Raw genomic sequence first — 104070 nt, 5'->3', positions numbered from 1 at the left:
TCGCACCAGAAAGGTGCTCCTCACACTGCGTACTTCGATCTTCAGCAAATCGAATTATCGCAGTTCAGAGCACCTTTCGCCATTTCTACGCGACGACCAGCTCAACCGCCATGATTGGCCGAGGTTAAGGCCACGCCCAAGTGCCGGTGGCTGCCGCGGCGGCGAAAACGGCATCGGCGGTGGTGATTCGGCCGACCACCCGCCACCCGCCGGATCGGCACCCGCCAGCCAGTCCTGGATTACAGGTAGCCGACCGCCGCCGGCACCGCCTCGTCCGGATGGCGGGCATCGATGGGCGCACCGATGACGGCCATCCGCCACCTACTGCCGTCGCGATACACCTTCGCCACCACCATGCCGGTGTGCCTGCCCGCCGCGCGTAGATTGCCCCGGACGAGTTCGGTATTCGTGCGGCCGTCGACCATGCGCCAGAAGGCCCCAGGCACTCGCTCGAAGGAGATATTCGAGGTCACAACGAACACCACGGCCGAGACGTGCTTCGGCAGACGAGCCAAGTCGACCGAGATCACCTCGTCGTCGCCCTTGCCGCTGCCGGTGCGATTGTCGCCCGAGTGGTGGATCCCCCCGTAGCGGGAGTACAGCTGTTGGTAGTACACGAGATCCACGAGATTCTCGCCTGCGAACACCAGCGCTGACGCGTCCATGTCGATCGGTATACTTTGTAGTCCGCGCGGGCCGTGCATCCGCATCGAAGCCCAGCCCAGCGCCATCATCACCAACGACAGCTCGCCCTTGTTGAAGTCCTGCGGCGACACGTCTCGACCGGTTTGTCGTTCCTCGAGCCCCTGGTACACCCCGTCCTCGGAGCCGCCCAACGGCACTCCGTGCGCGATCACCAACTGCCCGAATCCGGCCGGATCCCCCTGCCCGAGTGTGCGTATCTGCCATATCCCACCGGCCCGGTCCAGATCGAAGGCGACCACCGCCGACTCGCCGTCCAGATCCTCAATCACATACTCGCACAACAGGTTTCCCGCAGTATCCGCGATCCGCACCGTCGGCGGCGGATCGTCGCCGAATCGGGCCTGGGGATCGACCGGCGCCAGGATCACCCGCACGTGCTCGATCTCCCTGGGCAGCCCCCGCACACCGATCGCGAGCGCCAGCGGCACGGGGACCAAGCGCACGCCCGGCCCTGAGGGCTGGTCATAAAAGACCAGATCCTGCAGCCCGCGCACCCTCCCGGCCGCGGTGAGCAGCAGCGCCGACAGGTCGACGGGCTCGCTGTGACGGACCGAGACGACGATGTCGTCCACCATCAGCCGATCGATTTGTCCCTTGGTCAGCTGGACGGCCACCCCTTCTACTCTACGGCCCGTGAGGGCCAGTAACGAGAGAAGTGGCGCTAGCGGCCGCCATGCGAGATTTCGATTCCGAATACGTTGTCCGGCAACATCTCCCCGGATCCTCGCTGATTCGGCAGACCGACAAACCGGCGGTCGAAAGCGAGCACGCTGAATCCGGCCCGATGGAAGCGCTTGGCGAACCTGTCGGTGCCGGGTTCCTTGGTGACCGCGATCGCGCCGGCCATGATCACACAGCCTCCGTTAGTTCCTGGATAGTGCCAGGCCACGCATTCGTCGTCGCCGCTGATGATACGCAGTTTCTGCCGCTCGATGGACATTCGGGCACGGCCTTTCGGTGGATCGGTAACACCCCACAAAGAAGTGAACCATGTGGTTCACATCGTGTCGAAGGTAGGAGACCGGCGCTGTAATACCGTGTGGAACAGGGCTATTCGACAGCCGCCTCTTCCCGATCCAAAGCGCGGACCAGTGCCTCGAGCCCCGCGTCGGCGCCGTCGGCTTCACCGCTGGTCAGCCTGTCGATCAGGAAACCGCGCAGGGCCGCCAGAATCATCGCGGCCACCTCTCGCTTTCGCTGCTCGGGCCAGTGCACGGGGCAGAGCGAAAGCAACAGCGGCAAATATTGTTTGGACGCCTGCCGGCCGAGTTCGGCGTGCCGCTGCGGGTCGTAGATCGCCAACCCGATGGCCTGATCGAGCACTCGCAACCCGGTCTCGGCGTCGACGAGTACCGGCCACAGTGCGCGCACCCGCGCCGACAGTGTCGGCGGCTGTGGGTCGACCGCGGCGAACGCGGCGCTGATCCGCCTGTCCCGCAATCGCACAATCGTCTCAGCGAGCAGATCGTCGGCTCCATCGAAGTAGTAGAGCAGCACCTTGTGCGTGGTGCCGGCCGCCCGCGCAGCCCGTCGAAGCGAAAAGTCCACCAGGCCGTTGGCCGCGACGTCGTCGGTGACACGATCGAGCAGCTCCGCACGCCTGGCCGCACCACGGGCCGAACCTGTCGAACGCCGGTAGCCTGCATGCTCCTGGGAACCGGGCTCAGCGTCTACCTCTGCGGGCTTGGACGGTGTCGTACGGGCCATGCGAACGAACGTACCTCCCGCAGCAGGCGGCGGGTCGCGGCTGATCCGGCACGGGGGGTCGACGCCATGGACCGCAGCCGCGCGGCAGCTCCCCTCATTGCGGTGTGTACTCGATCTCACCGAATGTGTCCGACATCGATTTCGGGGTCCGGCCAATGGCGAGACTGCACTCGTAGAGACCGACGACGGCTATCAATGCGTACGACATACCTGCCGACCCGTACGCGGAATTGGTCGTACATCGATGGGCCGGTGCCACAACGGTTTTCCAGGTCGAATTCTCCAGACCTGGTCGCTGCCGGAAGAACACGATCACGGCAAGTGAGGCGATGCCCAGCAGTGAGATCAAGGCCCACAACGAAAATCCGCCAGCGCGGCATACGCCTTGACCGGGCGCGGCGCAACATCGCTGCTGCCGAACCGCGGCGGGCCGGCAGCACAACTCCTGAATCGCCTGTCGCCCTTGCTGGTTGGACCGATACTTCTGGGATGCCGCGCTTGCCGAGCTGTGTCCTCGACGTGACGGAAGCGATGCGTCATTGCCGATGGACGAGGCACCGACCAGAAGATGGAGCGGATAGCCGGGTCTGGATCACCGCGCTCAGCACAGGACGGAAGTCCTTCTGGGCCAGTGCATTCGGAAGCGAGGGTGGCCGTTGCGGCGGCGGCGATCGGTCGCCACGGTCGCGACAGCTCAGCCGCGATCGGTATCGAACCATGACGCCTCGGCCGCCGGAACGAACCGGTCAGGATTCGACCCTCTTCTGCAAACCGGTCAGCGTGCTGTCCACCAAACCTCTGATGATTCGACCGCGGATGAAGCCGGGTAGCGGCAGGTTGTGATGAATGGTCAGCTGATAGGTGACAGAGGTGGTGTCCGGAGTGATTTCGTCGAGCTGGTAGTTGCCTTCCTGGCCGGTCTGCAACCGCCCCTGCACCATGGACCAACTCATGCCGTCGTCACGGTGCCGGTATCTGAGGGTGTAGCTGTCGGTGCCGACCGGCGCGGATGCCGTGAACCGGGCTGTCGCCGGCAGTCCGGTCCGCTCGTCCGCCTCCAGTACCGCTGCTTCGCGGATCTCGGGAATCCATTCCGCTTGGCTGTTCACATCGCGGATCGTCGCGAGCACGGTCGCCAGCGGGGCGTGAACCCGCACGGTCCGGGTGGCGCTATCGGTCGGCATGGTCGCCGTCCCCGTAGTAGCCGAGGCGAAGCAGGGTGGTGATCTCGCTGATCAGCGGCATCCGCGGATTGGTGCGATTGCTCAGGTCCTGGAATGCGGTCATCGCCAATTCCGGTAGGGCCGCGAGGAATTCGTCCTCGGGAATACCGATCTCCCGGAGTGTGCGCGGCATCTCGACCCGGTCGAGCAGGTCTTGCACACCCTGGAAGAGCCGGCGGCGGCTTTCGCCGGGTTCGTGGCCGCCGAAAACGATCCGCCCGAGTTCGGTGTACTTCTCGGTGGCGATATAGGCCGAGTAGCCGGGGGCGGGCATGAACTTCGTCGGCAGGCCGGCGTTGTAGCGCAGTGTGTGCGGCAGGAAGACGCCGTTCGCCCGGCCGTGGGCGATGCCGAACCGGGCGCCGACAGCGTGGGCGAGAGCATGATTGGTGCCGACGAAGGCATTGGAGAACGCCAGACCGGCCAGCGTGGCGGCATTCGACATATCGGTGCGGGCGGGCAGATCCCCGGGATCGTCGCAGGCTCGGGGAAGCGCATCGAAGATCAGCCGCGCCGCTTGCACGCAGAAGGCATCGGTATAGGGCGAGGCGAAGACCGAGGCGAGGGCCTCGAGGGCGTGCGTGAGCGCATCAATGCCGGTGTCGGCGGTCAGGGTGCGCGGCATCGAGACGGTGAGCAGCGGATCCACGATCGCCATATCGGGCACCAGGGAATAGTCGACCAGTGTTTCCTTACGGTCGTGCAAGGTCAGCACCGCCGCGGGGGAGACCTCCGATCCGGTGCCGGCGGTGGTCGGCACCGCCACCAGCCGGACCGTGTGCGGATCCTGGGGGTAGTCGGCCATGCGCTTGCGCGGATCGAGGAACGGCAAAGTGAGTTCGGCCAGATCCTTCTCAGGGTGCTCGTAGAACAGGCGGATCGCCTTGGCCGCGTCGATCACCGATCCGCCGCCCACGGCGATGAGCACATCGGGCTGGTATGCCTCGAGCAACTCGACGCCGCGCCGGACGGTCGCCTCGCCCGGCTCCGGCTCGACCTCGCTGAAAATCTTGATGTGCCGGGCACGCAGTTTGCCGCGGAATTCGTCCACCACGCCGCGCTGTTCGCTCAGCGCGTCGGTGATGATGACGACGCTGTCGCAGTCGACATCCCGCAGGTTCTCGAGCGCCCCGGCATTGAAGAACGTGTTCGACGGGACCCGGAACCACTGGGGCGGACTGCGCCGATGCGACACCGTCTTGATGTTGAGCAACTGTGTGTAGTTGACGTTCTCGGTGGTGCTCGAACCGCCCCACGTGCCGCAGCCGAGAGAGAAGGTCGGGGTGAGGTTGTTGTAGATCCCGCCGAGGGCTCCTACCGCCGTGGGCGCGTTGACCAGGATCCGCCCGGTGCGCACGGCGAGGCTGTAGGCGTCGACGACAGCCTGGTCGTTGGCGTAGATCGCGGAGGTGTGTCCGAGGCCGCCGTGCTCGGTGACGAGCACCGCGACATCAATGGCGTGCTGGACGTCGCGGGCGCGCACGAGCCCGAGAACCGGCATCAGCTTCTCGCGCACCAGCGGATGTTTGTCGAGTTGGTCGAGCTCGGCCGGTAGCGGTGCGAGGAGAATCTTGACCGACGGGTCCACGTCGAATCCGGCCCGGGCGGCCAGGTCGGGTGCCTGGCGACCGAGAGCCTCGAGGTTGGCCGTGTCGCCGCAGCCGAACGCGAATTTCGCGAGGGCATCGGACTGCTCCTCGGTGAGCAGGTACGCGCCCATCCGCTCGAATTCGGCGACGGTGGCGTCGTAGATCGCGTCGTCGACGATGCAGGTCTGCTCGGCGGGGCAGATCACCGATGCGTCGAAGGTCTTCGAGATCAAGATATCGACGACGGCGGCCTTGATGTCGGCCGTGCGATGCAGGTAGATGGGCGCGTTGCCCGGACCGACACTCAACACGGGCTTTCCGGCCGCGTTGGCGAGGGCGACGATCTTCCGACCGCCGGTCACCCAAATGAAGTCGACCCGCGGATGCTTGAACAGATAGTGGGTCACCTCGTGGGCGGCGTCGGGAATCACCTGCAACGCGCCTGCGGGTAAACCCACCGCATCCCCGGCTCGCCGAAGGATCTCGACGGTGCGTTCGCACGACCGCACGGCGACGGGCGACGGCCGGAACAGGATCGCGTTGCGCGTCTTGGCGGCGACGATCGCCTTGTACAGAACGGTGGACGTCGGATTGGTGACCGGGGTGATGGCCAACACCACTCCGATCGGATCGGCGATGCGAACGATGCTGCGCTCGACGTCCTCCTCGATGATGCCCACGGACTTCTTGTCGCGCAGATAGTCGTAGAGGAATTCGGTGGCGACGTAGTTCTTGACGACCTTGTCCTCGAACACCCCGAAACCGGTCTCCTCGATGGCCACCTGCGCCAGCTCGGCCGCCGCCCTTATCCCGGCGCGGACCATCGCCTCGACGATCGCATCGACCTGTCGCTGATCGAGTTGGCGAAAGGCCTTCGCCGCCGTACTCGCCGTGTCGACCATCGCGTCCACCTCGGCGAATCGGGCGGGGCCGCAAGCGGCCGCGGCGGTGTCGGCGGTGGCTGCGTCAGCGCTGCGATCGACGTCCCGCGCTTCGGTACCGATCCGGATGTCTGTCATGGGATCTCCTCGAATCGGAGATTCGTTGATTCTCGGTTTCCAAGGCACTCATTGGTGACGGTACTCGCGCTTTCCTGCGTTGACTGAGGTCTTTATGCCCCGCCATCGGCCCTGTTCGGCCTTCGATAGGCAGGTACCGGATCTGCCGGAAGCGGCCGACGGGCCGATGGGCTCTGCGGCGGTGCTCGTCCTCGAGAGGAGTCACGAGCGACCCATCCCGCCTGAGCTGGCGTGAGCCGGGTTCGCGGTGGCCGAGCCGGGTGGCTATCCCGGATTGCCGGGGGCAGAGCGTGGTTCGCGGGTGGTTCGGTCCTGGCTTTCGATGGCTATGGGGTCGTCGGGGCCGAAGGCCATGCCGAATTGGGGGCGGCCGTCGCGGGTGAAATTCATGGGTTGGACTCGGATGCTGCGGCCGGGCCAGCCGGTGCCGGGTTCGAGGCGGGCGTGGTAGGTGATCCAGGGGTGGCCGTCGATGGTGAGGAAGCCGTTGTGGCCGGGGGCGATTGCGCCGGGGCAGCCGGGGAGGATGGGGCCGCCGGATTTGGTCCAGGACCTGGGGTCCATGGGGTCGGCGCCGCGGGCCAGTTCGAGGAGGCCGAGGCGGTAGGTGTCGTCGAAACTGGCGTTGGCGGAGAAGGTTACGAAGAGGCGGCCGTCGGGGCCGAGGAGAGGCTCGGGTGCCTCGTTGATCAGTAGGTCCGCGTCGTTGGGGACGGTTTCCCAGGCGGCGGTGGGGGTTGCGATGCTGACCCGGTCACCGATCGGGGTCATGGGGTCCGACATCCGGACTGCGCAAATGTCTTGTACCCGCGTGTCTTCGGGGTCGCGCAGGCAGGACCAGAGGTAGTAGCCGGCGTTCGCGTACTGCAGGTAGACGCCGTCGATGGCCCAGCCGCCGGGCAGGTTCAGCTTCCCGAGGTAGTCATAGGGGCCGGTCGGATCGTCACCGGTTGAGCGCAGGGCGTACATCCGATGGGTCTCGTTGCGGTCGTCCTCCTGCCCGGCGAAGTAGATCCACCAGCGATCGCCGATGTGCTGGAGTTCCGGAGCCCAGATCTTGGTGCAGGCGGGTGCGGGGCAGTCGGGGTGCTCCCACACCACCTTCGGCTCGCTCGTCCCCAGTTCTCCGAGTGTGTCCGAACTGCGGATCACGATGTTGTCGTCGTTGTAGAAATCGCCTTGCACCAGGTGAAATCGGCCCTGGTAGTAGGTCATGCTCGGATCGGCGCCGGCCGCCAGCACCGGATTGGTGAATTCCTCGCTATGCGGCCCGGAGGCAGAGACCTTCGGGACGGCGCCCCCCGCGACCATTGTTCCGATGCCCACCATCACGACGCTGACCAGTCCGAGCGTTCTTCGCCAACCCACCAGCGCCACCTCCAGCGAATGTTGAGAATCCAGTCTCGACGCCGTCGTCGGCGAGTTCAATCACAAACGGAAATCCCCAGCACTCCACAGCGATTCGCCATGGGATCGCGGTCCATCACATCGACGTCGTCGAGTAGGAATTCGGGTCATACAGGTATACCGGCCTCCGAGCAGGTCGATGGCCGCCGGACACTCGTCGAGGGACGGGATTCTGGCCCGCACCCGAGCGGTCCACGACGTGGAACAGCACGCCACCTGCGGCCGCGGCGAAGGCCCTGAGCCGGAAATCGTCGGCCCGCACACCGGGAATAGCGGCCCATGAAATCGGCGGTTTCGAGCGGGGCCCGATCCGACTCGTCACAGATAGCCGCCAACAACGCCGGCGCGGACGGGATCAGCCGTGTCAGCTGCGGTGCGCGGGCCCACGCCTGCTCATCGAACCGGTACAGGTCGTGATGCGCCCGACCGGGTCGAAGCGGTCGAGGCCGGGTCGCATATCTACGCCGGGGCCGGTCAATCGCCGAGATGTGATCTGACGAAAGTCCCCGCCACGAATCAGGGATGTCTCGGAAAATTCCGGATATTACTCGCACGTAGCCTCAACACCGGGTGCATTCTGGACTCAGGCAAGGAGTCTTCTCAGTTCGAGGGAGGTAGGGACATGGTCAGGGTGACAGCGGTCAAACCGAATGGCGAGCACTGGCATCCTCATCCCGGTGACGCCATAGAAGACCCGGGCGAAGGCCCAGCTCTGCTGCTGTGCCTGCTCGGCATCGCAGCCCTCGGTATGACGCTCACGGCCGCCGCGTCCGGTAACCACGGATGGGCGGTTGCGGGTGCGATCGTGACCGCGGTGCTCATAATCTCGGGTCTGCTGATGATTCGCTTCGAATACTTCCGCGAATTCAAGAAGGAGCAGCGCGCCGGTCGGCACGGACACAACCCCTTGGTGGCCGGGGAATGGCGTCCGGGACGGATCAGTTCCTGGCAGGCGCGGCATGGAATTCAGTCGTGACCGGTTGCCCGGCCATGGCCCGGTCATGAAGCGAATTCCGTAGCATCACCGCGCGATTGTCGCGATGTCGATTCGGGCCGCCGCCGTGAGACGGCGGCGGCCCGTCGGCATCACCGGCGTGATCTCGACGTCGTCGAGACACAGCCGCTATACGAGGCGGCCTGCGGGGATGGCTCCGGCGTAGCCGACCCCGAGGATGACAGTGCGGCGCTTCATGGTCTGACTCCTGTCTCGGTGGTGTTCTCAACCTGAACCGAACGGGCCCTCGAAACCTGACAGGAGTCGACGCGGGTCACGGGATTCGGCGCAGCTAGCCGCTGGTGACGGCGAGAAGACCGAACCGGTTGACGGCGGCGTGGTTGTGGCCGTCGGCGCTGGTGATCACGACTTCGGCGGGGTTGGTGAGGGCTATGCAGCAGAAGAGCCCGCCATCCGGCTGGATGCTGAGCGACAGGAAGCGGTGGTGGTTGACGTTCTGCCACTCGTCCAGGGCGGCGTACAGCCCGCGCATGGTGGAGCTTTCGAAGTAGACGACATTGTGTTTGTTGAGTTCGGACATGATCCGATCTTGCCCTGGTCGGGCTCGGCGCGCCGGAGTGATTGCGGCGCTGGGATTGTCGGCCCGCGCGACGGATGGATGCTGCGGCGATGCTCGCGGTCGTCGGGGCCAGGATGACAGTGACAGCGGTACGGGCGACATACGTGTGGGTCGCACCTCAGCTGATGCCCCGGGCGTGTGACTTGACGCGCATATTCATGACCGGTCGCGCACGAAACAAACCTGTCGTTCATCTGAATTATCGAGAAATTACCTATTGGCCAACATTTGCCCGTTTCCTCGCAAAACGGACATGACCTTTCAGGCCGTGTTTCGCGTTCATCCGGATGACGTTGTGGCGCAAGGGATTACGAGGAACCGACCGGATCGGATTTGACAAGCGGAGGGACCGGGCTCACCATTGCCCAGTCAGCACCTCGCTAGGCGAGGCTCCTGTACGAACACAGGCCACTGATCCGACGACGTCGAGAGACGCCCAGGGTTAGGACAGATCACCCCGGATTAAGGGGTGATCCGAAGTGGCTTCCCCGGGCCGCGAGCCCCCGGATACGTCGTGCAGTGCCGAAGCTCTGACGAGAGGGGTGCGGGTCTACGCCGTCGGGCGTGGTCCAGGTTCCCTCTTGCCGTGCGCGATGCGACACCAGAATCAGTGACGTCCGCGTACGTCCCGGCGGCAAGGAGGTGAGGGACGAACAATGAGTTCCGGCGATAGTCCGTATCCGAGTACGGATTTCACAACCCTGACGTCCCCGGCTTGCCGCATTCCAGTCACCGGCTGACCCGTTTCCCGCTCAGGCGTCCCCGGCTTTCCACCGCCGGTCGGTAGCCCGCGCGCGCCTCGGGCCGGTCGACTGATGTCCGAATTCGCTTGGCGGCCGGGCGTATTCCGCACACCCGAAAACCTGATGATCGAAAGCGAGGGACAGGCCATGGCCTTCTTCGCGAACGGCTCCGGCCGCCGCACTTCCACCGTCGCCGCGCCCGCCGGGCCCATGGCCGACACCCAGCCCACCGGCGCTGTCATGGACAGCGCGCACGTCGGCGATATCGTCGGCGCGCTGGGCTCCATCGGACAGCACGACACCCTCGAAGGCCGTTCCCGCCTGCAGCGATTCCGTATGCTGCTCGCCGTCATCGGTCCCGGCCTGATCGTGATGGTCGGCGACAATGACGCCGGCGGGGTGGCGACCTACGCGCAGGCTGGGCAGAACTACGGGATGGCGCTGGTCTGGACGCTGGTCCTGCTGGTCCCGGTGCTCTACGTCAACCAGGAGATGGTGGTCCGGCTCGGAGCGGTCGCAGGAGTCGGCCACGCGCGCTTGATCTTCGACCGCTTCGGCAAGTTCTGGGGCGCGTTCAGCGTGGGCGATCTGTTCCTCGTGAACGCGCTGACCATCGTCACCGAGTTCATTGGTGTCTCCATGGCCCTCAACTACTTCGGGCTGCCCAAGGGCATCGCCGTGCCGCTGGCCGCGGTGCTGTTGTTCGCCATGGTGGCGGGCGGATCGTTCCAGCGCTGGGAGCGGTTCCTGTTCGGGCTGATCGCGCTGAACATCGTGATCTTCCCGCTGGCATTTCTGGTGCATCCCAAGGCATCTCAGATCGCGCACGGATTCCTGCCCTCCTTCCCGGGCGGTCTGAACTCGACGCTGCTGCTGCTCATCGTCGCCATCGTGGGCACCACCGTCGCGCCGTGGCAGCTGTTCTTCCAGCAGTCGAACATCGTCGATAAGCGCATCACCCCGCGCTGGATCCGGTACGAGCGCATCGACCTGTGGGTCGGCATCGTAGTGGTGATGCTGGGTGCCGTCGCCATCATGGCCGCCACCACCTTCGGACTGGCCGGCACCGGCGCGGCCGGCAAGTTCACCGACGCGGGGGCGGTGGCCGAGGCGCTGCACGACCACATGGGGACCACCGTGGGCGCGCTGTTCGCTCTCCTGCTGCTGGACGCCTCGCTGATCGGCGCGAACGCGGTCGGGCTGGCCACCACCTACGCCCTCGGCGACACCCTCGGCAAGCGGCATTCGCTGCACTGGAAGATCACCGAGGCGCCGCTGTTCTATGCGGGTTACGCCGCGCTGCTGGCCGTCGCGGCCGCGGTGTCCTTCAGCCCCGATCATGTGCTGGGCCTGCTGACCCAGGGTGTGCAGGCGCTGGCGGGCGTGTTGCTGCCGTCGGCGACGGTGTTTCTGGTGCTGCTCTGCAATGACAGGGCCGTGCTCGGTCCGTGGGTGAACACGGTCAAGCAGAACATCGCCGCGGGCGTCATCGTCTGGTCGCTGGTGCTGCTGTCGCTGGCACTAACGGCCGCCACTTTCTTCCCCGGCATCACCACCGGCACCCTGGAGCTCGGTTTCGGTGTTGGCGCGCTGATCGGCGTGCTCGGCGGGGCGGGCATGCTCATCGCCTGGCAGCGCAACCGCCGCCAGGCAACCGAGCGCACCGCAAAGGAGTTCGGCAACCTGGACCCGGATCAGGTCGAGGAGCTCGATGCCACTTCCCTCAACCGGGCCGAGCGCAAGGCCATCCTGCAGGCCGACCGCGACACCTGGCGCACTCCGGCCCTGGACACTCTGGAGCGTCCGGTGTTCTCCCCGGCCCGGACCGCGGGCATGCTGGCACTGCGGGGCTACCTGCTGGTGGCGGTGATCCTGGTGGGCGTCAAGGTGGTTCAGGCCATCGGCGGCTAGCGGTCAGCAGGTCGCGGGACACCCGATCGTGCGCGGCGATGGCACGGCAGTCCGCCGCCGCGCTATCGAGGGGTCATGTCACTCAATTCGAGTGGCGGCGCTGCCGATCCGGGCGCCGTCGCCACTGTTGCGCGCCCAGTGCCTGCGCCGCCCCCGAGATCGAGGCGCAGGCCGGCAGCGTCACGACGCCGGTTCGGGGGTTACTCGGAGGCGGGGCATCGAGGTGTTCTCGATCGCTGACCGTGCCGGGCGGAAATGCCGGGCCACCGGCAAAATCCCAGGATTCGGCTATGTCGACTGACAGGGTGCACACGGCTCGACCGACAGAACCCGAAGGGCGATCGCCGGAGGAAAGGAGACGCGGTGGAATGATCCGTCAGAGATCGTCGAGATCGGGAATCGGGGGCAAAGCCGGCTCGGGCCACTCCTCCAGCGTTGCCACCTGCAGGTGGATGAAGGCTGCGATGCGATGCCGGGCCGAGGACGGGAGTCGCTCGATATCGACCGCGCTCAGGACGTGTGCGCCGAAGGAGTGAGGCTGCGGCGCTTCGGGGTCAGGCGATTCTGGAACAACCTCGAGCTTTGGCCGCGAAACAGCGCCCGGAATGACTGGCTCATCCGGGTCTGCAGCAGCGGCGGTGGTTCGCACCATGCCGTGACCATAACCCTTTGATAACGCTCGCGGGAGGCGTTGGCGCACTTGTGTCTTCGGGCTGCGAATTCAGCGAAGCCCTTGCATTGGCGCTAGAAATATGCAGGCAACATTTACCCTTCGGAACTCCGGCAGGCCTGCGCCCGCAGATTATGGTGATGGGCGTCACTCTGTCAACACTTCGGACAACACTCCCTATGAATCAGTCACATCGGGTGCCGCGCAATGGCATACAAATCACGCGCCGGACCGGTCGGCTTCTGTCCGATGAGTTGGCGGACGGCTGACTGATCCCATGCGCCCTGGCCTCGCGCCCCAGACTGCCCAACTCGATCACCGACAACAGCAGATCGAGCGCGGCCAGATCGGGAAGTCGCGGTGACAACCGCATGGAGCGAGTCCATGCAGGCGACGCGGCCGGGTGCGGTGTCCCACCCTCAGCGAGCGCCGGCCACCCGTTCGACCACCGGTCGCCAGGCGCCGAGGGGAGCGACGATGAGTCCGACGACCTTGCCCGCGTCATCGGCGCGACGCAGGGCGATGGCCGCGGCGAAGTCGGGATCGCGCTCGAAGGCGGCGCTTTCCCCGGGGGTCATGGGCCCGCCCTGGGCAACCAGGGTGCGCCGGCTCGACGGCGAAAGCGCCGCGGCGTGCACCGAATCCGTGGCAGCCAGATACCGCTTGGCGACCACGTGCAGTTCGACGAGCCGCGCGACGCGATCACCGAGCAGTCCCCGAACGGCATTGCCGCCGTGCATTCCGTGGCCCGCGCCGTCACCCGGCACCAGCACGTGTCCGATGTCGTGCACCAGCCCGGCGACCTGGAGTTCCTCGTCGGCGGGGAAGTCGCGGCGCAGGAGCTCGGCGCACTGCCGGTCGTGGTCGAGGATGTCGACAGGATCACCGCTGCGATCGGGCATGTCCCACGCGTCCGCGCAGTCGGCCAGCAGGGTCATGAGTTCGTCGACGGAGGAGACGGGCTCGCGATGCACGTCCGCACCCTACGGGAACAGGCGCGCGACCGCCCACGGTGAAATACGTGACGGGTCAATGAGAATCGGAACATAGGGCGCACAATCCTCGCATCGGGCCCCGATCGATCCCGGTCAGGGCGCGCGTGGCCGGAATTCTCTGCGGGTGAGACGATGAGAGACTCAGGCTTCGGCCATGGCAGGCAGGGCTCCCGCGACACTCGAGGAGTTCGAGACCGCGCCCGAGTGGCTGGACCCGGAGCTGGTCGCCCAGGCGCCCACTGCACGCGCGGGTCATCCGGCCGATCCCGGTACCGGATTTCCGTCGGAATCTTGCCCGCCGAGGCCGTGTCCGGGCAGCGTGGTGCCCGGGCTGGCGCTGTGGAGCCTCGGGCATCAGACCACCATCTCGGAAATCGAAGCGACACTGCACTTCTGGCGGCACGTCGGGCATCTGCTGGGTATGCAGCCACAGTGGTATCCGCGCGACTTCCGCGAATCGGTCCAGCTCATGTTCGCAGCCTCCGTCAAGCGCGCGCACACGGCGGGTGCGGACGGCGAGGAACTGGTCGAGTCGTATCTGCCCGCGTTCGAGCCCCGGCCGGATGCGCTGTGGGCCAAGCGATTCGGGACGAGATCAACTATCGCGTGCAGGTCGGGTATACCGGGTTCTGGCGCCGCCCGCTACGTATGCCCGCCACCGCATGCCGCGCCGGTTCCCGTGGGCGCTGCACCCGCCGGTGCGGGCCCCGGTGGTGTTCGGCGCGGAAACCTTGCGCCGGATGGTGCCCGTACTGGACGCGCTCGCCGATCGGGTGCGGCGGTATCGGCGGGAGCAGTGGTACCGCGACGAGGTCGGGGACCGAGACGCCGAGTCCACGCCCGTCGAGGAGTTCCGGCGCTAGTGCTTCTCGATCCGGCCGGCGGGCGGGACGACCGCTCCGTGTGAGCGCAGATACGACTCCAGCGCATCGAGATCGCTGGGGCCGACCAGTGTTTCGCTGCCCTGCTCGAACACGGTGAAGCCGTCGCCCCCGGCGGCCAGGAAGTTATTGGTCGAAACCCGGTAGACGGCCGCGGGATTCAGCGGCTGCCCGGCCACGCGGACACTGTCGTCGATCACCTTGTGCCCCGTGGACGCGGTGTCGGAGTAGGAGTAGGAGATGCCGGCGACCGACAGCACATCGGGTTTGCTCGCATTGTCCCACTGCTGTTCCAACAGATTCAGGATCTGCTGCCCGGTCAGCGCGACGGCCACCACCTGATTGCCGAAGGGTTGCACGGTGTACGCCTGCTCGTAGGTGATGGTCCCGCCGGTCAAGCCGGCGCGTACACCGCCGGGATTCATGAAGGCCGCCACCGCCTGCACATTGGTCATGGCGTCGAGCATGGCGTCTGCGATAACGTCGCCGAGCGGGGAATCCCCGGCCGGGGCCGGCTCGGCGGGCACCGCCGCGGCGGCGCTGCCGATGACTCGCTGGGCAAGCGGCTTGGCTTGCGCGGCAAAGAAATTTACCAGCTGGGCAGTGGTGGTCGTGGGCGTGAGTTCGCGGGTGACGACCCGGTTGACCGCTGCGGCCTCGACCTTGCCGTCGTGGAAGCGCAGCGTCACATCGGTGACGAGACGGCCGAAGGAGGCGGCCTGGGTGACGACCTTGCCCTCCAGGGTGCAGTTGTAGGCCTGGTGACTGTGCGCGGTGAGCAGCACCGAGACTGCGGCATCGGTCTTGTGGGCCAGCGCCTTCACATCGGGCGAGATGTCCGCGCACCCGTTGTAGTCGACCGGGCGGCCGTGGGTCTGCTGGGCGCCGCCGTCGTGTAGCAGCGCCACCACGGTTTCCGCGCCGGCGGCCTTCATCTCGGGCACGTACTTGTCGATGGCGCCGGCCTCGTCGCCGAAGCGGTAGCCGCGAATGCCCTCCGGCATGACGATGTGCTCGGTCTCGGTGGTGACGGTCCCGATGACGCCGATCTTGTGGCCGCCCAGCTCCAGCATGGTCCACGGCGTCAGTCCCGGCGGCAGTCGGCCATTGTCATCGGTGACGTTGGCGGCCAGGTACGGGAACTTCGCGCCGGTGAACGGCTCGCCCGGCGCGCAGCCGTCGGCGGCGCAGCCACCCTGCCGGAGTCGCCGCAATTCGGTGACGCCGTGGTCGAATTCGTGATTGCCGACCGCCGAGGCGGCCACGCCCACCGAGTTGAGGAAGTCGATGGTCGGCTCGTCGTGGAACAGCGAGGAGACGAGCGGGCTGGCCCCGATATTGTCGCCGGCCGACAGGACCGCGCTGTCGGGATAGGCCGCCTTCAGCCGCGCCAGATGTGCGGCCAGGTAGGCCGCTCCCCCGGCGGTGTACATGCCAACCTTGCCGTTGGCTCCCTCCGGCGGCTGGAGATTTCCGTGCAGGTCGTTGATCCCGAACAGGTGTACTTCACCCGGTTGCGGCCTGGGCAGGTCGCCGGTCGACACCAGCGGCACCGCGGTCGAGGTGGCGGGGGCGGTGTTGTCCGCGCCGCCGCAGCCCGCCACCAGACCCAGACTCAGTACCGCCGCGCACAGTCCCAGAACACGCCGACCGTTCATAGATGTCGACTGTGGCAGACCCGGTCGACGGTCGCACGACGGCCGGGTGAATTCCACCGTCACCGTATGTGATTGGTGAATCCGGGCTTGGTGAGAATGTGTTGCACGAGGTAAGGGCGCAGTGCGCTCGGACAGCGCAACGGCGGCGACTCCCTATCGCTCCTACCCGCCGCGGCCGCCTCGATCTCGCGCGGTCCCGCCGCGGCGGCGTCTACATCTCAGACATTGGCACACAACAGGATTCGTGTTGTCGCCAGCCCCGTACGATGTCCCGCGGCGACGGCGGCGAGGGCTCGTCGGCCCAGTGAACCTGCCGCCGAATGACGCACCGTCCGTACTCGGCGGCCGCCGGACCCTCGGGGCGCGGCGGCCGTGCCCGGTTACCTCGGGTCTAGCTGCTGGACGCGCCGGCGAACGGGGTGACGGCCGGCCCGGCTGGGCGGCGGATCGGGTGCCGCCACAGACCCTTTCGCGCCAGGATGGGCAGTACGCCCTCGCCGAACCAATACGCCTCCTCCAGGTGCGGATAGCCGGAGAGCACGAAGTGGGAGATGCCCACCTTCGAGTATTCGATGAGGCGTTCGGCCACCTCCTCATGCGAGCCGACCAGTGCGGTGCCCGCGCCGCCGCGCACCAGGCCCACACCCGCCCACAGATTGGGGGCGATCTCGAGCCGGTCGGTGCTGCCATTGTGCAGCTCCGACATCCGGCGCTGGCCCTCGGATTCGCTGTTGGCCAGGGCGTTCTGGACGCGTTCGATATCGGCCGGATCGATGCCGGCCAACAGCTTGTCGGCCACCGCCCAGGCCTCCTCGGAGGTGTCGCGGGTGATGACGTGGATGCGCAGGCCGTAGTCCAGCTTGCGGCCGTGGTCGACCGCGAGCCCGCGAATCCAGTCCAGCTTGCGGCTCACCGCCAGCACCGGCTCGCCCCAGGTGAGGTAGCCGTCGGCGTAGCGCGCCGCCACCGGTCCGGCCGGGCCCGACGAACCACCGAAGAAGATCGGCGGCACGGGATCGGGCCGATTGCTCAGCAGCGCGTTCTCGACGCGAATGTGCTCGCCGCGGAACGTGACCGGCTCGTGCGAGTTCCACAGCGACCGCACCACGTGCAGGAACTCCCCGGTCCGGGCGTACCGCGCCTCCTTGTCGGCGAAGTCGCCGTAGGCGGCCTGCTCCAGGGGCTCGCCGCCGGTCACCACATTGATGAACAACCGGCCCCGGGAGTGCCGCTGGAAGGTACCCGCCATCTGCGCGGCGAGGGTCGGGCTCATCAGGCCCGGGCGCAGGGCCACCAGGAACTTCAGCGTCTCGGTGGTCTCCACCAGCATCGCGGTGGTCAGCCAGGCGTCCTCGCACCAGGAACCGGTGGGGGTGAGCACGGCCTCGAAGCCGTTGGACTCGGCCGCTGCGGCGATCTGGTTGAGGTAGTGCAGCGAGGCCGGCCGATCACCCGACATGGGGGTGCCGTGCCCGCCGACCACCAGGCCGCGGGAGTCGCCGGAGGTGGGCAGGAACCAATGGAACGACAAGCTCATGCGGGGACTCCTAGGAGGTGAATCGGTCGTTGTAGCGGGTGTCGATGAAGTCGGCGATCCGGACCCTGCCCGGAATCAGCTTGGCGTCGGAGAAGCCGTCCGCCACTTGCTGTTCCGCGGCGATCGTCGCGTCGTCGAGCGGGTGGTCCTGGAAATTGCCGCGGTTCACGGCGAGCAGGGTGACGTCGTAGGGCACCCCGGTGATCGCGGCCGACTGCTTGGCCCACTCCTCGCGATGGTTCGTGATCCACACGTGCGCGCGCTGGATCCGCACCAGCAGGTCGCGGACCGCTGCGGCATTCGCCTTGTTCTGCAACGTCTTCGAGCCCGTGACGTAGAAGCTGTCCGGCTTCACATAGCCGGTGCCGTCCACCAGGACCCGATTGCCGCCCAGCTCGGACTGGGCCACATAGGGGTCCCACACCGTCCAGGCGTCCACCCGGCCGGTGGACAGCGCGGCGAGCGCGTCGGCGGGCTGCAGGTACTGCGGTTCGATATCGGCGAAGGTCAGTCCGGACTTGGTCAGCACCGACAGCAGGTGGTAGTGCGCCGAGCTGCCCTTGGTGACGGCGATCTTCTTGCCGCGCAGGTCCTTCGGATCCTTGATCGACGAGTCCTTGGGCACCACGACGGCATTGCCGGCCGCACCGGAGTCGTAGGACGCCACGATCTTGATTTGCGACTTGGCCGCCGCCGCGAACACCGGCGGGGCGTCGCCGACGCCACCGAAGTCGACGGATCCGGCATTGATCGCCTCGAGCATGGGCGGACCGGCGGTGAAGGTGGACCATTCGACCTTGTAGGGCAGGTTCTTACCCTCGCCCGAGACGTCCAGCAGGGCCTGCAGCGCAAGGCCTTTCTGATCGCCGACGTGCAGGGTCACCTGCGACAGGTCCACCGAGCCATCCGCGTTCACCCCGTGTGTGTCGTCACCACCGGAGGAGCACGCCGCGCTGATGAGGGTCGCGGCGATCGCCAGGGCGGCGAACAGGCGTCTGGATTTCATTCGGTGGTTCCTTCCGGGGTGACGCCCAGCTCGGCCAGCAGTGCCGTTCGCAGGGCCAGGAATTCGGGATGCTCGCGCCGGCGTGGCCGCGGCAGGTCGATGGGGAGCTCGCGGGCGATGCGGCCGCCGTCGAGCACGAGGGCGCGGTCGGCCAGCAGCAGCGCCTCGTCCACGTCGTGGGTGACCAGCAGCACGCCGGGCCGGTGCCGGGCCCACAGGTCCAGCACCAGGCCGTGAATCGTGATGCGTGTCAGGGCGTCCAGGGCGCTGAAGGGTTCGTCGAGCAGCAGCAGATCGGGCTCGCGGACCAGGGCGCGCGCCAGCGAGGCCCGCTGCGCCTCACCACCGGAAAGCGTGAGCGGCCAGGCTCCGCCGCGCTCGGCCAGCCCCACCTCGGCCAGCGCGGCTTCGGCCGCGGCCCTGGAGTTTTCGTGGCGCAGGCCCAGGGTGACGTTGTCGCGCACGCGTTTCCACGGCACCAGCCGCGGTTCCTGGAAGGCGACCGCGACCTCGCCGGACACGGTGAGCTCGCCGCCGGTCTGGTCGTCCAGCCCCGCCAGCGCCCGCAACAGGGTGGATTTGCCGGAGCCGCTGCGTCCGAGCAGGGCCACGAACTCGCCGGGGCGGATGTCGAGATCCAGTCCGCGCAGGATGCGGCGTTCCCCGAAGTCCTTGACCAGATTACGAATTCGCACGACCGGGGGCGCCGCCGTCTCCTCCAGCTCGGCCAGCGTCGCCGCGATCACCGAATCGGTCAGTGTGCCAGGAAGCCGCGTCGCCATGACAGCGCTCTCCTCTCGATCGAACGGACCAGCGCGTCGGTGAGCAGCCCGAGCACGCTGTAGACGAGCAGGCCGACCACGATCACGTCGGTGCGTAGGAACTCGCGGGCGTCGTTGATCATGAAGCCCAGGCCCGCGTCGGCATTGACCTGTTCGGCCACGATGAGCGCCAGCCAGGCCACGCCCAGCGACTGGCGCAGGCCGACCAGCGTCTGCGGCAGCGCACCCGGCAGCACGATGTGTAGGATCAGGCCCCCGCGGCTCAGCCGCTGCACCCGCGCGAGCTCGGCCAGTTTGCCGTCCACGCTGCGGATACCCGCGAAGGTATTCAGGTACAGCGGAATCGCCACACCGAAGGCGACCAGCACGATCTTGGGCAACTCCCCGATCCCGAACCACAGAATGAACAGCGGGATCAGGCCGTAGAACGGCAGCGTCCGCAGCATCTGCATCAGCGGATCGACCAGGTACTCCCCCATGCGACTCAGCCCGGCCACCAGTGCCAGCCCGATCCCGGTCGCCGCGCCGATGACGAAGCCCAGCGCGGCGCGCCGCAGCGACACCGACACCGCCTTGGTCAGCGTCCCGTCCTCGACCAGGTCGACCGCCGTCCGCACGACGGTCACCGGGGCGGCGAGCAGCCGTTCCGGCAGCAAACCGGTCGAACTGGCGATCTGCCAGATCACGATCAGCAGAACCGGCGCGACGAACCGCGCCAGCACGGATACGCTCGGCAGGCGCGGGCGGCCGGTAATGGGCCTGGCCTGCAGGGCAATTGAGGACACGACAGCACCTCGGGCGAATGGGGACGGGGACCGTGGCGGTCGAGGGCCTTCGTCCGCCATGCCTCGACCCTGCCGTTCCGGCGGCCCCCGGTCATCGGTTGGAATCCGCGTGATTCTGGCTCGCCCGAACCCTCGACTGCCACAGTGGATCCGCGACGAGGAGCCGAGGACGATCAAGAGCAGTCATCCGCTCGTCCTCGATCTTGATACGGGCCGTATCGGCTCGAGCGGCTGATCGGGCGCGCGGGGCATGGGACAGGTGGATCAGGCAACGACATGGTCGAGGACCGCACCGTGTCATCGAGGCGCCGCCCGAACGCCTGGCCAAGGACACCGTGTAGCGGCGGCATTTCCAGCCTGAATCGCACGCGGCGGGCCCGGCCGCAGAAGGCGCGCGTCGCCCCACGACTACGGCGATATCGAGGGCCGGCTGTACATCGACATGCGGCCGGTGGACGGCGACAGCCTGCGCTAGCTGCTGCACCGCTGTGGGCCGGCACCCTCTTCGTCTCGTCGTCGTTTTCCGGGTCGACGCGCGACTATCCCGGCAACTCGCTCAAAGACGATGCGGGCCTGCGGAACTGGTTCGAGAAGTGCTTCACGAAAAGGTAGTGCCGGGTTCCCTCCGCAGCTGGGAACCCGGCACGGGTCGGCACCGGTGTGGGCGGTGGCCGACGTCTAGTGGCCGTCGCGGACGATCTCCACGGCGCGGGTGAGAATGCCCAGGCCGTGGGTGATCTCGTCATCGCTGACGGTCAGGGGTGGGAGCAGCTTCACGACTTCGTCGCTGGAGCCGGAGGTTTCGACCAGTAGGCCGTGCTCGAAGGCGACCTGGCAGACCTTCTCGGCCTGCGAGGCGTCCTCGAAGACCAGGCCGTGCACCAGGCCGCGCCCGCGGGTCGAGATGCCGGTGAAGGACTCGGTCAGCGCGACCAGGTGGTCATGCACGCGCGCGCCCTTGGCCAGCGTGGCGAGCTGCAGGCGGTCGTCGGACCAGTAATGGCGTAAGGCCACCTCGGCCGTGACGAAGGCGGCGTTGTTGCCGCGGAAGGTGCCGTTGTGCTCGCCGGGCGCCCACTGGTCGAGGTCCCGGCGCATGAGCACCAGCGCCATGGGCAGGCCGTAGCCGCCGATGGATTTGGAGAGCGTGACGATGTCGGGGGTGATGCCCGCGACCTCGAAGGAGAAGAACGGTCCGGTGCGTCCGCAGCCCATCTGCACGTCGTCGACGATGAGCAGAATGCCGCGGGCCGAGCACAATTCGGCGAGGTGGCGCAGCCATTCGGCGCGGGCCACATTGACCCCGCCCTCGCCCTGCACGGTCTCGACGATGACGGCGGCCGGCTTGTCCAGCCCCGACGAACTGTCGTCGAGCGCGCGGCGCATCCACGAAAGGTCCTCGGGCTCATCCAGATAGCCGTCGTAGGGCATCGGGGTGGCGTGCACCAGCGGGACGCCCGCGCCGGCGCGTTTGGCGGCATTGCCGGTGACCGACAGAGCGCCCAGCGTCATGCCGTGGAAGGCGTTGGTGAAGTTCAGGATCGTGGTGCGACCGGTCACCTTGCGCGCCAGCTTGAGTGCGGCCTCGACGGCATTGGCTCCGGTCGGGCCGGGGAACTGCACCTTGTAGTCCAGGCCGCGCGGGATGAACACCAGATCGCGCATGGCCTCGAGCAGGCGGCGCTTGGCGACGGTGGACATGTCGAGGGCGTGGGTGATGCCGTCGCCGAGCAGGTAGTCGATCAGGGCCTGCTTGAACAGCGGGTTGTTGTGGCCGTAGTTGAGCGCGCCGGCGCCGGCGAAGAAGTCGAGGTACTCCTTGCCGTTCTCGTCGGTGAGCCAGGCGCCGCTGGCGGTGTCGAACACCGTGGGCCAGGAACGGCAGTAGCCACGCACATTGGATTCGAGCGCCTCGAAAACGGTCGTCTCGGCAATGGTCATCGGCAGGTCCTAGCGTCGCAAATAAGTGAAACGTTGACGTTTCTATCACAGGAACCGAGCCGTGCACCTGTTTTCCGGCGAATCGGACGGACATGCCCCCGCTCACGCCACCTCGTGACGCACACCGCAACAGACCGGCATCGAGCATAACTCGGCCCCTTGAACCCGGTCCACGCAACTCGATTGCGGGATAACGACGGCACCCGTAACGTGAAACTCTTGTGCGCAGCGACGTGGGGGTGTACTGGCAGCTGATCAAGGCAGGATTTCGCAGGCAATCGCACTACCGCCTCGCCATGCTGGCGGGTTTGTTCACCAATGTCGTATTCGGCTTCGTGCGGGCGGCCGTGCTCATGACGGCGGTCCGGGTGAACGGCGGGTTCGGCGGCTACGACCGCGGGACCATCGGGGCCTACATCTGGTTGTCGCAGGGGCTGCTGGGGGCCATCGCCTTCTGGATGCTGCCCGACATCGTGGAGCGCATCCGCACCGGCGATGTGGCCATCGACTTCCTGCGGCCCATCGACATCCAATTCGCCCATCTGGCCGAATATCTGGGGCGGGCGGCGTTCTCACTGCTGCCACGCGGCGTGCCCAGCATTCTGGTCGGCGTGCTCACCTTCGGGCTCGCCTTCCCGAACACGCCGGAACCGTATGCGCTGGGCGCGATCAGCCTGCTGCTGGCCATGACGCTGTCGTTCCTGTCCATGTTCGCGGTCAGCCTGGCCGGATTCTGGCTCATCGAGACGCGCGGGCTGCGGGCGCTGCACATGATCCTCGGGACCTTCCTGGCCGGACTGTTCGCGCCGGTGCACCTGTTCCCACAGTGGTTGCGCGCCATTGCCTACGCCACCCCGTTCCCCTCCATGCTGCAGTGTCCCATCGATGTGCTGTCCGGTCGCACCACCGGGATGGCTGCGCTGGAACTCGTTGTCGTGCAATGCTTCTGGTTGGTCGTCCTGGTGGGTGGCGGGCAGTTGCTGTTGCGCGCCGGGCGCCGCAAACTGGAGGTGCAGGGTGGATGAAGCACGTCCCTCGCGGTTGCGGCCCTATCGCGCCGTGCTGGGCTCGCGACTGCGCGCGCAACGCGCCTATCCGCTGTCCTTCGCCGCGGATGTGCTGAGCGCCTTCCTGATCGGGCTGGTGGAATTCGCCGAAATGTGGGTGATCTTCCACAATGTGCCGCGCCTGGGCGGGCTCGACCTCGAGGCCATGCTGCTGCTGTTCGGCATGAGCAATACCTGTTTCGCCATCGCCGACATGGCTGTCGGACATGCCGACACGCTGCCCACGTATATCCGGATGGGCAAACTGGACGCCTTCTACCTGCGGCCGCAACCATTGCTGTTGCAGCTCATGACGAGCGACATCCAACTGCGGCGGGTGGCGCGCATCGCGGTGGCCGTCACCGTGCTCTGCTTCGGCGTGGCGCGCAACGATATCCAGTGGACCCCGGTGCATCTCATATTGTTCACCGTTACCATGCTCTCCGGAATCGCCATCTTCGCCGGGCTTTTCATCTGCGCGGCCGGAGCGCAGTTCTTCCTCATCGACGGCGCGGAGCTGACCAATTCCTTCACCTACGGCGGCTCCTACGCGTCCATGCAACCGACCTCGGTGTTTCCCACACCGATGAAACTCGTTTTCGGATTTCTCGTTCCGGTCGCCTTCACCTCGTATCTGCCCGCCATCGCGCTGCTCGGGCTGCCGGGTCCCGCCCTGCTGCCGAACTGGCTGGCCTGGGCGGCGCCGGTGGCGGCGGCGTGGGTGTGGGCGGCCGCGTTGTTCCTGTGGCGACTCGGGACCAGGCACTATCAAGGAGGCGGCGGGTGAGCGGTGCCATCATCGATATCGAGGACCTGACAAGGACTTTCGTGCTGAGCAAGAAGGAGGGCCGCTGGCGGCGCAGGCGGGAAACGCTCACCGCGGTCGACGGGATGAGCTTCCGTATCGAGCCCGGCGCGGCCGTCGGCTACATCGGCGCGAACGGGGCGGGCAAGTCCACCACCATCAAGATGGTCACCGGCATCCTGGTGCCGTCCGCCGGACAGTTGCTCACCTGCGGGCTGGACCCGGTGCGGCAGCGCCGCGAACTGGCCGGCCGGATTGGGGTGGTGTTCGGGCAGCGCTCGCAGCTGTGGTGGGATCTGCCACTGCGCGAATCGTTCTCGATCCTGGCCGCCATCCACCGGCTCGCCCCGGCCGCCGCGCGCATTCGCACCACCGAGCTCATCGACCAGCTGGAGATGGGCGGCACCCTCGACACCCCGGTGCGGCAGCTTTCGCTGGGCCAGCGCATGCGCGCGGAAGTCGCGGCGGCGCTGCTGCATTCACCGGAGCTGATCATTCTCGACGAACCGACCATCGGCCTGGATGTGTTGTCCAAACAGCGATTACGCGAGTTCCTGCGCTATGAGCGCACCCAGCGCGGCACCACCCTGCTGCTCACCACCCATGACATGGGCGATATCGAGCGGCTGTGCGAGCGGGTGCTGGTGGTGGACCACGGACGGCTGGTCTACGACGGCTCGCTGACCGGACTCGGCGCGACCGTCGGCGCGCAGCGGGTGCTGACCGTGGACCTCGCCGAACCCACCGCCGATCTAGCGGATCTGCCCGGCGCCAAGCTACTCGACAGTCAGGGCGCGGGCATGCGGCAGCGGCTGGCCTTCGATACCGAGATCACCACTGCCGCACAGTTGCTCACGGCCGTATCGGCGCGCGCGGAGGTCCGCGACCTTTCCATCGAGGAACCCGATATCGAGGACGTGGTGCGGCGCCTCTACGAGGCCGCGGCGTCGGGCTCCCTCGCGCCCTGATCGAGCCGGAACGGCGGGTAGTCATCGGTCATCAGGGAGGCGTAGGCGCGCACCCGCAGCGTCCAGCGATTGACGCCCATGGCGAAGTCGTACAGCCCCCGCGGATACGCGCCGGTGAAGAGCAGGCCGATGGCGGCGATGATCATCAGGATCGGCAGCAGCGACACCTGGTTGCGGCCGCCGCCCATGAACGCGACGACGATCAGATACTGCGGAATCGCGAGCAGCCACCATTTGATCAGGACCATCCAGCGATTCAGTTGTTCGGGATAGTCGACTTCCAGATCCGCGGGGTAGTTCGGATCGGATTGCAGGCTGAACGGCGGGTAGCGATCGGTGCCCAGTGGCGAGAGCGCGTAGAAACGGACCCGCCAGCTCCAACGCAGCACTCCGACATTGAAATCGAAGAGCGCTCGTGGATACGAGCCGGTGATGAGGATGGCGAAGAAGGCGATGACGCTGACCACGAGATACGCGATGCTCAGGAAGATCAGCACAACATAGTGTGGAATGGCAAGTATCCACTTGACGATCCACATCCAGCGTGACAACCCCGGGTCGAGGTCTCCCCGCACGCGCACCGGATAAACAGGACTGGGCATGGCCCTCACTCCTCTCGAACACCGGCGGTGATCTTGCGGCCGCCGGACGAACAGCGGTGAGCCGTTGTTCACCCCATTGTTTCCCCCGCGACGCGAAGATCACATCTGCTTCTCACACATTGTGACCAGATTTGTAATGCTGTGCGCAAAAAGCTGATTACGGGAGACTGAGTGAAGGTGCGTCCGGCGATACTGTTGCCCTCGAGCAACGTAAAGTTCGCGCCGCCAACGGATTTGATACGACCTCGCACCATCCGGGCGCGCCTGCGCCGCATTCTCATCGTGTCCGTGACCCTGGTGCTGGCCCTGCTGACGGTGATCGTCGCCCGCGAGGTGAACGACTACCGGGACACCGGGGACACCGATCGGGCGGTTCATCTCGCGTTGGCGGTCCAGGACCTGGTCCATGAGGTGCAGCGCGAGCGCGGCCTCACCAACGGCCTGCTCGGCGGCGACACCGCCTCGCGGCCCGCGCTCGGAAATCAGCGGCTGGCCACCGACAGCGCGTTGCAGGAACTGAATTCGACGCTGGGCCAGCAGCCTCCGGGAGCGGATCTGGTGCGCACCGCGCTCAACCAGTTCTCCGGGGTGACCGCCAACCGCGCCGACGTGGACAGCGGGCGTGCCGACCGATCCGCCTCGTTCACCTTCTACACCACCGCGATCGCCGCGCTGAACCAGGCGCGGCCCGCCCTCGACCACGCGCAGGACCCGCAACTGTGGCGGGGGCTGCAAACCCTCTACGCGCTCGGCGACGTCAAGGAGTTCACCGGCCAGGAACGCGGCTTCCTCAACGGTGTCTTCGCCGCGGGCGACTTCGCGCCCGGCGAGTACGTGAAGTTCCTCGACATCCGCGCCGCCAAGCAGGCTTCGATCACCGCCTTCGAACGCGACGCCACGCCCGCCCAGCGCGCCAAGCTCTCCACCGCCACGCACACCGACGAGTCGGTGCGCGTCGGTGACGCGGAGGCCGTGGCCATCGCCTCGATGCGCGGGCCGCTCACCGAAGCGGTGAACCCGGCCGACTGGTGGCGTGAGATGAGCTCCGTCGTCGACGGCGAGCGCTCGGTGCAGCGTAGCGTGGGCAGCGAGATCACCGCGCGGGCAAGCGAACTGCGCCGCGACGCCGCGCTGCGGCTGTCGCTGTACGTGCTCGCCGCCCTGCTCGCCATCGCCGCCGAGGCCGCCCTGATGGTGGCCAGCGCACGGGCCATCGTGCGACCGCTGGCGGCGCTGGCGCGGGAGGCCGACCACGTCGCGGGCGAGCGGCTGCCGCAGCTCATCGCGGCCTGGCAGAACTCCGAGAGCGCGGACCCGGATCCGCCGGAACCGGTGCGGGCCGACGAGGCCGCCGGCGCGGAGATCGTCTCCGTGGCCGCCGCGCTGGACCGGGTGCAGACCACCGCCTACGAACTTGCCTCCGCGCAGGCGCGATTGCGTCGCAACACCACCGAATCGATGGCCAACCTCGCCCGGCGCAATCAGAACCTGGTGCGCCGCCAGCTCGGTCTGATCAGCGACTTCGAGCGCGAGGAACTCGATCCCAGCGCGCTGTCCAATCTCTTCGAGCTCGACCATCTGGCCACCCGCATGCGGCGCAATGCCGAGAGCCTGCTGGTGCTGGTCGGCGAGTCGAGCCCGCGGCGCTGGTCCAAACCCATTCCGCTGACCGATGTCATCCGGGCCGGGCTGTCCGAGGTCGACGACTACCGGCGGGTGGTGCTGCGCCGGGTCGACGACATCGCCGTCGCGGGCGCGCACGTCAGCGAGGTCGCGCACATGCTGGCCGAACTCATCGAGAACGGGCTCTCCTTCTCCCCGCCCGATCTGGAGGTCGAGATCTACGGGCGGCGGTTCGGCTCGCGGTACATGGTCGCGGTCGTCGACCACGGCGTCGGCATGCCGCCCGATCAGCTCGCCACCGCCAATGCCCGGCTGCGCGGGGAGGCCGACTTCCTGGTGGCGCCCACCCGCTTCCTCGGCCATTACGTCGTCGGCCGGCTGGCCCGGCGGCTCGGCATCGAGGTCGAGCTGACTGTCTCGCCCACCAGCGGTGTGGTGGCGCGACTCGTGCTGCCCAGCGAACTGCTGGGCGATCCCGAGACCGATCTGCCCGCGCCGCCCGAAGATTCGAAACACGCTGCGGGAGCTCAGCTTCCCACGGTCGTGGACACCATGCCGGACCCGAAGCCGGGCCGCCACAGCTCCAAGAACCCGGCCGTGTCCAACGGCACGGAACGCCCGCGCAGGGCTGCCCCTGCCACCGCGACCGAGTCCGCCACCGTGCCCGAGCCGGCATCCACCACCGTGGTCGAATCCGATGCCGAGTCCGAACGCGGCATCGAGCCCGGGTTCGGCGCCAAGCAACAATCCGACGCCGAGCAACGGACCGACGCCGATCCCGAATCCGATTCCGTCCCCGAATCCAGCAACGGCGCAAAGGATTCCGCAGTATCGAAGACGATCGAGCTGGTCCCGCCGCACGCGCTGAGCGAGGCGCCGCACGCCACCGCGGCCGAGCGCCTCTTCGGCGGACCCGCCACCGGTTCGTTCGCCATCCGGCCGACCTCGGCGCGCCCGGCGGCCGCCGAGCCGGAGGGGTCGGCGACGGGTGCGGCGAAGGCGACCTCGCCGGCCGCGGCGACCGAGGTTTCGGCAGCCGACCCGGGGGTGCAACGTACGCGAAACGGTCTCGTCAAGCGCAACAGGAAGACTCGCGAGAACTCGGGCGCCGCGCCGGGTGGCGACCGACCGGCCAGCGCACCGCCGGCGGCGCCGGTCGCCGAACGCTCACCCGAGGCGGTGCGCAGCATGCTCGCCGGATTCCGGTCCGGACACCAGCGCGGGCAGGGCGGCGAACCGCCGCAGCCCGGATCGACAGCATAGGAGGACACCGGGTGACCACCCACTACACCGATACCGATCCGCACACCTTCAACTGGCTGCTGGCCGACTTCGTGCGCACCACCGACGGGGTGCGCGACGCGGTGGCGGTGTCCTCCGACGGACTGCTCATGGCCATGTCCCAGGGTCTGGACCGGACCGCGGCCGACCGGCTCGCCGCCATCGTGTCCGGACTGACCAGCCTGGGCCGGAGCGCTTCGCGCAGTTACGATTTCGACGGCCTACGGCTTATCATGATCGAGATGGGCCGCGGGTTCCTGTTGGTCTCGGCCATGAGCAATGGCAGCTGCATCGGCGTGATCGCCGACCACGAGGCCGATGTGAGCCTGGTCGGCTATCAGATGGCGGTGCTGGCCGACCGCGCCGGCGCGCTGCTCACCCCGGCGCTCATCACCGAACTGCGAGAGTCGTTGAGCCGATGAGTGATTCACATCAGCTACCGGAAGCGCGCATGATCGCGCTGCGCCGCCCGGGCGAACGATTCAGCGCCATGTCCGAAAACTCATCGCAGTCAACGGGATCCGCTGACAACGAGGAACAGGTGGTGCGGCCGTTCATGGTGACGTCCGGGCGCACCACGCCCGTAGTCGACGGCCTGCGCATCGAAGCCCTGGTGCGCGCGACGCCCGCGGCCATGTCCGCACCACTGCGGTTCGAACTCGAACGGGTGGTGCGGCTGTGCCAGCGTCCGCAATCCATCGCCGAAATCGGTGCGGCCCTAAGGGTTCCGATCGGCGTGGCGCGGGTGCTCGTCAGCGATCTGGTGTCCGCCGGACACGTCTCGGTCGGCCGGACCGAGGAACTCTCCACCACCGCTCTGGAAAGGATCCGGGACCTTGTTCGGAACCTCTGACCCTGTTGTACCGCTGGCTTCCTCGGTGAAGATCGTGATCAGTGGCGGATTCGGCGTCGGCAAGACCACCTTCATCGGCGCGATCTCGGAGATCGAGCCGCTCGCCACCGAGGCCGCCATGACCGAAGTGTCGGTGGGACTGGATGATCCGGGTCTGGCCACCGGAAAGACCACCACCACGGTCGCACTCGACTTCGGCCGCATCACCCTGGATCCCAGCCTGGTGCTCTACCTGTTCGGCACCCCCGGCCAGGAGCGTTTCGAATTCCTCTGGGAAGACCTGCTCGACGGCGCGCTCGGCGGCGTCATCCTGGTCGACACCGGCCGGGTCGAGGACTGCTACCCGGTGCTGGACTTCTTCGAGCGGCACGGCACCCCGTTCGTGGTGGCGGTCAATCGTTTCGAGGCCGGGCCTCGGTTCGAACTGGATGAGGTCCGCGAGGCCCTCGATCTCTCTCCCGCCATTCACCTCATGGATTGCGATGCCCGCGACCGCGAGTCGGTGAAAACCGTCCTCGTGGCCCTGCTGGAACAAATCCTGCAGGCCCGCCGCGCTCCGGCCCTGGCGGTCTGATCGAAGGTCGCCGGCACTGGGATGAGGCGCGCACTGCCGCTCCTGCGGTCGTTGCCTCATCCCTCAGGCGATACCTCCCATAGCTGAGAAGTAGCTGTGACGGGATCAGCGACCCGCCACGGGAGAGAGGACCAGCCAGTTTCTACTGCGGCGGCGCCGCACCCGCCGAGTACAGACTCACCTCCCCATCCTCCCCAAGGAACGCGTTGACCAGCAACGTTCCACTGGAACGCAATTCATCCGGGTCCGGCGCGGCGGTCGTGATGGAGATCTGCGGCAGCGCGCCCCAGTTAACGACAAATCGATCGGGCGGTCCATCGTCGTGGGACAGATGCGCGAGACGAAAAACCGACACCGTTCGGCGAACAATCAGATTGCGGACGACTTCGGCAATTCGCTCGGGGTCTTCCAGCGCGAACATGAAACCGAAACGCAACTCCGGCGAAGACGCATAGGCGGGCACGAATATCGAGGCTAACCGACCACGGCGCGTCACGCTTTCGGCGCGCCGCACAGATAGCCATTCATAAGCCTCGGCAACCGAACCCGCCCACCGGAAACCTCGCCCCGGTCGAGCCCAGCCCTCGAACCCGTCTCACACCGCTCGCAGAGGTGTCGATCAGCCTTCAACCGCAGCGGCCATGTGACCCTCTTGTAATGCTGTATAACGATTTTCAGGCAGCTTCGCCGATCACGCGCCGGATGGTTGCGCCCCTCCGACTATCGCGCTTTCCTGAATATGTCCCGCATTATCGGACAGTCTTCTCATCGCATCGTCGCGGATTTCCCGGTTACTTCACCGTGTCGCTGGTGGTGGGCTGTGGCGTTCCGGGTGCGGGGCTGCGCCGGAGCCGAGGGGAGCCCCTCCCCGAAACCCCCTCGGCCCTGGCGTATCCACGCATGCGACGGCCGAGGGTGGCAATCATGGCAATCGACTACACCGGAGCGGGTTTCGGGGCCGAGCTCCCCTCGCCGACAACGCTGCTGCGCGCCTTCCGGGAACCGGTCGCCTCCGATCGTCACGATCGCGACATCCTCGAATCAGCCCACGAATTGGTGCGATGCCATGAGCGCCGGCAGCGCGCCCTGGAGATGGCCCACGCCGCTGACGCCACTCCCGACGATGTCGCCGACAGCACCCACCGCATCGATCGGATCGACGAGCGCCGGGCCGAGCTGGTGGCCTGCATCGACGGCTGGGTGGGCGTGAACATTCCGCACCGCGCCGGGGCCTCGCTGCACACCGAGACCCTCGGCGCGGTCATCGACCGTATGGCTGCGAAATGGGTTGTCGCACAACGGGCTCTGGGCAACACCGATCCGGAGCCGGTGCGGGTTTCGAAAACATCCGACGGTCGAGCACGGCGACGCGCGGTAGCACACCGCGTCAGCGAGGAACGGCCCCGCCGCGGAGTGGATACCGAGGCCCGCCTGCAGTGGTACCGGCTCGCCGAGCTCGCCGACGGCTATCGGGATCTGATCACGGAAGTCGCACAGCATCGCCGGCGACTCCCGAGCTGGTAAGCCCGGCTCTCGGGCTCTTCGGGGCCTCGGCCCCGAAACTCCTCGAGATCACGGGGGGCTACCAACCGAACCCCTAAAGCTGACGCGGGTCGATGACCTCGGCGTCGATGACGTCCTCGCCCGCGGCCCGCTCGCCGCGGACCGGCTTCGTTGCCGAATTATCCTGGGCGGGTGAGGGTTCCGGGGAATCGTCGATGTCATCGTCGAGATCGTCGGTCAGATCCGCCGCACGCTGGGCGTCGGCGTCCTTCTGGGCAGCGGCGGCGGCTTCGCGCATCTCGATCGCATCGGTGATCCAATCACCGATTTCGCGGGTCACCTCGGCGACAGTGCCGGTGATGATCGATGCGATATTGCCGACGTGCCGCGCTCCGGACGACGTCAGTTCCTGGATCAGATCCTTGTTGCTCTCGAATTTGGAGATCATCTACACGCCCACTTCGCTCGCCTGCCCCCGGCGCATCACGATAACACCGGCCGGTGCCGAATTCTTGACGAGGAAGGGCGGCAGCGCCAGCTTGAACAGCTTCGCCCACACCGAACCGATCTGCCGGGCGAAGCGGCCGGTGTTGTAGGGCAGGCCGTGCTTTTCGCACAACGCCTTCACCTCCGGCGCGATCTCCGGGTACCGGTTGGCCGGCAGATCCGGGAACAGATGGTGCTCGATCTGATGCGACAGGTTGCCGGACATGATGTGGAAGAGTTTGCTGCCCGTGATGTTGGCCGAGCCCAGCATCTGGCGCACATACCACTGACCCTGAGTCTCCTCGGCGCACTCCTCCTGGGTGAACGTCTGTACGCCAATCGGAAAGTGACCACAGAAGATGATCGAGAATGTCCACAGGTTGCGCACGATATTGGCGGTGAAGTTGGCCGCCAGCGTGGACACGAACAGCGGTCCGGTCAGCGCCGGGAACACCACGTAGTCCTTGAGCACCTGCCGGCCGGCCTTGCGCCACTGACCCTCGAGCAGGGTCTTGACCTGCCTCCAGGACTTCTTGCCCCGGATGATGTTCTCGACCTCGAGGTCGTGACCCATCACGCCCCACTCGAAGGCGACCATGAGGAGGAAGGCGTAGAACGGGTTGCCCAGCCGCAGCACGTTCCAGCTCTGCGCCTCGTCCACGCGCAGGATGCCGTAACCGATGTCGCGATCCATGCCGAGGATGTTGGTGTAGGTGTGGTGCATGTAGTTGTGCGAGTGCCGCCACTGGTCGCTCGGGCAGACCGTATCCCATTCGAAGACACGGGAATTCAGGGTCGGCTCACGCATCCAGTCCCACTGGCCGTGCATGACGTTGTGGCCGATCTCCATATTGTCGAGAATCTTCGACACGCTCAGCGCGGCCACGCCGGCCAGCCAGAACGGCGGCAGGAAGCCCAGGTAGAGCAGGCCGCGGCCGGCGATCTCGAAGCCGCGCTGGGCCTTGATGACCTGATAGATGTACTCGCGGTCCCGGTCGCCCAGGTCCGCGGTGATGCGGGCGCGCAGCGCGTCGAGCTCGCGGCCGATCTCCTCGACCTGGTCGACGCTGAGAACCAGTGGGCCCTCGGTGGTTTCGGTGAGAATCGCCATGATCCCTCCTGTTCAGATGGCGATGTCAACGTCCCCGACAGGGGCGTTGATGCAGATCTGGATGGACTGGTCCGGGTCACTGTCGAGCTCCCCGGTGCGCAGGTTGCGGGTGCAGCCGCTGCGCTTGACGGCCGTGCAGGTGAAGCAGATACCCATGCGGCAGCCGTACTCCGGGCTCAGGCCCGCGGATTCGGCCTGCTCGAGCAGACTGACGCCGGTGTTCTCGGTGACCACGCCGCTGCCGGAAAAGGTCACCTCGCCTTCGGCGTCGGCCGGGTCCACGGCCGCGGCGGTGAGGGTGAACTCCTCGCTGTGCAGCCGATCACCGAGCTGTTCGGCCTCGTAGACGGTGCGCACCGCGGCCATCAGCCCGGGCGGGCCGCACAGGTAGGTCTGCGCGGACGGGAACCAGGGCGCAAGGGCTTCCAGCTCGTCATAGCCGAAGCGGGCATCGCGCTCTGCCTGATTTGCCCTACGCTTCGCTCCGGGCGGGTTCGCAGCCCCGAGGTCTCGAACGGTCTCCGGGTAACGGAATTCGATGCGGACATTGCCGTGCTGCATGGCGATCGCCTCGAGTTCCTGACGGTGCGGAACCCATTCCGGCGAACGGTTGTAGTGCAGAAACAGAATGCGGCCGCGGTAGCCCTCGTTCACGAGGGTGCGCAGCATGGACAGCACCGGGGTGATGCCGCTGCCGCCGCTGATCAGCACGATCCGCTCGGGCCGCGGATCGGGCAGGTGGAACACGCCCGCCGCCGGCTCGAGGTCCACGACCATGCCGGGAATCGCGTTCTCGTGCAGGTAGTTCGAGACCAGGCCGTGCGGGTGGGCCTTGACGGTGAGTTCGATGTGGCGATCCCGCCGCCCGGCGGCATTGACCGGGGAGTAGCAGCGGGTATGGCGGACGCCGTCGATCACGACGCCGATCTGCACATATTGCCCCGCCACGTGCCCGGACCACTGCCGGGCGGGTTCGAGGGTGAGGGTGACCGAGCCGACCGCGCTGCGCCGCACGTGGGTGATCTGCGCGCGCATGGAGCGCCGGGTCAGGGTCGGGCGCACCAGCTCGAGGTAGCGGTCCAGCGGGTGCGGGGTGGTCATTGTCTTCTGCACCAGGTCGAGTAATCCGACCATGTGAGCCTCCTGTCGCGCCGCCGGGCTGAGCGACGCCTCTTCGCGGTCGATGCACCTCCGGCGTGACGTCGATGTCACGCCGGACCCCGATATCTTTTCGGTGCACATCTGTACACTGAATTAGTGTGCCGGGTGAGGCCACTCCAGTTCAACCGGCAGTTCGTGTGACCCACACGACATCTTGCGAATGGAACGAATGTGAACGCATGTATGGTGATCGAGATGAGCGAGCAGGCAGCCACCCGAGTCGAGCGCAAGGAGCGCACCCGCGCGGCACTGCTCGACGGCACCCTCGCCCTGGCCGCGGACCGCGGCTTCGCCGCCCTGTCCCTGCGTGAGATCGCACGGTCGGCCGGCATCGTGCCCACCGCCTTCTACCGGCACTTCACCTCCCTCGACGAACTCGGCACCACACTGGTCGAGGAGGGCGTGCGTCAATTGCGCTTGGCGCTGCGGGAGATGCGCCGCACCCCGAACGCCACCCTGGCGCAGACCGTGCGCTTCGTGTTCGACCAGGTCGACGGCAGGCGTGACCTGTGGGGCTTCCTGATTCGCGAACGTTACGGCGGCTCCGCCGCGCTGCGGGGGGCCATCTCGGTCGAAATGCAGCTCATCGAACGTGAATTGGTGGTCGACCTATCGCGGGTGCGGGCGCTGGACGCCTGGTCGACGGACGATCTGGAGTTGGCCGCGGACCTCATCGTGTCCACGGTGGCCGACCGGATCGCCGACTACCTGATGGCCGAACCCCGCGATAGCGCGCGGACCGTGGAGCGCGCCGTCCTTCAGGTGAGACTCATCGCGCTGGGAATGGGTGCCTGGCAATCCCATTGACCGCGGGAAGTCCGGGCGTAGTCCAATGGGATGACGCGCCGGCATGATCGGCGGCCGCGTAGATCGGCCCAGGATTCGCGTCGGCCGGCACCACGATGCGTGGTCCGCCCGCCACACCTCCCGCACGCACCCGGTATGGCGGAGCGTCAGGCGAGGACTCGCCCGTGGACTCGCTCGACGTGGTCGGCCCACGGACGGCGGCGTTCGTCCACGGTCATGGACAGCAGGGCGTGCAGCTTGTCCCAGCCCGCCGGATCGGACGGAGTCCAGACCTGCATCCACGCGCCCGCGATGGACGGCAGGGACATACTGGTCATGTACATCTCGAGTTCGCCGATGGCGAGGTTGCGGATGATCCGGGTGCGGCCCAACGGGAGGGCGACGTCATTGCGGGCCCACAGTTCCGCGAAATGCGGGCTCGCCGAAACCATCTCGTCGATGAACGCCACCCATTCCGGGTCGCCGAGATTGCGTGCGTAGGCGCCGCGCAGGTAGCCGACCATGCGGGCCAGGTGATCGGGTTCGGAGTGCGGCGGGTAGGGCGTGCAGCATTCGGCCGCGAGGAAGGCCTTGCGCAGCACATTGCGCGGACCGCTCATGAACATCGGATACATCGCGGCATAGGCGACATTGTGTGCGAGCACATCGTATTTGGCGCTGAGCAGTGCGGCCGGCAGCGGGTGCATGTGGTCGAGGATGATCTGGACCTCCTCGGGCACCAACTCCTCGACGATCGGCGTCGGCGCCGTCGGCACATCGGCCAGCCGGTACAGGTGCGAGTGCTCGGCGCCGTCCAGGCACAGCGCCCGGGCGATCGCATCCAGCACCTGGACACTGCAATTGATGTCACGGCCCTGCTCGAGCCAGGTGTACCAGGTGATTCCGACCCCGGCCAGCTGCGCCACCTCCTCGCGCCGTAGTCCGGGCGTGCGCCGGCGCGCGCCCACGGGCAGGCCCACATCCGCCGGGCGGATGCGCGCCCGCCGCGACTTCAGGAAGGCGGACAGCTCCTCCCGGCGCGCCTTGCGCACCGACCGCGAATTGTGGTTGCGCACAGCCGCGTCGCTGACCGTATCGATGAGAACGCCGCATCCGGCTCCTGACACCATGACTCCATGGTGACGGTTGCCGCTAGTGGTATCCAGGTGGTGCCAGTACCCGTATAAGCAGACTCCTGTCAGCCGAACCGGCCGACGCGCACGCTGATTCCCATGACACAGAGCCTGACCCAGTCTCCACCCGCGGCGGCTCCCGCCCCGGTGACCATTCGACGGCCGCTCGCGGTGCTGGCCGTCATCCTGCTCGGCCAGTTCATGGCCGTGCTGGACGCCTCCATCGTGAACGTCGCCATCCCCAATATCCGAACCTCCTTGCACGCCACGGGCTCCGGGCTGCAGCTGATCGTCTCCGGATACGTCATCGCGTATGCGGTACTGCTGGTCACCGGTGCGCGGCTGGGCGACCGATTCGGGCAGCGCACCCTGTTCGTGGCCGGTCTGACGGTGTTCACCGTCGCCTCGCTGGCCTGCGGCCTGGCCACGAACGCGAGCTCGCTCATCGTCTTCCGATTCCTCCAGGGCGTCGGCTCGGCGGCCATGGTTCCGCAGGTCATGACTCTGATTCAGCGGACCTTCACGGGAACCACACGCGCGCGGGCACTGTCGGCCTACGCGGCCGTCATCTCCGGCGGCATGGTGGTCGGCCAGATCGCGGGCGGCATCATCGTGAGCAGCGATATCGCCGGAACCGGCTGGCGCGGCGTATTTCTGGTGAACGTTCCGATCGGCCTGGCGCTGCTGGCCGTCGCGCCCCGCATCCTGCCCGGTGTTACCACCCGAGTGAACCGCGGGCTGGACCTGCCCGGCCTGGCCGTCCTCACCGCCTCGGTGCTGGCACTGGTGGTGCCGTTGGTGCTGGGCCACGAACAGGATTGGCCGCTGTGGACCCGAATCGCCCTGGGCGCGTCCGCTTTCGGCTTCGCGGGCTTCGCCTTGGTGGAGCGCTGGGTGCACCGCCGCGGCGGCGAGCCCCTCTTCGCCGACCGCGTCCTGCGCGCCCCGGGCCTGATCCTCACCGCCGCCTCGCTTTTCCTGGTCATGTGCACGTTCGGCGGGTGGGTCTTCGTCCTCACCATCCACTTGCAGAGCACGCTCGGCTACAGCGCCCTGCACGCCGGATTGCTGTTCCTGCCCAACGGCGTGACTTTCGGCCTGGTGAGCCTCAATTGGACGCGTATCCCGGCGCGCTTCCACCGGGCGATGGTTCCGCTGGGCCTGCTCCTCGCCGCCGCGACCACCATCGTCATGGGCCTGCAGATGCGCGGCGGCCACGACATCGGACCGCTCGAACTGACCGTCTTCGGCCTGATGGGCATAGGCTACGGCCTTGCCTTCAGTCCACTGATGGCCCGCGCCACCGGCAAGATCCCCCTCGCGCTCGCGGCCGACGCCAGCGGCATCCTCGTCACCTGCGTCCAACTCGGCGTGGTGATCGGCGTGTCCACCTTCGGCACGGTCTTCCTTACCCTCGCCGGCACGACCGCCCTGTCCGCCGCCCACGCCGTGGCCACCACCGCCATTGCCGAGGGCATCACCGTCCTGGTCGCCGGAGCCCTCGCGGCCAAGGCTGCCCGCTGAGTCACCCGGCCACGCAGGCAGTGCGAATCTGCGGCGGTCGCGGGCCTGCGACCGCCGCCGACGCCGATCTGGCGAAGCCGGTGCGTTGATCGAGAGGTTGTGAACAGCAGAGCATTCCCGGCGGGAAGGCTACTCACCGAACCGAGCGGCAGGGGCGGGAGCTCACCGCGCAGTCCTTCGCGATGCTGGAGATCCCTTGTCAGTTGGGGATTTCTTCGACCAGGAGGTTGTGGTCGATCATCCATTGAACACTCGCATGTGCGCCGTCCTCTCCTTCTGGGAACGGCTGAAAACTTGTATCCAAGACGTATTGCAAGCCAAGTCCGGGTTGTTCGAACCATGGCTGAGCAGGACCGGCCTCGACCCTGAATGGCGCGAGCACACAATAGACGTGATAGTTGGCCTGCGTGGTCATCTCGCCCGACTGGGTGCCCGTAATGAGGTTCGACGGCGGTATCGCTCGCGCGCTGAACGGCGTGCCCACCGGTGACAGGAACTTCCCGTTCGTACTACCGAATCGATCGACCCGCATGCCAGGCAGCAGTACGTCCGGGTGTGCCGCCGTGCGGTTCTCGACGATCACGAAACCATCATCCAGTGGATAGTTCCAGCTACCGTCCGCCTTGACATATTTCGCCACGAACTGGTCTTCGCTCAGGTTTCCGAGCCGTTGATATCCCGCCAGCAACGGACTGACCGGCGGTGTCTGCGGCAACGGCTGAGGCCCCAGGTAGTGACGATTCGGGTCGAACCAAGTATCCGTTGACGGCGCCCACGGCGGGGTACCTGGATGACACGGCGACCCTGGGACGGATCCGGATCCGGAACCGGAACCGGAGTCCGGCAGCGCCTGCGCCGTGATCGGGGACCCGACCAAAAGGAGCAGCGAGGCGAAGAAAGTCGTCAGCAGAGATCGGTACCGCACAGCACCTCCGTAGTAGAAAGTCGATGTGGCGCGATGAGCATACGGAGCCGCTGCGGAGTCCATCTCCATCCAGCAATGCGTGTCGCCGAGTTCCGCCACGGTGCTCCATGGAGCCTTTACGAGTAGCGGCTGTCGCGCCGATCGAACAGTGCGGTCGTATTTGTCGCCAATGTTCGAAAAGCAGCATTACCGGCGGTGATTCGCCCGATTCGTCACGGGCGCAAGGTAACTCGTTGAGATCTTTGACGATGGTCTTCAGTAGGGGGACGATCGTGAACCGAATGCCGTAGGAACGCCGATTGAACTGGAATGGGAACCCGCGCCACTTTCAGACAAGTGGAACGTCAGTGGCCGTGAGTGGCGCGAGACCACGACGGGACCGGATCGCAGCAATGACGCGTCCGACTGCGGATTTCGAAATCCACGTATGCACAGTCGGTTTCAGTCTCCACCCAGACATCGAGCTGTTCGACGACTCGCTGTGGCGCCATCAGGTCCGGTTTTCGACCCACTCACCGGATATGGACACATGCGATCGCATCAACGGAATCCGCTTCGTACAACACGCAAACGAACGAGTGGCATGGAATCAGAATGCGCTGTCGATGCCCGAGACCGGGAAGCCGACCGTCGGAATCGGGATGGTCATCCAGCCGGGCAACTACGACCAACTGACCGAAATGGCGAAGTTCGCGGAATCGGTAAGGCCGACTCGACGCGCTATGGGTTCCAACCTTGCGGAAGGGGGCCGAACACGCACCCTGCCTTCCCGGTGACGGATGTCAACACTCAGATCGAGGACAACCCGCCAACCGATGCGGCCGGGGGACTGACCGATCATCGAGATATCGAAGTTTGAACATGCGCTAGGGCGTATACCCACCGAGGGTACGCAGTGCCCCAGTGCGTCAACGGTTTTGAAATGCGCGAAACCCGCGCCGTCGGCGCGGGTTTCGTGTGTCGACTATCAGATGGCGCGGACGTTCTGCGCCTGCGGGCCCTTCTGGCCTTCGCCGATCTCGAACTCCACTCGCTGTCCCTCATCGAGGGACTTGAAACCGGAGCCGGAAATCGCGGAGTAATGAACGAAGACGTCGGGACCGCCACCGTCTTGCGCGATGAACCCGAAGCCCTTTTCGCCGTTAAACCACTTCACGCTGCCTTGCGCCATAACTATGTTGTTTCTTCCTGTTGTGAGCCGAGCGATCACATCAACAACCCGTGCTCGTTGCCTCCTAGCATGTCACACTCCCGGGCGTCCGCCGGAGACGGCCCAAGCAGCGCCGCCGCGGTGAGGTCAGGTCGACTTCGCCGACCTCTTCGATTCGGACAGATCCAGGCCGAACACGGCGGCAGTTCGCCGCGCTCGGCGGCGAATTCTCTTCCGGCGGGTCACGGGGCGGGGCCGGTCCGCTCCAGTTTCGAACGATTCGGAAGCGCGGAGTGGCCCAGGCGGCTTCGGGATGTGACTGCCGACACATGAGAGGGCGTCACAGTTGAACGCTGGGGGCGCCTCCGGAAGTGTCCGAGTCGCCAGGGGAAGCGAAGGGCATCGCGGTTTCGGCGGAGGTCGTGGGTGAGGCCCCGAAGGCGCGGGTGATGGAGCCCGGGAAGGTGACCGTGCTCGGTGCTGCGCATCGACGCAATTATGCACTGAATTGCATAGTACGTCTCGTAGCAATTACCCTGGCGGCATGGCCCTCGAACACGCGCTCCTGGTATCGCTGACCGAACGCGCCAGCTCGGGGTATGACCTGGCGCGACGCTTCGACAAGTCCATCGGATTCTTCTGGAACGCCACCCACCAGCAGATCTACCGCGTGCTCAAGCGCATGGACGAACAGGGCTGGGTGAACGCCGAGACCGTGCCCCAGGAGGGACGGCCCGACAAGAAGGTCTACACCGTCTCCGATGCCGGCCGGGCCGAACTGGTTCGCTGGATCGCCGAACCCGCCGACCTGGAACCCATGCGCAACGAACTCGGCGTGAAGCTGCGGGCCGCCGCGCTCGGCGATGTCCCCGCGCTCATCGCCGAGGTGAAGCGCCACCGCGACCAGCACGCACACCGACTCGACCTGTACCGCGCCTTCGAGAAGAAGGACTACCCCGCGCCGGATCGACTCACCGGCCCCAAGCTGCACCAGTACCTCGTCCTGCGCGGCGGCATCCGCGTCGAGGAGGGGTTCGTCGACTGGTGCGACGAAGTACTCGACGCCCTGAAACGCGACACAGCCCGGTCGCAGGCGTCCGAACCGAAAGGCTCTCGGCAATGAGCGCGTACCCGCATCTGTTCGAACCCCTGGACCTGGGATTCACCACGCTGCGCAATCGCGTGGTCATGGGTTCCATGCACACCGGCCTCGAGGATCGGGCCTGGCACACCAACCGACTGGCCGCCTACTTCGCCGAACGGGCCAAAGGCGGTGTGGGACTGATCATCACGGGCGGCTACGCGCCCAACCGCACCGGCTGGCTGCTGCCATTCGGCGCCAAGCTGACCACTAAGACCGAGGCGTACCGGCACCGCGCCGTCACCAAGGCGGTGCACGCCGAGGGCGGCAAGATCGCACTGCAGATCCTGCATGCGGGCCGCTACTCCTACATGCCGACCAGCGTGTCGGCGTCGGCCATCAAGGCCCCGATCAACCCGTTCAAACCGCGCGCCCTCTCCGCCAAGGGCGTCGAGGAGACCATCGACGATTACGCGCGCTGCGCCGCCCTGGCCAAGTTCGCCGGGTACGACGGCGTCGAAATCATGGGTGGTGAAGGGTATTTCATCAACCAGTTCCTGGCCGAGCGCACCAACAAGCGCAAGGACAAGTGGGGCGGGTCGCCGGAGAACCGCCGCCGCATCGCCGGTGAAATCGTGCGCCGGGTGCGCGAGGCGGTCGGGCCGGACTTCATCATCGTGTTCCGACTGTCCATGGCGGACTTCGTGGAGAAGGGCCAGACCTGGGACGAAATCGCGGCCGTCGCACAGGATGTCGAGGCCGCCGGGGCCACCATCATCAATACCGATATCGGCTGGCACGAGGCCCGGGTGCCCACCATCGTCACCTCGGTGCCACGCGCGGCGTTCGTGGAGTGGACCGCGAAGGTCAAGGACATCGTGGACATCCCGGTATGCGCCTCCAACCGCATCAATATGCCCGAGACCGCCGAGGAGATCCTCACCCGCGGCGACTCCGACCTGGTGTCGCTGGCGCGGCCGCTGCTCGCCGACCCGGACTGGGTGCGCAAGGCGCAGGACGCGCGGACCGACGAGATCAATACCTGCATCGCCTGCAACCAGGCCTGCCTGGACCACGCCTTCCAGGCCAAAACCGTGTCCTGCCTGTTGAATCCGCGCGCCGGGCACGAGACCGAGCTGAAACTGCTGCCGACGCGGCGCACCCGCAGGTTCGCCGTCGTGGGCGCGGGCCCGGCCGGGCTGTCCGCCGCGGTCAGCCTGGCCCAGCGCGGGCATCATGTGGACCTTTTCGAGGCCGATGACAAGATCGGCGGTCAGTTCGACATCGCGCGGCGCATCCCGGGCAAGGAAGAGTTCAGCGAGACCATCCGCTACTACACCCGGCAGATCGAAATCACCGGCGTGCGTTTGCATCTGCGGACCAAGGCCACCGCGGAGCAGCTCATCGCGGGCGGCTACGACGAGATCGTCCTGGCCACCGGCGTGAAGCCGCGCATCCCCAACATCCCGGGCATCGACCACCCGAAGGTCCTCACCTACGCCGAGCTGGTGCGTGACGGCAAGCCGGTAGGCAAGAAGGTAGCGGTCATCGGCGCGGGCGGCATCGGCTTCGACGTGAGCGAATTCCTCACGGTCGAAGGACACCCCAGCCTCAAGCTCGACGAGTGGAAGGAAGAGTGGGGTATCTCCGACGACCCGACCGTCCCCGGCTTCGTCACCACCCCCAAGCCCTCCCCCGCCGCCCGCGAAGTCGTTCTCCTGCAGCGCAAGTCGTCCGCCTTCGGCAAGGACCTGGGCAAGACCACCGGCTGGGTGCACCGGGCCGCGGTCAAGGCCAAGGGCGTCGAGCAGATCGGCGGCGTCAATTACGAGCGCATCGACGACCGTGGCCTGCACATCAGCTTCGGCGAGAAGCGCCACCGTCCGCGGATCATCGAGTGCGACAACGTGATCCTGTGCGCCGGCCAGGAATCCGTGCGCGACCTGCAGGAGCCGCTGCGGAACGCGGGCATGAAGGTGCACCTCATCGGCGGCGCCGACTTGGCCGCCGAACTCGACGCCAAGCGCGCCATCAACCAGGGCACCCGCCTGGCGGCGGCGCTGTAATGCCGAACCTCACCCGCCTGGGACTGCCCGGAGACGAGAGCTCCTGGGCGGCCCTGGGTTTCACCGTCACCGACGGCCGCTTCCCCATCGGCGGCGTCGCCTGCACCCTGGGCGAGCCCGCCTGGGGATTCGACGAAACCCATGCCGCCCCGGCTACTCTCGGTGTCCCCTACCTGGAATCGTCCGCACCCGAACTCGATTCCACGGTTGCCCACCCGAACGGCGTGACCGCCATCGACCACGTCGTGTACTGGGCGCCCGATCTGGACGACGCCGTCACCGATCTGACCGCCGTCCTGGGCATTCCGCCACGCCGCCGCTTCTTCCCGCGCGGCCCGCAGGGTCCGGAGATGGCGTTCTATCGCGTCGGCGAGCCCTTCATCGAGGCGGTGTCCTCCGGCAAGGCGCCCGCCCTGGTCGGCGTCGCCTTCCTCGCCCCCGACCTGGACGCCACCGTGGCCGCCGTCCGCGCCGCGGGCGGCCCCATCGGCGACCCCAAACCCGCCGTCCAGGGCGGTCGCATCGCCGGCGTCTGGCATGGCCATCTGGATTGGGGCATCGCGTTCATGGAGCCGAAACCCAGGAATTGAGCCACGGCGGCGGGAAGTTACCGTCCAGAATCGAAATGACCTATACGCCAACCGATTCAGATGGTCGGAGTTGTCGTACCGCCCTGCCATGATCGCGAAGCACCTGCTTCAACGATCCTGGGGGAGAAATTCTCTATGCATCTGTCTCGTAAGACCGCCACCGGCGTGGTGGCCTCCGCCGCTTTCGCTCTGATCTCGGGCGGCATGGGTACGGCCAATGCCGCCGAGGACCTCTACGGGGCCATGGCGGTCTCCGATCAAGGCGACCATTGGGCGGGTTCCACCGCGTGGAACGCCCACGACCAGGGCACCGCGGACGCCGAAGCGCTGCGCCGGTGCGGGCACGCCAACTGCACGGTGGCACTGCGCTGGTCGAATGGGTGCGCCGCCCTCGTCGACCGGGACGGCACCTTGTACACGGGCCTCGGCTACACCCTGGCCGACGCCGAGCACAATGCCTTCGCGGCCGCCGGTCCCGACCCGAACCCGCTGATGGTGAGCCTGGGCAGCGCCGACCCGAGCACTGCCCAGCTCCTCGACTCCCAGTGCACACGCAACGCGGGCTGACCGATACCGCCGACGCGGGCTGATCGGCTCGGTGGCGGCGGGCCGATATTCCCGGGCGGGGTGGGCGCTGCTCGCGCGCACCCCGCCTGTCGGTCCCGCCCACCGAGATCACTCATGCATGAGTAGGCTCGGGACCCGTGAGCCTGCCTGTACCCACCGCCGACAATCGTGCCGTCGTCACCGGAGCGTCCTCCGGGATCGGCACCGCCCTCGCCGAAGAGCTTGCCTCGCGGGGCTACTCGCTGATCCTCGTCGCCCGGCGCGGCGATCTGCTGGCCGAGCTGGCGCAGCGGCTGACCGAGCGGTACGGCATCACGGCCGAGGTGCGCGCGGTGGATCTGTCCGACCGCGATCAGCGCGCGCCGCTGGCCAAGGAGCTGGCCGCGCGGGATATCGCGATCCTGTGCAACAACGCCGGTGTCTCCACCTTCGGCCCGCTGGCCAAGCTGGACCTGGACTACGAGCGCGACATCATGGAATTGAATGCCGTCGCCGTGCACGACCTCACGCTGGCCGTGCTGCCGGGCATGCTGGAGCGCCGCGCCGGCGGCATCCTGATCACCGGGTCCGCGGCCGGCAATATGCCGATTCCGAACAACACCACCTACTCCGCGAGCAAGGCATTCGTGAACACCTTCTCCGAGTCGTTGCGCGGTGAGCTCAAGGGCACCGGCATCAATGTCACACTGCTGGCCCCCGGCCCGGTGCGCACCGACAATCCGGACCAGGAGGAGATGGGCAACAAGATCCCGGAGTTCATCTGGGTCACCGCAGCCCACACCGCCAAGATCACCATCGACGCGCTCGCCCGCAACAAGATGCGCGTGGTCCCGGGCCTGATCAGCAAGGGCATGAGCCTGGCCGGGCAGTTCGGCCCGCGCTCGATCACCTCGGTGGTGGCCGGCGCCGCCTACAAGAAGCTGGGCAGCTGATCAGCGACGCCGCTCTACCGCTTCCGGGTGCCGAAGATGCTGCGGCTGATCTCGCGCCCGGCGACGGTGGCCGCCGACCGCAGGAAATTCTTGAACGCAGGGTTGTTGACGATCTTCTCGGCCATCGATTCCTCCTGCGGCACGGGCTTGGCCGACCGCGAGCCCTTGACCGCGGTCTCCTCGGCCTGCTGTTGCGCGGCCGCCTGAATCTTCGCGGTCAGGATCTCGGAAGCCGATTCCGCGTCGATGGTCCGGCCGTACTTGCCGTACAGCGTGGACTGCTGTGCGCGGGAACGGATTCCGTCCTCGCCGATGGTGTCCATGAGCGAGCGCGGCGGCTGCATGCGCGCCCATGCGACCGGGGTGGGCGCGCCCTGCTCCGACAGGACCGTCACCACGGCCTCACCGATACCCAGTGAGGTGAGCGCCTTCTCGAGGTCGTAGGTGGCGGTCTTGGGGTAGGTGCGCACCGTCTTGGACAGGGCCGCCTGATCTTCCGGAGTGAACGCGCGCAGGGCGTGCTGGATGCGCGCACCCAGCTGGGAGAGCACGGGATTCGGGATGTCGGTGGGCAGCTGGGTGCAGAAGAAGACGCCGACGCCCTTGGAGCGGATCAGCTTCACGGTCTGCTCCACCTGGTTCAGGAACGCCTTCGATGCGCCGTTGAACAGCAGATGCGCCTCGTCGAAGATGAAGACCAGCTTGGGTTTGTCCACGTCGCCGACCTCGGGCAGGGTCTGGAACAGATCGGCCAGCACCCACATCAGGAAGGTCGAGAACATCTGCGGCCGCGCGGCCTGCGCGCCCAGCTCGAACAGGGTGATGACGCCCTGCCCGCCCGCGGTGCGCATGAGGTCGGCGGGCTCGAGCTCCGGCTCGCCGAAGAAAGTGTCGCCGCCGTCGGCCTCCAGATTCACCAGCGCGCGCAGGATCACACCCGCGGTCTGCGCGGAGACACCGCCGATGCCTTTGAGATCCTGCTTACCCTCCGGGCTGATGAGATACCCGATGACCGAGCGCAGGTCCTTCAGGTCCAGCAGCGCCAAGCCGCTCCGATCCGCCCAATGGAAGATCAGGCCCAGCGTGGATTCCTGGGTTTCGTTGAGGCCCAAGGCCTTACTGAGCAGGATCGGACCGAAGGAGGTGATGGTGGCGCGGATCGGGACGCCGATGCCGCCGGTGCCGAGGGAGACGAACTCGCACGGAAAGCCCTGCGGTGTCCAGGCCGGGTCGCCGGTCTCGCGGGCGCGGGCCAGCAGCTTGTCACTGGACTGTCCCCGCTGGGCCAGGCCCGACAGGTCGCCCTTGATATCGGCCAGCACCACCGGCACGCCCGCCGTAGAGAGCTGCTCGGCGATGCTCTGCACGGTCTTGGTCTTACCGGTACCGGTGGCGCCCGCGACCAGGCCGTGACGGTTCATGGTCCTCATCGGGATCCGTACGCGCGCATCGGGATGAACGGCGCCGCCGACGATGACGGTGCCCAGCTCCAGCGCCAGGCCCTCGATGGCGTAGCCGGCCGCGATCTCCTGGGCGGCGGCCTCATCCCGATCGGCCGAATCAGTAACCGCCGCAGCGGCTTTCGTTTTGCCCGTGGCCTTCGCTCCCGAATCCGCTTCGGCAGCAGCGTCCTCGTCGGCGGCGGCCGCCTTGTCAGCCGCCTCCTGGTCGGCGGCTTCCTTCTCGGCCGCCTCGGCGGCGGCGGCCGCTTCCGCCGCGATCCGCGCCGCCTCCTCCGCCGCCTTCCGTGCCGCCGCTGCCTTCTCCTGCGGGGTGGTCACTCGCGCTTCCTCCGTCCGCTCTGCCAACTGCGACTGCCCTGCGAACCGATGTCCTCGGAACTGTCCAACCAACATGCCGACCGCTCGTTATGCGCCCGATCTATAGAGAACGATACTGCCCGGTCGGGCGGCGGGAGCGGCCTCGACGCGGCGGGCAGCCGGGTCGAGGAACACCGAAGGATTAGTGTTTGGCGGGTGACCGACAAGTACATGGTGTGGATGGACTGCGAGATGACCGGCCTCCGACTCGACAGCGACAAGCTGATCGAGGTGGCCGCGCTCGTGACCGACAGTGACCTCAATATCCTCGGCGAAGGCGTGGATATCGTCATCCACGCCGACGACGCAGCCCTGGCCGCCATGCCGCCGGTGGTGACCGAGATGCACGCCCGCTCCGGGCTCACCGACGAGGTCCGCCGCTCCACCGTCTCCGTCGCCGAGGCCGAGCAACAGATCCTCGACTACATCAAGCAGTACGTCCCCACCCCGCGCACGGTCCCGTTGGCCGGCAACTCGATCGCCACCGACCGCGGCTTCATCGCCCGCGACATGCCGACCCTCGACGCGCACCTGCACTACCGCATGATCGACGTCAGCTCCATCAAGGAATTGGCCCGCCGCTGGTACCCCCGCATCTACTTCGGCCAGCCGGAGAAGGGCCTCACCCATCGCGCCCTCACCGACATCAAGGAATCCATCCGCGAGCTGGAGTACTACCGACGCACCGCCTTCGTCGCCGCCCCCGGGCCGTCGACGACCGAGATCGCCGCGGTCGCCGCCGAATTGTCCGCCCCCGCCGAACCCCCCGTAAACCCCTCCTGAACAGCCGATTAGGTACTCGCGGCGCGGACACGTTACGATCTACCGCGCCGGAAGTTACCGGTAATGGTGGCTGTAGTTCAGCTGGTAGAGCACCAGGTTGTGATCCTGGGTGTCGCGGGTTCGAGTCCCGTCAGCCACCCTCATCGGCCCAGGCGAGAGACGATTCTCTCGCCTGGGCCGAACTGCGTATTCGAGCAGTCGAGCTCCGTGAGATTCGAAACGTCACCTGATTGCGAAGAACCCAGCGCCGGCCAGGTCATCTCCAACATCGGCGCATTCGGTGAGGCGTAGCGGTCGAACCTCCTGTTACGTCCGCACCGCCCGGTTGCTTCCGCGAATCGGCGCTGCCATGCCACGAGCGAGGGTCGGAGACCCACCGAATGAGAATCAGGTGATTCATATAGAATCGCCCGGTGTCGATTCGTGGGCGTCGGTCGGGTGCGAGGATGGAGCGGTGAGCGCTCCCAAACTCTGGCGCGGTCAGACGCTTCAGGATCGATCCGGCGAGCGACGCGATCAGCTTCTCGACCGCGCGTTCGACTTGCTCGGCGCGGGAGGTGCCGGCGCTGTCACCATGCGAGCGGTCACGCGGGAGGCCAACCTGAGCCCCCGGTACTTCTATGAAAGCTTCGACAGCCGCGAGACGCTGCTCGCCGCAGTCTACGATCGCACCGAAGGCGCTCTGCGCGAACGGCTTTCGGCCATCGCGCCAGGAGCCGATCCGCACGCGGCCATCAGGACCGGACTGGAGACGTGCGCCGACTTCTTCGAGGAGGATCCCCGACGGGCGCGGGTGCTGTTACGCGAACCACTGGCCGACGACAGCCTGCGACGGCATATCACCGAGCGCACCCCGGCTGCCGTCCGCGCACTGGCGCCCATGTTGGGCAGCAGTGCCGATGACCTGTTCGCCAGCAGTGACGACACACTCGCCACCTTGGGTACGGCTCTGGCCGGCGCGCTGACCGCGGTCTATCTGGAGTGGGTCGACGGTCATCTCGCGATCGGCAGGGATCAGCTTGTCGACAACGCGGTCGCGATAGTCGTTTCGCTGCTGAGCCCCGCCCTCGGGCAATGATCGCCTCTCGCGTGAGGCAGCGAACCACAGCCCGTAGCGCCGGCCACGAGTAGGCGTAATCGTCCAGCGAGAAGGTCCGGCTCGACCACCTGTCCACCAGTAGGGACCGGACAGGGTGAACACGTTCGGCAGTTTCGGCAAGCTCACGCCTTCGTAGGACCGCAGGGGCTGCGTTGCGCAGAAGTCACGCGATCGAAGCCGTCGGCGATCCCCTCGCGGCGCAGGCTGACCACCATACCGACTCCGGACAGACCAGCGCCGACGATGACGATCCGCCGATCGGATGCGGGCACGCCGGCGGTCATCTGCGGCTACTTCGGTAGCGGGACAGCGCATCCCGAATCGAGCGATTCAACATGGATCGCGGTTCGACTCCGCCCCCACAATGCCGAACACCAATTGACATCACTTGATTCAAGATGAATCATACGATTCACGATGGTGATCGCGGTGATCGCGTGACCCCCACCGAGCCGGCCTCGCCGAAGGCGTTCTCGGCCGCACCCGCTCATGAGAAAGGGAAAGCAATGTTCACCGAGGAAAAGTTCCAGCAGGCTTTGCGTACGCCGCGGCTCGCCCGCCCGGTACCGGAGTTTCTGAATGCCAACCGCGGAGCCCCCGTCCGCGCGATCCCCGAACATGAACTGCAGGCCACAACCCGCGCCTGGTTCGACAACTTCGAACGCAAACTCGAGTTCTACCGCAAACTCGGTGTGGACCTGTCCTGGCTGATGGATTGGGCGAAGAAGTACTGGTGGAGCTGGATCGACCGCGACATGAGCTACAACCACGAACTGTATGCCGCCGACATGCGCTACACCGATGTCACCACGTTCGGGCGCACCATCGTCGGCATCGACGATTTCGTCACCTACAACATGGCCTTCTTCGACGCCATACCCGACTGGCGCTACGATCCGCTGCCCGACCAGATCTACATCGATGTGACCCCGGATCATAAGGTGCGCACGGTAATTCGCTACATCGGCAGCGGCCACTGGAGCGGACCGCTGCGTCTGTACCCCTACGACGGCAGCGGCCCCGTCATCTACGGCACCGGGCGCTTCCTGCAATGCCCCGCCGTCGACCGCTACCACTTCAACGAACAGGGGCTGCTCGAAGAAGGCGAAACCCTCTACGACGCGATCGACGCGACCCAACGCGCGGGAGTCCTGCCCCGCGACGACAGCTGGCAATTCAAAGCACTCTTCGCAGCCTCTCGTGTGCCCGCCATAGCCGCCAAGATTCGCGCAGGGGTCCACTGACAGCACCCCTCGATCGAGGGGGCACAACACCCGCATCGAGGCCGGGACCAGTGCTGTCCCGGCCTCGCCGAGCCGAGCTCATCGGTTCTCATGGAGCCGAGGCAAGAACCTCGACCGCCAGATGCGCGCCGTGCAAGCTCCGTATGCCAGTTCTCTGGTCGAGCTCGATCCAGACCCCGCGTCCTCCCGCCATCGGCATCCTCGACGCCGGCCTCACCCGGCCATCGCGGGTTGTGGGGAGCCGCTGCGGCCGAACTTCAGCGCCGGATCGTCGATCGGGCCCTTGCGCAGCCGTTCGACATCGGAAGCGTAGGTCACCGTCTACGGGCCGGAGGTGCCCTGCTTGGGCAACGCGTTCGCCACTCGCTGGACGTAGCCGGCGTGGAAGTCCAGCAGCGGGCGCCGCTGCACAGCCTGGTCGGCGACCGGCTCCATGGTGTCGTAGCCGCGATCGTCCATCATGGCCAGCATTCGGCACAGGTGCTCGCACGCCAGGTCCAGCTTCGAAGTGGCTGGTGTTCCCCCGAATCACCTGCACCACAATCACAATCGCCTCGATACCCAGCGGGCAGCGGATGCGGATGACCGGGCAGACCCGGACGCGCGGGTTCAGGCGTGGGGCGGGAACTGACCGACGGCCGTGACCTTGGTGCCGTCGAGGGTGAACGTGACCACGCTGGGCCCGCCCTGCGGGCAGCACATCGGGTCATTGCCGTTGAGCCAGTGATAGGTGAGAGACAGCGAGGTGCGGGTCTTGCCGGTGACCATCGTGTACATGTACGGGTCGGGCGTGGCGGTCCCCAGATACGTCCCGCTGGTGAAGAAGAGTACGTGGGTATAGGGGTGATTGGTGTCGGAGTTCACCATCATCCAGGACAGCACGCCGTCGCAGCCCGAGGCGATCTGATCATCGCTGGCCTGTCCCGCTTGCCAACCGCCGACCGGGGGCGGGGAAAGCCGGGCGATGGCCGAGCGGGCGAGGTCGGAGTTCGGGTCGAAGCAGAGCCCGCGACCGCTTCCGGCGGGAGCGGCCGAGTGCTGGGCGGCAGCGGTGACGGTGGTCGTCGCCGGGCCCGTGGCGGTGGTGCCACCACAGGCGGCGGTGACCGCCGCGAGGGCCGCAGCCATCGCGAGCAGTGCCGCTGACCTGGTTTTCATGCTTCCTCGCCGCTCACGTTTCACGCCTGGATCATCGGGGCCGTCCGAAGTCGCGTTATCGAGAGGATATCGCCGCAAGAGGCGGCGCCGCAGCGCCGATGGATACGTCCTTGCGCCTCAGCAGGATTGCGGCCCGCCAAGGCCCGGGCCGCCGCTACTTCGCGTAATCCGCCACGTTCCGGCCCGCCGTCCGGGCCCGGCCGCTGTGCGACAATGCGGCATGAGCATCAAGATCGACGGCCTCGATTCCGCGCTGCTCGCGGAGTTGGCGGCCGATCCGCGGGTGCCGATTCTGGAGTTGGCGCAGCGGCTGGGGATCGCGCGCAACACCGTGCAGGCGCGAATGAAGCGGCTCGAGGCATCCGGGGTGGTGCGGGGATATCCACCGGACGTCGATCTGCAGGCCATCGGGTTCGCGGTGCACGCATTCCTGGGTATCGAGTTGGACCAGAACAAGATGAACGACATCGTCGAGGCCCTGCGGGACTTCCCGAATGTGCTCGAGGTGCACGCGACGACAGGACGCGGGGATCTGCTGGTGCGGATCGCGGCGCGGTCCCAGCCGGATCTGCTTTCCATCATCCAGCGCGTGCACTCGATTCCCGGCGTGAAGCACACAGAAACCATGCTGGCCCTGGCGACTCCGGTCGAGTACCGATCGCTGCCGCTCGTCGAGCATCTGACGAGCCGGACCGCCGCCGAATGACGAACCGGTCCCGGCGCATCAGGAGATGAGCCGGGGCCGCGGACGCTCGAGCACATTGCTGCGCGCGCCACAGTGTTCCAGATCACTTTTGAGCAGTCTGATCAACTTTTCGCGCGACTGTTGACACAGATCACACATCACGGCAGATTTCGCTGCACCGATCGCTTTGTTCCCTTCGTTTGCAGCTCACGATCTGGGCTGTGGAGAGTGGTGGTGACTGTTCATGACCGACGTTGCCTGCGCGCCTGTCCGACAGGCCGAACCGGCTGCGCCCTACGACCTCGCCGACCGCTACCGGTCCGGCGCGGGTCCGGTCCTCCTCACCGGAGTGCAGGCCATCGCCCGCCTGCTGGTGGAACAGCACGTTCGCGATATTCGCGCCGGTCACCGGGTCGCGACGTTCGTGTCCGGGTATCAGGGCAGCCCGCTGGGCGGGGTCGACAAGATGCTGCTGGGCATGCCGAATGTGCTGGCCGAACACGACATCACCTTCGTGCCAGGCTTGAACGAGGAGCTCGCGGCCACCTCGGTGTGGGGCAGCCAGGCGGATCTGCCGACCGGGACGCCGACCCACGACGGCGTGGTGGGCGTCTGGTACGGAAAGGGACCCGGCGTGGACCGCGCCACCGATGCCATTCGGCACGCGAACATGTACGGAGTGAATCCGCGCGGCGGCGTGCTGCTGCTGGTGGGCGACGACCCGGCCTCGAAGTCCTCGACCGTGCCCGCGGTGAGCGAGCGGTCGCTGGCGGCCATGGGAGTGCCGGTGCTGTTCCCGCGCAATGCCCGCGAGATCATCACCATGGGCATGCAGGGTGTGGCGCTGTCGCGGGCCTCGGGCTGCGTCGTGGCCATGAAGATCGTGGCCGATGTCGCCGACGGCGCGTGGACAGTGGATTCGTCGGTCGCCGAGCTTCCCATCGCGGTGCCCGAGGTTCGTTGGGAGGGAAAGGCTTTCGCCTACCGGCAGCGGCCGATGGCGGCGCCCGCGGACAGCGTGCTGGCCGAGGCCGACCTGTACGGGCCGCGCTGGGCCACCGTGCGCGCTTTCGGAGAAGCCAATGCTCTCGATGTCATCGAGGTGGCTCCGGCGCATGCGCGGATCGGCATCGCGGCCACCGGCACCACCTTCGACGCGGTGCGCCAGGCGCTGCTCGACCTCGGCGTCGACGAGGCGGCCATGCACCGCGCGGGCATTCGCCTGCTCCGCATCGGCATGCCGTATCCCGTTGGGGCACAGCGGGTCACCGAGTTCGCGCGGGGTCTGGAACAGGTGATCGTGGTCGAGGACAAGACCGCGTTCATCGAGACCCAGATTCGCGAAATCCTGTACGGCACCGCCGATGCCCCGCGCATCCTCGGCAAGCTGGACGGAAACGGCCTGCCCCTCATGCCGTTCGACGGCGAGCTCACCGCGGGCCGGCTGCTGGCCCCGCTGCGGCGGGTGCTGCGCGATCGCATCGAGCTGAAGAAGGCTCCCCCGCCGCAGCTTTCGCTGGAGGTGCTGTCGGCCAAGCGCACCCCGTACTTCTGCAGCGGCTGCCCGCACAACCGCTCCACCGCCCTGCCCGAGGGCTCGATCGGCGGTGGCGGCATCGGCTGCCACACCCTGGTCACCCTGTCCGGGCGCAGCGACAGCGCGGTCACCGGCCTGACCCAGATGGGCGGCGAGGGCAGCCAATGGATCGGGCAGGCGCCGTTCACCGACGTGCCGCACCTGTTCCAGAACATCGGCGATGGCACCTTCTTCCACTCCGGCCAGCTGGCCATGCAGGCGTGCGTGGCGGCGGGGGTGAACATCACCTACAAGCTGCTCTACAACGAGGTGGTCGCCATGACCGGCGCGCAAAACGTGGAGGGCGGGCTGACGGTCGCGAAGCTGACCCACAAGCTGACCGTCGAGGGCGTGAAGCAGATCATCATCTGCGCCGACGATCCGAAGCGACACAATAAGAAAGCGCTGGCCAAGGGCACGTTGCTATGGCATCGCGACCGGCTGGACGAGGCGCAGAAGATGCTGCGCGAGATCAAGGGCGTCACCGTCCTGATCTACGATCAGCACTGTGCGGCCGACGCCCGCCGCCAGCGCAAGCGCGGCACGCTGCCGGTGCGCAATACCCGCGTGGTGATCAACGAGGCGGTGTGCGAGGGCTGCGGTGACTGCGGCACCAAGTCCAACTGCCTGTCGGTGCAGCCGGTGGAGACCGAGTTCGGGCGCAAGACACGCATCGACCAGACTTCCTGCAATACCGACTACAGCTGCCTGGACGGAGACTGCCCGTCCTTCGTGACGGTGGAGCTGAACCCGAATGCGAAGGGACGCAAGGGTTCCAAGCACGCGGTGGCGAAGCGTCGGAAGGCGGCCGAGCCTCCGACGGCGGCCGAGCCGGGATTCGGCCCTCCCCTGGGTACGCAGAACGTGCTCATCGCCGGCATCGGCGGCACCGGCATCGTCACGGTCAACCAGGTGCTGGCCACCGCCGCACTGCGGGCCGGGTACGCGGTCGAGAGCCTGGACCAGATCGGGCTGAGCCAGAAGGCCGGCCCGGTGGTGTCTCATCTACGTTTCTCCACAACGGAATTGGAGCCGTCGAATCGGCTCACCCCGGGCAGCGCGGACTGCATCATGGCCATCGATCTGCTGACCGCGGCCGACCCCAAGAACCTGCAGTACGGTAACCCGGGCGGGACGGTGGTGGTCGCCTCGACCAGCAAGACCCCGACGGGTGACATGGTCTACGACAAGTCGGTCGCCTACCCGGAGACCCGGCCACTGCTGGATCGACTTGCGGCGGTGTCGGATTCGCAGTTCGACTTCGATGCCCTGGCGGCCGCTCAGCAGCTGTTCGGCAATACCGCCGCCGCCAACTTCCTGATGGTCGGCGCGGCCTTCCAGACCGGCGGTCTGCGGCTGCCCGCCGCGGCGATCGAAGAGGCGATCCGCATCAACGGGGTCGCGGTGTCGGCCAATATCGCGGCGTTCCGCTGGGGGCGCGTGGCCATCGCGGATCCGGCCGCCTTCGCGGCGGCCACCGATTCCGCTGCGGCGCAGCCCACTCCGCATATCGCCACCGACGAGCTGCTGGCGGGAACCAGCTTCGAGGGTGAGGTCCGTCGACTGGTCGAGTTGCGGGCCGCCGAACTGGTCGGCTACCAGAACGCCAAGGTCGCGCGCTGCTACGTCGACACCGTCCAGATCGCCTGGAACGCCGAGCGCGCGGTCACCGAGCGCACCGGGTTCAGCGAGGCCGTGGCGCGCGGACTGTACAAGTTCACCGCCTACAAGGACGAGTACGAGGTCGCCCGCCTGCTGGTCGACCCGGCTTTCCTGGACGAGGTGAAGGCCCAGGTCCCCGGCGGCGAGAACCTCACCTACAAGCTGCATCCCCCGATGCTGCGTGCCCTCGGCCGCAAGAAGAAGATCGGCCTCACCCCGAGATCCCATGCGGCTCTGAGGCTGCTCGCCAAGGGCAAGGTTCTGCGCGGCACCAAGCTCGACCCCTTCGGCTACGCCCACGTCCGAAAGCTGGAGCGGGAGTTGCTGTCCCACTACACCGCGATGATCCACCGCCTCGCCGCCGACCTGACGGCCGACAGCTACGCCACCGCCATGGCGGCGGCCGGACTGCCCGACCTGGTCCGCGGCTATGAGGACGTCAAGCTCGGCAATATCGAGCTCTACCGTGCTCGCCTGCGCGAGCTCGGCCTCGACAGCTGATACGCCCGACCGTGCCCGGGCCCGGCGCCCAGCTGGGCCGCCTTCGGAACACGGACCCGGTAACGCGGTCCGCAACACGCGAATTACACACCAGCCCATCATAATTCGGCGACATCCTGTGCCTGCCGCCGGACCAGGGTGACCTCATGCCGCCGAATCGGCGTGAGATCACCGGACCCACACCCCTGATGCGCCGTCGGATCATCCGGCTCGCGTCCCTCGGGGCCTGGCCCACGGGCTGAGGTCGCCGCGGCCATCGCGCCGGCCGCACCCGTCCCACCGCCGCGCCAGGCGGCAATCGATCGACCGCCGCGCCAGGCGGCAATCGATCGACTGCCGCGCCATGCGGCAGCCACCGGCCGCCCACCACGCGGCCACCGACCCGCCGCCACAAGCGGCGTCCACGAAAGGAATCGATTGTGACCGCAATGCACACCGACGCAGGGGTTTTCGGCCGCTCGCACGAGTTGAGCGCTCGACGCCACGAGCAGGTGGTGTTCTGCGAGGACGACAAGAGCGGGCTCAGGGCGATCATCGCGATTCATTCGACAACGCTGGGTCCGGCGCTCGGCGGCACCCGGATGTACCCGTACGCCTCCGAGGCGGCGGCGCTCGACGATGTGCTGCGGCTGTCGTGGGGCATGACCTACAAGGCCGCGGCCGCCGGTCTGAATCTGGGCGGCGGCAAGGCCGTCATCATCGGCGATCCGGCCTCGGACAAGAGCGAAGAACTCTTCGCGGCCTACGCGCGGTTCATCGAATCCCTCGGCGGGCGGTACATCACCGCGGGTGATGTGGGCACCGATACCGACGACCTGGACGCCATCGGCCGGTACACCGGTCATGTCACCGGCCGTAGCACCGCGGCGGGCGGTTCCGGCGACAGCGCCCGGCTCACCGCACTGGGCGTTTTCAACGCGATGCGTGCGGGCGTCGAATCCGTGTGGGGCGCACCCACACTGGCCGACCGCACGGTCGGCGTCGAGGGCGTCGGCAAGGTCGGCCGCGAACTGATCCAGCTGCTGCTGGCCGACGGCGCGGAGGTCTGCGCGAGCGACGTGAACGATGCTGCGCTGGAACGTCTTTCGAAGCACAACCCATCGGTTCGACTGTTGAGCAACGTATCCACCGCTCCGGTCGACGTCTACGCCCCCTGCGCCCTCGGCGGCACGCTCACCGTGTCCAGCGCCGAGGCCATCGAGGCGAAACTCGTCTGCGGCGCCGCCAACAACCAGTTGGCCACGCCCGCAGTGGAATACGCCTTGAATGAGCGCGGCATCACCTGGGTCCCGGATTTCGTGGCCAATGGCGGTGGGCTCGTTCAGGTGGCCGGAGAGCTGCGTCAGGCGGCGCCGGCCGAGGTCGAAGACGCAGTGAGGGGCATCTTCGACCGCTGCCGCGACATCATCGCGGAATCCAAGGCCGAGGGAATCGGCACCGGAGCGGCGGCCAACAGGTTCGCGGAACGGCGTCTGGACGCCATCCCGCGGGCCCTCTGATCGCCGCACCGTAGTTTCAGAGAGGAGACGACAAGTGGCGTTCGCGAGCGGAGTATTCCGCACCAAATCGGTCGAGCAGTCGATCCGGGATACCGATGAACCGGATTCCAAGCTGCGCAAGGATCTGACGGCGAGGGATCTGACCATCTTCGGTGTGGCGGTGGTCATCGGGGCGGGCATCTTCACGCTCACCGCCCGGACCGCGGGCACGGTAGCGGGACCCTCGGTCTCACTGGCCTTCGTGTTCGCGGCCATCGCGTGCGGGCTGACGGCGTTGTGCTACGCCGAATTCGCCTCGACCGTGCCGGTGGCGGGCAGTGCGTACACGTTCGCGTACGCCACTTTCGGCGAGATCATCGCCTGGATCATCGGATGGGATCTCATTCTCGAGTTCGCCCTTGCCGTTTCGGTGGTCGCCAAGGGGTGGTCGCAGTATCTCGGCGAGGTGCTCGGCGGCCTGGTGAATCCGGTCGCGCACGTCGGATCCGTCTCGTTCGACTGGGGCGCGGTGGTGATCATCGCTGTGGTCGGCGTCCTGCTGGCCACCGGCACCAAGCTGTCCTCGCGGGTCTCGGCCGTGGCCGTCGCCATCAAGCTGGCCGTGATCGCGCTCGTGCTGGTGGTCGGCGCGACCTACTTCAAGGCGTCCAACCTCAGTCCCTACATCCCGCCGTCGCAGCCCTCCGAGCAGGCCGGTGGCGTGCACCAGTCGCTGTTCTCCTTCCTGACCGGTTCCGGCGGAACCAGTTTCGGCTGGTACGGCCTGCTGGCCGCGGCCTCGCTGGTGTTCTTCGCCTTCGTCGGCTTCGACGTGGTCGCCACTACCGCGGAGGAGACCCGCAACCCGCAGCGTGACGTCCCGCGCGGCATCTTCGGCTCGCTGGCCATCGTGACCGTGCTCTACGTCGCGGTCTCCCTGATCCTCACCGGCATGGTGCCCTATACCGAGCTCGCGAGCGGAAACGCCACCCTGGCAACCGCTTTCGCCCTGCACGGCGCGACCTGGGTGAAGAACATCATCTCCATCGGCGCGCTCGCGGGCCTGTCCACGGTCGTCATGGTCATGTTTTTGGGCCAGACCCGCGTGCTGTTCGCCATGGCCCGCGACGGCTTGCTCCCCCGCAGCCTCGCCCATACCGGCAAGCACGGCACCCCCGTCCGCCTGACCGTCATCGTCGGCGTCGTCTGCGCCCTGCTGGCCGGTTTCGTGGACTTCGGCACCCTCGAGGAAATGGTCAACATCGGCACCCTCGTAGCCTTCGTCCTGGTCTCCCTCGGCGTCCCCATCCTCCGCCGCATCCGCCCCGACCTGAAGCGCGGCTTCCGGGTCCCCTTGGTCCCCGTCATCCCCATCCTCGCCGCCCTGGCCTGCCTCTGGCTGATGCTCAACCTCTCCATCGAGACCTGGCTCCGCTTCGTGATCTGGATGGCCCTCGGCATCGTCATCTACTTCACCTACAGCCGCCGGAACTCCATTCTCGGCAAACCCAAGACACCCGCCGCGGAGTCCATCCCGATTCCCGAGCCCGACCCCGTCCCCTGACCCGCCCACCGATCTCAGGGAGCTGTCATACCGAGGAGTCCCACCGGTTCCCCACCGTGACAGCTCCCTGATCCTGTCCTCGGCTCGGACCTCCCGCGGACGCGTAACCTGCAGCGACATGAGCGTATTGGTCGTGATTCGCGGCAACTCGGCCTCGGGGAAGTCGACTGCCGCCCGCACGGTGCAGCAGCGGTTCGCGCACGGCGCATGCCTCGTCGTACCGCAGGATGTGGTGCGGCGGCAGATGCTTCGGAAACCGGATGCGGCCGGGGCGGCCAATGTCGAACTGCTGGAACACATTGCGAGGTTCGGTCTGACTCGGAGCCTGGTGGTGATCGTGGAGGGGATCCTGCACGCCGGGCGGTACGGCTCGATGCTCGAGCGCCTCACCGCCGCGGCGGACCACGCGCTGCACTATTGCTTCGACCTCACCTTCGAGGAGACGGTCACCCGGCACATCGCGAGCTCCCGGGCGGCGGATTTCACGCCGGAGCAGATGGCGCGGTGGTATCACGGCCGGCAGCCGCTGTCCTTCGCCGATGAAACCCGCATCGACGCGAGCTGGGGTCCGGACATGATCGTCGACCGGATCCATCGCGATATCCTGGCCGTCCGCTGAGGGTCTCGAAGCGGCCGCATCGGCCGTTTGTCGTACACCGTCTAGTGGGTTGGACGTGGGCTGATACGTTGGCTGGGTGACCCGGATGCATGACGTGACAGCGGTGGAGCAGGCGGCCTCGGGAGATGAGGCCGGGATCAAGGCGTATTACGTCGCGCAGGGGGTGGGGGCGGATGGGTATGAGCGATATTCGGCCACCGGTGCGACCGTGAGCGTGTGGGCGGCGTCCATGCAGCACGGGGCGCCGCCGTCGGCGTTGCTGGCCCGCGCGGTGGAGCGGTGCGCGGCTCGGGAGGGCGCACGAGTTGCCAGGTTGACGATGGATATCTTGGGGCCGGTACCGGTTGGGGAGGTCGAGGTGCGGGCCTGGGTGGAGCGGCCGGGGAAGCGGGTCGAGCTGGTCGTGGCGGAGTTGGTTGCGGCGCAGGCGGATGGGACCAAGCGGGCGGTGGCGAAGGCTTCGGCTTGGCGGATCGCCACGTCGGACAGTTCGTCGGTGGTGCATACGGTTGACGCTCCACTGCCGACGGTGCCGGAGGCGTCCGAGATCGGGTGGGGTGTGCCGGACGGGTGGGATGTCGGGTATGTGAAGTCGGTGGACATCCGGCCGGTGGAGAATGACGGCGACACTCGGCGGGTGTGGGTGAAGCCTCGGGTCGAGGTGGTCGAGGGCGAGGAGATCTCGCCGCTGGTGCGGGTGTTCTCGGTGGCGGATGTGGCGAATGGGATTGGGGCGCAGCTGGATCCGTATCAGTGGACCTTCCTCAACACCGACCTGACGATCGATCTGTTCCGGCTGCCGGAGGGTGAGTGGATCGGGCTGGCGGTGCAGACGTCGATCGGGCCGGACGGGATCGGGATGTGCTCGACCGTGCTGCACGACGAGCAGGGGCCGATCGGGCACTGCTTGCAGATCCTCGAGGTGCGGGCGCGGGGCTGAGCGGCGCACCCGGCGATAAGGAAAACGATATCGTCGGTCGGATGGATCCGCTGCGTCAATTGCGCTACTTCATCGCCGTGGCCGAGGAACTGCACTTCGGCCGGGCGGCCGAGCGGCTGCGGATCGCGCAGCCCGCGCTGAGCCAGCGGATTCGAAAACTGGAGAGCGATATCGGGGCTCGGCTGCTGGAACGCGACAGCCGACGAGTGGAACTCACCGAGGCGGGCCAGATCCTGCTGGTGGAGGCGCGGGATCTGATCGCGCGCTGGGAGCGGGCGAAATCGCTGGTGGGCAAGGCCCATCGGGGCGAGATCGACGCCCTACGGGTGGGTGTGCCGCCGGAACTGGCGGGCCGGGTGCTGGCGGCCATTCTCACCGCGTTCGAGAGCCGGCAGGTACGGGTGGATCTCCAAGAACTGACCACCGCCGAACAGGTTCGGCTGCTGGCGGATCGCCAACTGGACGCGGGGCTGCTGCAATACCCGGTGGATGTGGTCGGCCTGGAATCGGGTCCGGCGGTGGAGACTCCGCTCGGCGTGGTGCTGCCCCGCGATTCCCCGCTGGCCGCGCGCGCCTCGCTCACCCTGGCCGACCTCGCCGGGCACGGTCTGGTGATCTTCCCGCGCGCCGCCGCCCCCGGCCTGTACGACGCCACCCTGCGCACTTGCTGGGAGCACGGCTTCCGCCCCGCCTCCGTGCAGCACGCCCGCAATCCCGAATTCGTGCTCGGCATGGTGCTTTCCGGCCGCGGGGTCGCCTTCGACCAGGGCCTGGTGGCGCAGAAGGAACCGCGCGTGGTGTGGCGGCCGCTGCCCGAAGGCACCCTGAGCTGGCGGCTCGCCCTGACCTGGCCCGCCGCCGCCCCGCATCCGCTGGTCCGGGAACTCGCCGACCTCATCGTGACGGTGGTGCAGGGCGATGGCGCGTCCCGCCCGGCCCCGATTCAGGACGCGCCGCAGCGGCGGCCATGGGACGTGGTGGCGGGCAGGCAGTGATCGATGCGCTCGATGGCGGCCCGCGCGGCCGCACCGATGGCTCGATCCACCGCTGGCTGCCGGCCCGCCAGGCTGTGTGACACGGTGAAAACCGCGACGGCGTAGCGGCTTCCATCCGGATAGCCGACCACCCCGATCTCATTGCGGATGCCGGGCAGCGTCCCGGTCTTGGACCAGATGTCGGTGCCCGCCGGGAATGCCGAGGGCAGCCGGTGTCCGTACACCTGCTGGCGCATGAGATCCCGTACGAACCGGCACGCTTCGGGCGAACCCGCGCGGTCCTCGCCGATGAGCCACAGCATGCGGGTCATATCGCGCGCGGTCCCGGCGGTGGTGCGCAGCGGATCCACCGCCCGCGAACCGAACACCTCCGCCGCGCTGGATTCCGGATAGCGCCGGGCGAATTCGACCAGGTCACGCGCTCCGATGTCCTCGGCCATGCTGTAGAGGATGTCGCGCAGCGAGCCCATGATCCGGGTCGCGCCGAGCCCGAGTTCCCGGGCCAGGGAACGCACATTGTCCACTCCGACCCGGTCGAAGAGCAGGTCGGCGGCGGTATTGTCGCTCACGGTGAGCGCGAAGTAGGCCGCATCGCGCAGGCTGAATTCGACATCGTCGTGGCAGCCCGCGGTGCCCACCCCACCCAGCCGGTTCGCGGCCGTGGCGCGCACCCGGTCGGTGGGATCGAGCTGGCCCGCCGCTACCTGCCGCGCGAACTCCAGCACCAGCGGCACCTTCACCACCGAGGACAGCACCACCGGTTCGTCGGCGGCCCAGCCGAATTCGCCGGCACAGTCGAAACAGCGGGCATGCACCCGGCCCTCGACACCGGCCGTCCGGAAGATCTCGTCCACTCCCCCAGCATTCCCGGTGCCCGAATCCGCCCGTCAACCGCCCGCGATACGGCCGTGCGATACCTCGTGCGCTGCGACGATATCGATTCCCATATCGGTTCGTACCCGTGTCGGTCTTGGACAGCCGCCGGTGATCCGTGTTGGGGTGGCTGTCATGGCAGAGTTCAGCAGGAGGGCCCTCACCGGTGTGTGCGCCGCGGCCATGCTGGTGACGGCGACGGCATGCTCCGGATCTGATTCCACATCCGGACTGTCCAAGACGGTCGAGGGTTTCGCGGATGCCCTCAGCCGCGACGACGTGCAGGCCGCCGCCACCGCGACCAGCGACCCGGCCAAGGCCTCCGCCGCGCTGGGCCCGCTGTACGACAACCTCGGCAAACAGGTGCGTTTCCAGGCGAGCAAAATCGAGAAGACCGACGACGGCGGGACATTCACGCTGGCCGCCGCCTGGAAGCTGGGCAAGGACGGCAAGAACGAGTGGACGTACACGACCTCGGGCCGCGCCAGTCGCTCCGGCGGGGATTGGAAGATCCGGTGGGACCCCGCCACCGTCGCACCGGGGCTGGATGTCGGGCCGCTGTCCTACAGCCTCGTGTACCCCGATCCCGCCAAGATTCTCGACAGCTCCGGCGGTGACCTGCTGACCCAGCAGGTGGTCACGCTGGTCACCGTGGCCCCCGGCGCCGACCCCGCGGCCGTCGCCGCGGCCCTGCGACCGGTCGCACCCGATGTCACCGCCGCGAGCCTGCAATCGGACCTGGCCGCCTCCCAGGGCACACCGATCACGGCCGTCACCCTGCGCGATTCCGATTACGTCACCGTCCAGCCGGCCCTCGCCAACCTGGCGAATGTGACCACGTCCCAGCAGACCCGCCTGCTGACCGTCGACAAGTCACTATCCTCCCCGACCTTCTCCGGCCTCTCCGACCTGTGGCAACAACAGGCCGACGCCGCCGCGGGCTGGGCGGTACGCGCCCAGGGCAGCGATGGCACGCAGCGGGTCGGCGGCCCGGAACCCAAGCAGGTCACCGATATTCACACCACGCTCGATATCGGATTACAGCGGGCGGCCGAGGCCGCGCTGACCCCGATCACCACGCCCGCGGCCATCGTCGCCCTCCAGCCTTCGACCGGAAACGTGCTGGCCATGGCCCAGAGCGCGCCCGCCGACGCGCAGGGCCCGATCGGTCTGACCGGCCTGTACCCGCCGGGCTCGACCTTCAAGACCGTCACCGTCTCCGCCGCCCTCCAGGAGGGTCGGATCACTCCCGATTCGATGGTCGCCTGCCCCGGACAGGAGAACATCGAGGGCCGAGAGATCCCCAATGACAACAACTTCGACCTCGGGCAGGTGCCGCTGCACACCGCCTTCGCCAAGTCCTGCAACACCACCATGGGCAGGCTGGCCGTGCAGCTCGCGCCGGACGGGCTGACCACTGCCGCCGCGCAGCTCGGGCTCGGCATCGACTACGTGACGCCCGGCCTCACCACCGTGACCGGCAAGGTGCCCACCGCCGACACGCCCGCACTGCGCGTGGAAGAGGGCATCGGGCAGGGCAAGGTGACCGCCTCGCCGTTCGGCATGGCGCTGGTGGCCGCCGCGCTCGCCCAGGGCACGGTCAAGCCGCCGACCGTGGTCCAGGGGCAGCCCGGCAAGCCCGACAAGCAGCCGCCCACGCTCCCACCCGGCATTGCCGACCAGGTGAAATCCATGATGCGCGAGACGATTACCGGCGGCACCGCCACCGCGCTCCGTGATATTCCCGGGCTGTTGGGCAAGACCGGCACCGCGGAATACCTCGACGACAAGCACGCCCACGGCTGGTTCGTCGGCATCGACGGCGACCTGGCCTTCGCCGTCTTCGTCAGCGACGCGGGCAGTTCCGATCCGGCCGTGCAGGCCGCGGGCCGCATGCTGCCCGCTCCGCACTGACTTCCACCCAATTCCACACGGCGCGAGCCGAATACCCCTTCAGCACTCGAAATGGATTGAGAGGCTTGTTTTGTCGACCCTGAAATACGGCGCCATGCTGTCGCTGGTGCTGCTCGCCCCGCTGGTCGGCGGTTGCGGCGGCGACTCGAAAAGCGAAGCGACCCGCAGCGGACCCACCACCGCCGTGAGCGCGGTGACCGGCGACGCCGCGCTGCGCGCCCTCGAACAGCAGCACGGGGCGCGGGTGGGCGTGGTCGCCATCGATACCGGCACCGGCAAGACCCTCGGCTACCGGCAGGACGAACGCTTCGCCTTCGACTCCACTTTCAAACCCCTGGCCTGCGGCGCACTCTTGCACGCGCATCCGCTCAACAGCGGATTCTTCGACCAGGTCATCCATTTCGGCGCCGACAAACTGGTGCCGAACTCGCCGATCACCAGCACCCGCCTGGACACCGGCATGAGTGTGGCCGAACTCTGCGAGGCGGCCATCACCCGCAGCGACAACACCGCGGGCAATCAGATTCTCGAACTGCTCGGCGGCCCGCAGGCCGTGACCGCCTTCCTGCGTTCGATCGGCGACCGGACCACCCGCATGGATCGCTGGGAAACCGAGCTCAACACCAATATTCCGGGCGACGAGCGCGATACCAGCACACCGGCCGTCCTGGCCGACGACTACCGCAAACTGGTGCTCGGCGACACCCTGCCCGAACCCGAACGCACGCAACTGACCACGTGGCTGCTGGCCAACACCACCGGCGACGCCCGCATCCGCGCCGGACTCCCGGCGGATTGGAAGACCGCCGACAAGACCGGCAGTGGCGACTACGGGACCGCCAATGACATCGCGGTCACCTGGCCCGCGAGCGGCGCCGCGCCACTGGTGATCGTGGTGCTGACCACGAAGCCGGATCAGGCTGCCCCAGCGGACAATCCGCTGGTCGCCGCCCTCGCGAAGGAGGCCGTCGGCGCGGTCCGCTGACATCGCCGAGTGGCGGTGGCCCTCGGGCCACCGCCACTCGACCCGCGCGGTTCAGTTGGTAATGCGCCCGCCCGCCACATCGATGGTGATTCCGCTCAGGTACGAGGACGCGTCCGAGGCCAAAAACAGCGCGGCCTCCGCCACATCGGCGGGCACGCCCATGCGCTGCAGCGGATGCGACGCCGCCACCCGCTGCCGCACCGGCTCGGGCATGTGGGCGGCGACCTTCTCGGTCAGAATCGAGGACGGCGCAAGGGCATTCACGCGAATTCCGCGCGGGCCGAGTTCGGTGGCGAGGTGCCGGGTCAGCATGACGATTCCGGCATTGGCCACCCCGTACGCGAGATTGGCCTGGCTGGGCTGGCGGCCCGCCGAGGAGGCCATGGTGATGATGCTGCCCGAACCCTGGGCCAGCAGGATGGGCAGGAACGTCCGCACGGTGAGGAATGCGGAGGTCAGATCCGAATCCAGCACTCGTCGCCACAGGTCCAGCGAGAGTTCGGAAGTCGGTGTGGGGTAGCCCATTCCACCGGCGAAGACGCCCAGGATATCGACCCGGCCGAACTCGCTGTCGACCTGGGCCCGGACATCGACCAGTGCGGCAGCCGAGGTGACGTCCGCCACCGCGCCGATGGCCGCACCGCCCGCAACGGTGATGTCGGCGACGACCGCATCCAGGGCCTGCTTGTCGCGACCGACCACGCACACTCGGACGCCCTGGGCAGCGAGCATGCGGGCGGTCTGCGCCCCGATTCCGCGTGAGCCTCCGGTGAGAACCGCGGTCTTGCCGGGGAGGTCGGTGTAGGTGCTGAGCACGAGATGAACCTTTCAGGCGAATACTGCTGCGACGGTCGAGGATTCAGCGACGGGACAGGACGACGGCGACCGCGATCAGCCAGAGCGACCCGGCGAAGCGGACCACCGGCAGCAGGAAGCCGAACCCGGAGATGACCAGCGCCAGCGTGGACAGCGCGGCCACGGCGGCAATACCGAAGCCGCACCAGATCAGCCAGGCCGGTAGCTTCCGATCCAGCATGGCCGGAATCGCGATGCCGAGGGCCAGCAATCCGAATCCGGCCGCGTACGCCGGACCGCCGGACAGGTAGCCGAGATCGGCGAGGGCGCGGGCCAGAGCCGGTGCGGCGGAATCGGTCAGTCGCCCGCCGGTCCAGGCGAACAGGGCGCTGAAGGTGAGCCCGCCCGCGGCCAGCGCCGCGCCGATGGTGGTGAGCGACGGGCCGCGCAGCACTCGCTGGATGAGTCCGGCGGCAATGGCCAGCGGGGCGGCGGACAGCAGCAATAACAGCGCGCCGGCATTGATGAGCCCGGCGTGCGCGGTGGTGTAGGCGAGGACGTCCTGTCCGCTCGCGTCCGGGTGCGGGGTGCGGGCATTGGCGGCGACGTAGGCGATGGTGAGCGCTGCGAACGCGGTGACGGGGGCGAGGACGGCGGGTTTGGTGCGAGCGATGGTGGTGCTCATCAGGGGTGACCCTCAATCTCGGGAACGAATCATGCTGCGCAAATAATGATTACAAACTGTAACGATTGTCAAGAGTCTATTATTCTTGCGCTGCTACTATTGCCGCATGGATGCGAAAGACGAGGTCGCGCCGCACCGCGCCCTGACGGCCGTCGGATTCCTGTTGGCCCAGGTCGGGGCCTTTGCCGCCAATCGATTCGCGGAGCGCACAGCGACCTTGGATCTGACCCCCGCGCAGGCCGGACTGCTGCGGCTGCTCATCGCGCAGCCCGGTCGCAGCCAGCGTGAGCTCGCCGACGAACTTGGGATGCCCCCCAGTCGGTTCGTTCAGTTCGCGGACAAGCTCGAGGAGCGCGGGCTCATCGAGCGCAAACGCAATCCCGACGATCGACGCCAGCATGCGCTGCACCTGACCCCGAAGGGGCGGGCCACACTCGGCGAACTGGCCGCGGTCGCCCGCGAAGCCGAGGAAACCCTGTGCCGGTCACTGACATCGGAGGAGCACCAGCAGCTCTCCGAGCTGCTGGTCCGCATCGCGGCCGACCAGGGTCTGACCCCGGGCGTACATCCGGGCTACAAGATGGTGTGACGTCGGGCCACGGGTCCGCTCGCTCGGATGCCTTGCCGCGCAGCGGTCATCACGGAGTCAGCCCCGGATAGCGGCGATGCGGCCGCCATGACCTCAAAGGCGCCGGAAGGTGAGAGGCGGATGTCAGCGCGGTTCGCTGAGCAGCCACTGGTCGCGCGGCGTGCGGCGGCGCTCGCGACGGCTGCCGACCCGGGCGCGGGCGGCGTAGCGGGCCGTCATGGTCTCGGCGGTCAGCTGATGCCAGCCGCTGCCGCTGCTCAGGTCGAAAACACCGATGTACCCGCCAGGAAGCAGCTGGAACGGGGCGGTGATGTGGTTGCCGTAGTCGAACTGGGTGCTGCCCGCTTTGCGGAAGTTCTCGAACCAGGAGGGAAACACGAAGTCCGACACCAGGACTCCGTCGATCTGGTACGCGTACTGATCCGCCTCGCAGGGGTCGGCGACCTCGTAGGCGTAGATGCGGCCGGCGGACGCGCTGGTGAACACGTAGGCGGCCAGGTTGATATCCGGATCGCCGAGCATCTCCAGCAGTTCGTGGCTGACCGTGACCGACCACTGCAATCCGGCGTTGATGTCGCTGCGCGCGAACACCTTTCCCATCGGCAGCCCCTCATCGGTGAGGTCGTGGTAGCCGAGCGCGCCGGCCTGGTCGGAGTCGTCGGACACCACCAGCCACCACGCGCCCGCCGGCGGCTGCCGGCCGCTCGCCACGAAGCTCAGATCGGCGTCACTCCCCCACACCGGGGCCCAATCGCGGTGCACCTGGGTTTGCAGCGCCGGGACCACGGCGGAAACCTGGGCGTCGGTGAGTGCGGTGCTGCGGTTCAACACGGCAATATGTATGGCAGACATAGCGATTCTCGAATTCCTCATCGGCGGCTGTATTCGATCTTGCCGACGGCCATCATCGCGCGAAATCCATAGGGAGGCGGGCGGAAAATGCGCATCATCGATCTCTCGGTGCCGATCCGGTCCGGTATGCCGGTGTATCCCGGCGATCCGGAGGTCGCCATCCGGCCAGCGCTGACGGTGGCCGCCGACGGCGTCAACGTGCTGCACCTCGACATGGGGTCACAGACCGGCACACATGTGGACGCGCCCCGACACATCGACGACTCGCTGCCCGCGCTGGACGAACTGCCGCTGGATCGGTTCACCGGACCGGGCGTGGTCATCGACGCGCGCGGCGCCGGGGCGGGCGGGGCGATCGGGCGCGAACTCTTCGAGGGCCGGGTAGCGGCCGGGCAGGTGGTGCTCATCGCGACCGGATGGTCGGAGCACTGGGGCACCCGCGCGTACCTCAACCATCCGCATCTGACGACGGACGCGGCCGAATATCTGGTCGCGACCGGAGTGCGCACAGTCGGCATCGACGCGCTCAGCGTCGACCCGACCCCCGCCGAGGAGATTCCGGTGCATCGGATCCTGTGCGCGGCGCACGCCGTCATCGCCGAGAACCTGACCCGGCTGGCGGAGGTGCTCGCGGCTCAGACGGCCGGTCAGCGCATCGAGGTGTCGCTGTTCCCGCTCAACCTGCCCGGGGCCGACGGCGCTCCCGTGCGGGCCATCGCGCGCACGGGAGTGTGAGAGAAACATCAGTGTGTCGCATTTTGCGGCACAGGTCACGCGATCTTCGTAGACTGCTCTGGACATTGGGGGAGTCGGGGCCCCCGACCCACGCTCGATACGAAGGAACTCCGCACGTGAATCGTTGTGCCGTAACCACTTTGCTAGCCGTTGCGGCTATTCTGCCCGCCGCGCCCGCCGCGTACGCGGAGATCGTCCTCACCGACGCCAGCCAGACGCAGACCACGACGTCGACCACAACCACCACCCCGACCCCGACCACCACCCCGACCACGAGCGATCCGGCTCCCAGCAGCCCGATAGAGGCGCTGGTCACCGGGTCCTCCGGCTTCAAACTCGGCGGCGCGGCCGGTTCGGCGACCACGGGCTCGTCGGGGAACAGCGGCCCCTGCACCGTTCTCGGCACGGCCTCCGCGCTGTCGGGGCTCGCGGCGCTGGGATGCGGCAGCCTCAACGGCGGCACCGGGATCGGACCCGGCACCATCGGCTGACCCCGAGACCACATCGAGCATGACCCGTGGGGTCATCAGTGTTCACGCTGATGACCCCACGGGCATGTCCGCGATCAGCCGCGGTCGGCGTTGCCCGCCTTCCACTGTTCCCAGGGAATGTTCCAGTCACCCAGCCCGTCCACGCCGGACAGTGTGCCGCCGACGGTGTTCTTGACGATGGTGATGTCGCCGCGCTTGACGTTGTCGTACACCCACTTGGCATCGGCCGGGCTCAGATTGAGGCAGCCGTGGCTGGTGTTGACCGACCCCTGCGCGCCCACCGACCACGGGGCCGAGTGGAAGAAGATGCCGGAGTACGAGATTCGCGTCGCCCAGTCGATGGGGGTCTTGTAGCCGTTGGGCGAGTTCACCGGGACGCCGTAGGTGGAGGAGTCCATGATGATGCGGTCGAACTTGTCGCCCACGATGTAGACGCCGTTGTCGGTGGGCGTGGAGTCCTTGCCCATCGAGGTCGGCATGGTCTTGATCACCTGGCCATTGCGTTCGACCGTCACGATCTTGGTGTTGTCGTCGGCGGTGAAGACGGTGGCGTCGCCGATGGTGAAGCTGGAGTGGATGTCGCTGTCACCCACCAGGCCGCTGCCGAGGTCCCGGCCGTAGGTGTTGACCGCGATGTCGACCCTGGTGCCCGGGGCCCAGAAGTTCTGCGGCCGCCAGCGCACCTCCCGATTGTTGACCCAATAGAAGGCGCCCTCGACCGCGGGCGTGGTAGTGATCTTGATCGCATCCTGGGCGGCCTGGCGGTCCGGAATGTTCTCGTCGAACTGCACCGCCACCGGCTGGCCGATACCGACCACTTCGTTCTCCGCTGGGAGCAGGTAAGGGTGGGTCCGGTTATTGGGCGAGATAGTGGTGAAACTCATAGTCGAGTTGGTCGCGCCGCCCAGGCCGACGGCATCGACGCTCAGTTTGTAGGTGCGGCCGAATCCCAACTGCTCGGACAACGTCCACGAGCGGCCGTCCTTCGCCAGCTCCCCCGGCACCGGCGTGCCATTCGGGCTGGTGAGAGCCACATTGGTGAGCGTGCCGTCCTCCACCTTCAGGGTCAGCTCGCCGGGCGCGACACCCTTGTCGCCATCCTTCACCGGGGAGATCAGCTTCGGCTTCATGAGCTCGCCGATGGGGTTGGAATCGATTGCCACCGTCGACGATTGGCGCTCACCGCCCGACGAGCATCCGACCAGCGCCAACGCCAGCACGGACACCACCGCGCCGACGCCGAGTAGCTTCCCGGATCGTCGCCGGCCTTGACCTTCGCTCATCGCAACCCCGCTTCATGTCCCGGTGCGCAGCCAACCACCGAGCACCTCCCGGCCCCAACCACGCCTGTCCGACCACCACGCCCCGCCCACAGGGCCTCCCCCACAACATCCGTGATCATCCCCGTCGCGTTAACAACCCTCAACGATCCGAAAAACCCACAGCTCAGAGGGGCGATTTCACTTTCTGCCACCAACCCTGTTAATGTTCTTTCCGCACCGCAGAGCGGCCAAAGCGAAAGCCCAAAGCCCCCCGCGGGGTAACACGCGCCATTAGCTCAATTGGCAGAGCAGCTGACTCTTAATCAGCGGGTTCGGGGTTCGAGTCCCTGATGGCGCACCAAAACACCTGTTCAGGAAGGGTGTTGCATCTCGCGAATTCCCAGTTCCGGGCCAAATCCCAAAAATATCCCAAGAATTCGCGGCAGCACCTGTCGGATCACTCGGTCACGCCCAGGCCCTTCTCCAGCGCCGCCGACGAGTCCGGGGCCCGCTCCGCCGACGCGATGTAATGCCGTTCGGTAACCCCCTCCTGTGAGTGACCCAGTTGCTTGGCCGCGGTCTTCGCATCCGATGCCTCGGCGATCAGCGTCGCGACCGTCTTGCGGAACGTGTACTGCGTCACATCCTTATAGACGGTGCCGCGCGCGTCCCGCCAGGTGCGGTTGAAATTGTGCGGATCACGAAGTACCCCACCTCGGCCGGGAAACACCAAGGGGGCCTTCTCGTCTACTTCCACCACAGCGCCACCCACCTCGCGCAGCGCCTTCACCTCACACATACGCCCGTGCATCGGATCGGCGCGCAACCGCTTCAGCATGTCGACCGCGAACCCGGGTAGGGCGACGATCCTGTGCCCCGCATCGGTTTTCGTCCACTCCTGCCGGAACAGCCCCTTGCCCTTCAGCCGGACGACCGTAGCCGAGATGGTGAACGTCGCCGGTTCCGACTGCAGATCGAACTGATCCCAGGATGCCGCCAGGGCCTCCCCCGGGCGCACACCCGAGCCGAGGATCAAGTCAGCGACATCCACGACGACCCGATCTCTCGGTGGCCCATGAGTGTAGGCGGGCGTTCCCGGAATCTGGTTGCCTGCCAACCACTCCCGGAGCTGCGCGCGTAGGCCGTCCAGGCGCTCCCGGTCGATGATCTGGGGCTTAATCTTTCGCCGGCGCAGGCGGGAGGTGTCACGGACAGGGTTCTCGGTGAGCGCCCCGTATCTGACCGCCACACCCATGACGCCGGTCAGGATCACTTTGTGCAGGCGAGCTTTCGACTTCAGCCCTGCGGATGCGACAGCCTGGATGTGTTCATCGAGTCGGCCCGTATCCGCCTCCCACACACGAAGACTTCCCAAGGCGGGTCGCAACTTCACGACGTCCTTCTTCGCCCGTTTGTCGGTGCTGGCATCGATCTCGCCCTCGTACCGGTCGTACGATTGCCGGTCCACCCCTTCGTCCAGATCTACCTCGGCAAGCCACATGTCCATCAGGACCGACAGCCGAGTATCGCGGGTGACTTTGCTGCGCGACCGGCCCATGTACTGCTTCTGGCACGTAGCCAGTTTTTTCCGCAGTGCGGACTTGGCTTTGCTCTCCGTCGGCCCGGTCGCGTCCACAAGCTTCCCCTTGCCGTCGTAACCACGGAATGTGGCCCAGGCCCTCCAGGTACCGTCGGACAGCTTCTTGGTGCCGATGTCGCCGTAGCTGCCAATTTCAGTGGCAGGTCGTGGCATTGGCGTTCTCCATTCTTTCCAGTTGGCTGCTCAGGCCGCTTCGGGCTGCTCGTCGGTGTGCACCATGTGGGCATCGAGGTAGGCGTCCAGGTCTTCGACTCGGTACATGCACGAACTGCCAGACGGCTTCGAGTAGCGGGGACCACGCCCGACGGCAGCCCAGTTCGCCAAGGTGCGTGGATGAATGCCCATATATTCGGCAGCCTCTCTACGAGGAAGCCACGATTTCCGCGTGGTGGGCGACCTTCGAGGATTCGAGGGGACGGCCGTCGCACCGTCGGCAACTCCGATTAGGTCCTTCTGCTTACTCATTGCAGATTCCCGCGCGTCAATCGTCTCCGGCTCGTCCCGGTCGGATACCGAATCGGGCATCAGCCGGTCGTCCCGGCGGCGGGGAACGCGCTGTCGGTATAACGGGGTGACCATCGATCTGGTGGCGGGTTTCTCGTCCATCATTGAATCCCTTCTCACGCACCGACTTCCGCGACCTAGCTGGGACGGCGGCGGTCGGTGAGATTTGTCTTTCGTGCGTGTCGATGACCGGATGTCCGGGCACCGGCGTCCATCAACGCTCTGTATCGGCCGAGGGGTCAAATACCTTCTCGTGCAGCGCGTTTACGCACTGCCGCACCGCAATCACGCCCCCCGACGGCAGGGCCGCTGAACACACGCCTACGGGCCGATCCGGGGACCGGAACACGCCACCCACCGGTCCCCGGCCAGGCGCCCGGTCCGCGGGATGCCGGACGAAGACGAACACAGGGCACGCCGGTCGGCCCGGGTCGACAACGACTCCGGCGATGCCCGGTGTTGTGCGCTGGAAGGTCGCTGGGCCCTAGGAAAATGGGTGGCGGCGGGAGGGTGGGTCCGGCGTAGGTTGTGCGGATGCACAGTGCGTGGGCGAAGTGGAGCGCGGCAAGAGCCATGCGGATGATCTCTATGCGCAGGTCGGAAAGTACCGGGAGCTCGACCCGGTCGCCTTCACGACCACGACCAACGCCGAGGACAACCAATCCCCGACCCTGGAGATCAAGTGGGTTGCCACGGTGGCCCACGAGGTGCCAGCCGAGTTCTCGCTCATCCTGGGTGACGTGTTCACCAATCTGCGCGGATCGCTGGATCACGCCGTGTACTCCCATGCCGAGAAATTCGTGCAGGCCACGACCGGCAGCCCCTTGGACCCCAAGGTCGGCAAGAAGATCGCCCACAAGTTCAGCGCGACCAGCGGCGACTGGACGAAGGGCATGAAGAACACCCGGCCGGTCGTCGACCCCGCGTTCTACACCGTCATGGAATCTCAGCAGCAGTTTTCGGCGCAGCCCGACAAGCGGTTGACGATCCTGGACGCCCTGGCGAACGCGGACAAGCACCGCATGCTCTCGATCGTGCAGTACGCCGCGCCGACGTTCGAGATGGATCTCGCCTCGCTGCCCGGCGCGCGACTCGATCACGACCCGAAGCAGCCGATCGCCGACGGCGTGACCGTCGCGACGCTCACCGTGCCGCGCCCACCCGGCACCTCGGCTCAGTGGGTGAAGTGGAATGGCCACATCGGCTACGAGGAGATGATCAAGGATCCCGATGCCCCGCAGTCGGCTTCGCTGCAGGGTGTGGTCCGAGCGCTGGTGGAAGCCACGAAGATCGCGCTGACCGACCTGCAGGCAGCAGCCGGGGCCAACTGGTAGCTCCTGCCGCGAAAGGATCACCGCACTCACCATGGGGACCCGGTCCGACCGGTTTCGGCGGACGGGTCGGTGTCGACGACCGGCCGCCGCGTGTCGTCGGGCTCGGCTCGACGTCATGCGGCGGTCCCTTCCTCGGACAGGCCGGAATGCAGGTGGGTGAGATCGGCGAGCAGCAGGGCGATCGCGTGTGCGGCCTGCTGCGGGACGACCCCGTTACCGAGAGCGCGCAGTTGAGCGACGCGGGACAGGTCGAGGTCGGTCACCCAGCCGATCTCCAGTCCTTGCAGCCATTCGACGAACACCGGTGCCAGCACCGGGCGGCCGTGGCTGCCCGGCTGGGTCGGGTACGGGACCGCCCGTCCCATCACGGTTTCCCAGCGGTGGATCGCGGGAGCGTAGTCACCCCAGTCGATCCCGGTGATCGCCCGATCGGAGCGTGCGGGGTGGAGCCGGCTGATCGCTGAAGGCAGCATCAAGTCTCCGCTCGATCCACGTTGCGCCGGTGAGCCTTTGGTGCCATCGCTGGCGCGCGGTGTCGGCAACAGCCCCGTGACCAGAGGCAACACCTGCTGCGACAAGGGCGGCCGGAACCCGGCTCCGGCGCGGCGGCCGGCGGTACCGGTGTCGGAGCCGCGAGGTGTCGGCAGGAGCCGGAGCTCGCCATCGGTGTTCAGGCGGCTCGGGACTGCGGGGGCTGCTGATCGATGTCGGGTGAGGAGGTCAGCAGTTCGTGGACGGCGTCGTGGAGGCTGACTTGATGACCGAGTTCGCGGCGCCGGGCCGGGTTCGCGGGTCCTCGGTTGTCGCCGTCGCGAGCTTGCGGGGTCGGAAACAGCACCGGCTCCGAGGATTTCGCCGGCGGGCCATCCGAGCAGGAAGACTCTTTCGCGACGGTGGGCTGCTCCGATGTCGCTGGCGCGCAGGCTTGTCCAGAGCGCGTCATACCCCGCTTCGGCCAGGTCACCGAGTACTCGATGCAATCCTCCTCCGCGCCATCGAAGTGCCGCCACGTTCTCCACGACGAGGAGAGCCGGTCGTAGAACGCGAAGACCCGCCACGATGTCGGTCCATAAGCCACTGCGTGTTCCTCTCTCGATCCCGACGCGCCGTCCGGCGGCCGAAATGTCTTGGCACGGAAAACCGGCGGTCAGGATGTCCACCGGTTCGATTGCGGTCCAGTCGATCTCACGGAGGTCACCCAGGTTCACCACGCCGGGCATGCGCGCGCCGAGCAGGATCCGGATGTGGGGGTCGGGGTCGGCGCACCAGGCGATCCGGCCGCCGCCGAACGCGGCCAGCACACCGAGGTCCAGGCCGCCGTACCCGGTGCACAGGGATCCGAGCACAGGACCGTCAGCCGGTCGCGGGCCCGGACTCTCGGTGGTGGCGGTGGTGTCCGGGGCGGGGTCGTTGTCGGTGACCAGGTGCAGGCGGCGGTGCGTGGTGCCGCTGGCGGATGCCCGCGTCCTGGGACGCGGCGGATCGGTTGTCATGGAGTACCTTTCGGGTCGAGGACCAGCTCGGGTCCTACGTCGAGGTCGTCGCCGGCGATGGATGCCGGGTCGACGATCGGGTCGTGGTTCGTGGCGCTGCGGTGTAGCGGTGGCAGCGCGCTGAGATCGATGTCGGAATCGCCGTCGTAGCCGGTGGCGGCCAGTTCCCCTGGGTCGCTGGTGATCACGGTGTCTTCCGCACGAGAGGCCAAGGATCCGAAGACGGCCCTGTCGGTGCCGCTGGCTGCGATCAGCCCGCTTCCCCGTGCGGCGGAGAGCAGGAAATGTTGTTCACCCTCTGACAGGTGGAAGGCCGCGGAGACGTCGTCGATCGCTTGGGGTGCTTGGCGGAGCAGGATCTGGATGGCGGCGTTCGACACGATCGCTCGCCCGAGTTCGGTGGACAGCACGTCGGCGCTGTCCTGGGTCGCGACGGTCAAACCGGCCCAGTGCTTGCGGAAACTCTTCGCCGCCCGGAACAGGAACTCCGCACCTGCGGGCTGGCGCATGAGCAGCCAGGCTTCGTCGACGGTGACGAGCCTGGGCCGGCGAGTGGCAGGGTTGGACACCTTGCGCCAGGTGGCATCCAGGACGAGCAGGGTGCCGATCTTTTTCAGTTCCTCGGGCAGGTCGCGCAGGGAGAACACGACCAGCCCGCCGTCGGGATCGGTGGTAGTCGGCCCGTCCAGCAGCCCGGCATACGCACCGCCGGACAGGAACGGGTACATCCCGGCGGCAACGTCCTCGGCGACGGGTGTCCGCAGCCGGGCCAACTGCGCGTGCAATCCACTCAGGGTCGGTGCGGTCCGGGTCCACGTCGCCGGGTCGTCGGTGACCCCGGCGGCGGCATAGGTGGCCGTCAGGGCGGTATCCAGAGCCGCCCGCTGCGCGGGAGTCTGCTCGCCGAGCAGTACCCGCATGAGCGTGTGCAGGAACAGTTTCCGCCTCGTGAGTGCGTCGGGTGGGGCGGTGCGGCGGCCGTCGCGGCGGGTGTGGATCTCCAGGTCGAAGGGGTTGATCCGCACCCCGGGTGCGCCGAGGCGAATATGCGTGCCACTGACCGCTTCTGCGAGGCGCCGGTATTCGTCTTCGGGGTCGATGATGATCTGTTCGATCCCGCGATACAGCGACCGCAGGATCTCGGTTTTCACCAGATACGACTTCCCGGAACCACTTCGGCCCAGGACCACCAGGTTGTGGTTGTGAGCTTCGGGCGCGAACCGGTCCACGAACACCAGCCCTGAGGCCGCGTCCCGGCCGTAGAGCACGCCCTCGGGGCGGGAGGCTCCGACCGGGTCGGTGGCCGGGAGTTGCGGGGAGTCGAACGGAAACGCCGCCGCCAAGGCGGGGGTGTCGAAGGTGCGGGTCACCCGGATCAGGTCCAGCCCCAGCGGCAGCGTGGTCGTCCAGGCTTGGGCCGCACGGAAACTCAAGGTGCAGGTGTCCACCAGCAAGCTCGCCGCCAGAGCGCGGACGGCGGCGATCTCGTCGTCCAGCTCGCCTTCGCTACCGGCGTGCACGGTGAGGTACACCCCCACCCGGTAGAGCCGTGCCTCGGCGCGGGCGATGCGCGCGGAGAGGTCGGCGGCGTCCTCGGCGGCGACGTCGACCGCGGGGTCGGGGGGCCGGCCCCGGCTCGCGTCGTGCAGGCGGGAGGATTCGAGGCGGCCGAGCTGGCGGCGCAGCCGGGTGGCGGCGGTGACCGGGTCGATCGGGTCGATATGGACCGCGACGTCGAGACGGCCGGGGTGGGTCAGCAGGGGCGCGAGCCAGCCTGCGGTGACTTCGCGGGGGTAGCCGGTAACCGCGAGGGTCGCGACCCACTCCGGGCCGATCTCCAGGTGTCTGGCGCGGATCGTCACCGACTCCGGCCCGAACCCTGCCACGGCCTCGGGCGCGAACGGATCGATGCCCGTGAGCCCGCCTGTGGTGATGATCTCGTCGCGGGCGGCGAGGTCGGCCGACGCCGGCACCAGCCTGGCCGGGTCGCAGCACTCGGCGACCACTGCAGCGGCCTGCATGTCCGCAGCGCGGTCACCGTGATCCCGAGTGGTGCAAGCATTTCGGCGGCCTCGCTGAGACGGCGAACGAGGCGGGACTCGGCGGCCCGGCGCGCGGCAGCCGATATGCCGCGTGCCGCGCGGGCGCGTCCGCCGAGCAGCGCCCGCACGGCGGTGCCGGTCGAGGAGCCGGCCGTGGGGTCGGCGACGGGTTCTCGCCAGACGAGCAGCACCCGGCGGTGCAGCAGGGTCTCCTCGGTGGCGAGCTCGGCTAGGTGGTCGGCGTGATCTGTTGCGGCGGCGGCCAATTCCGGTGACATGTCGCCGATCGCGTCGTGCAGGCCCTGCAGGTGCGCGGTGAGGTCCAGGCGGGTGGAACGGAGCAGGATCTGGACCGGCTGGCGCAGGGTGTGCAGCCAGCCCGCGAGCTGCCCGACGAGACTGTCCTGCTCGACTGGCGTGCGCAGGGCGAGATTCAGGGTGCCGGCGACCGCGACCACCGCCAGGCCGTCGGCACCGAGGTCGACGATCCCGACACCGCCGCTGCTCGCAGCCACCGACTCCGGCAACGTCACCACCGCGTCCGGCGGCGCGGACGGGACCGGTTGGCGCGGGCCCGATGTGGCGCGGTCGGTGACCCAGCGCGGGGCCGCCGCGATGGGTTCGGGTGTGTCGATCAGGTGCCGGGGGCGGAGCCGGTGGGCGATCGCGGCGCGCAGCAGCTGGTCGGCGGGCAGCCCGTCGCGGGTGGTGAGGATCGTGACGGTGACGACCACCCCGATCGGAGTGGCGGCGGCCAGGAACACCACCGGTGACACCAGCGCCCGAGTGGCGATCCAGCCGCCGTAGAGCACGACGGCGGTGATCGCGAGCAGGACGAGGTGGCGGGCGTTGAACAGCCCGATCAAGCGGTCGGACTTGTCGACATCGGCGGGAATCCGCACGGGAGTCGTCACTTCTTCCCCTTCCCGGTGTTGGTGCGTCCGTGGAATGCGCGGCGGCGCACGGGCAGATCCGGCAGCGGCAGATGCAACTGCCGACCGGCAGCCTTCGACGGAGTGGCGGGCGGCTGCAGTGGAGGCGGCGGTGGCGGGGCGGGTTTGACCCGGGTCACCGGGATCGGCAGCGGGTACTGCCCGCCCCGGTTGGGCCGCACACCCCGATAGGGATCGGGCTCGCCCGGCGGGTCGAAGTCGAAGGCGAGTTGTTGGGGGCGTCGGGTTCTCGGTGTCGGCGCGGGCGCCGGAGGTGGCGTGGGAGGCGCCTTCGTGGCCGGGACTCGGGTGACCGCAAGCGGGAGCCGGTACTGGCCGTCGCGCCCGGCTCGGGTGCCCCGGTACGGATCCGGCGGATCGAAGTCGAACGCCAGCTGGCGTCCACGCGCGGCACGCCTCGCAGCGGGCTTCGGACCGGGTGCCGTACCCGGTTGCTGACCGGTCGCTGTCCGGCGCTTGCGTGGGACTCGGTGCACGCCTTCCAGCGGAAGCATCAACTGTCCGTCGCGGGTCGCGCGGACCTTCGCGTAGGGATCCGGAGGCCCGGACGGCGCTACCTTCTTGGTACGCGCGGTCGGTCGGCGACGGCCGCTGCTACCACCGCCGCGGATGAGGCCGAAGGTCTTGTAGGTCAAGTAGCTTCGGGCCATCGAGCCGATCATGCTGCGGCCCTGCCCGATCCGCATCGCGCTCATCAGCCAGAACGGTGTCTTGACCAGGATCGCCATCAAAGCGAGTCCGACGATCGCGTTGACGGTGCCGGTGTCGGTCCAGGTCCCGTACGTCGTCCACCCGCCCGGGGTCAGGAACACCCGCAAGGTAGTGATCAGCACCAACGACTGCACGACCTGGATGGCCAGGCAGGCGCCCAGGGATCGCCACCACCAGCGGGCGATCGAGTCGGTGCCGGGTAAGGCGTGGAACATGAGCACGATCGGTCCGCTGGCGATCAGCATGATGGTGACCGCGACCCGCACGAAGTAGGTGACCAGCAGCACGACGAGCATGACCACCATCGCCAGCGCCATCAGCAGCCCGAAGATGTCGCCCTCCATGCTGGGGGTCTTCGCGAGTTCGGTGAGCGCTTGTGCGGCCGAGTTCGGGTCGACGCCGTCTCCGGACAGCGCGACCGCGAGAGCGTTGGAGATGCCGATCGCGGTGCTCGCGACGATCATGCTCATCGCGCCGGCGATGAACCCGGCCACGATCCGCGGGGCGAGCTCGGCGAACGACCATCGGGTCTGCAGGGTTTCGCGGACCATGAGCAGGATCCCGGACGCGATGACCAGCAGCCCGTAGAAGGCGAGCATCAGCTGCCACGACTGCTGCCACAACACCCCCACCTGGGGCAGCTGGGACGGGTCGGGGGTGGTGAGCAGGCTGCTCGACAGCATGCCCAGCAGCGGGTCGAACGCGGAATCCACGACGCGGCGGAAGAATCCGTCGATCGCGTTGGCGACGCACGCGCTGATCGAGTCGATCCCGCAGGAAGGCTGACCGCCCGAACCCGACGGTGAACCGCCGGGGGTGCCGGGGCCGAAGTCGCCGGGTCCCGGTGCCGGGGATGTCGTTGTGGCCGTGGGGCTGCCGATGGTCGGTGCCGGGATCGCCGGTGCCGGCGGTGTGGTGGAGATGGGGGTGGGCGGCAGCCAGTGCGACGGCGGTGTGACCGGGACCGTCACGATCGGCGGCACTGTGGGCGGAGTGGTCGGTGGTTGAGCGGCAGCGCCGCCGGTGACGAGGTGGAGCAGCACGACGATCAGGCCAGCGACTACGGCGGCGCGGGCCGCGCGTGTACTTCGTTGCGAGGGCGGAACTGTGACGAGGGGGCCGGTCATGGTCAGGCTCCCACGATCGACTTGAGCACGGCCACGATCACCGGGGCCAGCATCGCCAGCGCGTACCCCGAGCAGGCGGCGCGCAGCGCGCTCTTGGCCTTCTCGATCTCGGCCGGGTCACCCGAGGCGATCACGTACCGGACACCGGCGACGGTCAAGCACACCGTCGCCACCCCGGCCAGGATCCCTATCAGCCAGTTGCGCAGGTTGTCCAGGACTTGATCGAGGCTGTCGGCAAGTGCCAGGACTTGAACTTGCGGCGCCGCGTCGGCCGGCCCGACGCAGAAGACGAGCACCGCGATCGCGGCCACCGGCAATGCCCACCCACGCCACCGGAGGCGCGAGTATCGATGACGGATGGTCGAGGCGATGAGGAGTCTGTTCACGCGCATATCCGCTCCTGTCCGGATGGTGCGGAGTCCGCGGAACACGGGTTCGGATCGTGCTCGCTGCCAACCGTTTCGGGTCCGGCCGCCGCGGTCCGCGAGCCCCGGGTGGGCTCGGCCGCGACGGATTCGCCAGCGGCGGGTAGCGCGTGGAAGGCGAGGACTTCGGTGCTGCTGAACGTGCTCTCGTCGCGGGCGCGCTCGGCGAGCCAGGCGGCGAGGGCGAGTTCGGATCGTCGCCGGAGTTTGCGGAGTTGCCACGGCAGCTGGGTGTAGGCGGGGTCGGCAGCCAGACGGGTCACGGTGCGGCGTTCCCATCGGGTCGCCGCGATCAGCTCGGCTCCTTCCACGGTGATCACCCCGGCGGCGACGGCCTCGGCCAGCACCAGTTCCGGGTGCCCGGGCGGGATCACCATCGGGCCGCTGCTGCCGGGCTGGGCGGGGTCGGCGACCGGGACGAGTGCTGCGTTGCGCTGGCTCCACTGCCATCCCGCGTGCAGGGCCGTCCATGCCAGCCGGCCCCACAGCTTCGGGCGGTCGAGGTCGATATCGCGCAGCGCGGTCAAGAACGCCAGCAGGATTTCGGCCTCGACGTCCTCGCGGTCGGCGCTGCCGTAACGCGCGTAGGTGTTGGCGGCGGCGGCGAGCATCGGGGCGGCCAGGCTCGCGCACATCACCGTCGCGTCGGGCCGCCGGGCCCGGGCACGGCCGATCAGCCATTCCCAGATCGGGTCCGCTGCCGTGCCGGGCAGTGCGGGATCGAGCATCACCTCCCGCAGCTGCCCCCAGGTGCGGGCGCGCCAGCCCGCCGGCAGCGGCACCGGTCTCGGGTCGGCCGGTAGCACGGTGTCGGTGAGGCGCTGGAATACCGTCCATGCGACTCCGATCGGAGAGCGGTCACCGAATCCTTTCCGCGCTTTCCTCTGCGGAGAATCTTCGAATTCGATTTCAGTCACTGCGGACTCCCTGGTTTATGGAAGAGGTCGCGATCTGCGACATGATCAAGGACAGCAGCCGACCGTCTCCGTACCATCTCCACAACCACTCCGCCGCGTCTCCGCACCGTCTCCGAAACGTCTCCGTTTCATCTCCGCCGCCATCCGGCTACAGCACCGCACCACTGTCAACCGAAGCGGTCGTCGCAACCAATATCGCCCCTACCTGGCGAGGAGATGGTACGGAGACGATACGGAGACGGCGCGGAGACGATCTCCGCAGAAGTCAGCTATGGCCGGGAAATTCTTTCGGAATTCGCTGGAACGGACATGGGATCGCCATCGGTGCGGGCCGAAAATTTCTTCGAAAAAGTTTGCCTGCCCCCGGTTCAAAACGGCTTTTTTTTCGACATTGATAGGTATAGAGACAACCTCTCTCCCACCTGTCAGGAGCGTTTCAGAATGACCCCGAATTCTTCCCGCGCCACCACTTCGTCTTCCGTCTCCGGCGTGGCGGTTCCGTCGACACTCTGGGCCACCGGACCCGCCCCCTTCGGTCCCGCCGACCGGTGGCCGGACCCGGTCGTGACCCGCGTCGTACGGGAGTTCTCCGCACCGGGCGACCGGGTGCTGCTACTCGATCCGGCCCCCTCGACCGGACGGGGCGGACTGCGGGCCGTACCCGCCGACACCGGTGCGGCACTGGCGATCACCGAAGCGGCGGGCCGCGACGCCCGCCTGGGCCCCGGCCCCGACAACGAGCACGCCGCCCTTGTCCTGGCCAGCCTCCTCGGAGAGGGCCTGGGCCCCGACCCCGACCACGTCACGGCGCTCGCCGCCCGCCGGGTCGCCGCCGGCGGGCTGCTGGTGGTGCTCTCGCGCTGCCGCCACGGCGTCCACGGTGTCCTGCTCGACCCCGCCGCCACCGTGGTGGCCGACGCGCAAGCCGCCGACCTGCTCTACCTGCAGCACATCATCGCCGCCCCGGTCACCGGCACCGACATCGCCTCCACCGCTGCACCTTCGAGCACGCAGCGCCCCGAACACGGTCACCGACACGAGATTTCGCATCTCGACCTGTTCGTGTTCCTCAACCCGCGCGCGGCCTGACCCGCACAGACCGCCCTACCACAGCCGCCAGCCCCACCCTCGATCCGCGAAGGACTCTCGATGCCCCACAACACCCACCGCACCAACGACATCGACACCACCACCCCCGCCGAGGACAGCGCCGACACTGGCCGTGCCGCGCGGCGGACGCCGTCGGTGTGGGCGACCGCGCAAACCGCGCCCGCCGCCCAGCGGCGCGGCCGGTACCACCCCGACAGCGTCGCGCACCCCGCCAAGATGCTCCCCGGCATCGTCCGCCACGCCGTCGAGACCTACACCCGCCCCGGTGATCTCGTCCTGGACCCGATGTGCGGGATCGGCACCACCCTCGTCGAATCCCTCTATGCCCGACGACGCGCTGTCGGTGTCGAGTACGAGACCCGGTGGGCGGATCTGGCGACCGCGAACATCGGCCTGGCCCGCGACGCCGGAATCGACCTGGACGCGGCCGTCTACAACGGGGACGCCCGCAAACTCCCCGACCTGCTCCCCGACGGGTTGCGGGGCCGGGTGAACCTGGTGATCACCTCCCCGCCCTACGGCCCCTCCACCCACGGTCACGTCACCGTGAAACCCGGTGAGGGCGTGCAGAAGATCAACCACCGGTACGGGTCGGTGCTCGATCGCGGCAACCTCGCCAACGTCGGCCTGGGACGGCTGCTGTCCGGGTTCACCCGCATCCTGTCCGGCGCGGCCGAATACCTCGCTCCCGGCGGGTATGTGGTGATCACCGCCCGCCCGTGGCGCGAGCACGCCGAACTGGTGAACCTGCCCGGGCATCTGATCACCTGCGGCACCCTCGCAGGGCTCGTCCCGGTCGAACGCTGCGTCGCGCTCCTGGGCCGCCTGGCCTACGGGGACATCGTGGCGCGCAGCAGCTTCTTCCAGCGCGACTTCATCGTCAAGAACCGCGCCGCCGGGCTGCCGATGCACCTGATCGCCCACGAAGACGTCATCATCCTGCGCAAACCGCTTGCGGGTACTTCGGTTTCACAAGAACTGAAGGAGTCTCGGCCGGGACCGCAGTTCGGTGCGGCCCCGTTCTGGGGCAGCAACGGCATCGGCGAGACCGGGGCCGCAGCGTGAACAGCGACCCTGTCGGGCACGGCTGGCTGGCGCGGTTCCTGGTCCATCCCGGCGCGGGGCTACACGATCTCGCGGCCACGGTCGAGCATTTCCTGGTGTCCCCCAGCGCGATTCCCGTCGCGCTGGGGGTGGCCGGCCTGCTGGCCATCGCGCGGGTACTGCTGCGAGCCCGGCGAGCGCGGTTGGGTGCCGGCGCCCGTCACGTCACGATCCTCACCCCGCCCGAGGTCGATTCCAAAGGCGCGCTGGCGTTCTGGGCGCACCTCATCGGGCAGCTGCGCCCGCCATGGCGGCGGGTGCTGTTCGGGCAGCCGCATCTGGGATTTGAGTACACGATCACTCCGCAGGACGGGGCCGCGATCCGGTTGTGGGTCCCCGGCTCGATTCCGCCCGGCCTGATCGAGCGAGCGGTGGCTTCGGCGTGGCCGGGCGCGCACACCCACACCGAAGACGCCGGACCGCCACTGCCCTCCCCAGACGACAGCGAGGGCGAGGGCGAGGGCGCTCGCCGGTTGCTGGCGGGTGGTGAGTTGCGATTGGGCAGTCCGGAGCGCTACCCGTTGCGGACCGAGTATCACGGGGATCTGGTGCGCGATCTGATCACCGCCGCCGACGACCTGGCGGCCGGGCAGGCGGCGTGCGTGCAGATCCTGGCCCGCCCGGTCACCGGCCGCCGCGTCGCCCGCGCCACCGGAGACACGAAACCCGGCCTGCTGACCGGGCTGGCGCGGGAGGTACTCAACATGCTCACCCCTGGCCCGGCAACGGGCCGGGGTCCGCGCCCCGGTGGTTCCGGTGGTGGCCGAGACATCGACCGGCAGACTGCGCTGCAGGTGTCGGCCGCCGACCGAGCGGCGGCGGCCAAGGCGAAGGGACCGCACTGGGAAACCGTTGTCCGGTACGCGGTCTCGGTTCCCGCCGAGCCCGGACGCCAGGCGCGGGCGGTCGCCCGCGGGCGAGCCGACGCGCTCGCGACGGTGTTCGGGGCGAGTACCGACCACAACTACTACCGGCGACGCCGCCAGTTCCGTCTCGCGCAGGTGTTGTCGCGGCGGCAGTTCGGGCGCGGGGACCTGCTGTCGGTGCCCGAGCTGGCCGGGATCGCACACCTGCCCGCCGCCGACGGGCTTCCCGGCCTGCAACGCGCCGGTGCCCGCGCCCTGCCGCCGGCACCCGACATCCCCGTCGGGGGCGAGCACACCAAGCCGCTCGGCGTCGCCGACAGTGCCAGCCGCCGACCGGTCGCGGTCCGGGTCGCCGATGCCCGCCACCACATGCACGTCCTGGGCCCGACCGGTGTGGGTAAGTCGACGTTGCTGGCACAGATGATCCTCGCCGACGCTGATGCCGGCAGAGGTCAGATCGTGGTCGATCCCAAGGGTGATCTCGTCACCGATGTCTTGTCACGGCTCCCCGCGCGGCTGGCTGACAAGGTCGTGCTGTTCGACGCCGATTCGAAAAGCCCGCCGCCGTGCGTGAATCCCTTGGATTTGGGGCGGATCGGGGTGGCGGGGCTGGATCTGGCGGTCGACAACCTGGTCGCGATCTTCCACCGGATTTTCGCTCAATGGTGGGGACCGCGCACCGACGACGTCATGCGCGCCAGCCTGCTCACCCTGTGCGCGCAACCGGGCACCGCGACCCTGGCCGACCTGCCCCGCCTGCTCACCGAACCAGCTTTCCGCGCCAGAGTCACCCGCACCACCACCGATCCGGTGCTGCGCGGGTTCTGGGAAGGCTACGAAGCACTCTCCGAAGCCGGTCGCGCCCAAGTCATCGGCCTGCTGATGAACAAACTCCGGGCGCTGTTGTTGCGGCCGTTCGTGCGGGCCGCTGTCGCCGCCGGACCCGCGACCCTGGAATTCGCCGACATCCTCGATAACGGCGGGATCTGCCTGGCCCGGCTGCCGAAAGGATCGCTCGGTGAGGAGACCAGCCGCCTGGTCGGGTCGCTGTTGGTCGCCCGCACCTGGCAAGCCGCCACTGCCCGCGCCCGCCAACCCTCCGACGACCGCGCCGACGCGTCTCTCGTCCTGGACGAGGCCCAGAATTTCCTCAATTTGTCCACACCTGTGGAAGACATGCTCGCCGAAGCCCGTGGCCTGCGGTTATCGCTGGTCCTCGCGCATCAGAACCTCGCTCAGCTCACCCGTGAACTGCGCGACGGGATCTCCGCCAATGCCCGCAACAAGGTCATCTTCGCCGTCTCCCCGGACGACGCCCGCGACTTGGCCCGTCACACCAGCCCGTGGCTGACCGAGCACGACCTCACTCACCTCGACGCCTGGCACGCCGCCGCCCGGCTGCTCGTCGCCGGTAAACACGCCCGCCCCTTCACCCTCACCACCCGCCCGCTCGGCCCACCCGTGCCCGGACGCGCCCGCGAGATCGCCGCCGCCGCACGCACCCGCCTCAACAAGACCCCGCCGACTCCACCGACTCCGGCCCAGGACCCCACCTCTACCGCCCCGGCCGCCCCCGCGAGCACAGATCTCCGCCTGTCCTAGCCATCCTGCCCGCCACGGCCTCACCTGCCCGTGGCCGGGCACCGGGCCGACCGACGCCGGCACCCCCGCGAACTTTCCCGGAAAGGCCCTCCCACGCATGATCGTTCATCCCGACCGCCACCACGACACCCGCGCTCCACGCTCGATCTCACGCACCGCCACGGCCGCGCTGGTGGGGCGGCTGACCGGCCGCGACCACTGGATCCTGCGGATGCTGCACGAACACCGCGTCCTGACCACCAACCAGCTCGCCGCCTTGGCCTTCCCCACGGCGAAGGTCGCCCGCCGGCGCATGGCCCTGCTGCACCGCTACCAGGTCGTCGACCGCTTCCGGCCCCTGCAAGCCCGGGGCAGCGCGCCCTCGCACTGGGTCCTGGCCCCCGCCGGCGCCGCGATCCTGGCCGCCGAAGCCGCCGCCGACGTCCGCGCACTCGGCTACCGTTCCGAACACATTCTCACCATCGCCCACAGCCTGCACCTGACCCACACCCTCGGGGTCAACGAATGGTTCACCACCCTCACCACCGCCCACCACACACCTGGCGGCTCCGGCGACGCCCCGGGGGTGCTCGTGGCGTGGTGGTCACAGACTCGCGCGGCCCGATTGTGGGGAGACCTGGCCCGTCCCGACGGGTACGGTCGCTACACCCACACCACCGACACCGGCTCGCCACCACGGGTACTGGACTTCTTCCTCGAATACGACCTGGGCACAACCAGCCTGCGCCGCGTCGCCGCCAAGCTCCTGGGCTACGCCGAGCTGGCCCGCTCCACCGGCATCGTCACCCCGGTCCTGGTGTGGGTGCCCACCCGCGCCCGCGAAACCCACGCCCGCCACGCCCTGCACGACACCTGGCGCCACCTGCCCGACCCGGACACGGTGCCGGTCGCGACCGCCGCTGCCGGGCTCCTCGACCCCACCGCCGCCCGCCCCAGCCCTGCCGACCGCGTCTGGCTTCCCCTCGACCGCAACGTCTCCGAGCGCCTGCACCTACACGAACTGACCGAGGTCTGGCCCGCGCGCACGCTGCCGCCACCAGCCAGCGACGACGAACCGACCCTGCCCGCCACCGGCGGCATCGTGCTCCTGCCCGCACCACCACCGCGATGCCCGGACATGTAAGGCAGGGCGACGATGCTGTTCCGGATCCTCGGCGCGGGCTCGGCGACCGTCGTGTTCCTCTGCGTAGTCATCGCCGCAGTCGTCACCACCGTGATCGTGGCCGAGCAGCCTGCATTGGTCCCCGGCCCCACGGCAGGGACCGGGGCGGGCAGCACACCGAGTCCGCAAGCCCGTGAAGACATTCCGGCGGCCATGCTCGTGCTCTACCAGCAAGCCGCCGCGGACTGCCCCGGCCTGGACTGGTCGGTGCTGGCCGGTATCGGGAAGGTCGAGTCCGACCACGACCGCTCCACCCTGCCCGGCGTACACAACGGCGAAAACTCCGCCGGCGCAGCGGGACCCATGCAATTCCTGGCACCCACCTTCGACGCCGTCGCCACCCGCCACCAGCTACCCGGAGCGAGCCCACCCTCGCGCTACGACCCGGTCGACGCCGTCCACGCCGCCGCCTACAACCTGTGCGACTCCGGCGCCCCCGCAGACCTGCGCACCGCGCTCTTCGCCTACAACCACTCCGACACCTACGTCGACCAGGTCCTCGACCAAGCCGCCGCCTACCGGGCACCCGCCCCACCCGCCGGCACCGGCGACTGCCGCCCCGCCGGGCCCGCGAGCCCGGCTGCGGTGCAGGCGATCTCGTTCGCTTGCGCACAACTCGGGGTGCCGTATGTGTGGGGCGGCAACGGGCCGGAGGTGAACGGTGGCTGGGACTGCTCGGGCCTGGTCCTGGCCGCGTACGCCACGGCGGGAATCACCCTGCCGCGGACCAGCGAGACGCAGGTCCTCGTCGGACCACGCATTCCCGAGAACCAGATGCAGCCCGGGGATCTGGTGTTCTACCGCAGCGGCGGCGACGTGCATCACGTCGGCCTGTACCTCGGCGGCGGACTCATGGTCCACGCGCCGGACTTCGGCCAGGTCGTCCAGGTGAGCGGCTACCGCTGGACCGGAGACGACTTCTACACCGCGACACGGCCTTCCGCGATCACACCGACCGCACCCGCGGATCCTCACGCGTAGTGACGTTCCTCCGCCTAAACCTCGGCCAGCCGGGTCCATGCCCACCGTAACACCACGACCTCTGACACCCACGACAACCAGCGAAGGAGTACCTCGATGCCCTCTCCTCATGTCACCTATCCGCGCCGTGCCCGCACGGTGACGGCACTCATCGCCGCCGTCAGTGTCGCCGCGCTCACCACTACTGGTGTCGCTGCCGCCGACCCCGCACCCGCAAGGCCCGGGTGCCCGGCCGTGACCGCGATCCTTGTCCCGGGCACCTGGGAGACCAGCCCGGCCGCCGACCCCGGCCAGCCGGTCGGGATGCTCGCCGGGATCGGCACCGCCCTGCAACAGCGCTACAGCACCGGCATCGACGTACGCACCCTCGCCTACACCGCCGACGCGACTCCATACCCGGCCTCGGAAACCGATGGCGTCCAACAGCTCTCGACCACTCTCACCAGCCTGTGCGCCTCCACCAGAGTGGTGCTGGCCGGGTACTCGCAAGGCGCCGATGTCGCCGGAGACGTCGCCACCGCCATCGGCAACAACCAAGGACCGCTCCCCGCAGCCCGGGTGATCGCCGTCGGGCTGCTCTCGGATCCGCGCCGCGACCCGAACACCCCGCAACTCGGGACGAGCACGCCCGGCGAGGGCATCGCGGGGCCCCGCCCGCAGAGCTTCGGTGCCCTGGCCGACCGGGTCGCCACGATCTGCGCGCAAGGCGACTTGTACTGCGCGACGACCCCGCAGGCGTCCCCGGCTCTGGCCGCGATCGGGCGTGCCTTCACCGGCAACCTGACCCCCGCCGCCACCACCGACCCGAGTACGACCAACGTGCCCCAAACTCCCACTCCGACAGCAACTCCCAGCGCCGTCGCAAATCCGTCAGTGGCCGTGCCGAACCCGCTGGGAGCGTTGAATCCCTCGGAGGTGGTGGCTCAGGTGGTGGGTGTGCTGTCCGGGCTCGCCGGTTTCCTCGCCGACCTGCCGGCCATCGGCGGCGACCTCGCACAGCTGCCCGGGCTCGTCGTCGCCGGCGACATCCCCGGAATGCACCGAGTCGCAGGCGATCTCAACAACCAGTTCGCGCCACTGGTGCGGGCCGCCGCCGGGATCGACCTGCACCTGGTCGCTCGCGCCTTGACTCTCGCCGCGCCCATGGATCCCTCGGGCTGGGTCGCGGTGGCTGCGCAGATCGTCGATCTCCTCGGCAATCTCGACATCGCCCGCCTCGCCACCGATATCGGGCAAGCCCAGGACATCGCCTGGACCGCGATTGAGAAACTCGCGGCCGGAGACCCGATCGGCGCGCTCGCGACCGTGCCGGGCGAAGTTCCCGTCGTCGCCGACCTGCTCGCCGTGGCCGCACAGGCGATCACCGGCACCCCCGGGACCACGCTGACCGGGCTGGCCACCGCCTATACCACCACCAGCCCGGCCACCGGCACCGCCCTGGCGGATCTGGCCCGACAGGGCAGCGACGCGGCCCAGTTCGCGGCCAGCGGTGTCCATTCCGACGGCTACAGCGCCGCCACCGGACAGCTGCTCATGTGGATCGAACACGCCATCGACACCGCACACTGACGGTGATGTCCGACTCCGAGCAGCGCAAATCACCGCTGGCGGCAGCTCGACCACGGTGACGATCATCGCGGTGTTGCGGGCCGAGAGAAGGGACTTCCCGAGCACCCGAGGCGCCGCGCACAGGCCCTACGAGGTGTTGCTGCGGCGCCGAAACCAGGTTCCACGGCGCTGCAACCCCTTCGGTGCGCCGGGTGTCGCTTTCACGGCGGAACAGTCGTCCCCGGATGAATTCCCTTCACCGAGCACCGCTTCGCGGATCGCTGGCCAGTCGGATTCCTTCCACCACCTGAACAGGTCGACGGTGCCGACGACCTTCACGGGGAGCGCTTTCACGAACTCCGGGCGGCTGTAGACCTGGGGATCACGCTTCTCAGGCGCGGTCTTCCTCTGATGGTTGACGATCAGCGTCCCACCGCTGACCGGCTTGTCGGGGTACTCCGCACGCCAGGTGTCGAGGTGCTTGCGTAGATCTCCGACCAGCGCTTCCTTGGCGCGACCGCCCTCCGATTTGACCTCCACGAGACGGGCCGGCCCATCGGCGCTGGCCAACAGATCCGCCGACCACGTGCCCTTTTCGCTGGTATCCAAATCGATGGTCGAGATTCCCGCATCGGAAAGCGCCTGGTCGACAGCGCGCACAAGCTCACCACCCGAGCCATACAGCAAACCATCCCTGACCACCTCGGCCGCGCGCCGCGCATCCTCCAATTCAGCTTCGAGACGTGCCCGTTCCTCGAGGTGCCGGATTTCCATGGCCGCGAGGGCATCGCCGGCCCGCTGTTCCCTCTGTGTCTGCCACGCAGGATCGACGAAGCCCGCGGTCCGGAAACGCCGCGGAGCATCGGGGATGTAGTACGGGATGGCCTGCTGCACAAGCCAATCGATCACCGACGACCAAACGATGGCGTCGGGCACGATATACCAGCGCTGGTTCTGCTGCTCGGGCACCCACGCCGCGACCACGGGCTTGCCGAGCGAGTCGACCAAAATCGGCTCCAGCTCACCGGGCAGCGGAGACATCTTCTGCACTCCATGCCTCCCCGGCGATTCCAGGGCTGTATCAACCAGCGAGAGTGTCCACCACTGCGCGGCGGCCGGGCGATTGAGCAACCGCTTCCCGAGGTCCTGTTCGGCAGCACTGAGACCAGCGGCCAGCTGCGGGCGCGCGCCCGCAGGAAGCCTCCTTGCCTCGATCGATCCCTGAAATCCCGGCAGGAACAGGGAATCATCCTCCGCTGCGGCTACCGACCCGTCAGGGGTGTCGATGCTGGCTCGGCCGAGCATCTTGACGACCAACGCCATCTCATCGCGCGCCTTCGCCCCCTCGAGGAGCCGGGTCAATTCTTTACTCCAGCGGACGGTGAGACGCCCCGGCTCCAGCGCCGCGACGCACTCGACGGTCTCCGACTCCAGCCACCGAGGCTCCACCCCGAGCCCCTGCCAATCAACAGCAGCGTCGGCCAGCGGGGTTCTTCGCGTCTCCGGCGCAGTCGCGGACGTCCACAAGTTCCATGCCTCACCGTCCTCGGGCGCAGAAGACGGGGCGGGGAGTCCGATATACACAGGGATGGGAATCGGGCCGGTCACTTCAGCATCCTACGACCGGGCTCGGCGTCCCTGCTTTCCGTTTTCGCTCGCACCCGCCGAGCCACGAAGCTGGAGGAGTCCGCGAGCATACGTTTCGTTTCCGATCTCATCAGTGGCAGAAGCCACCGGAAGTCGGCGCGTGGGCACGAGAATTCAAGAGGTCCGTGCCCGTGCCGGGGTGCCGGCACCGAAATGGACTCATCTCTGTGCGACTCCGTACTGCCCGGCGGGACCGGGACCTATTCCTTGGAGGACGTCCACATGAGAGAGGCAAAGTTCACCCGGGACCAGCCGATCATGTCGTTCACTGGCATAGGACAGATGAAGAGTTCCACCACTTCGTACAGTCCGGAAACGGAGTGGCCCGGCGGCTTCGACCCGGGATCCAGCAATCCGCTCCCACCGCTGACAGCGGACTCGCTGAAGGACGCCGGGTACCGCCCAGTGACTGCTGACCAGGATCGCTGATCGAAGGCCGACCCGCCTCGCTCGACACTGCTACATCAGGTCCGCGTTGCGCAGTGCGAGTTCGTCCGCGTACGCGCGCGCCACCTCGAAGTCGACGCCGTGGAACAGCTCCGTCTCGGCGGACCGCCCGTTGCTTTTGTCTCGCCCGACGCCGCGCACGAACGGGTTCATCTCCCGCCGATCCGAGACCGACCGGACGAAGCGCCGGAGGGAATGCTCGATCGCGGTCAGATCAGCCCCAGACTCGTTGCCGGGCAGGTGATCTCGGACGATGCACGAGCACCACGTGTCGGTGATCGACCATCCGTACTGGCGGGAGTAGTAGCGGCGATGAGAGCCGAGGCGGGACTGCCAGTCACAGGTCTTGCCGACCTTGATCCATCCCGAATCGAATCCCACGACGTAGAGGTGCCCGTAGTCGGGGTCCGGTGGATACACGTAGTCGTACGGGCCGCGATCCTCGTCGGCCACGAAGCTCCAGGCGAAGTCGGTGAAATCCATGTCTCCATGACAGCACGGGCCAGCGGGTCGCGCAGCCGACCCGGCGGTACACGGTAGGGGGTGCCCGAACCGTTCGGCGCACGGTCGCTGGTCCGTCGATTTCGCTGCGGCCCAACGCCTTCCATGCATCCGTGGTCGGTCTCACACCACGCGGGAGCCGACCACTCGCGCCCCCGCTGGCACGCTGGATTGCATGACCGATACCGAAAAGCCTTGCCCCTCATGGTGCGTCGACCATGTCGCTCCCGATCCGGGTGACCCCGAGAGCCGGGCACGCCACTTCGGCGCCCCGACCCGGTTCGCGATGTTCGGCTACCGCGGCCTCGACGAACACGGCCAGCCCCGCCAGCAAGTCGAGTTACGCCCGCGGGCCGAAGACTTCCCAAGGCCGCGACATCACCATCGAGATCGACTTCGACGCCGGCGACACCGGATCCGAGCCCGTGTCGATCCGGCCCCGCGAGGCCGTCCGCCTGGCCGGCGACCTCCTCGCCGACGCCGCACGAGCCCTGGCCGCCCAGGACGCCGACCCAGCCCAGGTCGCCGCCGTCCTCGCCCTGGCCGACCAGGTCCACGCCCACGCCTCACACCCCGAACTCTCACCGATCACCCGGTAACCACCGCGGCGCGAACCCCGGCCGGACCAGCCCGGCTCGGCCGGGACCCGCACAACCCCTCACCGGAGCCGCCGACCAGCACGTTGGCCGCTCACCCGGAACGGGGCGGCACCCGAAGTGTGTGACACGCACGACTTCTGCGGTAGTAGTGGGAACATGACCGACACAGTCGACCGAGGGCCCGCCAGCGTTCTCCGCCCGGCACGATGCAATCACCTGCGCGCCGATGAACGCGGCTACCCGATCATCGCGACGATCGGCCAGCAGCCCCCACCGGACTTCGGCGCCATCTCCGAGAACCGGAAGCTCGCCCTGGCGACCTTCGATCTCTGTGCTATCTGCGCACAGCCCTTCCACGACGAGTTGCGCTGGCAGGTGATGTTCGAGGAGACCGACGAGGACATCGAAACCTCCGAAGCTCCCGTGCACGAGATATGCGGACTGTATGCGGCACAGATCTGCCCGTACGTCTCTTCGCCGTACGCCCGGATGAGCCGAGGCGAAGGGCGTAAGGGCGAGCGGCGACCCGAGCTCGTCGTACTGAGCGGGTACCAAAGAACCATGGCCGTCTGCGGTAAAGCATCCGGCGTCCAGCCCGATTCAGTACTGCATTTTGCGATGGGCGGCTATGTCCGCAGCCACGTCCTGCGTAGCCGCGAGGATGCCGCAGCATCGTATGCCGCAGCCCTGGCCACGGACGTCGCGATCGAGCTCGATCCAGCCGAACAGCGGCTCGTCGATCTCCTGTGCAACCTGACCGAACTCGAGGGCGAAGACTCCGGTTCCGTGATGGCCGGCGCGGCCTGGCATGTAGGGGCGGGATTCTGCACCGGCGTCACCCAGGTCCAAGGTATGGACCGCTTCAACCAGCACCCGTTCACGACCATCTCTGTCCACGCACTGCAAGACCGGAACGTTCGCCGACTCGCAGACGACTCCGGCGACATCTACACGCGTGCCGCTATGCAATGGCTCCGCACCCGCAAGCGCCTGCCGTCCACGCTCGCGGAGTGGAGACGTGACGGCCGCCGTCGGTTCGGCCACATCCTGAAGTCTTCTGCCGGTCAAGACAACTCGGCAGAACGACGAAAGGCCCAGCGGAAAAAGCAATCGGCCGCAAGGCGCAAGAACCGGCATTGATCAGTCGGCGCGTGTCCGCTGGCGCAGGCAAGCAGGCTCGTCCTGAGGTGGGTACGCCGCAACACAGCCGCTCGTCATGCCGAGGCGGTCGATGTGCCAGAGGGCCGCGCCGTCGGGGCAATCAATCACCAGATCCCACAGCGCGACCGGGTGCCGCCATCACGCCCGCAAGCTGCGCGGTTCAACCGCCCTGGTGGGGTAGTGTGCATGTCGGCCGCTCGAGTGTGAAAAGACAAGGCTGTGCCTGTACGGAGCGGTACCGCCAGGAAGGCCAACTGGGCATGAGAACCGAGCACCGCTTCGCGGGGCCCGGGCCGCGCACGGCGGTTCGCTGTGCCGGAGTAGCACCAACAACCCATCAGCGAGGGCGTGCCGTGCCACGGCACCGCCCCGGTTCGTTGCGCGCCCTCATGCCCAGGAACGGAGACAACCCATGTCGAAGAACGGCCCCATGGACCACGAAGCAGCCGACCGCATCGCCGCCGCAGCCGAGCGCGACCCCGAATCCGACACCGCGCAATCGGGATTCGATGACCGCGCCGCCGCCGCAGCCGACCGCAACGACGACGAGGACGACTGGGACGACGACTAACCGAGGGTGTCCGCGCCGTCTCGCTGCCCGCCGACCGGTGCATGGTCGTGGTGGGTCCGGGACGAAGCGGGGACGCTGAACGCGCCGGATCCCCGGGGACATCGTTTCCCCGGGGATCCGGCGCGACCTGCTCGTGCTAGGCGAGGGCGAATTTCTTCGGCTTGGGGCATGTTTGGCGCGCCACGCCCGTCTCTGTCAGTTTGACCAGGGCGTTGTAGACCGCGCCGCTCGAACGGCCGCCCAGCTCCTTGCCGATTTGGTGCGGGGTGTACTCCTCGTTCGGGTGGTCGCGCAGCCAGTCCTCCACCTGTCCCCGCAGCGCGCCGCCCACCAGCTTCAGCAGCGGCACCGCTTCGGCCGCAGGCACTTCCGCGTCGGCGGGCGAGGAGTCCGAGGCCGGATCGGCGGCCTCGTCGCCCGCAGGCGGGCACAGAGCCAGATGCGGGCGGTCAGCCTCGCCCTGCCCGTCCGCAAGGGCAGGCGCTGGCTCGCCGTCGTCGGCGGCGGACGTATCGGGGATGTCGGAGGTTTCCGGATCCGGGTCGGGCTCGCTTCCCGCGTCGGGGGCGGAGTCCTCTCCGGCGGGTTCGGCAGCGAGGGTGGTGGTTTCGCTGTCGATGGGCGGCTCGGTGGTCTCGGCCTGTGCCGCTGCCGCTGTCTCGTCGGGCTCGCTGGGCGCGGGTTCGGCTGCGCCACCCTCCGATTCGGTGAGCATTTCGGAATCGGCGGGCGGGGTGGCGTCGGTAGGCGGTTCGGTGGCCTCGGGCTCCACCGCTACCTGGACCGGTGTCTCGTCGGGCCCGTCGATTGCGGGTTCGGTTGCGCCACTGTCTGGTTCGGCGAGCGATCCGGAGTCGTCGAGCGGCGTAGTGTCGGCAGGCGGTTCGGTGTCGGCGGGCGGTTCGATCGGCGTCGCGTCCGTGGGCGGCGTGGTGTCGCTGTCGGCCGGGGCGGTGGCGGTCCACCGGGCAGCCGCACGGGGCGCGTCCGGGTCACGGTCGCGGCGGGCGGCACCCTCCTGTACCCACACCGTCAGCATCTTCTGCGTGGTCGATTTCGCCATCCCCGCCACATCCGCCAGTTCGGCGGCAGTGGAACCGGGATGGGCCACCAGCACCGCCCACAACGCCTCCTGCGCGTCGGTCCGCCGCGACGGGGCCGGGGCACCCACGCCCGGTTCGGCGGCCACAGCGGCGGGTTCGGGGGCCGCAGCGGCGGGTTCAGCGACGACGAGCGGGGCGATGGTGGCGCGGTTCTTCGATTTACGTTGGGACATGACAGTTCTCCTGCGAATTCGGGTGTGATGAATAGTGCGGTCATGTCCCGGCCGGGACGGAAACCCCACCGCCCCAGGACATTTCCCGGACGGTGGCGCGGTTCCCATCACTATGGACGCTCGATACCCGCCGCAATGTCAAGCGGTGCGTGAAAAAAGAAATCCTGTAGTCGAATTCTTCTCGCATATCCCGGAATTCGAACGCGCCGAGATGAATTCAAGTCCCTCGGCCGCGCCGCTACATCGGAAGGGCTCGGGCCGCACGAAAGGCGGGGCTCTCCGCGGGCGGCCCCGCCGGCGGCGTACCTCCGGGTGAGGCTGCGGCTCACCCGGGCCCACTGCCGGCTGGACCACCGACCTGGACCCGCAGTACATCGACGCGGAGTTCGCCCGCATCGTCGAGACCGAGCAACCGAATCGAGCGGGCATGGCTGGTCTTCTGCCGCGCACTCCGCCGGTCCCGCGGGCCGAACTTGGGCGTCGCCGAGCGAGGCGGCGTGGCCGGCATGCACTCGGCCTGCCCACTGCTCGACTGCCGCCCTATGGTTTGCTCACTGAATGGGCTCTGGGACAACAGTTTCCTATTCGACGGTGCAGCGAGGGCTTCGGTGCGCGCGGGTCGCGATCGTGTTCGACGGCGGACCGCACTGGTCGTACTGGGCACGACGGGCCCTGCATCTGGCGAGCCAGACGTGGGGCGGGACCGGATTCGTCCTTGTGCCCCACCAGCAGGGGCGCGTTGCACCCGCGCTGCTGCGCGCCGTCCGAGCCTACGATCCGGACTACGTCGTCACTTACCGGTCGGAGCTGGTGGACTTCGAATACTTCTCACCGGGCGCGTTGAAGCTGTTGGCCGAGGACGGGTCGGCGCTGACCGGGGTCGCTCGCTGGAACGCGCTGGCCGGGAGCCATATCGACATGGCGCCCACCGAAATCGATGAGATGGCCAGGGATCAGGTCGCAGCGGTGTGCTCTACATACAAGCTGGCCACTGCGGAGGTGTCTTCCGAGGACGTCCAGCAGTACGGCCACCGGGCTGAGGACTTCCCCGCGACCGTTCGCATGCCGGGCTTGGCTGTTGACAATTGCGTACAAGCTCCGCCGAGTTGGGGTGGCCTGCTGGGGGTCGCTGTCGCGTCCCACGCAGGCAGCCTCGACGCGCCGAATCCGGCGGCAGGGGAACCCGAGCTCGATGACGGCAACCTCGCCCAGCTGACCCGCTGGTTGATGGGCACCGGTTCGCTGCCACCCGAATCCCTGGCCAGGCGCCCGCTTGACGGCGCCGGCTTCTCCGACCTCGGCCGCGCGTGGGACTACACCACGACTGGTCTGACTGGAGTTGTCCGAATGCGCGACTCCTCCGAGTCGGCCCTGGTGGTCGTCGGTGACACGGCCGAGGACTTCGCGTTGGCACGCCTGTGGCAGCGGACGTACATGAACGGCATCTGGTTGCCGAGCGCACTCGGCACCGACCGAGACGACCTTCCCCGCGCGGTGCTGACCGGCCTGGACAAGATCTTCAGCAAGGCCCGTTCCGGCCGCGGCACGGTCACTGTCACCTCCACGTCATTGCCGCCCGAGAAGCTGTCCGAGGTGCTGGCACGTTTCCGGGTCGAGCTCAGCAAGCACTGGGGCGCAGGTGTTGACGAGATCGGAGAGGCGGTCACAGCTCAGGAGCTGGTCTGGCCTCGTCACAACACCATGCACCTCGCAATCGGCGAGCAATTCGACGACCCGATCAGCGTCCCGACGGAAGTCGACGGCTCCGGGACCACGACTATGCTCACGCCCTTGCCGCCGCCGGCGCTGGAGAATCGCGTGCTCGCACAACATCCCGAGCTGACCTGGCACGTCGACATCGCGTGGCCGGATGGCCGATCGGTACTCGGCGGTGGGCTGACCGGCCACGAGTTGCTCACGCCGACGGGCGGGCTTCCGGTCACGCTGGCCCGCAGCAGCCGATACGGAACCTCGTACCCCTCAAAGCGATACGACTTCGTTCCCGGGGGAATCCCGGCGGTCAACAGGCTTCCGCGGCCGAAGCTGCGCGATCTCAGTCTCGCCGACTGGGTGGACGCGAAGCTGGCGCAGCACGACCTCACCAGCCGGCTGAGTTCGGCCGGGCACAAGGCTGCCCAGCTGGAGCGCATGTACGGAGACCGGCAGTCGGTCATCGATCTGTTCAGCGGCCCGCTGTTGCCAGCGCTGCGCACTATGGACGCCAAAGGTGAGCGCTCGGACGACTGCTACCCGAAGCAGGAAGGAGTGCAGATCAGAGCCCACTATGGCGTCCTCAACTTCTCCGGGTTCACCACACAGGCCCCGCAGACCAGCAAAGAACAGATTCGGCAAGATCTGGACAAGGCACTGCGGGCGGGAGTAATTCGTCGCGGGCTCGTACTCCAGTGCGTTGTCTGTACCGAGATCCAGTTCCAGCCGATCGACCGGATCGGACAGCGGTGGACATGCGAACGGTGCGACGCGGGCAACGACCTCGATCAACCGGCCTGGAAGAAGCCGCTGCAGGAGCCGGGCTGGTACTACGACCTGCACCCCGTCGGACGGCAACTGCTCGACCAGAACGGTGAGGTTCCCCTCGCCCTCGCCTCCTATCTCGCCCGCACCGGAGGCGGGGGGTCGACCTACCAGGACCTCGCCGAGATCGAGTTGGTACGCGGCAGAACAGCGCAAGTGGAGCTGGATCTGTTCGCCTACTGCGACGGTGTCCGGATCGTCGGTGAAGCCAAGAGCGCCAACCATCTGAGCGGGAACACAGGAGGAGAACGCGCCAAGGAGATCCACAAGAAGTGCCGGGCCGCAGTGTGGCTCGACGCCGACGAACTCGTCTTCGCGACGTCGGAGGCCGAATGGAAGCCCGGTGCCGAGGCCGGCATCCGTGACGCGGTTGCCGCGTTCGAGTGGCCGCCGATCGGGCCGCCGGTGATCCGCATGGTGGCGGGGCTGGACTTCGCGGGCACGGTCACATCGAAAGTTGTTCTCTTGCAGTAGATTCGCGATTCATGCCGAACCTCGATCTGGGCGATTGAGCTACAGGCCAGGGCAAGCCACCCGGCCACAGCGGCGCGTTGCGGCAGGGCAGAGATCAGTTCGCTGCCTGGTACGCCTTGAGGACATCAGCGTGGATCCGGCCCCGGCTCGATACCTCGTAGCCGTTCGCGTTGGCCCACACCCTAATTGCCGCGTTGTCCGGCCGGGCGGCGGCAGGCACCTGAGTGCGTTCGGTGCGTGCTGTGCGGCCGACCTTGCGTGCGTGGACGGTCCACTGCTCCAGTGCTCCACGCAGTGCGCCGGCGTTCACCGTCGACAGGTCGATCTCAAACTGAGTTCCGTCGAGGCCGAAGCGGACTGTCTCCTGCGCCGGCGAGGTCTTGTCGAAATCGTCGACCAGCTGGATCGTCACCTTACGTGCCATGGAAGCCCCCTCTTGAATGCCGGAATCACACAACAGCCCGAAATGCTAGTGCGCCCAACGACATACGAGCGAGTCGCCACGCCACACACGCTGCGACCTCGTGACGAATCACACCCTGTCTCGGGCTTCGAGATCTACCGCGGGTCGTGTGGCAGCAGGACGCTGTCGAGCTTGCGGATGAACCTCGCGAGGTGCGGGTCGGTGGCCGGCAGTCCGTACGGGTCGAGATCCCACCACCGGCCACCGTCGAATTCTTGCTCGTCCAAAGGGTATTCGAGGTCGCGGTCACCGCGAACCACGAACCACAGGGAAATATCCACATGACCTGCGGTCCGGCCGACCGTCGCGGTCCGGGTGAGGAACAAAGGCCGTTCACCGACCACATCGAAGGCGGGTTGCAGGCCGAGTTCTTCCGCGGCTTCGCGGCGGGCGGCGTCGAGGGGATGCTCGGCCGGTTCGACGTGGCCGCCCATGGGCAAGTGCAGGCCAGCGTTGCGGTGCGCGCCGAGGTAGAGCCCGCGCTGCGCCGGGTCGACGAGCACGACGTAGGCGACGAGGTGGGGTGACGGTGTGGCGGGTCGGGCGCGGCGGAAGATGTCGTCGGTCGAGGCGAGCCAGTCCAAAGTCGTTGCGATATGCGACCGTTCGACATCATCGAAGGGCGACAGGTTCGCGACGAGGTCCGAGACCACAGCGGTGGCGGGCTGCATGGCGACCGACGCTACGCCCCCGGTCCGACAAGCCCGCCGCACGGCCGCCGACCGGACAGCCCGGACCTCGACGGGGGTGGTCAGGCGCGGTCGGGGAGATCAGCGCGGTGAGACAGACGCGCGGAGAAGGTCTCGGTCCACGCGTCGGACTCCGATCCGTCGAGTGTTCCCGGCCTGATCCGGGGCGCCTTCGGCTTCGCGACGGTGTGGTCCTGTTTGATGCCGCCGGGCCGGGCCTGGATCGCCAGGATCCGCACACCCCACGACACGTACTCCTGCACGGTCATACCTGCGCTCTCGGCGGCCTCACTGAGGGCAAACCAGTCGTTGTCCCCCACGGCCACCACGATGTCCCTGCTCGGCATCAATCGACGCTAGTCGCGATCGAGACTCTCCGCAGCCTGACGCGTCTGGAAGACCGCACGAGCCTCGGGCTGTCGAAGCCGCCCGTTACCTTCTTCGTAGCCCTGAACCAGGGCTACGGTCGCCAGTCCCGGTATGACTTCTTGCCCCTGTCTCTCGCATGATCCGGGGGGTGGTGTCGCCGGGCACTGGTGGCGTCGATGTACCGCTGATAGGGACAGGGCCGAACACAGGTCTCTTCGTAACGTGGGTGCGTGGCCTCGACGCCGGATCGGCGGCCGTCGGGTCATAGGCACGAGGAAATGCGAAGTGACACAGCCATATGCCGTGTTCTGCGGCATCGACGTCGGCAAGGGCGAACACCACGCGGTCGGCCTGACCGCCACCGGGAAACGCCTGCACGACAAGGCCCTGCCCAACGACGAATCGAAGCTACGGGCCGTGTTCGACCGGCTCGCCGCCCATGGGCCGCTGTTGATCGTGGTCGACCAGCCCAACACGATCGGCGCTCTGCCGGTCGCGGTGGCCCGCGCCTGCGGCCACGATGTCGCCTACCTGCCCGGACTGGCGATGCGCCGCATCGCCGACCTCTACCCCGGACAAGCCAAAACCGATGCCCGCGACGCGTTCATCATCGCCGACGCCGCACGCACCATGCCGCACGCACTGCGCCGCGTGGACACCGGTGACGACACCCTCACCGAACTCGGGGTCCTCGTCGGCTACGACGACGACCTCGCCGGCGAAGCCACCCGCACCCTCAACCGCATCCGCGGCCTGCTGACCAGCATCCACCCCGCCCTCGAACGCGTCCTCGGGCCTCGCGTCGCCCACCCGGCGGTCCTCGAGATCCTGTCGCACTGCGGCGGCCCCGACGGCATCCGAGCTACCGGAGACACCGCAAACTCACTGCTCTCGCGGTCAAACACGCGCCCCGCATGGGCGCCCGCCTGGCCGACGAGATCATCGCCGCGCTGCCCGCGCAGACGGTCACAGTCCCGGGCGCGAAGGCCGCCGAGGTCGTGCTCCCGAAACTCGCCGACTCACTGAAATCGATACTGCTGCAACGGCAGTCGGTCGCGACCGACATCGAGAGGATGCTCGATGATCACCCTCTTTCCTCGGTCCTGACCTCGATGCCCGGCGTCGGAGTCAGGACCGGAGCCCGCATCCTGCTCGAAGTCGGCGACGCCTCCGGCTTCGCCTCCGCCGGCCATCTGGCTGCCTACGCCGGCATCGCCCCGGTCACCCACCGCTCCGGCAGCTCGATCCGCGGTGAACACCCTGCCCGCTCCGGCAACCACAAGCTGAAACGGGCCCTGTTCCTCTCGTCTTTCGCCGCGCTACACGACCCGGCCAGCCGCGCCTACTACGACCGCAAACGCGCTGAGGGCAAGAAACACAACGCCGCTCTCATCTGCCTGGCCCGACGCCGCTGCGACGTCATCTACGCGATGCTCAAAACCGGACAGCCCTACCGAGCTCCGGCACCGATTCCGGCTTGACCGCCGAGCACAGAGAACCCGATTCGTCCATGCTGGTAGGCATGGCAAACCGATGGGTCGGGATCACGATCGACTGCGCGAACCCCACGCGACTGGCATCGTTTTGGAGCGCGATCCTGAGTATCCCCGCCACCGCCGAACATGGCGATGAGCCGGGATGGGCAACCGTCGGCTCGCGGTTTGACGACAGGCCGCGCCTAACCTTTCAACGAGTAGCCGAGCCCAAGATCGGAAAGGTCCGCATCCACCTCGACATCGAGGTTGACGACATCGAAGCCGGTCGCCGTCAGGTAGAGACCTTGGGCGGCCGCTGGTCCGGCGAGCGGCACGACTACGACGAAGGGGTTGTCATGGTCATGCACGATCCCGAGGATCACGAGTTCTGCCTGGTCCAATACTTCCGTTGAGACACCTACTGGTCACTGCACGGTTTGACGAAACCCATAGGGACACCCCCCCGGAGCTGGTTGACGAGTCGGCACCGTTCCACGACTGGCTGATCCAGCAAGCCGGCCGCAACGACGTCGTGGGTGACCTCGCGGGCGACTACTCGGCTAGCGTCCGCGACAGTTACCATCGCGTCGCACGCACCGCCAGCGACCTCCTGGCAATCTTCCACGAGATCCCGCGCGCGCCCGAGTCGGCTCACGTGCGGCCGCCGGCCGCGTCGACGCGCTAACGCCAGGCGGCCATCGGCCGACACCAGAGTATGGCTGTATCTTCCCGTCGTGGCGTGAAGAATCACATGGCGTACGAACGCGGTGAACTGCTGAGCAGGCGCGTAACGCCTCGAAACGTGGAGGCTCGGCTGGCCGGCCGCTACGACGGCCCGATCGGCGAACTCAACCGATGGGTGGACGAGGTGCGCGCCACAACCGGAGAGAGCATCCCCTACTTCGATCCCTGTGCGGCATCCCGGGAGGCGAAAGTACTGATGCTGCTGCAGGATCCTTCGAGTGCGGCCGATGGCGAGTCAGGCTTCATCAGCCTGCACAACAACGACCAGACCGCCCACAACATATACAAGCTGTGCGAAGAAACATCACTCAGCTACGCCGAGTACGTTCCTTGGAACGTTGTCCCGTGGTGGGTCGCGAATCCCGCCAAAGGACGGCGCAACTTCAAGACAGAAGCCTCGCGCGCCAGGCCCTATCTCGAAGCGGTGGTCGACCTGCTGCCCGGCGACCTCGCTGCGGTCATCGTGATGGGCAAGTCACAGACCTGGCCAGCGTGGCACGCCGCGGTCGGCGGAAGCCATCGCCGCTTTCGCGGTGCCGAGGTACTGTTCACCGCCCACCCCGGTCCGCTGTCGATCAATCAGACAGATAAGGACACCGGCCACCGTAACCGCGAGACCATCGCTGAAGCCTTCACGCATGCTGCGAGCCTGATCCGATGAAACAACGACTGCCGCATCGGAAGGCGTCCTAGCGCTCCACACGGCGAGCAGTGGAAGCCGGGCGGCGGTAGTGGTTCGATCTGACGAGCCGCTGTTCTCGTTGCTGCACAATACGATCCGTGACATCAGTACGCGCCGGCGACGACCGACAGTCGGAACGGCTCACTGGGCGGTCCGGTCGACGACGGCCGTTCGAAACGCACAGGTCGCCGCATCCCCGGCGCTAATGTGTTGCTATGGCTCAGGGTTCAGTGCGGGATCGAGTGCCGCTCGCGCAGGAGAAGGTGGTAATCGCTCGTAGCGGCAACAAGTGCGCCTACCCCAGTTGCGGTCTCGATCTGACGATCGATCCTCAACACAGCGGGGACCAGCCGAAGGCGACCGGCAAAGTAGCACACATCGCTGCTGCCAGCCCGGGAGGACCGCGCTACAACGCGTCAATGACGAAGGACCAGCGTGGCTCTGCGGAAAACCTCATCTACCTGTGCGGACCACACCACGACGCGATCGACTCCCAGCTCCACCATCACACCACTGCGTTCCTGCTGGACGCCAAGCAATCACACGAACAGGCTGTGGAACGAGCTGTGCGCAGCGCTCTCGGTGATGTCACCTACGAAGAACTAGAGGTGGTCTGCACTGTCATCGCTAACCTCGGCCAATCATGGCGGTTGAGCTGGTCGTCGCGTAGAAATGGCGAAAGGTGCTCTGAACTGCGATAATTCGATTTGCTGAAGATCGAAGTACGCAGTGTGAGGAGCACCTTTCTGGTGC

General features: G+C 67.6%; 95 protein-coding genes, 2 tRNA genes, 2 pseudogenes and 1 riboswitch. Of the genes and pseudogenes, 51 read left to right on the top strand and 48 right to left on the bottom strand.

All coding sequences use genetic code 11. The features are described 5' to 3' along the window. Positions 1–239 precede the first annotated feature (239 nt). The 6 genes from GLP40_RS30825 to GLP40_RS30800 form a co-directional block, all read right to left on the bottom strand. Positions 240–1319 carry a TerD family protein gene (locus tag GLP40_RS30825; protein ID WP_154791523.1) on the bottom strand — a complete coding sequence of 360 codons (1080 nt, stop codon included), beginning with the start codon at positions 1317–1319 and terminating at the stop codon, positions 240–242. 47 nt (positions 1320–1366) lie between these two features. Then, entirely contained in the window at positions 1367–1645 is a 279-nt protein-coding gene (locus tag GLP40_RS30820) for an alpha/beta hydrolase family protein (protein WP_230330098.1), read from the bottom strand. Between the two features lie 110 nt (positions 1646–1755). Beyond that, positions 1756–2412 carry a TetR/AcrR family transcriptional regulator gene (locus GLP40_RS30815; protein WP_154791522.1) on the bottom strand — a complete coding sequence of 219 codons (657 nt, stop codon included), beginning with the start codon at positions 2410–2412 and terminating at the stop codon, positions 1756–1758. 746 nt (positions 2413–3158) lie between these two features. Further along, positions 3159–3596: an SRPBCC family protein gene (locus tag GLP40_RS30810; protein WP_154791521.1), complete on the bottom strand. Its 438-nt coding sequence runs from the start codon at positions 3594–3596 to the stop codon at positions 3159–3161. Further along, positions 3583–6243, bottom strand: a complete 2661-nt coding sequence (adhE, locus tag GLP40_RS30805; protein WP_154791520.1) for a bifunctional acetaldehyde-CoA/alcohol dehydrogenase — start codon at positions 6241–6243, stop codon at positions 3583–3585. Before adhE ends, GLP40_RS30810 begins: the two co-directional genes overlap by 14 nt. A 264-nt stretch (positions 6244–6507) precedes the next feature. Beyond that, positions 6508–7611 (bottom strand): glycoside hydrolase family 43 protein, encoded by a 1104-nt coding sequence (locus tag GLP40_RS30800; RefSeq protein ID WP_154791519.1) that lies wholly within the window; start codon positions 7609–7611, stop codon positions 6508–6510. Positions 7612–8272: 661 nt separating this feature from the next. On the opposite strand from GLP40_RS30800, the gene GLP40_RS30795 reads away from it, so the two are divergent. Beyond that, positions 8273–8626, top strand: coding sequence for a hypothetical protein (locus tag GLP40_RS30795; RefSeq protein WP_154791518.1), 354 nt, complete (start codon positions 8273–8275; stop codon positions 8624–8626). Between the two features lie 310 nt (positions 8627–8936). Here the strand turns inward: GLP40_RS30795 and GLP40_RS30790 are convergent, their stop codons facing one another. Continuing rightward, positions 8937–9185: a hypothetical protein gene (locus tag GLP40_RS30790; RefSeq protein ID WP_154791517.1), complete on the bottom strand. Its 249-nt coding sequence runs from the start codon at positions 9183–9185 to the stop codon at positions 8937–8939. 408 nt (positions 9186–9593) lie between these two features. Beyond that, positions 9594–9773: riboswitch (M-box (ykoK) riboswitch) on the top strand. A 341-nt stretch (positions 9774–10114) separates the two neighbouring features. Here GLP40_RS30790 and GLP40_RS30785 point away from each other — a divergent pair. Next, positions 10115–11878, top strand: coding sequence for an NRAMP family divalent metal transporter (locus GLP40_RS30785; protein ID WP_196054857.1), 1764 nt, complete (start codon positions 10115–10117; stop codon positions 11876–11878). Positions 11879–12254: 376 nt separating this feature from the next. Here GLP40_RS30785 and GLP40_RS30780 read toward each other — a convergent pair whose 3' ends face one another. Next, positions 12255–12530 (bottom strand): hypothetical protein, encoded by a 276-nt coding sequence (locus tag GLP40_RS30780; RefSeq protein ID WP_154791516.1) that lies wholly within the window; start codon positions 12528–12530, stop codon positions 12255–12257. A 437-nt stretch (positions 12531–12967) separates the two neighbouring features. After that, complete coding sequence (locus GLP40_RS30775) at positions 12968–13522, bottom strand: HD domain-containing protein (protein WP_328290846.1); 555 nt, start codon at positions 13520–13522, stop codon at positions 12968–12970. Between the two features lie 683 nt (positions 13523–14205). On the opposite strand from GLP40_RS30775, the gene GLP40_RS34225 reads away from it, so the two are divergent. Next, positions 14206–14406 (top strand): hypothetical protein, encoded by a 201-nt coding sequence (locus GLP40_RS34225; RefSeq protein WP_230330097.1) that lies wholly within the window; start codon positions 14206–14208, stop codon positions 14404–14406. Here GLP40_RS34225 and GLP40_RS30765 read toward each other — a convergent pair. The 6 genes from GLP40_RS30765 to ectB all read right to left on the bottom strand — a co-directional run bounded on the left by GLP40_RS30765 (position 14403) and on the right by ectB (position 22133). Next, entirely contained in the window at positions 14403–16082 is a 1680-nt protein-coding gene (locus GLP40_RS30765) for a bifunctional metallophosphatase/5'-nucleotidase (RefSeq protein ID WP_154791515.1), read from the bottom strand. The genes GLP40_RS34225 and GLP40_RS30765 overlap by 4 nt on opposite strands. A gap of 391 nt (positions 16083–16473) precedes the next feature. Beyond that, positions 16474–17619 carry an LLM class flavin-dependent oxidoreductase gene (locus GLP40_RS30760; RefSeq protein WP_154791514.1) on the bottom strand — a complete coding sequence of 382 codons (1146 nt, stop codon included), beginning with the start codon at positions 17617–17619 and terminating at the stop codon, positions 16474–16476. 10 nt (positions 17620–17629) lie between these two features. Further along, on the bottom strand, positions 17630–18625 hold the full coding sequence (locus GLP40_RS30755; RefSeq protein ID WP_154791513.1) for an ABC transporter substrate-binding protein: 996 nt from the start codon (positions 18623–18625) through the stop codon (positions 17630–17632). After that, the gene (locus tag GLP40_RS30750; protein WP_154791512.1) at positions 18622–19407 is read right to left on the bottom strand and encodes an ABC transporter ATP-binding protein; all 786 of its coding nucleotides are present in this window, start codon (positions 19405–19407) and stop codon (positions 18622–18624) included. Before GLP40_RS30750 ends, GLP40_RS30755 begins: the two co-directional genes overlap by 4 nt. Continuing rightward, complete coding sequence (locus GLP40_RS30745) at positions 19380–20192, bottom strand: ABC transporter permease (RefSeq protein WP_328290845.1); 813 nt, start codon at positions 20190–20192, stop codon at positions 19380–19382. The genes GLP40_RS30750 and GLP40_RS30745 overlap by 28 nt, the downstream gene beginning before the upstream one ends. A 678-nt stretch (positions 20193–20870) precedes the next feature. Continuing rightward, complete coding sequence (gene ectB / locus GLP40_RS30740) at positions 20871–22133, bottom strand: diaminobutyrate--2-oxoglutarate transaminase (RefSeq protein ID WP_154791510.1); 1263 nt, start codon at positions 22131–22133, stop codon at positions 20871–20873. Positions 22134–22354: 221 nt separating this feature from the next. On the opposite strand from ectB, the gene GLP40_RS30735 reads away from it, so the two are divergent. The 3 genes from GLP40_RS30735 (at position 22355) to GLP40_RS30725 (ending at position 24952) form a co-directional block, all read left to right on the top strand. Further along, positions 22355–23158, top strand: a complete 804-nt coding sequence (locus GLP40_RS30735; protein WP_328290844.1) for an ABC transporter permease — start codon at positions 22355–22357, stop codon at positions 23156–23158. Next, positions 23151–23966 carry an ABC transporter permease gene (locus GLP40_RS30730; protein WP_328290843.1) on the top strand — a complete coding sequence of 272 codons (816 nt, stop codon included), beginning with the start codon at positions 23151–23153 and terminating at the stop codon, positions 23964–23966. Before GLP40_RS30735 ends, GLP40_RS30730 begins: the two co-directional genes overlap by 8 nt. Positions 23967–24070: 104 nt before the next feature. After that, complete coding sequence (locus GLP40_RS30725) at positions 24071–24952, top strand: ABC transporter ATP-binding protein (protein WP_230330103.1); 882 nt, start codon at positions 24071–24073, stop codon at positions 24950–24952. On the opposite strand, the gene GLP40_RS30720 is transcribed toward GLP40_RS30725, so the two are convergent. Then, positions 24916–25554: a DUF4389 domain-containing protein gene (locus GLP40_RS30720; protein WP_154791509.1), complete on the bottom strand. Its 639-nt coding sequence runs from the start codon at positions 25552–25554 to the stop codon at positions 24916–24918. The genes GLP40_RS30725 and GLP40_RS30720 overlap by 37 nt on opposite strands. Before the next feature lie 282 nt (positions 25555–25836). On the opposite strand from GLP40_RS30720, the gene GLP40_RS30715 reads away from it, so the two are divergent. From GLP40_RS30715 to GLP40_RS30700, 4 genes are read left to right on the top strand one after another with little or no spacing between them, the layout of a single operon-like run. Then, entirely contained in the window at positions 25837–28440 is a 2604-nt protein-coding gene (locus GLP40_RS30715; RefSeq protein ID WP_328290841.1) for a sensor histidine kinase, read from the top strand. Between the two features lie 11 nt (positions 28441–28451). Next, positions 28452–28880 carry a roadblock/LC7 domain-containing protein gene (locus GLP40_RS30710; protein ID WP_040860275.1) on the top strand — a complete coding sequence of 143 codons (429 nt, stop codon included), beginning with the start codon at positions 28452–28454 and terminating at the stop codon, positions 28878–28880. Continuing rightward, entirely contained in the window at positions 28877–29311 is a 435-nt protein-coding gene (locus GLP40_RS30705) for a DUF742 domain-containing protein (protein WP_154791507.1), read from the top strand. Before GLP40_RS30710 ends, GLP40_RS30705 begins: the two co-directional genes overlap by 4 nt. A 13-nt stretch (positions 29312–29324) precedes the next feature. Further along, a complete protein-coding gene (locus GLP40_RS30700; RefSeq protein WP_196054855.1) occupies positions 29325–29885 on the top strand; it encodes a GTP-binding protein in 561 nt (186 codons plus the stop codon). Positions 29886–30027: 142 nt separating this feature from the next. Here GLP40_RS30700 and GLP40_RS30695 read toward each other — a convergent pair whose 3' ends face one another. Beyond that, positions 30028–30348 carry a hypothetical protein gene (locus GLP40_RS30695; RefSeq protein WP_328290840.1) on the bottom strand — a complete coding sequence of 107 codons (321 nt, stop codon included), beginning with the start codon at positions 30346–30348 and terminating at the stop codon, positions 30028–30030. Positions 30349–30809: 461 nt separating this feature from the next. Between GLP40_RS30695 and GLP40_RS30690 the strand changes: the two genes are divergently transcribed. After that, entirely contained in the window at positions 30810–31409 is a 600-nt protein-coding gene (locus GLP40_RS30690) for a DUF4254 domain-containing protein (protein ID WP_154791505.1), read from the top strand. A 73-nt stretch (positions 31410–31482) separates the two neighbouring features. On the opposite strand, the gene GLP40_RS30685 is transcribed toward GLP40_RS30690, so the two are convergent. The 3 genes from GLP40_RS30685 to GLP40_RS30675 are packed head-to-tail and all read right to left on the bottom strand — an operon-like array spanning position 31483 to position 34119. Continuing rightward, positions 31483–31836, bottom strand: a complete 354-nt coding sequence (locus GLP40_RS30685) for a hypothetical protein (protein ID WP_154791504.1) — start codon at positions 31834–31836, stop codon at positions 31483–31485. After that, positions 31837–32985, bottom strand: a complete 1149-nt coding sequence (locus GLP40_RS30680) for a fatty acid desaturase family protein (protein WP_154791503.1) — start codon at positions 32983–32985, stop codon at positions 31837–31839. Positions 32986–32997: 12 nt separating this feature from the next. Then, entirely contained in the window at positions 32998–34119 is a 1122-nt protein-coding gene (locus GLP40_RS30675; RefSeq protein WP_154791502.1) for a ferredoxin reductase, read from the bottom strand. 222 nt (positions 34120–34341) lie between these two features. Between GLP40_RS30675 and GLP40_RS30670 the strand changes: the two genes are divergently transcribed. After that, complete coding sequence (locus GLP40_RS30670; RefSeq protein WP_154791501.1) at positions 34342–34953, top strand: TetR family transcriptional regulator; 612 nt, start codon at positions 34342–34344, stop codon at positions 34951–34953. Positions 34954–35099: 146 nt separating this feature from the next. On the opposite strand, the gene GLP40_RS30665 is transcribed toward GLP40_RS30670, so the two are convergent. Further along, complete coding sequence (locus GLP40_RS30665) at positions 35100–36062, bottom strand: helix-turn-helix transcriptional regulator (RefSeq protein ID WP_154791500.1); 963 nt, start codon at positions 36060–36062, stop codon at positions 35100–35102. A gap of 102 nt (positions 36063–36164) precedes the next feature. Between GLP40_RS30665 and GLP40_RS30660 the strand changes: the two genes are divergently transcribed. Beyond that, on the top strand, positions 36165–37589 hold the full coding sequence (locus GLP40_RS30660; RefSeq protein ID WP_154791499.1) for an MFS transporter: 1425 nt from the start codon (positions 36165–36167) through the stop codon (positions 37587–37589). Between the two features lie 199 nt (positions 37590–37788). On the opposite strand, the gene GLP40_RS34945 is transcribed toward GLP40_RS30660, so the two are convergent. Then, a complete protein-coding gene (locus GLP40_RS34945; RefSeq protein WP_154791498.1) occupies positions 37789–38613 on the bottom strand; it encodes a TNT domain-containing protein in 825 nt (274 codons plus the stop codon). 293 nt (positions 38614–38906) lie between these two features. Between GLP40_RS34945 and GLP40_RS30650 the strand changes: the two genes are divergently transcribed. Further along, a complete protein-coding gene (locus GLP40_RS30650) occupies positions 38907–39290 on the top strand; it encodes a hypothetical protein (RefSeq protein ID WP_154791497.1) in 384 nt (127 codons plus the stop codon). A 191-nt stretch (positions 39291–39481) separates the two neighbouring features. Here the strand turns inward: GLP40_RS30650 and GLP40_RS30645 are convergent, their stop codons facing one another. Next, entirely contained in the window at positions 39482–39685 is a 204-nt protein-coding gene (locus GLP40_RS30645) for a cold-shock protein (RefSeq protein WP_154791496.1), read from the bottom strand. Between the two features lie 523 nt (positions 39686–40208). On the opposite strand from GLP40_RS30645, the gene GLP40_RS30640 reads away from it, so the two are divergent. The 5 genes from GLP40_RS30640 (at position 40209) to cmrA (ending at position 44900) form a co-directional block, all read left to right on the top strand. Beyond that, a complete protein-coding gene (locus tag GLP40_RS30640) occupies positions 40209–40787 on the top strand; it encodes a PadR family transcriptional regulator (RefSeq protein ID WP_154791495.1) in 579 nt (192 codons plus the stop codon). Further along, complete coding sequence (locus GLP40_RS30635) at positions 40784–42811, top strand: NADPH-dependent 2,4-dienoyl-CoA reductase (RefSeq protein WP_154791494.1); 2028 nt, start codon at positions 40784–40786, stop codon at positions 42809–42811. Before GLP40_RS30640 ends, GLP40_RS30635 begins: the two co-directional genes overlap by 4 nt. After that, positions 42811–43401, top strand: coding sequence for a VOC family protein (locus tag GLP40_RS30630; protein WP_154791493.1), 591 nt, complete (start codon positions 42811–42813; stop codon positions 43399–43401). Before GLP40_RS30635 ends, GLP40_RS30630 begins: the two co-directional genes overlap by 1 nt. 135 nt (positions 43402–43536) lie before the next feature. Beyond that, positions 43537–43968, top strand: a complete 432-nt coding sequence (locus GLP40_RS30625) for a DUF4189 domain-containing protein (protein ID WP_196054853.1) — start codon at positions 43537–43539, stop codon at positions 43966–43968. A 137-nt stretch (positions 43969–44105) separates the two neighbouring features. After that, entirely contained in the window at positions 44106–44900 is a 795-nt protein-coding gene (gene cmrA / locus GLP40_RS30620; protein ID WP_328290839.1) for a mycolate reductase, read from the top strand. 14 nt (positions 44901–44914) lie between these two features. Here the strand turns inward: cmrA and GLP40_RS30615 are convergent, their stop codons facing one another. Further along, positions 44915–46681 carry a helicase HerA-like domain-containing protein gene (locus tag GLP40_RS30615; RefSeq protein WP_328290838.1) on the bottom strand — a complete coding sequence of 589 codons (1767 nt, stop codon included), beginning with the start codon at positions 46679–46681 and terminating at the stop codon, positions 44915–44917. A 210-nt stretch (positions 46682–46891) separates the two neighbouring features. On the opposite strand from GLP40_RS30615, the gene orn reads away from it, so the two are divergent. From orn to GLP40_RS30600, 3 genes are all read left to right on the top strand, one after another. After that, the gene (gene orn, locus GLP40_RS30610; RefSeq protein ID WP_154791533.1) at positions 46892–47503 is read left to right on the top strand and encodes an oligoribonuclease; all 612 of its coding nucleotides are present in this window, start codon (positions 46892–46894) and stop codon (positions 47501–47503) included. Between the two features lie 66 nt (positions 47504–47569). Then, positions 47570–47642 (top strand) — tRNA-His (locus tag GLP40_RS30605). A 315-nt stretch (positions 47643–47957) separates the two neighbouring features. Then, on the top strand, positions 47958–48581 hold the full coding sequence (locus GLP40_RS30600) for a TetR/AcrR family transcriptional regulator (protein WP_328290836.1): 624 nt from the start codon (positions 47958–47960) through the stop codon (positions 48579–48581). Between the two features lie 143 nt (positions 48582–48724). On the opposite strand, the gene GLP40_RS30595 is transcribed toward GLP40_RS30600, so the two are convergent. After that, on the bottom strand, positions 48725–48886 hold the full coding sequence (locus GLP40_RS30595; RefSeq protein ID WP_154791489.1) for a hypothetical protein: 162 nt from the start codon (positions 48884–48886) through the stop codon (positions 48725–48727). Positions 48887–49039: 153 nt separating this feature from the next. On the opposite strand from GLP40_RS30595, the gene GLP40_RS30590 reads away from it, so the two are divergent. Continuing rightward, positions 49040–49846, top strand: a complete 807-nt coding sequence (locus tag GLP40_RS30590) for a nuclear transport factor 2 family protein (RefSeq protein ID WP_328290835.1) — start codon at positions 49040–49042, stop codon at positions 49844–49846. A gap of 321 nt (positions 49847–50167) precedes the next feature. Here GLP40_RS30590 and GLP40_RS30585 read toward each other — a convergent pair whose 3' ends face one another. Together GLP40_RS30585 and GLP40_RS30580 are read right to left on the bottom strand one after the other, a co-directional pair. After that, complete coding sequence (locus tag GLP40_RS30585; protein ID WP_154791488.1) at positions 50168–50308, bottom strand: hypothetical protein; 141 nt, start codon at positions 50306–50308, stop codon at positions 50168–50170. Between the two features lie 147 nt (positions 50309–50455). Next, positions 50456–51004, bottom strand: a complete 549-nt coding sequence (locus GLP40_RS30580) for an LppP/LprE family lipoprotein (RefSeq protein WP_154791487.1) — start codon at positions 51002–51004, stop codon at positions 50456–50458. Between the two features lie 220 nt (positions 51005–51224). Between GLP40_RS30580 and GLP40_RS30575 the strand changes: the two genes are divergently transcribed. The 7 genes from GLP40_RS30575 to GLP40_RS30545 all read left to right on the top strand — a co-directional run bounded on the left by GLP40_RS30575 (position 51225) and on the right by GLP40_RS30545 (position 61024). Continuing rightward, positions 51225–51710, top strand: coding sequence for an Lrp/AsnC family transcriptional regulator (locus GLP40_RS30575; protein ID WP_154791486.1), 486 nt, complete (start codon positions 51225–51227; stop codon positions 51708–51710). Between the two features lie 223 nt (positions 51711–51933). Next, positions 51934–55428 (top strand): indolepyruvate ferredoxin oxidoreductase family protein, encoded by a 3495-nt coding sequence (locus GLP40_RS30570; protein ID WP_154791485.1) that lies wholly within the window; start codon positions 51934–51936, stop codon positions 55426–55428. A 428-nt stretch (positions 55429–55856) separates the two neighbouring features. Continuing rightward, positions 55857–56927, top strand: coding sequence for a Glu/Leu/Phe/Val family dehydrogenase (locus GLP40_RS30565; protein WP_154791531.1), 1071 nt, complete (start codon positions 55857–55859; stop codon positions 56925–56927). Between the two features lie 34 nt (positions 56928–56961). Then, entirely contained in the window at positions 56962–58470 is a 1509-nt protein-coding gene (locus GLP40_RS30560) for an amino acid permease (RefSeq protein WP_328290834.1), read from the top strand. Positions 58471–58588: 118 nt separating this feature from the next. Next, positions 58589–59089, top strand: a complete 501-nt coding sequence (locus tag GLP40_RS30555) for an AAA family ATPase (protein WP_154791484.1) — start codon at positions 58589–58591, stop codon at positions 59087–59089. A gap of 85 nt (positions 59090–59174) precedes the next feature. Continuing rightward, positions 59175–60029: a thioesterase family protein gene (locus GLP40_RS30550; RefSeq protein WP_154791529.1), complete on the top strand. Its 855-nt coding sequence runs from the start codon at positions 59175–59177 to the stop codon at positions 60027–60029. A 41-nt stretch (positions 60030–60070) separates the two neighbouring features. Next, positions 60071–61024 carry a LysR substrate-binding domain-containing protein gene (locus GLP40_RS30545; RefSeq protein ID WP_154791483.1) on the top strand — a complete coding sequence of 318 codons (954 nt, stop codon included), beginning with the start codon at positions 60071–60073 and terminating at the stop codon, positions 61022–61024. Here the strand turns inward: GLP40_RS30545 and GLP40_RS30540 are convergent. Beyond that, on the bottom strand, positions 60973–61878 hold the full coding sequence (locus tag GLP40_RS30540; protein WP_328290833.1) for a serine hydrolase: 906 nt from the start codon (positions 61876–61878) through the stop codon (positions 60973–60975). The two genes, GLP40_RS30545 and GLP40_RS30540, sit on opposite strands and share 52 nt — an antisense overlap. A gap of 154 nt (positions 61879–62032) precedes the next feature. Between GLP40_RS30540 and GLP40_RS30535 the strand changes: the two genes are divergently transcribed. Beyond that, on the top strand, positions 62033–63811 hold the full coding sequence (locus GLP40_RS30535) for a penicillin-binding transpeptidase domain-containing protein (RefSeq protein ID WP_230330096.1): 1779 nt from the start codon (positions 62033–62035) through the stop codon (positions 63809–63811). A 94-nt stretch (positions 63812–63905) separates the two neighbouring features. Next, positions 63906–64796 (top strand): class A beta-lactamase, encoded by an 891-nt coding sequence (gene bla, locus GLP40_RS30530; protein WP_154791526.1) that lies wholly within the window; start codon positions 63906–63908, stop codon positions 64794–64796. A 51-nt stretch (positions 64797–64847) separates the two neighbouring features. On the opposite strand, the gene GLP40_RS30525 is transcribed toward bla, so the two are convergent. Beyond that, a complete protein-coding gene (locus GLP40_RS30525) occupies positions 64848–65612 on the bottom strand; it encodes an SDR family NAD(P)-dependent oxidoreductase (protein WP_328290832.1) in 765 nt (254 codons plus the stop codon). A 43-nt stretch (positions 65613–65655) separates the two neighbouring features. Beyond that, positions 65656–66276 carry a DUF4386 domain-containing protein gene (locus GLP40_RS30520; protein ID WP_154791482.1) on the bottom strand — a complete coding sequence of 207 codons (621 nt, stop codon included), beginning with the start codon at positions 66274–66276 and terminating at the stop codon, positions 65656–65658. 106 nt (positions 66277–66382) lie between these two features. Here GLP40_RS30520 and GLP40_RS30515 point away from each other — a divergent pair, with 106 nt between their 5' ends. After that, positions 66383–66865 (top strand): MarR family winged helix-turn-helix transcriptional regulator, encoded by a 483-nt coding sequence (locus tag GLP40_RS30515; RefSeq protein WP_154791481.1) that lies wholly within the window; start codon positions 66383–66385, stop codon positions 66863–66865. Between the two features lie 123 nt (positions 66866–66988). Here the strand turns inward: GLP40_RS30515 and GLP40_RS30510 are convergent, their stop codons facing one another. After that, positions 66989–67693: a hypothetical protein gene (locus tag GLP40_RS30510; protein ID WP_230330094.1), complete on the bottom strand. Its 705-nt coding sequence runs from the start codon at positions 67691–67693 to the stop codon at positions 66989–66991. 111 nt (positions 67694–67804) lie between these two features. Here GLP40_RS30510 and GLP40_RS30505 point away from each other — a divergent pair, with 111 nt between their 5' ends. Together GLP40_RS30505 and GLP40_RS30500 are read left to right on the top strand one after the other, a co-directional pair. Next, the gene (locus GLP40_RS30505) at positions 67805–68452 is read left to right on the top strand and encodes a cyclase family protein (protein ID WP_154791479.1); all 648 of its coding nucleotides are present in this window, start codon (positions 67805–67807) and stop codon (positions 68450–68452) included. Positions 68453–68592: 140 nt separating this feature from the next. Beyond that, entirely contained in the window at positions 68593–68943 is a 351-nt protein-coding gene (locus GLP40_RS30500; RefSeq protein WP_154791478.1) for a hypothetical protein, read from the top strand. 74 nt (positions 68944–69017) lie between these two features. On the opposite strand, the gene GLP40_RS30495 is transcribed toward GLP40_RS30500, so the two are convergent. Next, entirely contained in the window at positions 69018–70226 is a 1209-nt protein-coding gene (locus GLP40_RS30495; protein ID WP_154791477.1) for a L,D-transpeptidase, read from the bottom strand. Positions 70227–70490: 264 nt separating this feature from the next. On the opposite strand from GLP40_RS30495, the gene GLP40_RS30490 reads away from it, so the two are divergent. Beyond that, positions 70491–70566 (top strand) — tRNA-Lys (locus tag GLP40_RS30490). Between the two features lie 96 nt (positions 70567–70662). Here the strand turns inward: GLP40_RS30490 and GLP40_RS30485 are convergent. Together GLP40_RS30485 and GLP40_RS34620 are read right to left on the bottom strand one after the other, a co-directional pair. Next, positions 70663–71958, bottom strand: coding sequence for a tyrosine-type recombinase/integrase (locus tag GLP40_RS30485; RefSeq protein ID WP_154791476.1), 1296 nt, complete (start codon positions 71956–71958; stop codon positions 70663–70665). Positions 71959–71988: 30 nt separating this feature from the next. Then, positions 71989–72270: a helix-turn-helix domain-containing protein gene (locus GLP40_RS34620; RefSeq protein ID WP_268867201.1), complete on the bottom strand. Its 282-nt coding sequence runs from the start codon at positions 72268–72270 to the stop codon at positions 71989–71991. Between the two features lie 584 nt (positions 72271–72854). Here GLP40_RS34620 and GLP40_RS30475 point away from each other — a divergent pair. Continuing rightward, positions 72855–73643 carry a hypothetical protein gene (locus GLP40_RS30475; RefSeq protein ID WP_154791474.1) on the top strand — a complete coding sequence of 263 codons (789 nt, stop codon included), beginning with the start codon at positions 72855–72857 and terminating at the stop codon, positions 73641–73643. A gap of 113 nt (positions 73644–73756) precedes the next feature. Here the strand turns inward: GLP40_RS30475 and GLP40_RS34215 are convergent, their stop codons facing one another. The 8 genes and pseudogenes from GLP40_RS34215 to GLP40_RS30445 form a co-directional block, all read right to left on the bottom strand. Next, a complete protein-coding gene (locus tag GLP40_RS34215) occupies positions 73757–74116 on the bottom strand; it encodes a hypothetical protein (protein ID WP_230330093.1) in 360 nt (119 codons plus the stop codon). A 197-nt stretch (positions 74117–74313) separates the two neighbouring features. After that, the gene (locus GLP40_RS34210) at positions 74314–74481 is read right to left on the bottom strand and encodes a hypothetical protein (protein ID WP_230330092.1); all 168 of its coding nucleotides are present in this window, start codon (positions 74479–74481) and stop codon (positions 74314–74316) included. Between the two features lie 25 nt (positions 74482–74506). After that, a pseudogene (locus GLP40_RS35180) lies at positions 74507–75136 on the bottom strand (DNA cytosine methyltransferase); the annotation flags it as partial. After that, positions 75133–76365: a VirB4 family type IV secretion system protein gene (locus tag GLP40_RS34940; protein ID WP_328290847.1), complete on the bottom strand. Its 1233-nt coding sequence runs from the start codon at positions 76363–76365 to the stop codon at positions 75133–75135. The gene GLP40_RS34940 and the pseudogene GLP40_RS35180, both read right to left, overlap by 4 nt. A gap of 629 nt (positions 76366–76994) precedes the next feature. Further along, positions 76995–78092 carry a PrgI family protein gene (locus GLP40_RS34935; protein WP_154791471.1) on the bottom strand — a complete coding sequence of 366 codons (1098 nt, stop codon included), beginning with the start codon at positions 78090–78092 and terminating at the stop codon, positions 76995–76997. Further along, complete coding sequence (locus tag GLP40_RS30455) at positions 78089–79885, bottom strand: hypothetical protein (RefSeq protein WP_154791470.1); 1797 nt, start codon at positions 79883–79885, stop codon at positions 78089–78091. Before GLP40_RS30455 ends, GLP40_RS34935 begins: the two co-directional genes overlap by 4 nt. An 86-nt stretch (positions 79886–79971) precedes the next feature. Continuing rightward, entirely contained in the window at positions 79972–80361 is a 390-nt protein-coding gene (locus GLP40_RS30450) for a pilin (protein ID WP_154791469.1), read from the bottom strand. Continuing rightward, entirely contained in the window at positions 80352–81311 is a 960-nt protein-coding gene (locus tag GLP40_RS30445; RefSeq protein ID WP_154791468.1) for a hypothetical protein, read from the bottom strand. Before GLP40_RS30445 ends, GLP40_RS30450 begins: the two co-directional genes overlap by 10 nt. Before the next feature lie 441 nt (positions 81312–81752). Here GLP40_RS30445 and GLP40_RS30440 point away from each other — a divergent pair, with 441 nt between their 5' ends. From GLP40_RS30440 to GLP40_RS30415, 6 genes are all read left to right on the top strand, one after another. Further along, entirely contained in the window at positions 81753–82400 is a 648-nt protein-coding gene (locus tag GLP40_RS30440; protein WP_154791467.1) for a hypothetical protein, read from the top strand. Positions 82401–82460: 60 nt separating this feature from the next. After that, on the top strand, positions 82461–83486 hold the full coding sequence (locus tag GLP40_RS30435; RefSeq protein WP_154791466.1) for a TRM11 family SAM-dependent methyltransferase: 1026 nt from the start codon (positions 82461–82463) through the stop codon (positions 83484–83486). After that, complete coding sequence (locus tag GLP40_RS30430; protein ID WP_328290831.1) at positions 83483–85993, top strand: type IV secretory system conjugative DNA transfer family protein; 2511 nt, start codon at positions 83483–83485, stop codon at positions 85991–85993. The genes GLP40_RS30435 and GLP40_RS30430 overlap by 4 nt, the downstream gene beginning before the upstream one ends. Before the next feature lie 97 nt (positions 85994–86090). Continuing rightward, positions 86091–87116: a replication-relaxation family protein gene (locus GLP40_RS30425; RefSeq protein WP_154791465.1), complete on the top strand. Its 1026-nt coding sequence runs from the start codon at positions 86091–86093 to the stop codon at positions 87114–87116. Between the two features lie 12 nt (positions 87117–87128). Continuing rightward, on the top strand, positions 87129–88136 hold the full coding sequence (locus GLP40_RS30420; protein ID WP_154791464.1) for a C40 family peptidase: 1008 nt from the start codon (positions 87129–87131) through the stop codon (positions 88134–88136). A gap of 96 nt (positions 88137–88232) precedes the next feature. Further along, complete coding sequence (locus tag GLP40_RS30415) at positions 88233–89705, top strand: cutinase family protein (RefSeq protein WP_154791463.1); 1473 nt, start codon at positions 88233–88235, stop codon at positions 89703–89705. Positions 89706–89831: 126 nt separating this feature from the next. Here the strand turns inward: GLP40_RS30415 and GLP40_RS30410 are convergent, their stop codons facing one another. Further along, on the bottom strand, positions 89832–91292 hold the full coding sequence (locus GLP40_RS30410) for a hypothetical protein (protein WP_154791462.1): 1461 nt from the start codon (positions 91290–91292) through the stop codon (positions 89832–89834). 498 nt (positions 91293–91790) lie between these two features. Further along, on the bottom strand, positions 91791–92261 hold the full coding sequence (locus GLP40_RS30405; protein ID WP_154791461.1) for a hypothetical protein: 471 nt from the start codon (positions 92259–92261) through the stop codon (positions 91791–91793). Positions 92262–92497: 236 nt separating this feature from the next. On the opposite strand from GLP40_RS30405, the gene GLP40_RS30400 reads away from it, so the two are divergent. The 3 genes from GLP40_RS30400 to GLP40_RS30390 all read left to right on the top strand — a co-directional run bounded on the left by GLP40_RS30400 (position 92498) and on the right by GLP40_RS30390 (position 94610). Further along, positions 92498–92878, top strand: coding sequence for a hypothetical protein (locus GLP40_RS30400; RefSeq protein WP_154791460.1), 381 nt, complete (start codon positions 92498–92500; stop codon positions 92876–92878). Between the two features lie 156 nt (positions 92879–93034). Next, positions 93035–94018 (top strand): hypothetical protein, encoded by a 984-nt coding sequence (locus tag GLP40_RS30395; RefSeq protein ID WP_154791459.1) that lies wholly within the window; start codon positions 93035–93037, stop codon positions 94016–94018. A gap of 433 nt (positions 94019–94451) precedes the next feature. Then, the gene (locus GLP40_RS30390; RefSeq protein WP_154791458.1) at positions 94452–94610 is read left to right on the top strand and encodes a hypothetical protein; all 159 of its coding nucleotides are present in this window, start codon (positions 94452–94454) and stop codon (positions 94608–94610) included. A gap of 136 nt (positions 94611–94746) precedes the next feature. Here the strand turns inward: GLP40_RS30390 and GLP40_RS30385 are convergent, their stop codons facing one another. After that, positions 94747–95886 carry a MarR family transcriptional regulator gene (locus tag GLP40_RS30385; protein ID WP_154791457.1) on the bottom strand — a complete coding sequence of 380 codons (1140 nt, stop codon included), beginning with the start codon at positions 95884–95886 and terminating at the stop codon, positions 94747–94749. Positions 95887–96477: 591 nt separating this feature from the next. On the opposite strand from GLP40_RS30385, the gene GLP40_RS30380 reads away from it, so the two are divergent. After that, on the top strand, positions 96478–98895 hold the full coding sequence (locus GLP40_RS30380; protein ID WP_154791456.1) for a hypothetical protein: 2418 nt from the start codon (positions 96478–96480) through the stop codon (positions 98893–98895). A 94-nt stretch (positions 98896–98989) separates the two neighbouring features. Here the strand turns inward: GLP40_RS30380 and GLP40_RS30375 are convergent, their stop codons facing one another. The 3 genes from GLP40_RS30375 to GLP40_RS30365 all read right to left on the bottom strand — a co-directional run bounded on the left by GLP40_RS30375 (position 98990) and on the right by GLP40_RS30365 (position 100394). After that, positions 98990–99319, bottom strand: coding sequence for a histone-like nucleoid-structuring protein Lsr2 (locus tag GLP40_RS30375; protein ID WP_154791455.1), 330 nt, complete (start codon positions 99317–99319; stop codon positions 98990–98992). A 134-nt stretch (positions 99320–99453) separates the two neighbouring features. Then, positions 99454–100029, bottom strand: a complete 576-nt coding sequence (locus GLP40_RS30370; protein ID WP_154791454.1) for an NUDIX domain-containing protein — start codon at positions 100027–100029, stop codon at positions 99454–99456. A gap of 80 nt (positions 100030–100109) precedes the next feature. After that, positions 100110–100394, bottom strand: a complete 285-nt coding sequence (locus GLP40_RS30365; protein ID WP_154791453.1) for a hypothetical protein — start codon at positions 100392–100394, stop codon at positions 100110–100112. A gap of 307 nt (positions 100395–100701) precedes the next feature. Between GLP40_RS30365 and GLP40_RS30360 the strand changes: the two are divergent. The 4 genes and pseudogenes from GLP40_RS30360 to GLP40_RS30345 all read left to right on the top strand — a co-directional run bounded on the left by GLP40_RS30360 (position 100702) and on the right by GLP40_RS30345 (position 104018). Then, a pseudogene (locus GLP40_RS30360) lies at positions 100702–101897 on the top strand (IS110 family RNA-guided transposase). After that, positions 101894–102304, top strand: a complete 411-nt coding sequence (locus GLP40_RS30355; protein WP_230330091.1) for a VOC family protein — start codon at positions 101894–101896, stop codon at positions 102302–102304. Before GLP40_RS30360 ends, GLP40_RS30355 begins: the two are co-directional and overlap by 4 nt. A gap of 326 nt (positions 102305–102630) precedes the next feature. Continuing rightward, entirely contained in the window at positions 102631–103296 is a 666-nt protein-coding gene (locus tag GLP40_RS30350) for a uracil-DNA glycosylase family protein (RefSeq protein ID WP_154791452.1), read from the top strand. Positions 103297–103532: 236 nt separating this feature from the next. Beyond that, positions 103533–104018 (top strand): hypothetical protein, encoded by a 486-nt coding sequence (locus GLP40_RS30345; RefSeq protein WP_154791451.1) that lies wholly within the window; start codon positions 103533–103535, stop codon positions 104016–104018. Positions 104019–104070: the final 52 nt, after the last annotated feature.

This window comes from Nocardia aurantiaca (assembly GCF_009708175.1).
GTDB lineage: Bacteria > Actinomycetota > Actinomycetes > Mycobacteriales > Mycobacteriaceae > Nocardia > Nocardia aurantiaca.
This window is presented reverse-complemented; position numbering and strand designations above follow the sequence as displayed.

Bases quoted from the DNA above. Each gene is read 5' to 3' on its own strand.
- GLP40_RS30820 (WP_230330098.1), bottom strand. From the start codon at position 1,645: ATGTCCATCGAGCGGCAGAAACTGCGTATCATCAGCGGCGACGACGAA.
- GLP40_RS30815 (WP_154791522.1), bottom strand. From the start codon at position 2,412: ATGGCCCGTACGACACCGTCCAAGCCCGCAGAGGTAGACGCTGAGCCC.
- GLP40_RS30810 (WP_154791521.1), bottom strand. From the start codon at position 3,596: ATGCCGACCGATAGCGCCACCCGGACCGTGCGGGTTCACGCCCCGCTG.
- adhE (WP_154791520.1), bottom strand. From the start codon at position 6,243: ATGACAGACATCCGGATCGGTACCGAAGCGCGGGACGTCGATCGCAGC.
- GLP40_RS30795 (WP_154791518.1), top strand. From the start codon at position 8,273: ATGGTCAGGGTGACAGCGGTCAAACCGAATGGCGAGCACTGGCATCCT.
- GLP40_RS30790 (WP_154791517.1), bottom strand. From the start codon at position 9,185: ATGTCCGAACTCAACAAACACAATGTCGTCTACTTCGAAAGCTCCACC.
- GLP40_RS30785 (WP_196054857.1), top strand. From the start codon at position 10,115: ATGGCCTTCTTCGCGAACGGCTCCGGCCGCCGCACTTCCACCGTCGCC.
- GLP40_RS30780 (WP_154791516.1), bottom strand. From the start codon at position 12,530: ATGGTGCGAACCACCGCCGCTGCTGCAGACCCGGATGAGCCAGTCATT.
- GLP40_RS34225 (WP_230330097.1), top strand. From the start codon at position 14,206: ATGCCGCGCCGGTTCCCGTGGGCGCTGCACCCGCCGGTGCGGGCCCCG.
- GLP40_RS30765 (WP_154791515.1), bottom strand. From the start codon at position 16,082: ATGAACGGTCGGCGTGTTCTGGGACTGTGCGCGGCGGTACTGAGTCTG.
- GLP40_RS30760 (WP_154791514.1), bottom strand. From the start codon at position 17,619: ATGAGCTTGTCGTTCCATTGGTTCCTGCCCACCTCCGGCGACTCCCGC.
- GLP40_RS30755 (WP_154791513.1), bottom strand. From the start codon at position 18,625: ATGAAATCCAGACGCCTGTTCGCCGCCCTGGCGATCGCCGCGACCCTC.
- GLP40_RS30750 (WP_154791512.1), bottom strand. From the start codon at position 19,407: ATGGCGACGCGGCTTCCTGGCACACTGACCGATTCGGTGATCGCGGCG.
- ectB (WP_154791510.1), bottom strand. From the start codon at position 22,133: ATGACCATTGCCGAGACGACCGTTTTCGAGGCGCTCGAATCCAATGTG.
- GLP40_RS30725 (WP_230330103.1), top strand. From the start codon at position 24,071: ATGAGCTTCCGTATCGAGCCCGGCGCGGCCGTCGGCTACATCGGCGCG.
- GLP40_RS30720 (WP_154791509.1), bottom strand. From the start codon at position 25,554: ATGCCCAGTCCTGTTTATCCGGTGCGCGTGCGGGGAGACCTCGACCCG.
- GLP40_RS30705 (WP_154791507.1), top strand. From the start codon at position 28,877: ATGAGTGATTCACATCAGCTACCGGAAGCGCGCATGATCGCGCTGCGC.
- GLP40_RS30690 (WP_154791505.1), top strand. From the start codon at position 30,810: ATGGCAATCGACTACACCGGAGCGGGTTTCGGGGCCGAGCTCCCCTCG.
- GLP40_RS30685 (WP_154791504.1), bottom strand. From the start codon at position 31,836: ATGATCTCCAAATTCGAGAGCAACAAGGATCTGATCCAGGAACTGACG.
- GLP40_RS30680 (WP_154791503.1), bottom strand. From the start codon at position 32,985: ATGGCGATTCTCACCGAAACCACCGAGGGCCCACTGGTTCTCAGCGTC.
- GLP40_RS30675 (WP_154791502.1), bottom strand. From the start codon at position 34,119: ATGGTCGGATTACTCGACCTGGTGCAGAAGACAATGACCACCCCGCAC.
- GLP40_RS30670 (WP_154791501.1), top strand. From the start codon at position 34,342: ATGAGCGAGCAGGCAGCCACCCGAGTCGAGCGCAAGGAGCGCACCCGC.
- GLP40_RS30665 (WP_154791500.1), bottom strand. From the start codon at position 36,062: ATGGTGTCAGGAGCCGGATGCGGCGTTCTCATCGATACGGTCAGCGAC.
- GLP40_RS30660 (WP_154791499.1), top strand. From the start codon at position 36,165: ATGACACAGAGCCTGACCCAGTCTCCACCCGCGGCGGCTCCCGCCCCG.
- GLP40_RS30650 (WP_154791497.1), top strand. From the start codon at position 38,907: ATGACGCGTCCGACTGCGGATTTCGAAATCCACGTATGCACAGTCGGT.
- GLP40_RS30645 (WP_154791496.1), bottom strand. From the start codon at position 39,685: ATGGCGCAAGGCAGCGTGAAGTGGTTTAACGGCGAAAAGGGCTTCGGG.
- GLP40_RS30640 (WP_154791495.1), top strand. From the start codon at position 40,209: ATGGCCCTCGAACACGCGCTCCTGGTATCGCTGACCGAACGCGCCAGC.
- GLP40_RS30635 (WP_154791494.1), top strand. From the start codon at position 40,784: ATGAGCGCGTACCCGCATCTGTTCGAACCCCTGGACCTGGGATTCACC.
- GLP40_RS30630 (WP_154791493.1), top strand. From the start codon at position 42,811: ATGCCGAACCTCACCCGCCTGGGACTGCCCGGAGACGAGAGCTCCTGG.
- GLP40_RS30625 (WP_196054853.1), top strand. From the start codon at position 43,537: ATGCATCTGTCTCGTAAGACCGCCACCGGCGTGGTGGCCTCCGCCGCT.
- orn (WP_154791533.1), top strand. From the start codon at position 46,892: ATGGTGTGGATGGACTGCGAGATGACCGGCCTCCGACTCGACAGCGAC.
- GLP40_RS30595 (WP_154791489.1), bottom strand. From the start codon at position 48,886: ATGACCGCCGGCGTGCCCGCATCCGATCGGCGGATCGTCATCGTCGGC.
- GLP40_RS30585 (WP_154791488.1), bottom strand. From the start codon at position 50,308: ATGATGGACGATCGCGGCTACGACACCATGGAGCCGGTCGCCGACCAG.
- GLP40_RS30580 (WP_154791487.1), bottom strand. From the start codon at position 51,004: ATGAAAACCAGGTCAGCGGCACTGCTCGCGATGGCTGCGGCCCTCGCG.
- GLP40_RS30575 (WP_154791486.1), top strand. From the start codon at position 51,225: ATGAGCATCAAGATCGACGGCCTCGATTCCGCGCTGCTCGCGGAGTTG.
- GLP40_RS30570 (WP_154791485.1), top strand. From the start codon at position 51,934: ATGACCGACGTTGCCTGCGCGCCTGTCCGACAGGCCGAACCGGCTGCG.
- GLP40_RS30565 (WP_154791531.1), top strand. From the start codon at position 55,857: ATGCACACCGACGCAGGGGTTTTCGGCCGCTCGCACGAGTTGAGCGCT.
- GLP40_RS30555 (WP_154791484.1), top strand. From the start codon at position 58,589: ATGAGCGTATTGGTCGTGATTCGCGGCAACTCGGCCTCGGGGAAGTCG.
- GLP40_RS30550 (WP_154791529.1), top strand. From the start codon at position 59,175: ATGCATGACGTGACAGCGGTGGAGCAGGCGGCCTCGGGAGATGAGGCC.
- GLP40_RS30545 (WP_154791483.1), top strand. From the start codon at position 60,071: ATGGATCCGCTGCGTCAATTGCGCTACTTCATCGCCGTGGCCGAGGAA.
- GLP40_RS30535 (WP_230330096.1), top strand. From the start codon at position 62,033: ATGGCAGAGTTCAGCAGGAGGGCCCTCACCGGTGTGTGCGCCGCGGCC.
- bla (WP_154791526.1), top strand. From the start codon at position 63,906: ATGCTGTCGCTGGTGCTGCTCGCCCCGCTGGTCGGCGGTTGCGGCGGC.
- GLP40_RS30520 (WP_154791482.1), bottom strand. From the start codon at position 66,276: ATGAGCACCACCATCGCTCGCACCAAACCCGCCGTCCTCGCCCCCGTC.
- GLP40_RS30515 (WP_154791481.1), top strand. From the start codon at position 66,383: ATGGATGCGAAAGACGAGGTCGCGCCGCACCGCGCCCTGACGGCCGTC.
- GLP40_RS30505 (WP_154791479.1), top strand. From the start codon at position 67,805: ATGCGCATCATCGATCTCTCGGTGCCGATCCGGTCCGGTATGCCGGTG.
- GLP40_RS30495 (WP_154791477.1), bottom strand. From the start codon at position 70,226: ATGAGCGAAGGTCAAGGCCGGCGACGATCCGGGAAGCTACTCGGCGTC.
- GLP40_RS30485 (WP_154791476.1), bottom strand. From the start codon at position 71,958: ATGCCACGACCTGCCACTGAAATTGGCAGCTACGGCGACATCGGCACC.
- GLP40_RS34620 (WP_268867201.1), bottom strand. From the start codon at position 72,270: ATGAGTAAGCAGAAGGACCTAATCGGAGTTGCCGACGGTGCGACGGCC.
- GLP40_RS34215 (WP_230330093.1), bottom strand. From the start codon at position 74,116: ATGCTGCCTTCAGCGATCAGCCGGCTCCACCCCGCACGCTCCGATCGG.
- GLP40_RS30450 (WP_154791469.1), bottom strand. From the start codon at position 80,361: ATGCGCGTGAACAGACTCCTCATCGCCTCGACCATCCGTCATCGATAC.
- GLP40_RS30440 (WP_154791467.1), top strand. From the start codon at position 81,753: ATGACCCCGAATTCTTCCCGCGCCACCACTTCGTCTTCCGTCTCCGGC.
- GLP40_RS30435 (WP_154791466.1), top strand. From the start codon at position 82,461: ATGCCCCACAACACCCACCGCACCAACGACATCGACACCACCACCCCC.
- GLP40_RS30425 (WP_154791465.1), top strand. From the start codon at position 86,091: ATGATCGTTCATCCCGACCGCCACCACGACACCCGCGCTCCACGCTCG.
- GLP40_RS30420 (WP_154791464.1), top strand. From the start codon at position 87,129: ATGCTGTTCCGGATCCTCGGCGCGGGCTCGGCGACCGTCGTGTTCCTC.
- GLP40_RS30415 (WP_154791463.1), top strand. From the start codon at position 88,233: ATGCCCTCTCCTCATGTCACCTATCCGCGCCGTGCCCGCACGGTGACG.
- GLP40_RS30405 (WP_154791461.1), bottom strand. From the start codon at position 92,261: ATGGATTTCACCGACTTCGCCTGGAGCTTCGTGGCCGACGAGGATCGC.
- GLP40_RS30400 (WP_154791460.1), top strand. From the start codon at position 92,498: ATGTCGCTCCCGATCCGGGTGACCCCGAGAGCCGGGCACGCCACTTCG.
- GLP40_RS30395 (WP_154791459.1), top strand. From the start codon at position 93,035: ATGACCGACACAGTCGACCGAGGGCCCGCCAGCGTTCTCCGCCCGGCA.
- GLP40_RS30390 (WP_154791458.1), top strand. From the start codon at position 94,452: ATGTCGAAGAACGGCCCCATGGACCACGAAGCAGCCGACCGCATCGCC.
- GLP40_RS30385 (WP_154791457.1), bottom strand. From the start codon at position 95,886: ATGTCCCAACGTAAATCGAAGAACCGCGCCACCATCGCCCCGCTCGTC.
- GLP40_RS30375 (WP_154791455.1), bottom strand. From the start codon at position 99,319: ATGGCACGTAAGGTGACGATCCAGCTGGTCGACGATTTCGACAAGACC.
- GLP40_RS30370 (WP_154791454.1), bottom strand. From the start codon at position 100,029: ATGCAGCCCGCCACCGCTGTGGTCTCGGACCTCGTCGCGAACCTGTCG.
- GLP40_RS30365 (WP_154791453.1), bottom strand. From the start codon at position 100,394: ATGCCGAGCAGGGACATCGTGGTGGCCGTGGGGGACAACGACTGGTTT.
- GLP40_RS30345 (WP_154791451.1), top strand. From the start codon at position 103,533: ATGGCTCAGGGTTCAGTGCGGGATCGAGTGCCGCTCGCGCAGGAGAAG.